We start from the raw sequence: 115,343 nt of genomic DNA, 5'->3' as shown, positions 1-115,343 counted from the left end.
GACCATCAGAGCACGCAGTCCGGCCAGACCTGGGGCTATGCGGTCTTCGGTCAGGTGGTCGACGGCATGGAGGTGGTCGACGCCATTCGCCAGGTGCCCACCCGTACCCAGGGGCCCTTCCAGGACGCCCCCGAGACCCCGGTCATCATCGAGCGCGCGGAACTGCCGTAACCCCCAGACGCAGCGACGCCCCGTCACCTTGCGGTGACGGGGCGTCGTGCCGGGTGGCGATCGCGCCGATGCCGGCCGCCGTGGCCCGGTGCTCAGCCGTGCCTGGCCGGCCAGGTGCGACGCAGGGCATGGAGCAGCAGTAGCGCCGCGCCCGCCCCCAGGGTATTGGCGAGAATGTCGGCCCAGTCGCCGCCGCTGCGGCCCGGCACCGGGATCTGCAAATACTCGATGACGACGCCGTAGAGCACCACGCCGGCGAAGGCCCAGGGCAGCTTGACGCCAGCCAGGCCCACCAGTCCCGCCAGACCGCCATAGCCGACGAAGTGGTTGAACTTGTCCCAGGGCAGACTCTGGGGCATCTGGCTGCCCGGGGTCAGGCTGCCCAGGGCGATCGCCAGCGCCCCCACGACGGCCAGCGCTGCCCAGAGGCGGCGCCGGTCGCTGCTGTCACACCACTGCCAGAGCCGTCGCCAGGGTCCTGGCGTCTCAGGCATGCTGGTGCTGGATGGTGCGGTGATACTTGGGGCTCAGCTCGTGGAGCGCCTCCATGAAGGCGGTGACGCGATCCGGGTCGGTGAACTGGCTGATGCCGTGCCCCAGATTGAAGACGTGGCCCGGGCCCTGGCCATAGCTGTCGAGGATGCGTGCCACCTCGGCGCGAATCGCCGCAGGCCGGGCGAACAGCACGTTGGGGTCCAGGTTGCCCTGCAGCGCCACCTTGTGGCCCACCCTGGCCCGGGCATCGGAGAGCTCGGTAGACCAATCCAGGCCCACCGCGTCCGGCCCCGCCAGGGCGATGTCCTCGAGCCACTGGCCGCCGTTCTTGGTGAACAGGATCACCGGCACGCGCCTGCCATCGTGCTCGCGGATCAGCCCGGCAACGATCTGCTCCATGTAGCGCAGCGAGAACTCCAGGTAGGCCGGCGTGGAGAGCGCCCCGCCCCAAGTGTCGAAGATCTGGACCGCCTGGGCGCCGGCGCGAATCTGGGCGTTGAGGTAGTCGGTCACCGCGGTGGCCAGGGTATCGAGCAGCTCATGCATCGCGCTGGGCGTGTCGTAGAGCATGGTCTTCACATGCCGGAAGTCCTTGCTGGAGCTGCCCTCGACCATGTAGGTGGCCAGCGTCCAGGGGCTACCGGAGAAGCCGATCAGCGGCACCCGGCCACCCAGCTCGCGGCGGATGGTGGAGACGGCACGCATCACGTAGTCCAGGTCGCGCTCGGCATCCGGCGCCTTGAGCGCCGCCACCTCGTCGGCGGTACGCACCGGCTTGCGGAATTTCGGCCCCTCGCCGGTCTCAAAATAGAGCCCCAGCCCCATGGCATCGGGAATGGTGAGGATATCCGAGAACAGGATGGCGGCATCCAGCGGGTAGCGCTCCAGCGGCTGCAGGGTCACCTCGCAGGCCAGGTCCTGATTGCGGCACAGGTCCATGAAATTACCGGCCTCGGCGCGGGTGGCGCGATACTCCGGCAGGTAGCGGCCGGCCTGGCGCATCATCCATACCGGGGTGCGGTCTACCGGTTGACGCGCCAGGGCGCGCAGAAAGCGATCGTTCTTGAGTTCCATGCAGGCGGTCATCCACAGGAAATGTCGCGACATTGTAGCGCATCGTTTCGCGCTAGGCTTGACCGAGGCCAAGGTCTCGACCGAGGGATGCCCGTGAGGGCGGCCAGGGTTCCTGCTAGAATGCCTGCTTCATCTCCGGCACCGCCGTGGTTCATCACCGAGGTACCCCGTGACGATTCGATTCATCGCCGCCTCCCGGCTGCCCACCCCCTGGGCCACCTTCACCATGCACGGCTTCGAGGACGAGGCCACCGGCAAGGACCATATCGCCCTGACCCTGGGCGAGGTGGCCGACGGCGCGCCGGTCCTGGGGCGCGTACACTCCGAGTGCCTGACCGGGGACGCGCTGTTCTCGATGCGCTGCGACTGCGGCTATCAGCTTCAGGAAGCCCTCAAGCGCATCGCTGACGAGGGGCGCGGGGTGCTGCTCTACCTGCGCCAGGAGGGCCGTGGCATCGGCCTGCTCAACAAGATCCGCGCCTATCACCTGCAGGATCAGGGAGCCGATACCGTAGAGGCCAACGAGCGGCTCGGCTTCGGCGCCGACCTGCGCCGCTACGACCTCTGCGTGCCGATGCTCGAGCACCTGGGCGTAGAGGCCCTGCGGCTGATGACCAATAACCCGCGCAAGGTGGACGCCCTCAGCCAGGCCGGCGTCAAGGTCACGGAGCGGGTGCCGCTGACCACCGGGCTCAACCCCCACAACGAGCAGTACCTCTCCACCAAGGCCGGCAAGCTCGGCCATATGATGGCGCTGGGCGACTTCACCCAGGCCAGCGACGTGGACATCGAGCGCAAGGAGTAATCATTAAGCCGGCCTCGAAGTGCAGGCTGCCGTGCACGGTGAGGTGGTCGTCGCCGTAAATCTCGCCGAGCCGGTGGCGCTCGACGCCGGTCGCCCCCCTTGACCCGGCCGTGTGCGTCGCAGTGGATCTCCTCGCCCTCGGAGCCATCTCACGAGGGCCAAGGGCTGGTGTGAGGTGTGACCTATCGGCAAGCCTACCAATGTCCATCATCACTATGGATGCCAATACTCAAGCAGTTGATCTGGCAGCCCCGAAATCGAGAAACCTTCTCATCAGGCACCGGCCTCCTTTTCATCGCAGGACCGAAGCCTGAGTAATCCAAGAAGTTTTCTTCCAAGCCATTCATATTTTGCCAGCTCAGAGAGGAAGATATCTCAAGACAAAGACTTATTTTTCAGCCTCAAGCTTCTCAATGAAGTCGGAAAAATTTTCGGAAAGATATACAACTGCTCTTTCTGGATCATCATAATATTCCGACTCGAAGAAAAAAACACGACCAAAACCATTTTCAGAAACATCAAAACAAAAATAGTCCCCTCCAGCATCCACTGCAAAAGGGACAAGGTTTTGTGGCATTTCCTCGTTTCCGAAAAAAACGTCCTTATAAGTTTTTTCAATGCTTTCCTCTCCCGAAGAAAAGGAAAGAAATTCATTGATCTTGTAGCCCTCCTCACCAACAAATAATGTATTTTTCTTACAATGCCCTCCGTTATTTTTTATATAAAAATCGACCACCTCATCCGGAATGGCTATGCTTAAGCCATTCGCAATGGCAAGAATTTCTTCTTTGGTGACGGCCGGGCCAGAACCGTGAATATTCAACATACCCCCTCCTATCGCTTGTATTTTACGCCATGGCATTGTTCATATTGACTCACTGCCCCCTTATGGGGCAGTGTAGCTCTATGCGCACTTCTGGACACTAGTTCTAAAGTTGAGCTATTCGTGGCGGGATCATAGTCATCAACATGATGCCATACGTAGCCCGGTGGAGCATCCATGCCTGACGGAACAGTGTCGCTGATACCTGCAACCTCATTAGCAGACTTAAAATCATTCCGTCGACTGCCTGTCATTGCTATACTAACTATATTTTTCTGCCCACTGCCAACAGGATACAGATAGTCGGAACTTGCAAATGTTGGCCCTCCATTTTTTTGTCAACTCAACACCTGGATAGCCTTTAGATGCCGCCCTAGAATGCAGAGGCGGCAGGGCAGTTTCTGGTCTCCCCTCCGAAATCCAATCTTCGAAAGATCCATCCCCACCATTCGCCAGCCATGTTCTGTACTCTATATCCTGTTGAGGCTCTCGCGTCTGCCATGTAGCTCCATCTGGGCCTGTCGCAGTATAGATCAACTCGCTGCTGTACTTGCGATAGACCGTCCCATCGGGAGCTTCGATTCTCTCCAGCTCACCGCCCAGGGCAGGGCTGTAGAGTATGCCTGTCACGGGGGGAAGACCCGACCGACTAAACGAGCGGCTCGCGCCCATCGCGAACACTGGGTGGCATAAGCGGCGTCGTTGGCGGCGGTGCCGACTGCGATACGAGTCACGGTGGCAGTGGGGGGACTCGGCGCGGGAGGCGTTGCCGGGGCTCGGGCCAGGGCAGCGGCGGCAGCCCCCGCCATTTCAGTACGCTGCTGATGCGCCTTGAGCGTCACGTCTTCACTGCGTTCGGGGATGGCCTCGCCGGGCAGGCGCGGCGCTTCGGCCTGTTGGCCGCTGCCCGTGCCGGGGCTGCCGCCGGCGTTGACCTTGATCCAGGGGCCGACGATGGTCACCCCAGAGGCATCGAGCTTGATAAAGCTGCCACCGGCCTTGAGGGTGATCTCGCGGCCGGCGTTGAGCACGACCTTCTGGCCGGCCTTGATATGCAGTTCGCGGCCGCTCTCGGTCAGCCAGGCCTGGCCGGCCTCGAGGTGCAGGCTGCCGTGCACGGTGAGGTGCTGGCCGCCCTCGCCCTTCACTTGGGTGTGGCGCTGGCCGTGCACCGTGAGGTGGTCGTCGCCGTGGATCTCGCCGAGGCGGTGGCGCTCGACGCTGAGATGGCTGTCGCGGCGGATGGTCTCGGTGCGGTCGTTGAGGGTCAGCAGTTCCAGGTCCTTCTGGGCATGGAGCCAGATCTGCTCGGCGTCGGTCGCATCCTCGAAGCGCAGCTCGTTGAAGCCTTCCGCCTTGTGGCTCTGGGTGCGCAGCACGGTGCGGGTCTTGTGTTCGGGCAGCGCATAGGGCGGGGTGTTGACCGCATGGTAGGTGCGACCGGTGATGATCGGCTGGTCCGGGGTCGCCCTCCAGGAAGCTGACGATCACCTCGTGGCCGATGCGCGGAATGGCCATGGCGCCGTAGCCGCCGCCGGCCCAGCCCTGGCTGACCCGAATCCAGGCGCTGGCCCCTCTTTCAGCGGCTTCGCCGCCAGCCCCGGCGGTATCGGGCTCGGCGTAGCGGTCCCAGGGGAACTGCACCTTGACCCGGCCGTGTTCGTCGCAGTGGATCTCCTCACCCGCGGGCCCCACCACGACGGCCACCTGGGGGCCGTCGACCCGGGGCCGGACGGGGGGCTCGGGGCGCCAGGCGCGGTCGGCGGGGGCCAGCACCAGCTCGTTATAATAGCGGGTCATCTGGCCCTGGCCGGCCGCCTCCCCCTGGGCGACGCCATCCTCCTCCAAGGCCTGGGGCTGCTCGCCGTGAGGTAGGTCGCTCTCGGCCTGGGCGGTGTGGGCCTGGGCGCGCAGCGCCTCCAGGCGTACCCGGACGACCTGCCCGCACTGGGGCCGCCGCCGGCGTTAAGGTTGCTGGCTCAGATCCCCCGGATAATGCTCATGGTCGCGGAACCCCTGGTCGTCTCCCCCCAGCAGCCGGGCGACCAGCAGCGCCTCGAAGCTCCAGTAGCCGACGTAATAATCGGTGTAGACGAACTCGCCATCGCACAGATGGCTGTCGTACCAGTCGGCCTCCTGGCACTGCTCATACCAGTGGTCGAGAAACACCCCGAGCAGGGTCTGATGCGTGGCGGGCTCGGCATCGAAGGCGGCCAGCAGGGGACGATAGAGGGCGGGATAGAGCAGCTCCTCGGCAGGCGTCTCGGGCGGGCTGCCCAGCCGGGCGGCGATGCGGTCCAGCAGCGCATCGCGTCCGGCGTTGCCGATACTGGCCAGCGCCTGCTGAAGATGCGCCTTATCGGCGCCGGTGGCGACCAGCAGGCCCAGCCACCACAGGGCATAGATATAGCGGTTGATATTGGCCGAGCCGCAGGCCTCGCCCTGGCCGCCGAAGACCTCGAAGGGCTGGCGATAGACCTGCTGGCTGGCCGGCAACCGATCCGCCACCGCCGAGAGCTGTTGGCGCAGCGGCAGGATCTCGGCCACCAACGGCGCCAGTTCGGCCGGGCTGGCACCGCTGGAGTAGTGAGCCACCGCCCGCAGGATGGCCAGCTCATAGAGCTGATGAGCGGCGTCCACCTGCTCATCGGGCAGCACGAAGCCGCCGGCATCCAGCGCCTGCTGGGTCTCTTCGATGCCCTCGTCGAACTCGGGTAACAGCTCGTCGAAGTACGCGGCCGAGCGGCGGGTATCACGCAGCATGCTCAGTCTCCATGCACCAGGGCGGCGGGGTAGTAGCGGTGGTCACGGAAAGAACTGTCGTCGATATCGAACAACTTGACCACAAGGGCGGCTTCGAAGCACCAGTAGCCGCTATAGAGTTTGTCCTCGTCGGCTGTCAGGTGGCAGTCAAAAGCGGGCCGGTCTTTACGGTTGTCATACCAACCATCCAGAAAGGCCCTCATCAAAGCTGGCCGCTGGGCAGGCTCTGCCTCCACTACCTCAAGCAGCGGCGCATAGTGCTTCTTGTAGAGCAGCGTATCCGCCACGGGGCGATTGACGTCGCCCAATTGTACGCCAATGCGGTCAAATAGCGCATCCAGCCCCTGGTTGCCCATCAATTCCAGGGTCTCCTGCAGATAGCCCTGATCCATGCCCACGCCCACTGCAAAGGCCAGCCACTGCATATATTGCTCATAGCGATCCTGGGTCAATCGCTCCCACATTACTCGGTCAGCCTTATCCTCCTCAGGTAGGGCATCCGCATGCTGGGCCTGCAAGCGGCGGTAGGCGAGCAGTTGCTCAACGTTCGCTTTCATATCGACGATGGCATCGCCGCGTGAATAGCGGAGTTCAAGAAGCATTAGGGTATAATCCACCACCCTGAACGCAAACCTCATAAGAGGTAAAGGCTTGAACGCTTCGGGATTCGACAGGCGTTCTTTCCTACTTGCTATAGCTGTCAGCCGAAAGTTGATGTTCTCATCAAAATAGGCTTTGGGTTGTAGCGGATCTCTGATCACTTTTCTCTCCGTTTAAAAGCCGTTTGGGATGCCGGATACATAACCTTGGCTGTCCAGTGCTCGCGCCGTCATGCTGCCATCGGGTTTGGTGCGAATCAGGTATTTCTGGATGTCGTCATTGCCTGCATCAAGACTATCAAGAATCCTCTCCCGCGTGGCCGGATCAGTAATTCCGGCATCACGCAGCCGCTCATTCGTTACCCACTCATCACTCATCTGCCGGCCATCCCGAGTTTTGCCCAGCCGCGCCCGATTGTACTTAGCTTCGGTGATCACGAACTCCGGCGGCGGTGGGTATCTGGGGTTACGATAGATGCCATCGATACCTTGGGCGCCCGGGGTGTACTGGCCGTTGGTATTGCCCACCGGCGCAAACCCTCTTTCTTGCATCAGCAGGTGAGCATTGTGCTCGCCCGCTGCCGCCCGGCGATGATTGATCCCGGCGTAGGGGAAGTCATCCGGGGTGAGTGCCCCCTGGGGCGCTGGCAATCGCCCAGGGCGCATGCCTGCACTGTCCGATCTGCGGGTGCCGCGTATGCCGTCACCGGCTTCGCCCACTTTACGCACGGCCCGGACCCCGGGCACGACCGATACCGCCGTGAGCGCGGCCATGCCCGTCGCGGCGCCATAACGCCCCTCGCCCCACAGCTGATAGGTATCCTGGGCGTCCACCGCGGTGCCGTAGGGCGTGAAGACCTCGGCGGCGAACGTCCCTACCGCCCGAGTCGCCTGACCAGACGAGGAAGCGTAGCGCACCTGCCGCTCGGCTTCCTGGCGCAGGTCATTGGCACGCTGTGCCGCTTCGTCGACGAGGAAATGGCTGTCGAGGAGGTCGTCGCTGCCGAGGCGTCCTTCCCTGGCGGCATCCATCAGGGCGTCTTTCTGCCCCCGGGTTTCGCCGATCAGTCGCTCGACCTCGGCATACAGCGCTTCGGCGTCTTCCAGCGATCTGTCGTTGGGGTCGTCATTCAGGGCCTCACGCAGCCGGTCGGCTTGCGCCAGGTGGGCGTCGGCTTGCTGTTGCAGCCGCTCGGCGGCACTGAGCGCTTCGCTGACCCCACCGTCGAGCAGGGCCTGTTGATGCGCCCGCAGCGGTAGCGTCAAGTCGCCAGTACGTCGCCGATGCGGCCGCTGAACGGCGGATTACCCACTATCTGAACGTGATGCGCGAGGCGGTGGCCGACAACGCGCTCCTGAAGTCGATGGCGAAAGCCCTGAACACGCTGGAACGACATGCTGAGCAGGTGGTGAGGCGCTGGCTCTCCGGCCTGACCAGCGCGCGCTTGTGAAGGCATGAATGGCCTGTTCCAGGCCGCCCGGTCACGCGCACGCGGCTATCGAAACGAGACCAACTTCATCACGATGGCCTACCTGATTGGAAGCCCGTGGGGCGGTTGCTGGATCAGGCAAAATCCACATGAAACGACGAAGAGCCGCTTTAAAAATCGTCTGAAAACCTAGCACCAATCAGCCTGGAACTACTAGGACGTATATTTATTTCCCTTATCCCACTGATAAAATCCTCAAAACTCTCAGCCATCAAGGTAGGGAGGGAATCCGTACTAGAATCATGCTCCCAGAAAAAAACACGCCCCACCTGATCACCACTTAATGAAAGACATATCTGATTCCCACCTGGAGCCTCTGCAATAGGAAGAACATCTTCGGCCAACTGATCGACATATCGGTCCTTTATAGTTAACAGGCCGTACTGACTATCTTTTCTCGCCGAATAAAATAAGTTGATTTCATTCACCCCATCCTCGGAAGTCCAGCTATTTTTCTCGATAGGAGCAACCCCAACGAATTTACCAAAGCAAGAAGCACCGTATTTCTTCAAGAAACTAGAATAACCTTTGGGAAGGGTTACCCCCAGCCGACTTTCTACTACACTTACCTCATAGTCCGAACAGGTTTCAAAGTCTTCACCCAGAGGCTTCACCCCTGATGAAAGAAGCACTTCATCAATTCCCATTGGATTGCCCCCTTAGCCTTGACGCCCCTCCTTGATGAGGAATATTACCATGTAACTTCGTTGGAATCAATTGGATTGTCCTTCCATCTTCGTGATGATGCGGCGTTAGCCCTCTCTGAGATAAATAGTTTTTTCCTGCCGTTCTACTATCAAGTTGCTTCACTCTGGCCACCTCCTCATAAACAACAGAAAAATCTTCTGCCGTTCCATTTAGTGAGTCAAATTCAAGCTCTGCCTTGGACCACTTGCTAAAATCTGGATAGCCCTTTCTAAAGGGAACTGGTTCACCATTGGTAACTTCATTAACTTCAGATATCTCAGACACCCAAGGCGAGTTACCTATCTCGCCTTGCCAGTGCCCTCTACTCACCGGCAACCGCCACCCCTTTGGCTTAATCCAAGTTTGACTTTCAGTACTATTTACTTCACTTTGCCTTCCTTCCGCAACCCAAGTCTCAAACGCCCCCTCCCCACCATTAGCCAGCCAAACCCGGTATTCCATATCCAGTTGCGGCTCTCGCGTCTGCCATGTAGCTCCATCTAGGCCTGTCGCAGTATAGACCAACTCGCTGCTGTACTTGCGATAGACCGTCCCGTCGGGGGCTTCAATCCTTTCCAACTCACCGCCCAAAGCAGGGCTGTAGAGCATGCCGGTCACGAAGGTGAAAGTACTGCCGACAAAAGGCGCGACTCGCGCCCATAGCGAACGCTGGGTGGCATAAGCGGCGTCATTGGCGGCGGTGCCGACTGCGATGCGAGTCACGGTGGCAGTGGGGGTACTCGGTGCGGGAGGCACTGCCGGGGCTCGGGCCAAGGCAGCGGCGGCAGCCCCCGCCATTTCAGTACGCTGCTGATGCGCCTTGAGCGTCACGTCCTCGCTGCGTTCGGGGATGGCCTCGCCGGGCAGGCGCGGCGGCTCAGCCTGCTGACCGCTGCCCGTGCCGGGGCTGCCGCCGGCGTTGACCTTGATCCAGGGGCCGACGATGGTCACCCCAGAGGCATCGAGCTTGATAAAGCTGCCACCGGCCTTGAGGGTGATCTCGCGGCCGGCGTTGAGCACGACCTTCTGGCCGGCCTTGATATGCAGTTCGCGGCCGCTCTCGGTCAGCCAGGCTTGGCCGGCCTCGAGGTGCAGGCTGCCGTGCACGGTGAGGTGCTGGCCGCCCTCGCCCTTCACCTGGGTGTGGCGCTGACCATGGACGGTGAGGTGGTCGTCGCCGTGGATCTCGCCGAGGCGGTGGCGCTCGATGGCGAGGCAGCTGTCGCGGCGGATGGTCTCGGTGCGGTCGTTGAGGGTCAGCAGTTCCAGGTCCTTCTGGGCGTGCAGCCAGATCTGCTCGGCGTCGGTCGCATCCTCGAAGCGCAGCTCGTTGAAGCCTTCCGCCTTGTGGCTCTGGGTGCGCAGCACGGTGCGGGTCTTGTGCGCGGGCAGCGCATAGGGCGGAGTGTTGACCGCGTGGTAGGTGCGACCGGTGATGATCGGCTGGTCCGGGTCGCCCTCCAGGAAGCTGACGATCACCTCGTGGCCGATGCGCGGAATGGCCATGGCGCCGTAGCCGCCGCCGGCCCAGTCCTGGCTGACCCGAATCCAGGCGCTGGCCCCTCTTTCAGCGGCTTCGCCGCCAGCCCCGGCGGTATCGGGCTCGGCGTAGCGGTCCCAGGGGAACTGCACCTTGACCCGGCCGTGTTCGTCGCAGTGGATCTCCTCGCCCTCGGGCCCCACCACGAAGGCCACCTGGGGGCCGTCGACCCGGGGCCGGACGGGGGGCTCGGGGCGCCAGGCGCGGTCGGCGGGGGCCAGCACCAGCTCGTTATAATAGCGGGTCATCTGGCCCTGGCCAGCCGCCTCCCCCTGGGCGACGCCATCCTCCTCCAGGGCCTGGGGCTGCTCGCCGTGATGCACCACCTCGACCACCTGCCAGTCGCGGTTGAGGGCGTCGATATCGTGGTCGGTGAGGGTGAAGCACATTCCCGGGGCCAGTTCCGGCAGGTCGCTCTCGGCCTGGGCGGTATGGGCCTGGGCGCGCAGCGCCTCCAGCCGCACCCGGGTGAAGGGCACCCCCGAGGCATCGGCCTTGTAGCGGCCGGGGTAGTCGAAGTGCTCGTAGTCCTCCCGCTGGGCGTGCTCGCCGAGGTCCGGCGCCGGGTGCTCGTGAAGCTGGTCGTAGGCCGGGTTCTTGAAGGTGTAGTACTTGAGCATCGCCGACGCCGGGCGCACCCGCGACACCTGGCGCAGCTTGCGGATATGGCGCCGCGGCGGGGTGCCGCCGGCCCGGCCGTGGTAGGTGCGCTCCCCCACCCTGGGCAGCAGCTGGGTGGCATCGATGAACACCAGCCGGTGGGCGCCGCCTTCGGCATTCTCGAACTCATGGAGGTAGACGAGCCCCTCCTCGGCGGCCAGGCGCTGGAGAAAGGCCAGGTCGGTCTCGCGGTACTGCACGCAGAACTCGCGCTCGGCGGGCTCGCGGGTCAGGGCGAAGGCCACGTCCGTCAGGCCGCGCTCATCGCACAGGGTGGCGAGGATGTCCTGGGGCGGGGTGTCCTGGAAGATCCGCGAGTTGTGGCGCAGGCCCAGGCGCCACAGCGCCGGGCGGATGACCAGGGTGTAGAAGGTGCGGCGGTGGCCGCGGTCGCCGCGGCCGAACTCGCTGACGATGCCGTGGACGCGGCGTAGCGGCTCGCCGTCCTGCCAGACCGCCAGGGTAGCGTTGCGATCGAGCGTGTCGGCGGGGGCGATCTCCGGGTCGCGGCTGGCCAGGGTCACCCCGAGCTCGAAGGGGGCGGAGAGGGCCTCGCGATAGGTGAAGTCGATGACCGCCACATCCTCGCCCCCGGGCAGGGTCAAGGTGAACTGCAGTCCGCTTGCATGGGCCATGCGGCGTCTTCCCTCCTGGAAGTCGGTACGGTTGCCGCGCGATGTGGACGCGGCGTGTCCAATGGGGTCACTCGAGCCGCTGATGCCAGGGCGCGGCGAGGCGCCCTGGCGTCAACGGCCAAGACGATGGCCGCCCGCAGGCGGCCATCTGGGCGCTTATGATTCCAGCGGGGCGCGCCAGTCGTCGGACCCGGAGGTACCCGCCACGGTGTGCTCCCAGTCGATCTTGCGGTAGGCCAGGGAAACATCCATCAGCTGCGTGAACTCAGCCTTGGTCAGGTCCTGGGCATGGGGCATGTGCAGGTTGATGTCGACGATGGTGGCGTCGGTCAGGGTGGTGGTGAAGAAGTGCTCCTGACGGCCCTCCACCGAGGTGCGGTACCACCTCAGCTCGACATTCGGCAGCATCTCGCCGGAGGCCAGGGCGTTGTAGAGCAGCGGCACGGCCTTGTTGAGGGCCACGGTGAAGATGAACGGCTTGTGGGCACGCTGGCCGGAAGGCTGACCGGACTGCGGGTCGGTGGGCACGGTGACGATGTGCTTGAACTCCTGCACCAGCATCTCATCTTCGTGGCCTTCCACGTAGATGTTGCCCACGGAGTCCGGGGTGAAGGCGCCCGCGGTGATATGGCCCTGGGTCTGACCGTGGATGCTGATATAGCAAGGTGTCGGCATGAGTCTGCTCCTTGACGGTATGAAAGAGAGTGTCCTGAGGACACCCAACAAGGGGCAGGGACCATGCCAATATTAGGAAAATACACAACAATCAAATGCCTATGAAAAGCCTCCGTACTCACAGGCCTTCTTCCAGGCAATACATTGCCTGAAAATCGGGTCATTTCTTGCCTGTGAGCAAGAAATGGCCCGGCTAAAAGACCAAACATCCAGCCCACCGGGGCCCTCCCGTAAAAATAGAGACAGCCGTTAAAAACAAATTAGAATATACAAATCACAAAAAACACCTCGCCTACCGGGCAAAATATTGCCCGCCTTGAGCAAACCCCTGCCCGCCCCATTCTTAGATCATCTATCGAGAAAAACGACACCCTCATGGAGATTCTCGTTAGTCTTTTCTTGTAGGAAATTTGCTACATCAACAGTAGCTGATTGGCTAATGCTGACGTCAATATTTTCTGACCTCACTCGCAGAAGCCAATAAAAACACATTAAATTCAAAAGCCTACAAACACACCCTGGCGGAAAAACTGCCGCCTACAATCAGATCCACCAGGAATTCGTCCTCCTGAAAGGCACGATCAGCGCTGCTATGATCGCGCCCCTGATTAATGATTGCGCCTCGTAAACGGTCGGAGCAGGGCATCTCGGCAAGCCACTGTCGCTTGCCGATCAGCTCGTCGACTCTGTCACGTGACGCGCCATCTTGAAGTGATACGAGACAGAATTGGCGGATCAAGCCGAACCAGGTTCACCAGGGAGATGCATCATGGCCAAAGAAGGCACCGTTGCTCCAAAGGAGCGAATCAATATCAAGTACGTGCCGGCCACCGGCGATCAGCAGGCCGAAACCGAGCTGCCCCAGAAGCTGCTGATTGTCGGCGACTTCAAAGGCGGTCCGGAAGAGACTCCCATCGAGGAGCGCAGTGCCGTTTCGGTGGACAAGAACAACTTCCAGTCGGTGATGCGCGAGGCCGGCCTGTCGCTGCAGACCAGCGTACCCAATCGCCTGGAAGAGAGCGATGAGCCCACCGACCTGCCGGTGGAACTCTCCTTCCAGTCCCTCGAGGACTTCGCTCCCGATAGCATTGCCCGTCAGGTTCCCGAACTGCGCAAGCTGGTTGAACTGCGCGAGGCCCTGGTCGCCCTCAAGGGCCCGCTAGGCAACGTCCCCGCCTTCCGCGAACGCCTGCAGCGCCTGCTGGAGAGCGACGAGGCGCGTCAACAGCTGCTGGCCGAGCTGGACTTGCTCGAGACCCACGGCGACAACGCCTAACCCATCGCACGGAAACGGAACCGAGGCACGCTCATGACCGACACGGCACAACAGCAGCAACAGGCGACCGAGCTCCACGCCGAGGAGAGTCTCCTCGATCAGGTGATGGCCCAGACCCGCATGGCCCCCGCCGACGACGGCTACGACATTGCCAAGCAAGGCGTCGCCGCCTTTATCGGCGAGCTCCTGCGTAGCGACGACAGCAGCCCCCAGGTCAACAAGGCGGTGGTCGACCGCATGATCGTCGAGCTGGATCGCAAGATCGGCCAGCAGGTGGACGAAGTGCTCCACGAATCGGAGTTCCAGCGCCTGGAGTCCTCCTGGCGCGGCCTCAAGCTGCTGGTGGATCGCACCGATTTTCGCGAGAACATCAAGCTCAATGTCCTACACGCCACCAAGGAGGAGCTGCTGGAGGACTTCGAGTTCGCCCCGGAACTGAGCCAGAGCGGCCTCTACCAGCACGTCTATGCCTCGGAATATGGCCAGTTCGGCGGCGAGCCGGTGGCCGCCATGGTGGGCAACTACGACTTCACGCCCTCGACCCCGGATATCAAGCTGCTGCAGTACACTGCCGCCATCGGCGCCATGGCCCACGCTCCCTTCCTCTCCTCGGTATCGCCCAGCTTCTTCGGCATCGACAGCTTCGAGGAGCTGCCCAATATCAAGGATTTCAAGGCGATCTTCGAGGGCCCCAAGTACGCCCGCTGGCGCAGCCTTCGGGAGTCCGAGGATGCCCGCTACCTGGGCCTGACCGCGCCGCGTTTCCTGCTGCGCATGCCCTACGACCCGGTGGAGAACCCGGTCAAGAGCTTCAACTACCGCGAGACGGTGAGCGAGAGCCACGAGCACTACCTGTGGGGCAACACCGCCTACCTGCTCGCCGAGCGCCTCAACGACAGCTTCGCCAAGTACCGCTGGTGCCCGAACATCATCGGCCCCCAGAGCGGCGGCGCCGTGGAGAACCTGCCGGTGCACACCTACGAGGCCATGGGACAACTGCAGGCCAAGATTCCCACCGAGGTGCTGGTCACCGACCGCCGCGAGTTCGAGATGGCCGAAGAGGGTTTCATCTCGCTGACCATGCGCAAGGGCAGCGACAACGCCGCCTTCTTTTCCGCCAATTCGGTGCAGAAGCCCAAGACCTTCCCCAACACGCCGGAAGGCAAGGACGCCGAGACCAACTTCAAGCTCGGCACTCAGCTCCCCTACATGTTCATCGTCAATCGCCTGGCCCACTACATCAAGGTGCTGCAGCGCGAGCAGATCGGCTCCTGGAAGGAGCGCCAGGACCTGGAGCGGGAACTCAACGCCTGGATCCGCCAGTACGTGGCCGATCAAGAGAATCCGCCCGCCGACGTACGCAGCCGTCGCCCGCTGCGTGCCGCGTCCATTCAGGTCTCCGACGTGGAAGGCGATCCGGGCTGGTATCAGGTCTCCATGGCGGTGCGTCCGCACTTCAAGTACATGGGCGCCAACTTCGAGCTGTCGCTGGTGGGCCGCCTCGACAAGGAGTGAAGGAGTCCGAGCCATGACGCATCCTCGTGATGGCCGGCTCCGCGGGCGGCTTTTCGAGCGCCTGACGGCCCCCCATGAAGTCTCGGGGGCCGATACCGCCCTCGAGACGGTGGAGTCGGTCAAGCGCCACCTGGTCGACCTCCTCAACAGTCACCCGGGACATAGCGAATCCGCCCCGGCGCTGGGCCTGCTCGACTTCAACGATGCCACCATCGGCGTGCTGGACCTGGAGCTCAACGTCCAGCGCGCCATCCGCCAGTGCATCGAGCGCTTCGAGCCGCGCATCCGCCGCGCCGAGGTGGCGTCGCTGCCCAATGCCGGCGCGCCGCTGCAGCTGCGATTCCAGGTGCACGCCACCCTGGATCTCGGCGCCGACCAGGCGGAGGCCACCATCGACCTGCTGCTCAACGACAAGCGCTACCAGTGCCTGAACTGACCACCACCGCGGCGAGGTCCGTATGCTCAATCACTATTACCGGGATGAGCTCAATTTCCTGAGACGCCAGGGGCGGGACTTCGCCGAAGCCAACCCCGGGCTGAGCCGGTTTCTCTCCGAGCGCAGCACCGACCCGGACGTGGAGCGCCTGCTCGAGGGGTTCGCCTTTCTCACCGGACGCATGCGCGAAAAGGTGGAAGACGAGTTCCCAGAGCTGACCCACTCGCTGATCAACATGCTGTGGCCCAACTACCTGCGCCCGGTGCCCAGCATGACTCTGATCCAGTTCCAGCCAGTCTGGCATGCGCTGAGCGCCAGCCAGCGCATCACCGCGGGCACCGCCCTGGCCAGCCAGCCGGTGGACGGCACCCCCTGCCGCTTTCATACCTGCCACGAGGTGGCGCTCTACCCCCTGGAACACGCCGGGGTCACGGCCCAGCACTCACGGGAGGCCTCCATCGTCGAGCTGGCCATGGACGTGCACAGCGACCAGCCCCTGGACGAGCTGGGCATCGAGTCGCTACGCCTGCATCTGGGCGGCGACGGCTATACCGCCCGCACCCTCTATCTGTGGCTCAACCACTACCTGGCACGTATCGAGCTGGCGGTGGATGACGACACCCTGTGCCTGCCGGCCGGCAACCTCAAGCCGGTGGGCTTCGAGAGCGAGCACGCCCTGCTGCCCTACCCGCGCAATGTCCACCAGGGCTACCGCATCCTGCAGGAGTACCTGTGCTTCCCCGAAGCCTTCCAGTTCGTGGAGCTCGATGCCCTGGGCCACCGGCTGCCGCCGCGTCCGGCCCGGCGCCTGACCCTGCGCTTCGTCTTCTCGCGGACCCTGCCGGCGGATGCCAAGGTCCACGACGAGCACCTGGCGCTCTACTGCACCCCGGCCATCAACCTCTTCGCCCACGATGCCGACCCCATCGACCTCGACGGCGAGCGCAGCGAGTACCGCATCCACCCCAGCAGCCGGCATCCCGACCACTACGAGGTCTTCAGCGTCGATGCAGTTGAGGGCTGGCTGGAGAGCGAATCGAGCATGATCCGCGGCAAGCCCCGGGACTATGTGCCCTTCGAGAGCTTCCAGCACCAGATCGAGCGCGACCGCCAGCGGGAGTCCCTCTACTATCGGGTGCGCGTCCGCGACAGCCTGCGCGGTGACGGCTTCGACCACGACATCGCCTTCGTGCGTGGCGACGAACGGGCCTGCCTGGGGCTTCGCGAGACCTTGTCGCTGCGCCTGACCTGCAGCAACCGTGCCCTGCCGGAGCGCCTCACCGTGGGCGATATCTGCGTCCCCACCGAGTCGAGCCCGGCCTATGCGGAGTTTCGCAACCTGACGCGGCCGACGCCGACCCTGCACCCGACCCTGGACGGCAGCCTGCTGTGGACGCTGATCTCCAACCTGTCGCTCAACTACCTGTCGCTGCTGGAGCGCGACGCCCTCTGCTCGGTGCTACGCGCCTACGACTTCCGCGCCCTGGTCGACCGCCAGGCGGAGCGAGTCTCCCGGCAACGCCTGGCCGGCATTGCCGCCATCGAGACCCGGCCCATCGACCGCCTGGAGCGGGGCCTGCCGGTACGCGGCCTGCGCTCGACCATGACCCTGGAGCAGACCGCCTTCGGCGACGAAGGCAGCCTCTACCTGTTCGGCAGCGTGCTGTCCCACTTCTTTTCCCTGTACGCCAGCATCAACTCCTTCCATGAGTTGCATGTCATCAACCGTCACAACCAAGAGCGCTACGCATGGACCTTGCGGCAGGGCCAGCAGCCCCTGATGTAGCGCTCCGCCCCCTGCTCGAGGGGGCGCGGCGCTACGACTTCTTCCAACTCGTCGAACTCCTGCACCGCTACCACGGGGATGACCTGGAGACGGCACGGGAGGCGCCGGGGCCTGAGCGCCTGCGCTTTCGCGCCTCGGCTTCACTGGGCTTTCCCGGCTGCGACGTGATCGATCTGGCGCCGGAGCTCAGCGGCGGCTACGCCATGGAGGTCAGCTTCTTCGGTCTGCAGGGCAGCCAGTCGCCGCTGCCCGGCTACTACCTGGAGGCCCTGGCCCACGGCCGGGCCCATCGCGAGGGTGCCGCCGGGGACTTTCTCGACTTCTTCAATCACCGCCTGCTGACCCTGATGCACCGGGCCTGGCGCAAGTACCGCCACTACATTCGCTATCGGGACAACGCCAGCGACGGTTTCTCGGGAGCGATCTTCGCGCTGGTGGGCCTCGCCGACGAGGAGCTGCGCGGCGAGACACCCATCAACTGGAGCAAGATGCTGGCCTACGCCGGGCTGCTGGCCGGACGCTCCCGCTCGCCGGAGGTGGTCAGCCGCATCGTCTCCCACTGCTTCGACCTGAACGACGTGCGTATCGAGCAGTGGGTGCACCGCTGGGTGGCGATACCCGAAGACCAGCGCAGCCGCGCCGGGCTCGGCAACATGTCGCTGGGGCAAGACCTGGTCGCCGGCGAGCGGGTCGCCGACGTAGGGGGCAAGTTCGCCCTCTGCCTGCACGGCCTCAGCCTCGATCGCTTCCGCGACTTCCTGCCCGATGGCGGCGAGCACGCCGCCCTCAAGACCCTGATGGCCTTCGTGCTGCGCGAGCCCCTGGCCTATGACCTGGAGCTCGAACTGCTGGAGAGCGCCGTTCAGCCCATGCGCCTCGGCGACGCCGGCAGCTGCCAGCTCGGCTGGACCACCTTCGTCAATCCCGACAACCGGGGCGCCGGCCAGCGTCGCCGGGTCCGCATCCAGATGACAGGGTAACCCCCATGCATGCTTCCCCCCATCGAAACGCCATCACCCTGGTGGTCACCAACAGCCAGCGCCTGGAGGGGCGCTCCACCAGCAGCCATGTATTCGACGACGCCGGCGGCACCCTCGGCAGCGGCGGCGGCGACGACTGGCTGCTGCAGGACCAGGCCGGACGCATTCGCCCCCACCATGCCGAGATTCGCCGCATCGATGGACACTTCTGTCTGATCGACCGCTGCGGCCACACCTTCGTGAACCAGGCCACCCTGCCCCTGGGGCGTGGCCGCCGGGCCGCCCTGCGCGATGGCGACGAGCTGCGCCTCGGCGACTACTGCCTGCGGGTCCACCTGGGAGCGCCGAAGCATGGCACCCCGGGCAACCAGCCGCTGGCCCAGCTGATCAACGAGGAGCCCGAAGCCCTGGAGGAGGGTGGCATGCCGGCAACGCTTTCCGCTTCAGGGGCGCAGGAAGAGCCGACCCGACCGCAGGAGGATCCCCTGGCGGCGCTCGGCGGTACCCGCCCCGGCGCCGGCCAGCAGGACCCCATGCTGGCCCTGAGTGATCCCAAGGCCACCGAGGCCTTGATCGCCGAGCCACCCCAGTCAGCCGCTCCCCAGCGCAGCCCCGACACTCACCAGGCACAGCACGCCACGGCCGTGGACATGCCGACGATTCGCACCAACGAGGACCCGATCATGGATGAACGGCTACTGAATGACCTGGAACGCTCGGTAGGCGAGCAGCTCGAGGAGCGCTGGCACAAGCCCCAGACCGGCGCGCCGAGCCATGTGGGCGCCGACCCGCTGCTGCGCGGCCTGGGCGCCGAACTGCCGCTGCGCGACAGCGAGGAGCAGCAGGCCTTCCTGGCCGAAGCCGGCCAGACCCTGCGCGCCGCCCTCGAGGGGCTGATGGCCCTGCAGCGCACCCAGAACGACAGCCGCTACCCGCTGCGCGACCGTCGCCTGCAACCCATCGAGGACAACCCCCTTCGCCTGGGCCAGTCCTACCCGGAGACCCTCACCACCCTGTTCGCCGCTGACCGCAGTCCGGTGCACCTCTCGCCGCCGGCCGCCGTGGCCGAGAGCCTGGCCCACCAGGGGCAGCACCAGCAGGCCGTGGAGGAGGCCATCGAACAGGCCCTCGGCGCCATCCTCGATGCCTTCGCCCCCGAGGCGCTGCTGCGCCGCTTCCACGCCTACCGCGGCGCCGGTCACCGCCTCGAGGACGAGGGCGGCTGGGCCTGGGAGATGTATCGCCACTATTACCGGGAGCTCAACTCCGGGCGCCAGCAGGGCTTCCAGAAGCTGTTCTGGGAGGTCTTCGAACAGGCCTACGACCACTCGGTGCGGCGCCAGCAGCGGGAGGACGCATGAACCGACGGCTGCTCTCCGGCCTCGCCCTGCTACTGATCGCCGGCCTGCTCAGCGGCTGCGCCTCGACCCGGGAAGCCGCCGGCAAGACCTGGCAGGTGGTCCGAGACCCCTCGATTCCGGTGGGCCACCCCGAGGATCGTCCAACGCAGGTCGACCTGGCGATGATCGCCGAGCCCGACGTCAACCCCAACCTGGAGGGCGAGGGCACCCCGCTGCGCTTCCAGATCCTCCAGCTCAAGGACGACTCCATGCTGATGGCCGCGGATCTCGGCCAGCTGCGCGACGACCTGGAGGAGGCCCTGGGCACCAACTACCTGAGCCACGACGACTTCACCCTGCTGCCGGGGCAGTGGAAATTCTACGAGCCCTTCGACGTGGATCCCGAGACCCGCTACCTGGGCATCATCGCCTTCTACGGCGACACCGAGCAGGCGGAGTGGAAGAAGGTGGTACGCATGCGCGCCCGGAGCGAGCACTACCATGTGCTGGTTCACCTGCGGGCCCACGAGGCGGAACTGAGGAAGGAAGACTGATGGCCAGTCGCAATCGCGTGGTATGGAGCGAGGGGCTGTTTATTCAACCCCAGCATTTTCAGCAGCAGCAGCGCAGCCTGGAGGGCCTGATCGAGGCACGCCTGGAGGGTACCGGGCAATCCCTGCACGGCTTTCTCTCCCTGGAGCTCAACGCCGAGTACCTGAGTTTCGGACGCATCGCCATCAACCGCGCCAGCGGGGTGATGCCGGACGGTACCGCCTTCCGGCTGCCCGACGACGATATCGAGCCCAAGCCCCTGGAGATCGACGACGCCGCCATCGCCAACCAGGTGGTCTACCTGGGCCTGCCGCTGGCCACCGATGCGGTGGCCGAAGTGCGCCGGCCCGGCGACGACCTGCCGGCCCGCTATCGGCTGGAGCCCCGGGGGGTGCGCGACCTGCACTCCCGGGAGGGCAGCACGATCGACCTGGAGCTGGCCCGAGTGGCCCCCCGCCTGCTGCTGGAGCAAGAGGACCGCAGCGCCTACGCCTGCCTGGCGGTGGCGCGCATCAGCGAATGCCGCCCCGACGGCAGCCTGGTGCTGGACGAGCAGTTCCTGCCCACCCTGCTCAACGTCCAGGCGGCCCCCCAACTGGGGCGCTTCCTCGGCGAGATGGCCGGGCTGATGCGCGAGCGCGCCCGCAATATCGCCCAGCGTCTCGCCTCGCCCCAGCAGAGCGGTGTAGCCGACGTGGCCGACTTCATGCTGCTCCAGCAGCTCAACCGCGCCCAGCCGCGCTTCGCCCACCTGGCGCGCCTGGGCCGGCTGCACCCGGAACGCCTCTATGCCGAGATGCTGGAGACCGCCAGCGAGCTGGTCACCTTCACCGACGAGTCGCGGCTGCCGCCGGAGTTTCCGGCCTACGACCATGACCACCCGGAGCGCGCCTTCCGGCCGCTGATGCAGAGCCTGCGCCAGGCCCTCTCCACGGTGCTGGAGCCCCGCGCCATGGCCATTCAGCTGCAGGCCCGCCGCTACGGCCTGATGGTGGCGCCGCTGGCCGATGCGCGCCTGATCGAGAGCGCCGACTTCATCCTCGCGGTGCACGCCGACATGCCCCACGAGCGCCTGCGCAAGCAGTTCCTCCAGCAGACCAAGGTGGCCAGCGTCGAGCGCATCCGCGACCTCATCAGCCTGCAGCTGCCGGGGATTCCCCTGGAGCCACTGCCGGTGGCCCCCCGGGAGCTGCCCTACCACGCCGGCTACAGCTACTTCCGCCTCGACCGCAGCAGCCAGGCCTGGAGCATGCTGGAGGGCGCCAGCGGCTTCGCCTTCCATGTGGCCGGCGACTTCCCGGGGCTGGAACTGCAATTCTGGGCGATCAGGAGCTAAGCCATGAGCGAGCTAGTGCGCAATCACGAGACCGTCACGGACGCGGAACCGATCGAGGCCAGCCGTCACGAGGATCGCATCGACGACCGCGGCCTCGAGCACCTGATCCATAGCCACGCCGAGCACCTGGACGCCGACGAGGCGTTCTGGTTCCGGCTTCGCGGCTACAACCTCAACCCCCTGGTGGATGCCGCCAGCGGGCTGCTGGGCATGGTACTGCGGGTCCGCCAGCTAGACACCCTGGACGATATCGAGCGCCTCTACCGCCAGGTAGTGGACGAGATCACCGCCATCGAGATCGAACTCACCGAGCAGGGCTACGACCGCCCCACCCTGCTGGCCTACCGCTACGTGCTCTGCTCCTTCATCGATGAAGCGGTAATGGGCACCCCCTGGGGGCGACAGAGCGTCTGGGCCAAGCATTCCCTGCTGACCCGCTTTCACAACGAGACCTGGGGCGGCGAGAAGGTCTTCTCGATCCTGGCACGCCTGCAGCAGGAGCCGCGCCGCTACCGGGACATCCTGGCCTTCATCTACCTCTGTCTCTGCCTCGGCTTCGAGGGCCGCTACCACGTCATCCCCCAGGCCCGCGACGAGTACGAGCAGGTGGTGCGCGCCCTGGGCGACCTGCTGGCCTCCCTGGAGACGCCCCCCGAGGACGAGCTGACCCGGCCCCTCGACAACGTCATGAGTGGCGACCGCCGACGCGGCCAGGGCCTGCCGATATGGGCCCTGTTCACCCTCTTCGCCGGCGCCATGGTGGCCACCTATGCGGGCCTGGCCTGGTCGCTGGACCAACAGGCCCTCCAGGTCACCGGCCTGCTCGATCAGATCTTTCGATAGGAGATAGCATGCTCAGGGTAGAGCTTCCGGCCCTAATCGGCCGCCTCAACGCCATCGCCCGCCAGGGCCTCGAGCAGGCCGCCGTGCTGTGCGCCGAGCAGCAGGCCCCGGAGGTCACCGCCGGGCACCTGCTGCAGGCGCTGATCGACCAGCCGCTGTGCGACCTGCGCTGCCTGCTCGAGGCCTCGGGCATCGATGCCGCCGGGCTGCGCGCCCGCCTCGCCGAGGAGAGTCGGCCGCCCCAGGACCTGCGGGTCACCACGCCGAGCTTCTCGCCGCTGTTGGTGGAGCTTCTCCAGGACGCCTGGCTGCTGGCCACCACCGAGTTTCGACACGACAGCCTGCGCAGCGGCATGATCTTCACCGCCCTGCTGCACAACGCCTCCCGCTACCTGGGGCCCGGCGGCGTCGCGCTGCTGGCCGACATCAACCGCGAGGCCCTGCGCCGCGACTTCGAGCGCCTCACCGCCGACTCCGCCGAGGCGCCAAGCCCCGAGGCGGCGACCGCCCCGCGCCGCGAGGCCCGGGGCGGCGAGGCCGACAGCGCCCTGGCGCGCTTCGCCAGCTCGCTCACCGAGCAGGCCCGGCGCGGCGAGCTCGACCCGGTGCTGGGCCGCGACCCGGAGATCGATCAGATGCTCGATATCCTCGGCCGCCGGCGCAAGAACAACCCCATCGTCATCGGCGACGCCGGGGTCGGCAAGAGCGCCGTGGTGGAGGGGCTGGCCGCCCGCATCGTCGAGGGCCGGGTGCCCGGCGCCCTGGCCGGGGTCGAGCTGCTGGCCCTGGACATCGGCGCCCTACAGGCCGGCGCCGCGGTCAAGGGCGAGTTCGAGAAACGCCTCAAGGCGGTGATCGAGGAGGTCAAGGCCGCGCCGCGGCCCATCCTGCTGTTTATCGACGAGGCCCACACCCTGATCGGCGCCGGCAACGCCGAGGGCGGCAGCGACGCCGCCAACCTGCTCAAGCCGGCTCTGGCCCGGGGCGAGCTGCGTACCATCGCCGCCACCACCTGGCGCGAGTACAAGAAATACTTCGAGAAGGATCCCGCCCTGTCGCGGCGCTTCCAGCCGATCAGCCTGGCCGAGCCCAGCACCGCCCAGGCGCTGGTGATCCTGCGCGGCCTGCGCGACACCTACGAGGCCGCCCACGGCGTACTGATTGGCGACAGCGGCCTGCGCGCCGCCGCCGAACTCTCGGCCCGCTACCTGGCCGGCCGCCAGCTGCCCGACAAGGCCATCGACGTCCTGGACACCGCCTGCACCCGCCTGGCCCAGGCCTTGGACACCCCGCCACGGCGCCTCAGCCACCTCAAGAGCGAACACCTGGCGGCCCAGCGCGAGCGCGACCAGCTCGACCGCGAACGACTGCTGGGGCGCACCCCGGACGCCGCCCTGGTCGACGAGCTGAGCACCCGGCTGGCCCGCCTCGACGACGAGCTGGCCACCCTTCAAGACGCCTGGGAGGCCCAGCGCCGGGGCGTCGACGCCATCCTAGCCCTGCACCGCCGCCTGCTCGAGGACGACACCCCGGAGGCGGAGCGCGAGGCGGCCCGCGCCGAGCTGGCCGAGCGCGAGGCCGAGCTGGAGGCCCTGCAGCGGGAGTTCGCCCTGGTTAACGCCAGCGTCGAGGAGGCCCAGATCGCCCAGGTGATCGGCGACTGGACCGGCATCCCGGTGGAGCGCATGACCCGCGACGCCCTGACCCGGCTCACCAAGCTGCCCGAGCACCTGGGCCGCGAGGTGCAGGGCCAGGCACCGGCCATCGAGCGCATCCACCGCCACCTGCTCACCGCCCGCGCCGACCTGCGCCGCCCCGGCCGCCCCCTGGGCGCCTTCCTGCTGGTGGGTCCCAGCGGCGTCGGCAAGACCGAGACGGTGGTGCAGATCGCCGAGCAGCTCTATGGCGGGCGCCAGTTCCTCACCACCATCAACATGTCCGAGTACCAGGAGAAGCACACGGTGTCGCGGCTGATCGGCTCGCCGCCCGGCTACGTGGGCTTCGGCGAGGGCGGCCTGCTCACCGAGGCGATCCGCCAGCGCCCCTACTCGGTGGTGCTCCTCGACGAGGTGGAGAAGGCCCACCCGGACGTGCTCAACCTCTTCTACCAGGCCTTCGACAAGGGCGAACTGGCCGACGGCGAGGGGCGCCTGATCGACTGCAAGAACGTGCTCTTCTTCCTCACCTCCAACCTCGGCTATGAGGCCATCGTCGCCCATGCCGACGACCCCGAAGCCCTGGACGCCGCCCTCTACCCGGTACTGGCGGATTTCTTCAAGCCGGCCCTGCTGGCTCGCATGGAGGTGGTGCCCTATCGCCCCCTGGACGACGCCACCCTGGACGCCATCGTCGGCGCCAAGCTGACGAGCCTGGCCGCGCGCCTCACCGCCCGCCACCGCCAGGCCGAGGTGGTCCTGGACGAGGCCCTGGCGAAGGCGATCCGCGCCCGGGCCACTCGCAGCGAGAACGGCGCCCGCATGCTGGAGTCGGTGATCGACGGCGAGCTGCTGCCGCCACTCTCCCGCGCCCTGCTCGAGCGCCTGGCTCGCCGGGAGCCGGTCTCCCGGGTGGCACTGGGCATCGATGCCGACGGCGGCTTCACCGCGGAGGTGACATGACCCGCCCCGGCCTCGATGGCATGGCACCGGCCCTGGCGCTGGTGGAGAGCGAGTCCCCCTCGGCCCTGCGCCGCCGGGCCCGGGAGGTGCTGGGCCACTGCCGGCCCACCGCCTGGGTCGACTGCCTCTACCTGGCGGAGAACGGCCGCCGCCTGGCCGCCGATGATGCCGCCGACTGGCACCTGGCCTGCGACGACTTCCGACACCCCTACGCCCACGCCATCCGCCGCGGCGAGCCGCTGCGCCTGGCCCTGGGCGAGGCCCGCTCGCGTCTCGATCACCCGGACTTCCAGGCCCAGGTGGCCGGGCTCTCCCATGAGTGGCACCTGGAGGTTCGCCCCCTGCGCGCCCGGGACGGCCAGCAAGAGTGGCTGGGCGCCCTGGCCCTGGCGGATACCCCCGAGCGCCTCGCGGCGCTGCTCGACGATCCCGGCTTCGCCGCCTTCGAGGCCCTGCTGTGCCGGCTCTGGGCCCGTCTGGCACGCCATCAGGATGAGCGCGACCGTCAGGCGCGGCTGCGCGTCTCCCTGGCCCAGCTCAGCGACGGCGCCCGGCGCCGCGCCCTGGCCGAGCGCCTCGGCGAGGACCTGCTGGGCGTCTCCGCGGCCAGCCAGGCGCTGCGCGACCGGGTGGTGCGGGCCGCCGAGACCAATCTGGCGGTGCTGCTGCAGGGCGAGACCGGCACCGGCAAGGACCGGGTGGCCCGGGCGATTCACCGCCTCTCGACACGGGGCGAGGGCCCCTTCCTGGCCATCAACTGCGCCGCCATTCCCGAGACGCTGCTCGAGGCGGAGCTGTTCGGCCACACCAGGGGGGCCTTCTCCGGCGCCGACCAGGCCCGGGACGGGCTGATCGGCCAGGCCGACGGCGGCACCCTCTTCCTCGACGAAATCGGCGACATGCCGCTGCCGCTCCAGGCCAAGCTGCTGCGGGTCCTGGAGAGCGGCCGCTACCGCCCCCTGGGCGCCGGCGAGGAACGCCAGGCCGACCTGCGTCTGATCGCCGCCACCCACCAGCCGCTGCGCGAGCGCATTCGCGACCGGGGCTTCCGCGCCGACCTCTACTACCGGCTCGGCCAGTTCCCCCTGCCGCTGCCGCCGCTGGCGGCACGCCGCGAGGACATTCCCCTGCTGGTGGAGGCCTTTATCGCCGACTTCTGCGCCCGGGAGCAGCGCCCGGAGATGGGCATCACCTCCGCGGCCCTGCGCCTGCTGCGCGAGCGGGACTACCCCGGCAACGTGCGCGAGCTCAAGAACCTGGTCGACTACGCCTGCGCCATGACCCACCCCGGGGCGGATATCGCCCCCTCGGCGCTGCCCGGCATCGACGCCGGCACCCTGGCACCGGCCTCCCGCGCCTCGGCCGACACCCTCGACCTCCATGCCATCGACGACCTGCGCCAGGCGATGCGCCACTTCGAGGCCACCCTGATCCGCCAGCGGCTGGCCCGCTTCGACGGCAACCGCGCCCGGGCCGCCGAGAGCCTGGGGCTGCCCAAGCGCACCCTGGCCCACAAATGCCAACGGCTGGAGCTGGATACCCCATGAGGCTGCCGATTCCCCCCCTGCTGCTGGCCCTGCCCCTGGCCTGGCTGGCCCTGTCACCGGCCCAGGCCGACGAGACCGCGCGCCTGACCGAGGCCCGCCAGTGCGCCGGCCTCGACTCCCGGCTCGAGCGCCTGCACTGCTACGACGCCCTCTTCCAGGACGCCCCGGCCGCCACCGACGACGAGCTCCCGGCGCTGTGGCAGGCGGTGCTCGACCAGGAGGCCCGCCGCGACGACGACGCCTTCGGGCTGCTGACCGGCGTCGGCGACGACGAGGTACTGTTGACCGCCCCGGCCCTGGGCACCACCCCGCCACGCCCGGTGCTGGTGATCAGCTGCAAGGAGTGGATCACCCGCTTCCAGCTGCACCTGCCCGAGGCCATCGAGGCCCCTCGGACGGAGCTGCGCCTGCGCGGCACCGGCAGCGACCTGACCCAGACCTGGCGCATCCGCGACGGCGGCCAGGTGGTCAGCGGTGGGCGCGGCCTGCCCGCCATCGATACCCTGCGCCGCCTGCTGGATAGCGAGACCCTGACCCTGAGCAGCGAGCATGAGGCCCTGGACGGCCTGCGCTTCGAGCTGGGCGACCTGCGCCGGCAGATCCAGCCCCTGCGTGACGCCTGTCGCTGGTAAGGAGCCGAGCATGCGAATCACCGACCGCACCCAACTCGAGCCCCTGCTGGCGCCCCTGACGCCGGCCCCCGAGGCGCCGCCCCTGGACGAGCAGGCCGACTTCGCCTGGCTCGACGAAGAAATGATGAAGATCGGCTCGCTGCAGCACGGCGACATGGACTGGGCCGGCGCCGAGACAAGGGCCATCCGCCTGCTCGGCGAGGCGGGCAAGGACCTGCGGGTGCTCGGCCACCTGCTCCACTGCCTACAGCACGACACCAGCCCGCAGCGCTTTTCCCTCTCCCTGGAGTTGTTGGCCGGCAGCCTGGCGGCCTGGTGGGAGAGCGCCACGCCCTATGCCGGTCCCCGCGGCGCCCGGGCCCGCCCCAGGCTGTTCGCCCAGTTCGCCCAGCGGGCGGTCAAGCTCGCCGGGGCCTTGCGCTTCGACAAGGCCGACCAGCATGACCAGGCCCTCGCGGCGCTGGCCACCCTGCGTACCGCCGCCCAGGACCGAGCGCTGCCGTTGGACGCCCTGGACGATCTGCAGCGAGAGCTGGAGCGGCTGGCCCCCGGCCGGCAGGCCGCCGATCACGGCAGCGAGACGGCACCGGCCGACACCGCTGGGACGCCTGCGCCGGCCCCGGCACCCGCGGCTCCCGAGGCGCGCCTGGAGGCGGGCAACGAGCGCGGCAACCGCCAGGCCCTGCTGGCCATGGCCGACTTTCTCAACGACCAGGCCCCCGGCGAGGCGCTGGGCTACCGGCTGCGTCGCCATGCCGTCTGGAGCCTGATCCAGTCACTGCCCGCGGCCCGGGACGATGGCCGCACCGAGCTGGCCCCCATCGCCGCGGACCGGGCCGCCGACTACCGGGAGGCCCTGGCCCAAGGCGGCGACACCGCGCTGTGGCGGCGCATCGAGACCAGCCTGGCGCTGAGCCCCTACTGGCTGGAGGGGCATCGCCTCAGTGCCGGTTTGGCACAGCGCCTCGGCCATTCGCGCTGCGCCGAGGCGATCCGCGACGAGGCGGCACGCTTCGTGGACCGGCTGCCCGGGCTGGAGACCCTGCGCTTCAACGACGCCAGCCCCTTCATCGACGACGAGACTCGGCGCTGGCTGCAGCCGGCGGCTGCCCCGGCCCTGGCCGGCGGCGGCGGAGGCGACCCCTGGCAGGCCGGCCTCGAGGAGGCCCGGGAGCGTCTCGCCGAGGGCGACCTGGCGGCGGCCCTGACCGGCCTCGACCAGGGCCTGGCGGCGTCGCGTTCGCCCCGAGATGCCGCCTACTGGCGCCTGGCCAGCGCCGACCTGCTTCACGAGGCAGGGCTCGCTGCCCTGGCCAGCCAACACTATCGGGCCGTCCAGCAGAGCATTGCCGAGATCGGCCTGGAAGCCTGGGAGCCCGCGTTGCTGGCACGACTCGAGGAGGCACTGCAATGACCAACGGCATCACCAAGCACATCGACAAGGACGAGGGTTAACGGCACATGTGGACAAGTGTGAAATCCAGGCTGAGTCGCTTCGTGCCCGGCATGGCCCGGGCCGAAGCTGGCGCAAAACAGGCCAAGAACCGCGCTAACCGGGCCAAGGGCCTGAGTCGCTTCTCCTTCGCCCTCTGGTGCCTGCTGGCCGTGATTGCCGCCGCAGTGATCTGGTGGCTGGGCCCCCACTGGGAGCTGCGCGGCGGCTACCCGCTGGGGCCAAGCCTGCACCGGCTGGTGGCGATCCTCGCCCTGGCCACCCTCGTAGCGGTAGCCTGGGGGATTCGCCTGGCCCGCCGCCTGCGCCGGCTGGATGCCGAGCACGACGATGCCGAGCGCCTGCAGAGCGACCCCATTGCCAGCGAAGTGCGCCGCCAGGAGGAGACCCTGGACGCCACCCTGGCGGAACTCGAGGGCAGCCTTGGCGGCACCCCCGGCGCCCGCTACCGGCTGCCCTGGTACCTGGTGATGGGCGTCGAGAACGCCGGCAAGACCAGCCTGATCAACCGCTCCGGCCAGGATTTCACCCTGACCCGAGTAATGAAGGCTGCCGGCCACCGCAAGGGCAACCGCTTCGGCTTCGACTGGTGGATCGGTGACAAGGCGGTGCTGATCGACCCGGACGGCGAACTGCTCACCCAGGGGGCCCTCGAAGGCGACGAGCCGGCAGAGCTTCAGCAGCGCCTGTGGGATCACTTCGTGGCCTGGCTGGAGCATCACCGTGCCCGCCGCCCCCTGGACGGCGTCGTGCTGGTCCTCGACCTGGCGCGCCTCAGCGATGCCCGGGTGGCGGTGCGCAAGGCCTACGCCACCCTGCTGCGGGCCCGCCTGCGCGAGCTGATGGAGCGCCACGGCGCCCGGCTGCCGGTCTATGTCACCTTCAGCAAGATGGACCTGCTGCACGGCTTCGACGACTTCTTCCGCCACTACTCGCGCCAGGCTCGCCGCGCGCCCCTGGGCTTCACCTTCAGCGCCGCGAGCCTCGACACCCCGGACCGCTGGGCCGAGGAGTTCGCCGAGGCCTTCGACGAGCTGCTCGAACGCCTCAACCGCAGCCTGCCGACCCTGCTCAGCGAGTGCCGCGACCGCGCGGAGCGCGAGTCGGTGTTCCGCTTCGTACGCCAGCTGGCGGGGCTGCGGGACGTTCTGCTGAACTTCCTCCAGGAAGCCCTCTCCAGCGACCGTTTCTCCACCGCCGCCATGGTGCGCGGCACCTACTTTACCTCGGTCTACCAGCAGGGCGTGCCGGAGGACCCCTTCGTGGACGCCGCCGCCCGCCGCTACGGCATGAGCCATGCGGTGCAGCCCGCCCACCGCGCCACACGCAGCGCCCTCTATTTCACCGAGGAGCTGTTCGAGCGGGTGATCTATCCGGAGGCGGGGCTGGCCGGCGACAACGCCCGGGCCACCCGGCGGCGACGCCAGGCCTATCGTCTCAGCCTGCTCGCCTGCCTGGCCGGCGGTGTCATGCTGGTAGGAGGCTGGAGCCACTTCTATCAGAAAAACGCCCAGGCCCTGGCGGACGTGGAGGAGAAGGCCCAGGACTTCCTCGCCACCCAGCCCCATGAGCTGCGCCGCGACGACCCCACCGGCTATGCACTGCTGGAACCCCTGGATCGCCTGCGCGAGGCGACCCAGACCTTCGGCGGGGCTCATCCCCACCTGCCCTGGCTGGCCGATATGGGCCTCTATCAGGGCCACAAGGTGGGCCGCATCGTGGATGACGCCTACCTGGCCGTACTCGAGCACTATTTCCTGCCCTCGCTGATGGTCGGCATCATGGACGACATGAATCGCGCCGAGCCGGGCAGCAACGAACAGCTAGCCCTGCTGCGCCAGCTGCGCATGCTCTCCGATGCCAGCGGCCGCCAGCCGGAGCGAACCCACGACTTCATGGCACGACGCTGGCAGGGTGATTTCCCTCATCGCGGCAGCGTGCAGCGTCGCCTGCTTGCTCACCTGGACCACGCCCTGGCCCATAGCGACCTGGCGGGCCACGCTGCCGCCGGCGATCCGGAGGCCCAACTGGCCATGGCGCCCTTTGGGGGCAGCATCGAGGCCGCCCAGCGCACCCTCGCCGAGCTGCCCATGGACGAGCGCGTCTACGCCACCCTCAAGGCCGGCAGCGACCGGCGCAGCGGTGCGCTCCTGGATCTGCGCCAGGGCGTGGGTCCCTCCTTCAGCGCCGTCTTCATGGCCCGCAACGACGACCATGAGGCCCTGCGCATTCCCAGCCTGGTGACCCGGGGCGGCTTCGAGGGCTACTTTCTGAACGAGCTGGAGCAAGCCACCGAGCTGGCGCTCATCGACCTCTGGGTGCTCGGCCAGCGGGATGACATCGACTTCAGCGAGGCCGACCGCGCGCAGCTCCAGGATGCCCTTCGCGAGCGCTATGTCAGCGACTACCATGTCACCTGGCGAGAGGCCCTGGCGCGCATCGAGCTGGTGCCGCTGCCCGACCTGCGCCAGGCGGTGGCGGTGACCGACACCCTGCTCGGCGCCAGCCGGCCGCTGGATCGGCTGCTCGGCGAGGTGGCCCAGCAGACCCGCCTCTACCCGGAGCTGCCCGAGGATGACGAGGCCGCCCGCCAGGCGCTGCAGCGCTCGCCCCGCTACCGCCTGGCCGCCGACATCGAGCGGCACTTCGTGCCCCTCAACGGCCTGCTCGAAGCGCGCGGCGACAACCCCGCCGACCTCACCGAAATCAAGGGCGCCATCGGCGAGCTGCGCGACTACCTGCGCGGTATCCAGGACGCCAGCGACCCGGGGCGGGCCGCCTTCTTCAGCGCCCGCGACCGCCTGGTGCTGCAGGGCGACGATGCCATCCACACCCTGCGGCGCCTGGCCGATGAGACCCCGGCCCCGGTGGGGCCGATGCTCGAGAGCCTGGCCGACCAGAGCTGGCGGCTGTTGATGGCCAGTGCCATCCGCCATATGGAGCACCAGTGGCTCGAAGAGGTGGTCGCCCCCTACCGGGAGCGCCTGGCGGGTCGCTATCCGCTGGCCCAGGAGGCCTCGCGGGAGGTGGCCCTGAACGACTTCGAGGACTTCTTCGCCCCGGACGGCATCCTCGACGGCTTCTATCAGGATAAGCTGAGACCCTTTATCGAAGCCGCCCCGGAGCAGCTCGAAGACGCCGAGGGCAACTCCCTGATCCGCCCCGGGGTGATCACCGCCGTGCGCCAGGGCGAGCGCATTCGCGAGGCCTACTTCGGCCGCGACGGCGCCCTCGACGTGGAGTTCAGCCTGGAGCCCCTGAGCCTGAGTCCCGACAAGCGGCGCAGCGTGATCAGCGTCGACGGCCAGCTGATCGACTACGCCCACAGCGGCGGCGGCCGCGTCGCCATGATCTGGCCCAATGCCCTGCGCGGCGATACCGAAAGCCGGATCACCCTGGTGCCGAGCGAGGTCAATCGCTCCCCCCGCAGCCTGACCCGCGGCGGCGCCTGGGCCTGGTTCCGCCTGCTCGATCAGGCGCAGATCACCGGGGCCGGCGAGCGTGAGCTGGAGCTGCGCTTCCAGGTGGATGGCGGCACCATGCGCTACCGCCTGCATGCCAACGGCAGCCGCAACCCCTTCACCCGCCCCCTGGCCGCCGGCTTCCGGCTGCCCACCTCCCTCTATGCCGAAGGTGGCCCCCATGCTGACGACCCTTAGGCGCTGGCTCAGCCGCGACACCGTGCCCCGGGCCAGGCCCGGGGATGATACGAGCTCCCCCGCCAAGGCCCCCGGCAGGGGCCTGGTGGCCGCCCGGGCCGAGGAGCTCGAGGCCTTCCTCGAGGCGGCCCGCCGCGCCGACGCCCGGGGACACGCCCCCTGGGTGCTGCGCGACGAGGCGCAGCTGGCCACCCTGCGCCGCGCCCTGGAGTTCACCCTCCACCGCGGACGCTGGCTGCAGCGGGAGGGCGAAAACATCACCCACTGGCAGGGTCGCCTGCTGGCGTTTCGTCATGGGGAGGGGCCGCCCCTGGGCATGCTGCTGGCGGTGCGCCCCGACGAGGAGGCGGCCTGGCAGCTGCGCTTCTTCTTTATCGATCCCCAGTGGCAGGGCAGCGGCCACGGCGCCCGTCTGCTGCTGGCCGCTCGTCGCGAACTGGCCGGCACGCCGCTGCACTGCCGCCTGCCGCTGGCCTGCGGTGCCGCCGTGGCCAGCCTGGAGCGCGCCGGCTTCCGGCGAATGCAGGTAGATGCCACCGAGGTGGCCAGCTTCGAAGCCCCCGCCGAATGGCATTGACGCCACATCAGAGAGGAGACAAGGACGCATGGGACGCATATTCGTACTCGTCGGTGATATTGGCACCGACCACCATGGCTATCCCCCCACTCCGGTAACTGCCGGCAGCCCCACGGTCATCATGGACGGCAAGCCGATGGCCCGCCTGGGCGACCCTCTGGTGCCCCATGCCAAGCCCGGCAGCCCGCCCCATCCCCGCAGCATCGCCGAGGGCTCGGGCAGCATCCTGATCGACGGCAAGCCTGCCGCTCTCACCGGCCACGCCGTGGACTGCGGCGGCGTGGTGATCGGCTCCGCCAGCGGGGAGGGCAGCTGATGGCCGATTCCACCGGACTCCAGTTCACCCTGAGCCTCGCCGGCATCCCCGACCTGGCGGTGGTCGACTTCACCCATCGCGAGCGGCTCTCCGCCCCCTTCGAGCTCAGGGTCACCCTGGCCAGCCGCGACCCCGACCTCAGCCCCGCCGAGGTGCTCGAGCGCAACGCCACCCTGATCGTCTGGGAGGACGGCGAGCCGCTGCGCCACCTCCACGGCGTGGTCAGCGAGTTCGGCCGCGGCGACCGCGGCCACCGCCGCACCTTCTACACCCTGGTCATCCGCCCGGCGCTGTGGCGCCTCGGCCTGCGCCACAACTCGCGGATCTTCCAGGACGTCCCGCCCCAGGACATCCTCGCCACCCTGTGCGACGAGCGCGGCCTGACGGACGTGGCCTTCGCCCTGACCCGCGAGCCCGAGGAGCGCGAGTACTGCGTGCAGTACCGCGAGAGCGACCTGGCCTTCGTCGAGCGCCTGGCCGCCGAGGAGGGGCTCTTCTACTTCCATGAGTTCGAGCCCGCGGTCGGCGGCGCCCACCGGCTGATCTTCGCCGACGCGCCGGTGCTGCTGCCCCACCTGGGCGAGCGCACCTACCACGGCCGCGCCGGCGGCACCCCGCCGCGCCGCCATCTGCGCAAGCTCACCCAGGTCTCGCGGGTACGCCCGGCGGCGGTGACGCTCAAGGACTACACCTTCAAGCAGCCGGCTTATGACCAGCGCCACGAGCACCCGGCACCGGACCTCGGCGAGCACGCCCAGCGCGACGACTACGAGCACTTCGACTACCCGGGCCGCTACAAGGCGGACGCCTCCGGGGTACCCTTCACCCGGGTGCGCCTGGAGGCGCTGCGCCGCCAGGCACTGACCGCCGAGGCCGAGAGCGACCTGCCGGAGCTGGCCCCGGGCAGCCGCTTCACCCTCACCGATCACGATATCGACGCCCTCAACCGCGACTGGCAGGTGGTCGAGGTGGTGCATCACGGCGAGCAGCCCCAGGCCCTGGAGGAGGATGGCGTCGACAGCGACGGCCGCACCCGCTATTTCAACGAGCTGGTGCTGGCCCCCGCCGACCGCGCCTGGCGCCCCGAGCCCCCGTCCGGCCCCGGGTCGACGGCCCCCAGGTGGCCTTCGTGGTGGGGCCCGAGGGCGAGGAGATCCACTGCGACGAACACGGCCGGGTCAAGGTGCAGTTCCCCTGGGACCGCTACGCCGAGCCTGACGACACCGCCAGCGCCTGGATTCGGGTCAGCCAGGACTGGGCCGGCGGCGGCTACGGCGCCATGGCCATCCCGCGCATCGGCCACGAGGTGATCGTCTCCTTCCTGGAGGGCGACCCGGACCAGCCGATCATCACCGGGCGCACCTACCACGCGGTCAACACCCCGCCCTACGCGCTGCCCGCGCACAAGACCCGCACCGTGCTGCGCACCCAGAGCCACAAGGCGGAAGGCTTCAACGAGCTGCGCTTCGAGGATGCGACCGACGCCGAGCAGATCTGGCTGCACGCCCAGAAGGACCTGGAGCTGCTGACCCTCAACGATCGCACCGAGACCATCCGCCGCGACAGCCACCTCGCCATCGAGCGCCACCGCCTCGGCGAGATCCACGGCGACGACCACCTCACGGTGCACGGCCAGCGTCACACCCAAGTGAAGGGCGATGACCACCTGCGGGTCGACCAGACCCGCCACGAGCACTATGGCGCGGCCCAACGGGTGGAGGCCGGCGAGGAGATTCACCACCAGGCCGGCACCCAGGTGGTGGTCGAAGCCGGCGCCGAGCTGACCCTGGCCGCCGGCGGCAGCTTCATCAAGCTCGACGGCTCTGGGGTGACCATCGTCGGCAGCCAGGTGCGCATCAACTCCGGCGGCAGCCCCGGGCGGGGCCGCGGCCAGGCCGTGGTGCTGCCGCGCCTGCCCGGCGAGGCCACCCCGGAGACCAGCGAGGACGTCACCCTCGCGCCTCACCAGACGCCATTGTTGGAAAGCGAGATCGTCGCCGCCACGCCGCTGGACCTGGACGCGGTGGATATCGCCGACGGCCTGGCCGACCGCTGCAGCGCCTGCGCGCCCGCCGTGGGCAGCCCGGTCAACCCGCTGCTCGGCGCCAAGCTGCTGCCCGCCGAGACCGACATCGCCCTGCCGGCGCCGCGGCCCTTCGTGTTCAGCCGCGGCTACCTCTCCTGCAATGCGCGCATCGGCGTACTGGGCCAGGGCTGGTCGCTGCCCGGCGAGGGCCTGTCGCTCACCCTGCGCGACGACGCCTGCGTGGTCCACGACGCCCAGGGCCGCGATATCACCTTCGGGCCCCTGGCCCCGGGCCAGGCGCGCCACTCGCCCACCGAGCAGCTCTGGCTGCGGCGCGGGGGGAGTGCCCCGGCAGACGATAAGGCCGAGCAAGATCAGGGGGAGAACGCGAGTGTTCGCTGGCAGGCCCTCCCCGAGGCGCTGCGTACCGACCCCGAGCGGATCGTGCTTAGCGATGCCAGCGGGCTTTACTATGTCTTCGCACCTTCCGTATCAGCCGAGAGTGGCGATAGCCCTTCCGGCAAGTGGCAGCTGATCCAGGAGCGGGACCGTAACGGCTACACCACCACGTTCCACTGGGAGGCCGACCTGCTGGTGCGGGTCGAGGACAGCGCCGGGCGCCACTACCGCTTCGACTATGACGCGCTGCTGCCCGAACGCGAGGCGGACCGCGGCCAGCGCCTGATGGGCGTCAAGCTGATCCGGGAACACGACGGCAGCGCCCAGGACGAGTGGCTGGTGCGCTACTCCTATAGCCCCGCCGGCGACCTGATCGCCGTGCGCCACCGCCATGGCGAGGTGGTCCGCGAGTTCGAGTGGCAGGCGCATATGCTCGTCGCCCACCGGGTGCCCGGCGGCCTCGAGGCCCACTACACCTGGGATCGCCACGCCCCCGACGGCCGGGTGATCGACCAGCAGGAGGCCGGTGGCCTGGCGCGCTCCTACGCCTACCATCCCGATCACACCCGCGTGACCGATAGCCTCGGCCGTGAGGAGCGCTACCACTTCGTCGGCGCCGGCCCCGGCCAGCGCTGGACGGCCCACACCCGCGCCGACGGCTCACGCATCGAGTTCCGCTACGACCGCGCCGGACGCCAGATCGCGACGATCGATCCACTGGGCCGTGAGAGTGAGCTCGAACGCGACGAGGCGGGCCAGATCATCGCCCAGACCGCCCCGGACGGCAGCCGCTGGACCCTCGAGCGCGACGCCCTGGGGCAGCCCATCCGCCTCGAGGGGCCGGAGGACCAGCACTGGCAAATCGAGCTCAACGAGCGCGGTCACCCCATCGCCATCAGCGGCCCCGAGGGCACCACCACCCTGGCCTACGAGGATCCGCGCCTGCCCGACCGGCCCACCGCCGTCACCGATGCGAGTGGGGTGACCCATCGGCGGGAGTGGAACGCCCTGGGCCAACTCAGCGCCGAGACCGACTGCTCCGAGCGGCGTACCACCTACGCCCATGACGCCCGCGGCCATCTGGCCAGCGTCACCAATGCCCTGGGTGAGACCACTCGCACTACCCATGACATCATGGGGCGGCGCCAGTCCACCCAGCTGCCCGACGGCAGCCACTGGCACCACCACCACGACGCCCAGGGGCGCCCGGTGGAACAGGAGGGCCCCCAGGGCTACCGTCAGCAGCTGTTCTACGATGAGTACGGCCGCCCCGCCCAGCGGATCGATGCCGACGGCAGCCACACCACCCTGGCCTATGACGAGGCCGGGCGCCTCGGCGAGCTGACCCTGGGCAACGGCGCGGTCTACCGCTTCGCCTATGACGTGATGGATCGCCTGATCAGCGAGACCGGCCCCGACGGTCGCGAACAGCGCTACGCCTATGATGCCGCCGGCCAGCTGATCGAACGCAGGGAAGTCAACCGCGCGGGCCCCGATGGCCAGCCGCTGGTCAGCCGTTTTGAGTACGACGCCAATGGCCGGCTGATCGCCCGTCATCTGCCCGAGACCGACGCCGCCCCGGCCAGCACCGAACGCTACCACTGGCGTGCCGATGGCCAGCTGGCCGGCGCCGAGAATGCCCATGGCGAGGTCACGTTCGTCTTCGACGAGGCGGGGCGGCCAAGCGGTGAACAGCAGCGGCATGCCGGCTTAGAAGGAGATAGCGGTTGGAGCTGGCAACACCAGCACACCCTGACCGCCACCGGCGCCCCCCAGGCCAGCCAGTTCGGCGACCTGCCCGAGCTCAACTGGCTCACCTACGGCAGTGGCCACCTGCATGGCCTGCTGGCCAGCGAGCTCGGCCTGGAGATCGCCCTGGAACCGGATGCCCTGCACCGCGAGACCCGGCGTAGCCTGCATAGCGCCGATCACGCCCAGCCGCTGATTCTGGAGCGCGGCTATACCGCCCTCGGCCAGATCGCCCAGTTGAGCCTCAGCAGCACGGGCGGCGCCCAGGGCAAGCAGCACTACCAGTACGACGCCCTGGGGCGGATGACCTTCCGCACCCAGCAGGCCCAGGGCCAGGCCAGCACCATCGCCTACCGCTACGACCCGGCCGGGCGACTGATCGCCAGCCAGCACGGCGACCACGCCCACCGCTACCCGATGGACGCCGCCGGCAATCGTCTGGAGGCACAAGCGGGCAACCCACCCGCGCCCAACAGTAGCAACCGGCTCAGCCAACTTGACGGCAGCCGCTACCGCCATGACGGCGCCGGCAACCTGATCGAGCGCGAGGCCCCCAACGGCGAACGCCTGACCCTCGGCTACGACGGCGCCAACCGCCTGGTCACGCTGACCCACACCAGCGCCTACGGCCATACCCGCGAGGCCCACTACCGCTACGACGCCCTCGGCCGGCGCATCAGCAAGACCGTGCGCCAGGCCAACGGCACCACCGCCACCCACCACTACGGCTGGGACGGCGACCGCCTGGTGCATGAGGAAACCGACCGCCAACGCACCACCGTGGTCTACGAACCGGGCACCTTCGTGCCCATGCTGAGAATCGACCAAGCCGGCGATGGCGCAGCAAAGCGGATCGGCGCCTACATCACCGACGCCCTGGGCACCCCGCTGCGCCTGGTCACACCCCAGGGCGAGCCCCTATGGCAGGCCCAGCCCCACGACTGGGCCGCCGTCACCCACGAGCAAGGCAGCACCGCCCAGCCCATTCGTTTCCAGGGCCAGTGGCACGACGAAGAGAGTGGCCTTTACTACAATCGCCATCGCTACTACGACCCGCAGCAGGGCAGGTACATCACCCAGGACCCCATCGGTCTGAACGGCGGCACCAACCTGTATGGCTACGTCACCAACCCGACCGGGATGGTGGATCCGTTGGGGTTGGAGGGTACTTGCAGGGAGTTCAGGCTAGATAACAATGGCAATTATCAATGCATTGAAAATCTCCCAGTTGAACAGACCTGCACACAACAAGGAATGGCAGTAATCAATGGAAATTGCCAAATTCGAGAAAATGCTGCAAGAACCAATGGTGGCCTGAGCCCCTCGACCGCGACTCATGATGACTCAAGATCGGGCATTCTTGGTTGTGCCGTCATCTCGACGGCCATGGGTGCTGGAGAGGTACCTTCCGAAATTGAGACAGTAGGGTCGATAGCAGATGGAGCGCAAAAACTCCAAGAGCTGGCTTTTGAATCAAAAGCCAGAAACTACTCGTACCTCTTAACCATCCCAGCCAGATTTGGAGACAACATGAGCAGCTGTAGAGAAACTGCTGGAAAGCAGGCATGGCAGATTGAGAGCTGGGATTAAAATTATGGAGAACCACATGAAGAAAAAATTAAATGCATTGCTTTTTCTATTATTGCTTTCAGTGGCCAACCCATCAAAAGCCCAGTGCACCTGTGCAAACAATAGCGAAGCCAACGCTGAGCTAGAAGCTGCCATTAATCAACTTTTTGAAGAGAAGAGCAACACCATGGCGCTTGAGTTATTAGCAAGTGGAGTTGATCCTGACACACAAAACTCTTGTGGTTATAGTTTTCTATCCGCAGCAGCAGGCGTTAACGACTTGGAGTTAATGAATGTATTACTATCTGATGGCGTGGACCTAGATACAGCCGATTTCGAGGGAGTCACGCCTGTGTTTTTAGCAACACAGGGATTTAACAATGAAGCGCTATCTATGCTTCTTGAAAGTGGCGCAAATCCAAATGTAGAATTAAACGAATGCCTGGGTGCTCAGTTTGATTCAACGCCGCTCCTGCTAGCTGCTACCATAGATAACTTTGATGGAATGAGAATGCTTTTAGAGTATGGCGCTGACTTTACCGCTCCGGCCCCAAACGGGGCTACGCTTTTTGACATTCTGCTAATGAAAGACAACGATATAGAGCTTATATTGGAAATCATTGAATCAACACCGAGAGAAGAAAGGAATCAAGCAAAGAACCTCCTTTTATTCAGTGCATCAATGAAGGCGAGCAAGATTTCAGAACTTGAAAGAGTCCTTTCAATACCACACGACCCCAACTTCACCGCCGAAGTTAACACGCCATACAACACCCCCCTGACAACCGCAGCCATGGTTAGAAACATTGATGCCGTAAAGGCATTAATAGAACACGGCGCAGACATAAACTACACCAGCTCTGAAGGCTATTCTTTAGAGTACGTCGTTCATGAACACAACATCAAGGAGTTATATTATTTATTTCCCTAAACTGAGAGGCCTGGATTCATAGAATAACCACAGCACTTTGGACCCTGAATTCAACGAATAAGCGCAACACGGACGTTGCCCCATGCACCACTCGCCAGGGAAGGCACCTCGCTGCCTTCCCCGGCGGTAGCGTGGCCGAACGGCCGCCTTGCCAACGCCTCGAGGAGATGATGCGTCTTTCTTATCCTTGCTTCCTGCTCGCCGCCGCCCTCACCGGTCACGCCGTGGACTGCGGCGGCGTGGTGATCGGCTCCGCCAGCGGGGAGGGCAGCTGATGGCCGACTCCACCGGACTCCAGTTCACCCTCAGCCTGGCCGGCATCCCCGGCCTGGCGGTGGTCGACTTCACCCATCGCGAGGCCCTCTCGGCGCCCTTCACCCTGACGCTCACCGTGGCCAGCCGCGACCCCGACCTCGGCCCCGCCGACGTGCTCGAGCGCAACGCCACCCTGGTCGTCTGGGAGGACGGCGAGCCACTGCGCCACCTCCACGGCGTGGTCAGCGAGTTCGGCCGCGGCGACCGCGGCCACCGCCGCACCTTCTACACCCTGGTCATCCGCCCGGCGCTGTGGCGCCTCGGCCTGCGCCACAACTCGCGGATCTTCCAGGACGTCCCGCCCCAGGACATCCTCGCCACCCTGTGCGACGAGCGCGGCCTGACGGACGTGGCCTTCGCCCTGACCCGCGAGCCCGAGGAGCGCGAGTACTGCGTGCAGTACCGCGAGAGCGACCTGGCCTTCGTCGAGCGCCTGGCCGCCGAGGAGGGGCTCTTCTACTTCCATGAGTTCGAGCCCGCGGTCGGCGGCGCCCACCGGCTGATCTTCGCCGACGCGCCGGTGCTGCTGCCCCACCTGGGCGAGCGCACCTACCACGGCCGCGCCGGCGGCACCCCGCCGCGCCGCCATGTGCGCAAGCTGCGCCAGGTCTCACGGGTGCGCCCGGCGGCGGTGACGCTCAAGGACTACACCTTCAAGAACCCGGCCTATGACCAGCTTCATGAGCAGGCTGCAGAGGGGCTGGCGGAACATGCGCAACGGGACGACTACGAGCACTTCGACTATCCGGGCCGCTACAAGGCGGACGCCTCCGGGGTGCCCTTCACCCGGGTGCGGCTGGAGGCGCTGCGCGCCGAGGCCAATACCGCCCAGGCCGAGAGCGACCTGCCGGAACTGGCCCCGGGAATGTGCTTCACCCTCACCGACCACGATATCGACGCCCTCAACCGCGACTGGCAGGTGGTGGCGGTGGTGCATCATGGCGAGCAGCCCCAGGCCCTGGAGGAGGATGGCGTCGCCCAGGGGGAGGCGGCTGGCCAGGGCCAGATGACCCGCTATTATAACGAGCTGGTGCTGGCCCCCGCCGAGCGCGTCTGGCGCCCCGAGCCCCCCGTCCGGCCCCGGGTCGACGGCCCCCAGGTGGCCTTCGTGGTGGGGCCCGAGGGCGAGGAGATCCACTGCGACGAACACGGCCGGGTCAAGGTGCAGTTCCCCTGGGACCGCTACGCCGAGCCTGACGACACCGCCAGTGCCTGGATTCGGGTCAGCCAGGGCTGGGCCGGCGGCGGCTACGGCGCCATGGCCATTCCGCGCATCGGCCACGAGGTGATCGTCAGCTTCCTGGAGGGCGACCCGGACCAGCCGATCATCACCGGGCGCACCTACCACGCGGTCAACACCCCGCCCTATGCGCTGCCCGCGCACAAGACCCGTACCGTGCTGCGCACCCAGAGCCACAAGGCGGAAGGCTTCAACGAGCTGCGCTTCGAGGATGCGACCGACGCCGAGCAGATCTGGCTGCACGCCCAGAAGGACCTGGAGCTGCTGACCCTCAACGACCGCACCGAGACCATCCGCCGCGACAGCCACCTCGCCGTCGAGCGCCACCGCCTCGGCGAGATCCACGGCGACGACCACCTCACCGTGCACGGCCAGCGCCACACCCAGGTGAAGGGCGATGACCACCTGCGGGTCGACCAGACCCGCCATGAGCACTATGGCACGGCCCAACTGGTGGAGGCCGGCCAGGAGGTCCACCACCAGGCCGGTACCCAGGTGGTGGTGGAGGCCGGCGCCGAACTGACCCTGGCCGCCGGCGGCAGCTTTATCAAGCTCGACGGCGCCGGGGTGACCATCGTCGGCAGCCAGGTGCGCATCAACTCCGGCGGCAGCCCCGGGCGGGGCCGCGGCCAGGCCGTGGTGCTGCCGCGCCTGCCCGGCGAGGCCACCCCGGAGACCAGCGAGGACGTGACCCTCGCGCCTCACCAGACGCCATTGTTGGAAAGCGAGATCGTCGCCGCCACGCCGCTGGACCTGGACGCGGTGGATATCGCCGACGGCCTGGCCAACCGCTGCAGCGCCTGCGCGCCCGCCGTGGGCAGCCCGGTCAACCCGCTGCTCGGCGCCAAGCTGCTGCCCGCCGAGACCGACGTCGCCCTGCCGGCGCCGCGACCCTTCGTGTTCAGCCGCGGGTATCTCTCCTGCAACGCGCGCATCGGCGTGCTGGGCCAGGGCTGGTCCGTGCCCGGCGAGGGCCTGTCGCTCACCCTCAACGACGACGCCTGCGTGATCCACGACGCCCAGGGCCGCGATATCACCTTCGGCCCCCTGGCCCCGGGCCAGGCGCGCCACTCGCCCACCGAGCAGCTCTGGCTGCGGCGTGGGGGTAGCCTGCCGGAGGAAGCTGCCGAGCCAACGGCTGCCCAAGACGACGTGCGTTGGGCCAGCGTGCCCGAATCGCTTCGCGAGGATCAGCAGCGCATTTTGCTGCAGGACGCCAGCGGCCTGACCTATGTCTTCGCACCGCATGACGAGGACAGTAGCCATAGCGGCAGGGAAGACACGCCCGCCGTCTGGCAACTGATTCAAGAGCTGGACCGTAACGGGTACGCCACCACCTATACCTGGGAGGCCGACCTGCTGGTGCGGGTCGAGGACAGCGCCGGGCGCCACTACCGCTTCGACTATGACGCGCTGCTGCCCGAAAGCGACGCGGACAGCGCCTGATGGGCGTCAAGCTGATCCAGGAACACGACGGCAGCGCCCAGGACGAGTGGCTGGTGCGCTACTCCTATAGCCCCGCCGGCGACCTGATCGCCGTGCGCCACCGCCATGGCGAGGTGGTCCGCGAGTTCGAGTGGCAGGCGCATATGCTCGTCGCCCACCGGGTGCCCGGCGGCCTCGAGGCCCACTACAGCTGGGATCGCCACGCCCCCGACGGCCGGGTGATCGGCCAGCAGGAGGCCGGTGGCCTGGCGCGCACCTACGCCTACCATGCGGATCATACGCGGGTCACCGATAGCCTCGGCCGCGAGGAGCGCTACCACTTCGTCGGCGCCGGCCCCGGCCAGCGCTGGACCGCCCATACCCGCGCCGACGGCTCACGCATCGAGTTCCGCTACGACCGCGCCGGACGCCAGATCGCCACCCTCGACCCGCTGGGCCGCGAGACCGCGATGGAGCGGGATGACCAGGGCCAGGTGATCGCCCAGACCGCCCCGGACGGCAGCCGCTGGGCCATCGCGCGCGACGCCCTGGGGCAGCCCATTCGCGTCGAAGGCCCCGAAGGCCTGCACTGGCAGATCGAGCGAAACGAGCGCGGTCATCCCGTGGCGATCAGCGGCCCCGAGGGCACCACCACCCTGGCCTACGAGGACGAACGCCTGCCCGACCGCCCCACCGCCGTCACCGATGCGCAGGGCGCCACCCGGCGCCTCGAATGGAACGCCCTGGGCCAACTGGCGGCGGAGACCGACTGCTCCGAGCGGCGCACCAGCTACGCCCATGACGCCCGCGGCCATCTGGCCAGCGTCACCAACGCCTTGGGTGAGACCACCCGCACCCCCCATGACGTCATGGGCCGGCGCCAGTCCACCCAGTTGCCCGACGGCAGCCACTGGCACCACCACCACGACGCCCAGGGGCGTCTGATGGAGGTCGAGGGTCCCCAGGGTTACCGTCAGCAGCTCTTCTATGACGAGCACGGCCGCCCCGCCCAGCGGATCGATGCCGACGGCAGCCACACCACCCTGGCCTATGACGAGGCCGGGCGCCTCGGCGAGCTGACCCTGGGCAATGGCGCGGTCTACCGCTTCGCCTACGACGCCATGGACCGCCTGATCAGTGAGACCGGCCCCGACGGCCGCGAACAGCGCTATGCCTATGATGCCGCCGGCCAGTTGATCGAACGCACGGAAGTCAACCGCGCGGGCCCCGATGGCCAGCCGCTGGTCACCCGTTTTGATTACGACGCCAACGGCCGGCTGATCGCCCGTCATCTGCCCGAGACCGACGCCGCCCCGGCCACGACGGAGCGCTACCACTGGCGCACCGATGGCCAGCTGGCCGGCGCCGAGAATGCCCATGGCGAGGTCACGTTCGTCTTCGACGAGGCGGGGCGGCCAAGCGGTGAACGCCAGCACCACGTCGGCCACGGCGGCGCACACGGCTGGCAGTGGCAACACCGGCACACCCTGACCGCCACCGGCGCCCCCCAGGCCAGCCAGTTCGGCGACCTGCCCGAACTGAGTTGGCTGACCTACGGCAGCGGCCACCTGCATGGCCTGCTGGCCACCGGGCTCAGCCTGGAGATCGCCCTGGAACCCGACGCCCTGCACCGCGAGACCCGGCGGCGTTTCCACCTCAGCGCGCCGGACGCCAACGGCAGCCCCCAGCCGCTGATCCTGGAGCGCGGCTATACCGCCCTCGGCCAGATCGCCCATCTCAGCCTGGGCGGGCCCGGCCGTAGCGCCGAGCAGCACTACCAGTACGACGCCCTGGGGCGGATGACCTTCCGCACCCAGCAGGGCCAGGGTCAGGCCAGCACCATCGCCTACCGCTACGACCCGGCCGGGCGACTGATCGCCAGCCAGCACGGCGACCACGCCCACCGCTACCCGATGGACGCCGCCGGCAATCGTCTGGACGGCACCGCCAGTGTGAAAGCCGACAACCGCCTCACCCAGCTTGACGGCAGCCGCTACCGCCATGACGGCGCCGGCAACCTGATCGAACGCGAGGCCCCCGACGGCGAACGCCTGACCCTGGGCTACGACGGCGCCAACCGCCTGGTCCGGCTGACCCACACCAGCGCCTACGGCCATACCCGCGAAGCCACTTACCGCTACGACGCCCTGGGCCGGCGCATCGCCAAGACCGTGCGCCACGCCAACGGCACCACCGCCACCCACCACTACGGCTGGGACGGCGACCGCCTGGTGCATGAAGAAACCGACCGCCAACGCACCACCGTGGTCTACGAACCCGGCACCTTCGTGCCCATGCTAAGAATCGACCAAGCCGGCGATAGCGCAGCAAAGCGGATCGGCGCCTACATCACCGACGCCCTGGGCACCCCGCTGCGCCTGGTCACGCCCCAGGGCGAGACCCTATGGCACGCCGACCCCGACGACTGGGCCGCGGTCACCCACGAGCAAGGCACCACCGCCCAGCCCATTCGCTTCCAGGGCCAGTGGCACGACGAAGAGAGCGGCCTCTACTACAACCGCCACCGCTACTACGACCCGCAGCAAGGCCGCTACATCACCCAGGACCCGATTGGCCTGAACGGCGGCACCAACCTGTACGGCTACGTCACCAACCCGACCGGCATGGTGGATCCGCTGGGGCTAATCGGGGCAAATATGCATCATTTAGAGCCGTTTGGTGCCGGAGTTCGCGTACCCAGCTTTCCTGGCGTCCAAAGTCAATCCGAAACAGGAATGGAGAATCAGCGGGGAGGAGTTGGGGGATGTCGTAGCTGGGAGCATGTTGAATCAGTGACTGGATATGGAAAAGCAGTTACTGCTAGAGGTGTGGACGGCTCATTAGTAAGGCTAAGGGGAGCCGATGCTCGAGCAGCGCTTCATGTGAATTCATTCCACTATGAGGCTACTTTTAGCACTATTGACGAAAATGGGGATCCTGTTCCTGGCGTTTATCCAGTTCACTCAGGAGCATTGAGTGGCCTCCCGGCAGGAGGTGGAACCAGTAAGGTATTCAACAACCCTTCACCATCGGACTGGACAGTGTCTATACCTAACCAACAAAAGTCATGCGATAACTGCGGGGAGCCTCAGATTCGTGTCTACCAATGTATTGAATAAAGCACCGCTGATCCTGGCCGTATTTGCATTACTTGGATGCAGCCAGGAAACGAATAAATACTATAGGGCTGACTGCATTGCCAGAATCAATATTGACTGGTCCGGATACGATACGGACAGGAGGCTTACAGTACAGAATCGCGTTTTACCAGAGGCGGCGCGCGCATACCATGAAACCCTCGGCTTTGAAAGCCCTGTCTCAGGCCCAAGTGGATCGGTCAAAGGAGAAGGGAGGGAGTATTACTACCTTCAATTTTCCGGGATGTGCGACAGGCGTTACGAGTTTGCTGAGAACATTGTTGCGTACTTTGCAAATAATTTTAATGACGTTCCTCCCATGGAAGTGGACCCTGGGACGTTTGAACCTGGAAGGGACACTATAGAGGTCTACGGTGATTCGTGGGTAGATGGCGAAAGGGGCTATCAACCCTGAATTCAACGAATAAGCGCAACACGGATGTTGCCCCATGCACCACTCGCCAGGGAAGGCACCTCGCTGCCTTCCCCGGCGGTAGCGTGGCCGAACGGCCGCCTTGCCAACGCTTCGAGGAGATGATGCGTCTTTTTTTATCCTTGCTTCCTGCTCGCCGCCCTCACCGGCCACGCCGTGGACTGCGGCGGCGTGGTGATCGGCTCCGCCAGCGGGGAGGGCAGCTGATGGCCGATTCCACCGGACTCCAGTTCACCCTCAGCCTCGCCGGCATCCCCGACCTGGCGGTGGTCGACTTCACCCATCGCGAGCGGCTCTCCGCCCCTTCGAGCTCAGGGCCACCCTGGCCAGCCGCGACCCCGACCTCGGCCCCGCCGAGGTGCTCGAGCGCAACGCCACCCTGGTCGTCTGGGAAGACGGCGAGCCGCCGCTGCGCCACCTCCATGGCGTGGTCAGCGAGTTCGGCCGCGGCGACCGCGGACAGCGCCTGATGGGCGTCAAGCTGATCCAGGAACACGACGGCAGCGCCCAGGACGAGTGGCTGGTGCGCTACTCCTATAGCCCCGCCGGCGACCTGATCGCCGTGCGCCACCGCCATGGCGAGGTGGTCCGCGAGTTCGAGTGGCAGGCGCATATGCTCGTCGCCCACCGGGTGCCCGGCGGCCTCGAGGCCCACTACAGCTGGGATCGCCACGCCCCCGATGGCCGGGTGATCGGCCAGCAGGAGGCCGGCGGCCTGGCGCGCGCCTACGCCTACCATCCCGATCACACCCGCGTCACCGATAGCCTCGGCCGCGAGGAGCGCTACCACTTCGTCGGCGCCGGCCCCGGCCAGCGCTGGACCGCCCATACCCGCGCCGACGGCTCGGTGATCGAGTTCCGCTACGACCGCGCCGGACGCCAGATCGCCACCCTCGACCCGCTGGGCCGGGAGAGTGAGCTCGAACGCGACGAGGCAGGGCAAGTGATTGCCCAGAGCGCCCCGGACGGCAGCCGCTGGTCCATCGAACACGACGCCCTGGGGCAGCCCATTCGTATCGAAGGCCCCGAAGGCCTGCACTGGCAGATCCAGCGCAACCCCCTTGGTCACCCGGTTGAAATTACCGGCCCCGAGGGCACCACCACCCTGGCCTACGAAGATGAACGCCTACCCAACCGGCCCACCGCCGTCACCGATGCGCAGGGCGCCACCCGGCGCCTCGAATGGAACGCCCTGGGCCAACTGGCGGCGGAGACCGACTGCTCCGAGCGGCGCACCAGCTACGCCCATGACGCCCGCGGCCATCTGGCCAGCGTTACCAATGCCCTGGGTGAGACCACCCGCACCACCCATGACGTCATGGGCCGGCGCCAGTCCACCCAGTTGCCCGACGGCAGCCACTGGCACCACCACCACGACGCCCAGGGGCGTCTGATGGAGGTCGAGGGTCCCCAGGGTTACCGTCAGCAGCTCTTCTATGACGAGCACGGCCGCCCCGCCCAGCGGATCGATGCCGACGGCAGCCACACCACCCTGGCCTATGACGAGGCCGGGCGCCTCGGCGAGCTGACCCTGGGCAATGGCGCGGTCTACCGCTTCGCCTACGACGCCATGGACCGCCTGATCAGTGAGACCGGCCCCGACGGCCGCGAACAGCGCTATGCCTATGATGCCGCCGGCCAGTTGATCGAACGCACGGAAGTCAACCGCGCGGGCCCCGATGGCCAGCCGCTGGTCACCCGTTTTGATTACGACGCCAACGGCCGGCTGATCGCCCGTCATCTGCCCGAGACCGACGCCGCCCCGGCCACGACGGAGCGCTACCACTGGCGCACCGATGGCCAGCTGGCCGGCGCCGAGAATGCCCATGGCGAGGTCACGTTCGTCTTCGACGAGGCGGGCCGCCCAAGCGGTGAACAGCAGCGGCATGCCGGCTTAGAAGGAGATAGCGGTTGGCAGTGGCAATACCAGCATCAGCTCACCGCCACCGGCGCGCCCCAGGCCAGCCGCTTCGGCGACCTGCCCGAGCTCAACTGGCTCACCTACGGCAGTGGCCACCTGCATGGCCTGCTGGCCAGCGAGCTCGGCCTGGAGATCGCCCTGGAACCGGATGCCCTGCACCGCGAGACCCGGCGTAGCCTGCATAGCGCCGATCACGCCCAACCGCTGATTCTGGAGCGCGGCTATACCGCCCTCGGCCAGATCGCCCAGTTGAGCCTCAACAGCACGGGCGGCGCTCAGGGCAAGCAGCATTACCAGTACGACGCCCTCGGCCGGATGACCTTCCGCACCCAGCAGGGCCAGGGCCAGGCCAGTACCATCGCCTACCGCTACGACCCGGCCGGGCGACTGATCGCCAGCCAACACGGCGACCACGCCCACCGCTACCCGATGGACGCCGCCGGTAATCGTCTGGACGGCACCGCCAGTGTGAAAGCCGATAACCGCCTCACCCAGCTCGGCGGCAACCGCTACCGCCACGACGGCGCCGGCAACCTGATCGAGCGCGAGGCCCCCGACGGCGAACGCCTGACCCTGGGCTACGACGGCGCCAACCGTCTGGTCACGCTGACCCACACCAGCGCCTACGGCCATACCCGCGAAGCCACTTACCGCTACGACGCCCTGGGCCGGCGCATCGGCAAGCGCGTGCGCCACGCCAACGGCACCACCGCCACCCACCGCTACGGCTGGGACGGCGACCGCCTGGTGCATGAGGAAACCGACCATCAGCGCACCACCGTGGTCTACGAACCGGGCACCTTCGTGCCCATGCTGAGAATCGACCAAGCCGGCGATGGCGCAACGAAACGGATCGGCGCCTACATCACCGACGCCCTGGGCACCCCGCTGCGCCTGGTCACACCCCAGGGCGAGACCCTGTGGCACGCCCAGCCCCATGACTGGGCCGCCGTCACCCACGAGCAAGGCACCACCGCCCAGCCCATTCGCTTCCAGGGCCAGTGGCACGACGAGGAATCGGGCCTCTACTACAACCGCCACCGCTACTACGACCCCCAGCAAGGCCGCTATATCAGCCAGGACCCGATTGGCCTGAATGGCGGCACCAACCTGTATGGTTACGTGACCAACCCCACCGGCATGGTGGATCCGCTGGGGTTGTTTAGCCCTCAGGCTAGAGCGGCAATGATAACTGTTCACACAGCAGAAAAGGTTAGAAATGATGCCTGGTGTGCTGCCCAATATATTGCAATGAGCAGAAGCGTGTCTCAGTTACCTCCTATTGTGGAGCAGCAAATCGAAATGGCTGAAGAGGCAAGAGCAGGACAGATTCGTGGATGTGAAAGTGACAAAGACAATCGAGAACGCCTGGGTCTCCCTTATGAGGGTGAGTTTAATGCTTGTCTGGACCGAGCAGATAGAAGCTATCACGAAAGGGCCTTGGAAATCGCTCGAGAGAATGCTTCTCGGCACTCAACTATCGACGAACAACTGACGGAGATATCCAGGAGCTGCATTGAACCTTCCATTGGCGACCTGGAAATCCCAAGCGGCCGAAGATAACAGTAGCAGACCAGGACTATACAGGAATACACCATGATCACTGAAAAGCATGCTTCATTACATGTATCAATGGCCCTGAGGTTGTTTTCCATATTAATGCTATTAATGGCTTCCTCCTTGGCAGCAGCTGATTCCGTAATGTTTCAGGCTAATTTGGAAAGAACTGGGGTTTACCATGACGCTGGGCCAGAAGAAGAACCAACGTTAGTATGGAAGTTTGATGCAGGCGCGCCCGTGGTAAGCACTCCTTTAGTGTATGATGGCATGGTTTATTTTGTCGATTTCGAAGAGAGTGTTTATGCACTAAATAAGAATGATGGCTCTCCAATATGGGAAATAGATCTAGGCGGACAGCCTAGCTTCGAAATCACTGTAAACGAAGACCTGCTTCTGGTAGGGCGCCGTTTCTCCAGGGACGACGATGAGAGTTACTTGATGGCGATTGATCGGCTCACAGGAGAAGAACGTTGGAAGTTTGAAACCGATGATCGCTCAGGAATGGACTCCCCTACAATTCACAACAATATGGTATTTCTAGTATCAATGTCTTCTCATTTGTTCTCATTAAGCATTGATTCAGGAGAAGAAATATGGAGACTTCCAATCCAAGGGGGGCGAGGGCAACCACTGATTTCTAATACCTCTCTTTACCTTCAGGATGCTTCGCAGACGATTTATTCTTTCTCACCACCTGAATCCGTGAGGTCAGCCACCCGAAATGCTTCTAACTCACTGACCTGAATGGCAATATAGCTGATATCGCCGTTCACCCAGACAGTTCCATCCATGCCCAACGTCAAATTCCGCGCCAGTCGCCGCACCCTTACCAGCCACGCCGGGCTATCCATCATCGGGCAGTGCCTCGAGATCGCCGGCGTCGACAGCATCGACAGCCGCTTCCCCACCACGCTGGGCATGCGCACCAGCGACGTGGTCAAGAGCTACCTGGGCCTGCTGTGCCTGGGCATGAGCGACTATGATGCCATCGAAAACTTCCGTCGCGACAAGCCCTTCCAGCAACTGCTGACCCTGCAGAAGGTGCCGAGCACGGCGACGCTGCGACAGCGGCTGGAGAAGCTTGCCGCCAACGACCTGCAGGCACGCACCGCCACCTGGTCCACCACCCTGCTGTCGCTGGTGGAGGCACCGATCACCGCCGAGACGACACATGTCTGCCTCGACATCGACACCTTCGTCATGGACAACAGCAACTCGAAGAAGGAAGGCGTCTCGCGGACCTACAAGAAGGTCGACGGCTACACCCCAATCGCCGCCTACCTGGGCAACGAAGGGTGGTGTCTGGGCCTGGAACTGCGTCCCGGCAAGCAGCACACCATGAAGGAGAGCAACGCCTTCCTGGAGCGGGTGCTGCCCCGCGCCCAAGGCCTGACCGAGCGACCTATCTTGCTGCGTGAGGACAGCGGCTTCGACAGCCAAGCGCACCTGGCCCTTCTCGAACGGCAGCGGCTGGCCTTTGCCGAGGAGGGCCGCCGGCTGGACTACCTCGTCAAATGGAACCCGCGGGACTCGGCCACGGCCGATCAGGACACCTGGCTGGCCGTGGCGGCGGACTATTGGGAAGAATTGCGCCCCGGAAAGCGCCAGGCACTATGGACGCAGACCGTCTCGATCCGCGATGGTCGGTCTGAGTACGAGCTCAAGCGCGTGATGCGCCTGGTGGAGCGCACCGCCGATCACGATGGCCAGTTACTGCTCGAACCGGAGTATGAGCTGGAAGGCTGGTGGACCAGCCTGGACGAGGCGCCGGAGGCGGTGATCAAACGCTACCAGGCGCATGCCACTCATGAGCAGTTTCACAGCGAGATCAAGACCGATCTCGACCTGGAGCGGCTGCCGTCGGGAAAGTTCGCCACCAATGATCTGATTCTGCACCTCGCCCAGCTGGCCTACAACATCCTGCGGCTGATGGGCCAGATGGGCATGACCGGCGAGCTGAGCCCGGTGCGCCATCCCGCCAAGCGGCGCCGGATCCGCACCGTGCTCCAAGAGTTGGTACATCGCGCGGCTCTCGTGATCCACAAGGCACGGCAGGTCATCCTCGACTTCGGGCAGGACATCGGGCGCATGACGGTGTTGAACACCCTGCGATGCCGCCTTCGCTATCCCCGAGGCACACCATGCTGATCGTCTGTCGGACAACGACATCACGTAGAGGGCTGACGGTCACCGGCAGCCAGCATCACCGTGCCCGGCGGGTAGCTATGCATGTCAAAACGGGCTGCCGTCGCCGGTCGACGCCGCCCTGGTCGGCCATCACCGGCATGCATTGGGCAGTTGAGACGGAATCGGAGGTCAAAAAATGCGCACTGGCGGTGATAGGGGAAGTGTCGGCGCTGGCTTCACGGAATCAGGCAATACCAAGCGCATCATCATGCTTGGCGAGCCCCCAAGAATCCTAAGCCTGAGATTCTCCAAGCGAGAAACCAAATTTCTGCTTTACTATATTGTATTCATAATTGCCTGGATGATTCCAGCCATGCTCATATCGGTATCAATACCACTTGTCTTTTATAGCTACTGGCTGGTGGTACTGCCTGTAGCCATCTTCCTGGGAGCGTTATTTTTCACATTGAGGCTTTCATTGGTCTTCGTTGGCATCGCCGTTGATAAAGACATATCGCTGAGGGACTCCTACGACATGACACATCGTCACCAGTGGGCGATTTATTCCTTCTTCTTCATTTTTTTCTGCATATCCTTTGCCAGCTATTCTTTCGTAATCTTTTTGAGTGGGCAGCTAGGCTCCAAGGTCTTTTACCTGGCCTCAGACTTGTTAATTCATCCAGCACTGGACATCTTGATATATGTGGCTGGGGCTGTGGCGCTAACCGTTTTGTATGCCGAGTCTTATCATCCAGCCGGCGACCCAGTGAGCGCAGCATGAAGCTTACAGCCTCAGATACTTCAACGAAGGCAGAGAAGGGAACTCCTGTTCACAGCAGTAAGGACACCTCATGTACACGATATTAGGCATCATTGGCTTTCTTATCTTTACGCCCAAAATCATGAAGCAGGTAATCGCGGAGAAGCAAGCATATGAAGAGTACCAACAGTGGAAGGGGCTCCCATTCTTCTTGATTTTATTTCCAGTAGGGCCTGTGGTGTTATGGATTCTCCCCTACGTGGTGGGATGGATGCCGGCAGCAGCTGTCGCTGCCGCATGCTACCTGCCCGCATTCCTGCTGTCTCGCAGACACATTGCCGCTTTTGAACGTTCTGGAACCAGCCGAACGAACGCCGCACTTGAGTCAGCCCATATGGCATTCGGCGGAGCCTTGGTGGGACTCGTGTATATTGGGATATTCGTTATCTTATCTTCAACCATGGGCAGGATATGAACAAGCCTCCCTGCGAGAAAAACCTTGAAGTTATCTTGCCCTGCATTCAGCCCATAATTACAGCAGAATATTGATGCACCTGTCCGCCGGGGAAGTAATTCACCATACTCTCTGGCGGACGCTCGATGAAACCTCTGTCAGTTTACTGGCTGACATATTCTTTTCAGTGCTTCCCAGTCACGCTTGGATAGCGAAGGCTCGGTGTCAGTCACCGTTTTATGGTTACGAGCCAGCGCAGCCCGCTCTGTGCTTTCAGGATGGGTATGAAAGTAAGAGGGCAGCCAGTAGCCTTCAGCATCTTGCTTCGCCAACCGATCGAAAAAATCGGCAAAGGGTTCGCTGCTGATTCGTGCTGAATAGAGAAGCCCAAGAGCATACTTGTCGGCTTTTACTTCTGCTGCGTGGGTGTAGTTGGCACGAAGCATTGTCTCTCCCAGAATCGTGATGGCGGCACCACCAGCAACATCGCCTAAAATCATTGCTAAAATTCCAGCCGAACCCGCCGTACGGAGGGCTAACCTGGTAGGGTCCCGTGCTTCGACATGCCCAATCTCATGAGCCAGCACACCCGCCACCTCGTCGGGCGACTCGGCAACATCTATAAGCCCACGCAGCAACACGATATGCCCGCCTGGCATCGCGAAGGCGTTGACCATGGGATGGTCGAGAACCTGCACTTGAATATCGTATTCCGTTGGATGATTCTCCACCAGTCGAGCGAGCAGCCGATTGAGCACAGCCGTCTCTTCTTCACCGGCACAAATCTGAGCTCCTCCCAGCATGCCCTGAAACTGGGTCACCATCGCCTGACCGAATGCAACCTCGCTTTCCCGCGGGATGTAAGTGGCCAGGCGGTCCGCGAGTGCTGGTATAATCACAAATATTAGGGCAAGTAGGGATATCGTGGCTGCACCCGCCAGGACAATGAGCCTACGGCGCATGCCAGGCTTGCTTTCCCTCGCCTCCAGCTTGGTGGCGTTCTGCTGTATCCAATGGATGAGCCCTTCATCAGTAACAATCAGCCTGGCTGGGTCGTGTGGCGTTTCATCCTCACTCGATGTATATAGCGTAAGCATGAGCCCTTCGCCTTGGTAAGATACCTTGCGCAGAGCCTCTAGCTTCCAAATAATAGGTTGCTTATCCTCAGCTTCTACATATAAGACACCCGACCCGGCGGTTAGCCGGACCGGATACCTCCTGGCAGTCTTGCCATCAAAGAAAAGGCCTTGGGTGGCGGCTTCGCAGGAAGCATGGTTCACACTGCCGCTCCAACATCGAGAACGTCAGCAAAGCCTTCTGCATCAGCACCCGGATCAGCTACCCGCTGTGTGATTGATTCCAGTGCATCAGATTGTAGCACTGTGGTGTTTTCTACAATGTGAGAAATTATCGGTTGCACTACCATCACCAGCACCAAGGCGCCAACCAATATGAGAACCGACATGTAGGCCAGAGGAACCAGCGTAATGGTCAGAAGCCCTAGCAGGGAAGTGCTAATACCGGACTGCCATATCAAAAACCCTATCGGCCCTGCCACGAGCATAATGCAAAGCAGGGAGACGATGCCGGCCCCGAGCGTTCCCAATATGGCTGTCGAAATGATCGTTGAAGGACGCAAGTTACTGGAAAAATGAATCTCATCATTTAGCGTCTTGGTATTCACCAGGTACTGGAAAGATTTTACCTTATAGTAAACAAGACCCGCCGACCACCAGATGGCAGCAATGGAAAAGCCAATTGCGCCCAAAGTGGGCCATGACAGGATCATGGCGACACCCGACAGCAGCCCCAGAAAAAGGGCGATAAAGATATGCCGCATAGCAGCGTATAGCTGGGTCCAGGAGCCGCCCTGATGAAACTTCACCTGACCGTACCAAGTCCGATCCGTCTGATACTTTTCCAGCCAATAGGTCTGGCGAGGCAAAAGCATTCCCAAGCTGAGCAAGGTTAGCAGCCCATGCCCGATCACACGGATGCTATACCCCCAGGCACCGGGCTCCATGCCGAATCGTATTCCACGGAACCGTGTGCGAGCCATTCTATACCGTCTAGCGCGATATTGGGCAAAGTAGATCAGAGGTGTAAGAAACGCAAGGCTGAGATAAAACGAAGCGGTCATGATGACCAAATCCGCCTCACTCCCTATGCTGCGAAACATGCTGAAATTGAAGAAAAACAACAACAACTGGACGAGTGAGAGATAAGCGGCCACTACGATGATAGCAATCAAGAACCCCTTCAGCTTTTCCAGCCCATTGCCAGTGTACTCGAGCCGGTCGCCGCCAATGCTAATGGATGACCATAAAAATCGCCGTATCTTGGTTTTCGCCCAGAACCGATAAATCCCCACAGTCACAACGGTCAGTAGGCTTGTAATTAATGAGATAGCAAAAAGCTTTCCTGCGCTTCCGTCATAATCAGCAGTGACTGTTCCCTTGGAGCTCATGCCTTGTTCCTTTTGGCGTATGCTATGAATCACACTTACTCAGTATTGCCTGCTCCAGCACTGGAAGTGCTTTCCTGCTGAGAGCGTACTGCCAGGAGGCGTGGCAAAGAAGCAGGCGCTGAGGCAAGTCGAACACCTCGTCACTGGCAATACTGGATAATACGAGGCTGGCGATACTAGCACTGCCATGCGTATGGCGATATGGCAGATTTCCGATTGAGCTGTATGCTATTTCCTACATTGATAAAATAAAACGCTCAACCCACTTACTATGAAGTGGCAAGGCAAAAAACGACGTAAGGGAAGACCGACTCCCGTGCGGAAGACGAGCTTCAGCGCCATCCATTCGAACGCAGCCAGTCTTCAGCTATTGCCTACGGTGTGAGCCCGCGTGTGATATGCCCCGCCAACGACCCTGATCAGAGGACCTGGCGAGGCATGTGGCGTACCTCTATGAAGAAGCGCCCAGCCGCGCGCGAATCGCGGCCTCGATCCCAGCGGCGTCGAGGCCGCACTCGGTGAGCAGTTCCGCCGGCTTGCCGTGCTCCACGAAGGCGTCGGGCAGGCCGAGCTGAAGCAGCGGGACGGATACGCCCTCGGCGGCCAGCAGCTCGCCCACGGCGCTGCCGGCGCCGCCGGCCACCACGTTCTCCTCCAGGGTCACCAGCAGGTCGTGCTGGGCCGCCGCGGCGAGCACCGCCTCCCGATCCAGCGGCTTGATGGAGCGCATGTTGAGGTGGGTGGCATCCAGTGCCTCGGCCACCGCCGTTGCCGGGCCGTTGAGGCTGCCGAAGGCCAGCACGGCCACCCGGCGACCCGGGGCGGCGCCACTCCCGCGGCGCTTCTCGGCCCGGCCGATGGCCAGCGGCTCCAGGTGGGCGGGGATCTCGACGCCGGGGCCGGTGCCACGGGGGTAACGCACCGCGGCGGGCCCGGGGTGGTGGTAGGCGGCGCTGAGCATGGCCCGGCACTCCGCCTCGTCGGCCGGGGCCAGCACCACCAGGCCCGGCACGCAGCGCAGGTAGGAGAGGTCCAGGCTGCCGTGGTGGGTGGGGCCGTCCTCGCCCACCAGGCCGGCGCGGTCGATGGCGAAGGTGACATCGAGGTCCTGCACCGCCACGTCGTGGATCAGCTGATCGTAGCCGCGCTGCAGGAAGGTGGAGTAGATCGCCACCACCGGCTTGGCGCCCTCGCAGGCCATGCCGGCGGCCAGCGTCACGGCGTGCTGCTCGGCGATGGCCACGTCGAAGTAGCGCTCCGGGTACTCCCGGGAGAAGCGCACCAGGTCCGAGCCCTCGCGCATCGCCGGGGTGATGCCGATCAGCCGCTCGTCGGCGGCGGCCATGTCGCAGATCCAGTCGCCGAAGACGTTGCAAAACTTGCGCGGCTTCGGGCGCAATACATCGTTGCGCGGCTTCGGGCGCATGGCATCGCTGGACGACGCCTTCTTGGGCGGGGTGTCGCCGTTCTTCTCCAGCTTGGTGATGGCGTGATAGCCGATGGGGTCGGCCTCGGCGGGCAGGAAGCCGCGGCCCTTGCAGGTCTTGACGTGCAGGAACTGGGGCCCCTCCAGGTCGCGGATATTGCGCAGCGTCTGTGCCAGCGTCGGCAGGTCATGGCCGTCGAGGGGACCGATGTAGTTGAAGCCCATCTCCTCGAACAGGGTGGCCGGGCTGACCATGCCCTTCATGTGCTCCTCGGTGCGCCGCGCCAGCTCCAGTGCCCCGGGCAGGTGCGCCAACACCTTCTTGCCCTCCTCGCGCATGGCGAGATAGGGCTTGCTGGCCAAAATGCTGGCCAGGTAGCTGGCGATGCCGCCGACGTTCTCGGAGATCGACATCTCATTGTCGTTGAGCACCACCAGCAGGTTGGCGTCCAGGTGACCGGCGTGGGCCAGCGCTTCGAAGGCCATGCCCGCGGTCAGGGCGCCGTCGCCGATCACCGCGCAGACCCGGCGCCGCTCGCCCTGGGTCCGCGCCGCCAGGGCCATGCCCAGCGCCGCCGAGATCGAGGTGCTGGAGTGACCGACGCCGAAGGTGTCGAACTCGGATTCGGCACGCCGTGGAAAGGCGGCCAGCCCCCCGTACTGGCGAATGCTGGGCATCGCCTCGCGGCGTCCGGTGAGAATCTTGTGCGGGTAGGCCTGGTGGCCCACGTCCCACACCAGCCGGTCGTGGGGCGTCTCCAGGGCGTGATGCAGGGCCACGGTGAGCTCCACCACCCCCAGGCCGGCGCCGAAGTGGCCGCCGGAGACTCCCACGCTGTAGAGCAGGTAGGCGCGCAGTTCGTCGGCCACCTGCGCCAGCTGGCCGGCGTTCATGGCCCGCAACGCGGCCGGCGTGTCCAGGGTGTCGAGCAGCGGCGTGGCCGGGCGCTCGGCGGGAATGTCGTCGTAGAGCTTCATGTGGGCATCAGTCTGTCAGGGAAGCGCATCAGTGGTCACGTTCGATCATGTAGCGGGCCAGCTCGGCCAGCGGCGCGCCGGCATCGCCCAGCGGTGCCAGCGCCGCCACGGCCTCGTCGATCAGTTCACCGGCCCGGGCGCGGGCGCCGTCGAGCCCCAGCAGGCTGGGGTAGGTCGGCTTGTTGCGGGCCGCATCGGCGCCCGACGCCTTGCCCAGGGTCACGGCATCGCCGGTCACATCGAGCACGTCGTCGTGGATCTGAAAGGCCAGGCCGATGGCCCGGGCGTAGGCATCCAGCGCCGCCACCCGGGGATCGTCCTCGGCCACCGCCGTCAGCGCTCCCATGCGCACCGCGGCGCGGATCAGCGCCCCGGTCTTGTGGGCGTGCATGCTGGCCAACGCCTCGACGTCCGGGTGGTCCCCCACCGCGGCGAGGTCCATCGCCTGCCCCCCCACCATGCCATCGCGGCCGGCGGCCCGGGCCAGGGTCAGCATCAAGGCCGGCAGCCGCGGGTGCTCGGCCTGGGCCAGCCGCTCGAAGGCCAGGGTCTGCAGGGCATCCCCGGCGAGAATCGCGGTGGCCTCGTCATAGGCGCGGTGCACCGTGGGCTGGCCACGGCGCAGGTCGTCGTCGTCCATGGCCGGCAGGTCGTCGTGCACCAGCGAGTAGGCGTGGATCAGCTCAACGGCGGCCGCGCTTGCATCCAGCTGCGTATCGCTGGCCCCTAGGGCACGGCCGGCCAGATAGACCAGTACCGGGCGCAGCCGCTTGCCGCCCACCAGCAGGCCGTGGCGCATGGCCGCCTCCAGCCGCTCCACGGGCGCGCGGCGCCCCTCGAAGAGCGCCGCCAGGCAGGCATCCACCCGGGCACGATCGGCGGCCAGGCGCGCCGCCAGTGAGTCAGCGTTCACCATCATCCTCCGCCGCTGGGGTGCTGAAGGGGTCGAGGTCGATGCCGCCGTCGGGGCGCTCGATCAGGGTGCGCACCCGCAGCTCGGCCTCATCCAGCCGGCGCTGGGCATCGCGGGTCAGTCGCACCCCCTGCTCGAAGGCGGCAAGCGAGCCCTCCAGCGACAGCTCGCCGGACTCCAGCCGCTCCACCAGCTGCTCGAGGCGCTCGACTGTGCTTGCGAAGTCGAGAGACGCCGCCTCGCTGGCCGTCGACTCGGTGGGTTGGTCGTCACGCTCTGCCATGGGTCTCTTGCCCGTCGCCGATAGTCAGGGGCCACAGTATACACGCTCCCCCCCGGGGGTCGTCTGCCCGGCGTCGATCAAGGTGCAGCGCCTTCATCTTCGCAGCGCAGCATTTTCATCTTGCCGATGCCTCGCTGTGCTACCATAAGCGCCCTGTTATCCCGCCTGATCCAGCACCACACCAAGGGGTTGATTCGACCATGGCCAAAACGTCCCTGGACAAGAGCAAGATCAAGATCCTGCTGCTCGAGGGCGTCCACCAGAGCGCGGTGGACAATTTCCTGAACGCCGGTTACACCAATATCGAGCACCTGCCGACCTCTCTCGACGAGGCGACGCTGCGCGAGAAGATCCGTGACGTCCACTTCCTCGGCATTCGCTCCCGTACCCAGCTCAACTCCCGGGTCTTCGAGGCCGCCGAGAAGCTCGTGGCCGTGGGCTGCTTCTGCATCGGCACCAACCAGGTCGATCTCACCGCGGCGCTGGTGCGCGGCATTCCGGTGTTCAATGCCCCCTACTCCAACACCCGCTCGGTGGCCGAGCTGGTGCTGGCCGAGGCGATCATGCTGCTACGCGGCATCCCCCAGAAGAGTGCCCGCGCCCATCAGGGCGGCTGGCTGAAGAGCGCCAAGAACTCCCACGAGGCCCGCGGCAAGACGCTCGGCATCATCGGCTACGGCAACATCGGCGCCCAGCTCTCGGTGCTGGCCGAGTCCCTGGGCTTCAACGTCATCTATTACGACGTGGTGACCAAGCTGGGCATGGGCAACGCCAATCAGGTGGCCAGCCTCGAGGAGCTGCTGGCCCGCGCCGACGTGGTCAGCCTGCACGTGCCGGAGCTGGCCTCCACCAAGTGGATGATCGGCGCCGAGCAGCTGGCGCTGATGAAGCAGGGCAGCATCCTGATCAATGCCTCCCGCGGCAGCGTGGTGGTGATCGAGGACCTGGCCGAGGCGATCAAGGCGGGCAAGCTGCACGGCGCGGCCATCGACGTCTTCCCGGTGGAGCCCAAGGGCAACGAGGAGGAGTTCGTCAGCCCCCTGCGCGGCCTGGACAACGTCATCCTCACCCCGCACATCGGCGGCTCCACCCTGGAGGCCCAGGAGAATATCGGCATCGAGGTCTCCGAGAAACTGATCACCTACTCCGACAACGGCACCACCGTCACCTCGGTCAACTTCCCCGAGGTCGCCCTGCCGGCCCATCCGGACAAGCACCGCCTGCTGCACATCCACGACAACGTGCCCGGCGTGCTCTCCGAGATCAACCACGTGCTGTCGGAGAACAGCATCAACATCTCCGGCCAGTACCTGCAGACCAACGACAAGGTCGGCTACGTGGTCATCGACGTCGACAAGGCCTACGGCCCCCGGGCGCTGGACGCTCTGCGTCACGTCGAGCACACCCTGCGCGTGCGGGTGCTCTACTCCGAGACCAACTTCGAGGAGTGAGCCGCCTTGAAGGCTCAGCCAATGGCTGAGCGCTCATGGAAAACGCCGCCGTGTTGATACCGACACGGCGGCGCTTTTCTGCGGCTGGCGAGACACTGCGCCCCCACTGAGCCAGGGGACGCCCGGCTTACAGCCGCTGGATCTCGATCAGATGGCCGATGATGGGATAGCCCGCCTTCCTGGCGGCCTTTTCGGCTTCAAGCTGGGCTTCCAGCTTGGAAATGCTGGTGGAGCGGTGTTCGAAGACGGTATCCAGCTCCAGGGGGCGGGTACGCACGGCCAGCTTGACCACGTGGCCAGTCTTGAGCGCCTTGGCCGGCCGGTCGGGCCCGGGTGACGCCTCGCGTCGACGCGCCTTGGGGGCATCGGCCTTGGGGGCCGCCGCCTTGCCCGGCTTGAGAAAGGCGTCGATCTCACGCCGCATGTTCTGTTCGAAATCACTCAGCTCTGTTGCCATCACACCTCCCAGGACACATGTCATGGCGTCGAGTGTACCAGAACTCGGCGATGCTGCCGGCTGTAGGCCGAGTGAGAACGCTGCTAGAAACAGGTTGGGATCACCTCAACCACTTCCAGACGCTCATCGACGCGGCAGACTCGCCGCCACTTGTCGAAGGTCAGGCAGGGATGGGAGGCGCCGAAGGCGACGATGTCGCCGACCCGCACCCGGCCGTTGTGGGCTGCCAGCTCTTCATCCCGGGGCAGTGCCACGAAGGCATGCTGGTCCATCAGCCGGGTCACCCGCCAGCCGTCGACCGGCAGGGCACGCTCGGCCTCGCCCCCTTCGCGATAGCGCCGCAGCGGCTCCGGCAGCTGGTCGTGGGCGATATCGCGCTTGCCCAGCCCGACGATGGCCAGCCCCGGCTCGGGCAGCGACACCACCTGGGCGAAGACCTCCAGCGCCGGCCTGAGCCCGCGATCCAGCTCCGGGCGCCGCCCCAGGACATCGCGCTGGGCCTCCCGGTAGATGCCGTGATCATGGACCACGTAGCAGCCGGGACGCAGCACCGGCACGAAGTGCGCGCCGAGGCGCGCCTCGTGAAACACCTCGGCGATCAGGTCGTACCAGGCCGAGCCGGAGGCGGTGATCAGCGGCGCCGGACTCTCGATCAGACCATCGTGGTCCAGCGCCTGGGCGGCCTCGACCAGGTGCCAGGCGTAGGCGCGCACCGCGTCCACCGGCTCCTCGCCGTACACTACCCCTTCATAGCCTTCCAACCCCGCCAGCACCAGCGACTGCTCGCCGTCCACCAGCTCGCCCAGCGCCATTACCTCGTCCTGATCGCGACAGCCGCAGCGCCCACCCTCCACGCCCAGCTCGATCAGCACCTTCAGGCGCAGCCCGCGGGCGGCGAAGTAGCGACCCAGCTGGCCCACGTTTTCGGCGCTGTCCACCACGCAGTAGAAGTCGGCACCGGCCTCGATCAGCTCGGCGATGATCGCCATGTTGGCCTCGCCCACCAGCTGATTGGCCATCAGCAGTCGCCTCACGCCGTGGGCGAAGGCCGCCCGGCACTGCGGCGCCGTGGCCAGGGTGATCCCCCAGGCGCCGGCGTCCAGCTGGCGGTGAAACAGCGCCGGGGCCATGGTGGTCTTGCCGTGGGGCGCCAGCCTAGCGCCATGCGCATCGGCGAAGCGCTGCATCCAGGCCAGGTTATGGGCAAGCGCCGTCTCGTGGATCACCGCCGCGGGCAGGCTGACATCCGCCAGCAGCCGGTTGCCGGTCTGGGGCAGTCCCTTGTGCAGGGCCTCACCCACCAGCGGATAGCGAATCGAATCGGTCATGGCTCTCTCCCGGGCAGCAGAGGGTGGCACCGTCTTTGGTCGCAAGGGTAACGAAGGCCGGTCTGCAACCGCTAGTCTGGGCAGACCCTCTATGACAGAAGGATACGACAATGCCGGTTTCCAACGCTGACCTGCCGCTGATTCGCCATGACCAGGGCGGTGTAACCACCCTGACCCTGAACCGCCCGGACCAGTTCAACACCCTCTCCGAGTCGCTGCTCGAGGCGCTGGAGCAGACGCTTGCCAGCCTCGCCGAGGACGAGCGGGTGCGCTGCGTGGTGATTGCCGCCGAGGGCCGCGCCTTCTGTGCCGGCCACGACCTCAAGCAGATGCGCGCCACGCCCGACGAGGCCTACTACCGGGCGCTGTTCGCCCGCTGCGGCGAGGTGATGCAACGCATCGTGGCCCTGCCGGTGCCGGTGATCGCCCGAGTGCAGGGGATCGCCACCGCCGCCGGCTGCCAGCTGGTGGCCAGCTGCGACCTGGCGGTGGCGGCCCGCTCGGCGCGCTTCGCCGTCTCGGGCATCAACGTCGGACTGTTCTGCTCCACCCCGGCGGTGGCGCTGTCGCGCAATATCAGCCGCAAGCGCGCCCTGGAGATGCTGCTCACCGGCGAGTTCATCGATGCCGAGCAGGCGCTCGACTGGGGGCTGATCAATCGGGTGGCCGACGACGAGGCGCTGGACGAAACGCTCGAGGAGCTCACCGCCAGCCTGTGTGCCAAGAGCGCAGTGGCCCTGCGCACCGGCAAGGCGCTGTTCCAGTGCCAGCTGCAGCTGCCGCTGGACGAAGCCTACCGGCTGGCCGGCGATACCATGGCGGCCAACATGATGGCCGAGGACGTCGGCGAGGGCATCGACGCCTTTATCGACAAACGCCCGCCGCGCTGGCGCCACCGCTAAGCGGGGAGAAAATGGAAGGCATTTCCGGAGCCGAGACAAGGCGAAGCGGAACGGGTATCCTGATGGCATGGCCAGGTCAATCGGACGGAGAGCAAGCAGGTGAGTGAAGTCAAACGCAGATCGGCGGGACGCCCCCCCGGGCCCGGCAAGAGCACCAGCGGCCACAGCCAGTCGCTGGTGCGCGGGCTCAATCTGCTCGAACGGCTGTCCGCCACCCCCGGCGGGCTGGCGCTGTCGGAGCTGGCCGAGATGGTGGATCTGGCTCCCTCGACCACCCACCGGCTGCTGCAGGCCCTGCAGAGCCAGGGCTTCATCACCCAGGACGCCGAGCTCGGCGTGTGGAAGGTCGACGTCAAGACCTTCCGCATCGGCAACAGCTTCCTGGAGGCCCGCGACTTCGTGGCCACCAGCCGCCCCTTCCTGCGTCGGCTCACCGCCCAGTCCGGCGAAACTGCCAACCTGGGTATCCGCGATGGCGGCACGGCGGTGTTCCTGGCCCAGAGCGAGTCGCCGCAGATGATGCGCATGATCACCCGGCTCGGCTCGCGGGCCCCGCTGCACGCCTCCGGCGTGGGCAAGGCGCTGATGGCCTGGCTGCCGGACGACGAGTTCGAGCGCGTGCTGGCCGAAGAGGGCCTTCCCCGGGTCACCGAGAACACCCTGCACACCCCCGAGGCGCTGCGCGCCGGCATGGCGGTGGTGCGCCGGCGGGGCTACGCCTGCGACCGCGAAGAGCACGCCATCGGCCTGCACTGCGTGGCCGCCTGCCTCCATGACCAGCACGGCACTCCGCTGGCCGCCATCTCGGTCTCCGGCCCGGTGGCACGGATTCCCGAGTCGCGCCTGGCCGACCTGGGCGAGCTGGTACGCGATACCGCCGCAGAGATCACCGCCCGGCTGGGCGGCAAGGTGCCCAGCACCGAGTCGCTGCGGGACGAAGCGTGAAGGCACGGCGCCTCGGCCTGGCCGGCGCGCTGGCGATGACCATCGGCGTTGCGGCCTTTGCCGATCAGGCGAGTGAGGGCGCCTACACCTTCCCCGCCGCGGGCCTGGTGGGCGACCCGGCTCAGGGGCTGATCTGGCAGCGCTGCAGCCTCGGCCAGCGCTATCAGGATGGCCGCTGCGTGGGTGACAGCGAGCGTTTCAACTGGCGGGAGGCAAAGGCACGCACCGAGGCCCTGGCAAGCCCCGAGTGCCCCTGGCGCCTACCCCGCTTCCACGAGCTGCGAGGCCTGATGCAGCCTGCAGGCGACCGAGACCTGGCCATCGACCTGAGCGCCTTTCCGGATACCCCGCCGGGCTGGTACTGGAATCAGGTCAGCGCCGGCGGCCACTCCCAGCAGGACTGCTTCGTCGACTTCGGCGGCGAAGGACGCACCCGCTGCAACATGTGGCCGGCAGCTTCTACATCCGACTGGTCATGGACCAGGACGGCGCGGCTTCCGACTGCCGCGCCCCGTGACAGCCCCTAACATCAAGGAGACTGTCGGATTCGACCGATCGTCGCAAAGAGCACGGATGTCGAGCCACTTTTTCGATCTGATAGAGGCGAATAGCGGGCAAATTAACGAATCATATCGATAAAATTGGCCGAAAGCCCGGGGGTTCGCAGAGATCTGCGTTAAGTCCGAAAGGCGCCTAGCCGAGCCGCTCCAGCTGACGCTCGAGCTTGCCCATCACGTTGAACAGTTCGCGATACTCACCGTCGCTGAGAGTCGCCACCAGCTCTGCCTCCCAGGCCCGGGCCTCCGGGATCAGCTCGTCCAGTAGCGCCTGCCCCGCCTCTGTCAAGTGCAGATCGTGCAGCCGCTGATCATGGGGCGAGGGCATACGTGAGATCAGCCCACGCTCCTCTAGCGCCTGTATCGCCCGCGACACCCGCGCCTTGTCCATGTGGGTGTAGGCGCAGATCTTCTTCGCCGTCAACTCGTCACAGTGGCTGAGCCAAGCCAGCACCCGCCACTGGGCGACATTGAGCTGATAGCGCTCCTCATAGAGTTCGGCCAGCGCCTGACTGATGCGATCAGCCAGGCTATTAAGCCGATAAGGCAGAAACTGGTTGAGCTCCAGGCGCGCTTCGCCCCCCCTCCGGCTCTCGAGTTCGCCAGACTTTGCCATTGTCATTCTCCTTCAGGCCAGCTCCTGCAGATGGTTGCACATGCAACCATCAGGATCTAGTATCAGGATATGGTTTCAGAAGAAACTATTTATTCCAGGAGCTACCACTATGCCGGAACAGCTCGACTACATGAGCGGTTTTCACAACCACTTCGCCACCGAGGCGCTGCCCGGCGCCCTGCCCCAGGGCCAGAACTCGCCCCAGCGCTGCGCCTACGGGCTCTACGCCGAGCAGCTCACCGGCTCGGCCTTCACCGCCCCGCGTCACCAGAACTTCCGCAGCTGGCTCTACCGCATTCGCCCCTCGGTGAAGCAGAGCGCCTACCGGGCGCTGCCCGACAAGGCAGTGGCCACTTCGCCGCTGGCCAAGCCCGCCGCCGACCCCAACCAGATGCGCTGGGACCCGGCGCCGCTGCCCGCTGAGCCGACCGACTTCGTCGACGGCCTGCTGACCATCGCCGTCAACGGCGATGCCGGCACCCAGGCCGGCTGCGGCGTGCACGTCTACGCCTTCAGCCAGGATATGACCCAGCGCTTCTTCTATAACGCCGACGGCGAGCTGCTGATCGTACCGCAGCAGGGCACCCTGAGGCTGCGCACCGAGATGGGCGAGCTGGACGTCGCCAGCGGCGAGATCGCCCTGATCCCCCGCGGCATCAAGTTCCAGGTGCGCCTGGGCGAGGGCGTCGACGCCGCCCGCGGCTATGTGTGCGAGAACTACGGCAGCCCCTTCGAGCTGCCCGGCCTCGGCCCCATCGGCGCCAACGGCCTGGCCAACCTCCGCGACTTCCAGAGCCCGGTGGCGGCCTACGAGGACCTGGAGGGCGACTTCGAGTTGGTGGCCAAGTTCTCCGGGCGCTTCTGGGTCACCGACCTGGACCACTCGCCCCTGGACGTGGTGGCCTGGCACGGCAACGTCACCCCCTACAAGTATGATCTGGCCAACTTCAACACCATCAATACGGTGAGCTTCGACCACCCGGACCCATCGATCTTCACGGTGCTGACCTCAGCTTCCGACACGCCGGGGATGGCCAACATCGACTTCGTGATCTTCCCGCCGCGCTGGATGGTGGCCGAGAACACCTTCCGTCCGCCCTACTTCCATCGCAACCTGATGAGCGAGTTCATGGGCCTGATCCGCGGCGAGTACGACGCCAAGGCGGAGGGCTTTTTGCCCGGCGGCGCCAGCCTGCACAACTGCATGTCGCCCCATGGGCCGGACGCCGACACCTTCGAGAAGGCCTCGAATGCCGAACTGACGCCCCAATATCAGGGCGCCACCATGGCCTTCATGTTCGAGAGCCGCTACGTCTACCAGCCCACCGAGGCGGCGCTGGAGGCGGACTTCCGCCAGCGCGACTACGTGGATGTCTGGTCGACCCTGCGTTCGCATTTCGACCCGACGAAACCCTGAGCGGCTGGCCATTGCCACTCCCTCCCACAACGACAACACTTGCCTCTGACGAAAAGGACCGCACGACAATGAAACTCGCCACCCTCAAGAACGGCCGCGACGGTGAACTGATCCTGGTCTCCCGCGACCTCTTTCGCGGCGTTTCCGCCAGCGATATCGCGCCCACCCTGCAGCAGGCGATCGAGAACTGGGACGCGGTGAGCCCGAAGCTCGAGGCGCGCTACGCCGAACTCAACGACGGCAGCGCCGAGGGCGCTTTTGACCTGGATCAGGGCAAGCTGCACTCACCGCTACCGCGCAGCTACCACTGGGCCGACGGCTCCGCCTACCTCAACCACGTCAAGCTGGTGCGCCAGGCGCGCAACGCCGAGATGCCGGAGACCTTCTGGACCGACCCGCTGATGTACCAGGGCGGCGGCGACAAGTTCCTCGCGCCCACCGAAGACATCGAGGCGGTCAGCGAGGAGCACGGCATCGACTTCGAGGGCGAGATCGCGGTGATCACCGACGACGTGCCCATGGCGGTCACCCCCGAGCAGGCGGCCGACCACATCAAACTGGTCATGCTGGTCAACGACGTCAGCCTGCGCGGCCTGATCCCCGGCGAGCTGGCCAAGGGCTTCGGCTTCTTCCAGGCCAAGCCCGCCTCGAGCTTCTCGCCGATCTGCGTGACCCCTGACGAGCTGGGCGACGCCTGGCAGGACGGCAAGGTCCACCTGCCATTGACCGTGTACCTGAACGGCGAGAAGTTCGGCGAGCCGGAGGCCGGCCCCGACATGATCTTCAGCTTCCCGCAGCTGGTCGCCCATGCGGCCAAGACCCGCTATCTAGGCGCCGGCGCCATCGTCGGCTCGGGCACCGTGTCGAATCCCGACCCCGACGGCGGCCCCGGAAAGCCGATCGCCGATGGCGGTGTGGGCTACAGCTGCCTGGCTGAGGTGCGCATGGTGGAGCAGATTCTCCACGGCGCGGCCAAGACCCCCTTCCTGCGCTTCGGCGACCGGGTGCGCATCGAGATGTTCGACCGTGCGGGCAACAACATCTTCGGCACCATCGACCAGCAGGTGGTGCCCTACCAGCCAAAGTGAACCTGAGGAGTCCAGGCATGACCACGCTATATGGCTACTTCCGCTCGTCCGCCGCCTACCGGGTGCGCATCGTCTTGAACCTCAAGGACCTGGCCTTTGAGCAGGTCCCGGTCAACCTGGTCAAGGGCGAGCAGCGCAGCGAGACCTTCCGCGCCCATAATCCCCAGGGGCTGGTCCCGGCGCTGGTCACCGACGACGGCACCACCCTGACCCAGTCCCTGGCGATCTGCGAGTACCTGGACGAGCTGCATCCCAGCCCGGCCCTGCTGCCCGAGGCGCCGGCGGAGCGTGCTCGGGTGCGCTCGCTGACCCAGCTGGTGGCCTGCGAGATCCATCCGCTCAATAACCTCAAGGTGCTCAAGTACCTGGTGGGCGAGCTCGATGTAGATGAAGCCGCCAAGCTGGCCTGGTACCGCCACTGGATCACCGAGGGCTTCCAGGCACTGGAGGCGCTGCTCTCACGAGAGGCAGGCAGCGGCGACTTCTGCCACGGCGACACCCCGACGCTCGCCGACGTCTGCCTGGTGCCTCAGGTGTTCAACGCCGAACGCTTCGACTGCGACCTCTCGGCCTACCCGCGGATCCGCCGCATCGTCGCCAATTGCCAAGCGCTGCCCGCCTTCCAGCGAGCGGCCCCGGGCGAGCAACCCGACGCGGGATAAGCAAAGCGGCGGCAAATAGACTATATTAAGCAGGCTAACGACTGGCGGGCGCCGCCCTTCCTTCCTCAGGCGTGGAGTGGGAAGAGTGGCGCCCGCCGGTCGTCGTTCGCTCACCCGAGGAGAGATCAATGTGCTGAGGCTGAAGTCCCCTGCCACGGTGATTACCCTGGCGGCGCTGACCGCCCTGGGCCCGCTGGCCACCGACATGTACCTGCCGGCCATGCCGGCCATGGCCGAAGCACTCGACACCGGCCCTGACCAGGTGCAGCTGACGCTGAGTCTGTACATGGCCGGTTTCGCCGCCGCTCAGCTGTTTTGCGGCCCCTTCTCCGACCGCTTCGGACGCAAGCCGGTGATGGTCTTCGGATTCAGCCTGTTCCTGCTGGCCAGCCTGCTGTGCGCCTTCGCCCCGAGCATCGAGTGGCTGCTGGTAGGCCGCTTCCTCCAGGCGCTGGGCGGCGCCACCGGGCCGGTGCTGGGCCGTGCCGCGGTACGGGATATCTACGGCCCCATCGAGGCCGGGCGCATCCTCTCCTACATGGCCAGCACCATGTCGCTGGCCCCGGCACTAGCCCCCATCGTCGGCGCCGGGCTGCTGCTGTTCTGGGGCTGGGAGTCGGTCTTCGTGCTGCTGGCGCTCTACGCGGCGGCGATGCTGCCGCTGCTGATCCTGGCGCTGCCCGAGCCGCTGCCCCCGGAGCGTCGCCAGTCGATCCACCCGGCGGCGATCCTGCGCAATTTTCGTTCGCTGCTGGGTCAGCGCACTTTCATGGGCTACACCCTGACCAACGCGGCGGCCTTTTCCGGCCTGTTCGCCTACCTCTCGGGGTCGTCGTTCGTGCTGATCGAGTTTCTGGGCGTCTCTCCCTTCCAGTACGGGCTGTTCTTCACCCTGATCGTGGCCGGCTTCTTCATCGGCACCCTGCTCAGCGGCCGCTACAGCCATCGCCTGGGCCGCGAGCGGCTGGTCGGCCTGGCCACGCTGATCTGCGCGGCGGGCGGCAGTCTGATGGCGGTGCTGGCCTTCACCGGAGTTTTCTCCGCCTGGGCCGTGGTGGGCCCCCATGTGCTGTTCATGGTTGGCATGGGCGTGCTGATGCCACAATCGATGACCGGAGCCCTGGCCCCCAATCCGCACTGTGCCGGGGCGGCCTCATCGCTGTTCGGTTTCCTGCAGATGACCATCGCCGCGCTGGTGGGCGGTGCGGTGGCGCAGCTGCACGACGGCACCTCACGGACCATGGCGATCGTGGTGGCCTTGGGCGGCCTGCTGGCCGTGGCGAGTTTCCTGGGGCTGGTACGGCCTGCTGAACGAGCTATGGAGGTGAAACAAGCCGAAGGGGTCGAGCCGTGAGTACCGCCTCTCCTCCCCACCGTCTGGTCATCCTGCTGCTGGCCCTGGCCGGTTTCGCCAGCATGGCCTCGATGCGGGTCACCGATGCCATGCTGCCGGCGCTGTCGTACGCCTTCGAGCGCCCGGTGGCCGACGTGGCCCAGAATATCACCCTGTTCGCCATCGCCTACGGGGTGATGCAGCTCGCCTACGGCCCGCTGGGCGACCGCCACGGCACCCTGCGGGTGATCGGCCTGGCCACCCTGGCCTGCGCCCTGGGCGCCCTGGGCTCGGCGCTTTCCGGCTCACTGTCGATGCTGCTGGTGTTCCGCACTCTGACCGGTGCTACCGCCGCTGCGATAATCCCGCTCTCCATGGCCTGGGTGGGCGACAACGTGCCCTATGAGCGGCGCCAGGTGACGCTGGCCCATATGCTCTCCGGTGCGGTGATGGGGTTGATCACCGGCCAGGTGGCGGGCGGTTTCCTGGCCGATACGCTGGGCTGGCAGGCCGCCTTCCATTTCCTGACGGCCCTCTTCCTGCTGGCCGGGGGGCTGCTGTCGGCGATGCTGTATCGCCGCCCCGGTCTCTCTCCGCCCAAGGCGGAGCAGGGCCGCATCGCCTTCGTGTCGCGCCTGCGCGAGATCCTGTTGATCGCCCGGGCGCGGCGCATCCTGGCGCTGGTGTTTCTCGAGGGGATCGCCGCCTTCGGCGCGCTGGCCTTCGTTGCCAGCCATCTCTATGCCCGGCTGGACGTGTCGCTGACCCAGGCCGGGCTGATGGTGGCGCTGTTCGGCGTGGGTGGGCTGATCTTCGCCGCCCTGGCCAGGCCGCTGGTGGCGCACCTGGGCGAGCCGGGCCTGGCCACGGGCGGCGGCGTGCTGATGGGGCTTGGCTTTATCGGGCTGGCACTGGCCACCCAGCCGCTGCTGGCCACCGCCAGCGCCTTCGCCGCCGGGCTCGGCTTCTACATGATGCACAGCACCCTGCAGATCAACGCCACCCAGATGGCGCCCGCCATGCGCGGGACCGCCATGGCGGTGTTTGCCGGCTGCCTGTTCCTCGGCCAGTCGGTGGGGGTAAGCCTGGGAGGGGTGGTGCTGCGCCTGGCCGACAGCCTGTGGCTGCTGGCCGGGGCCGGGGTGTGGCTGCTGGTCCTGGGGCTCGCTTTCGCCTGGCTGCTGCGGCAGTGGCAGGCCGCATGGCCAGGCGGCAAGGCGTCGGCACCCAGTGGCGAGCCACCTCGCGACGGCAGCACGGGAAAGCCCTCCGGCTCGTGAAGCTAACGCCGCAGCGGAGTACACTACGGCCATCTTTCGCCGCTATTTTCGAGACCTTCGATGAGCCCCCACCTGCTGTCCGTCGATTCCCTGTCCCGCGACCACGTTGACCACCTGCTGCGCGTTGCCGCCCGCATGGAGCCCATCGCCCAACGCCGCCAGGTGACCCGAGTGCTGGAGGGCGCCGTGCTCGGCAACCTCTTCTTCGAAGCCAGCACCCGGACCCGGGTCAGCTTCCACGCCGCCTTCTGTCGCCTGGGCGGCAGCGTCTGCGACACCACCGGCTTCACCTTTTCCTCCATGGCCAAGGGTGAGTCGCTCTACGACACCAGCCGGGTGATGAGCGGCTACTGCGACGCCATCGTCATGCGCCACCCGGAACAGGGCTCGGTAGCGGAGTTCGCCGCCGCCACCCACGTGCCGGTGATCAACGGCGGCGACGGCCCCGGCGAGCACCCCAGCCAGGCGCTGCTCGACCTCTACACCATCGACAAGGAGTTCACCCGGCTGAGCAAGCGGCTCGCCGGCGCCCATGTGCTACTCACCGGCGATCTCAAGTACGGTCGCACCGTGCACTCGCTGATCAAGCTGCTGTCGCTCTATGACCCCATGCGCATCACCCTGGTGGCCCCGCCGGGGCTCGAGATGCCCCGCCACCTGATCGACCTGGTCGCCTCCCGCAGCCACCGCGTCGAGGAGCGGGCGAGCCTCGCCGACGACTTCTCCGATGTCGACGTGGTCTATACCACCCGCATCCAGAAGGAGCGCTTCACCGCGGAGATGAGCGAGGGCTTCAGCCTGTCGCGGGACTTCACCGTCGACCGTGCCTTCCTGGACCGGCGCTGCGGCCGCGATACCCTCGTCATGCACCCGCTGCCCCGGGATAGCCGCCCGGAGGCCAACGACCTCGACGTAGACCTCAACGGCGACCCGCGCCTGGCGATCTTCCGCCAGACCGACAACGGCATCCCGGTGCGCATGGCGATCTTCGCCACCCTGCTGCAGGTGGACGAGCTGATCGAGAAGGAGCTTCGCCCGGTGCGCTGGTTCGTGCCCGATCGCCTGGGCGTTGACGACGCCAACTTTTGACCCACGGCACGATGACGGGTATCGCCTATGCTGGGGGAGAACGACATACCCTGACCGATGATCCCGCCAACTCGGAGGCACCCCCCATGAACCTGCATCGCGCCTATCTGTCACTCTGCGGCTTCTACACCCTGCTGGTGGTCATCGGGCTGATCGCGCTGCTGCGCGGCGGCGGCTCCCCGGTGGCGCTGATCCAGCTCGGCGTGGGCAGCGTGGCGGTGATCGGGCTATGGGGGCACACCCTGGGCAAGGGCTTTCTCAACCCGCGGATCTGGCGCCCGCTGGCGGTGCTGCTGGCGATCGGCATCGTCATCCAACTGATCGCGGTGTTCACCGCCTCGCTGTCCAACGCGGCGCTCACCTGGTTCCTCTCCACCGCCATCTTCTCGGTACTGCCGGTCATCGTGCTGTTCCAGTACGGCAAGCGGGACCAGGAGGTATGGGCCACACCGGAGGAGCGCGAGGGGGGCAAGATGCTCGATGACCTGCTGGCCAGTCAGCAGGAGCTGGTCGTGGAAAAGCAGGACGCCGACCGCCAGGCGACCGTGCGGGTCTTCCGGGCCGGGGATGAGTATCGCGCCAGCGTCAGCCGCCGCCGCGGCGAGGAGGGAACCGAAGAGTTCGAGGAGCGCTTCCGCTGCCCGGCCACCCTGGCGTTCTTCATCGAGAAGTTCACCTGCATCTCGGTGGGCGACATCGCCGCCAAGTATCGCGGCGGCGGCGACCCGGACCCGGCATAGCACGGCCGCCGCATTCAGCGCGGCGGCAGCCCCTCCTGACGGGCGAACCAGCTCTCCAGGATCAGCACCGCGGCGATGCCGTCGACCCCATCGTCGCGGTAGCTCTTGCGGGCGTCGCGCAGGCCGTCTGCCTCGCGGGCGATCGCCTTGGCCTCGCGGGTGGAGCCGCGCTCGTCGACCAACTCGCACGGCTTGCCGTAGCGCCCGTAAAGGCGCTTGCCGAACTTGCGTGCGCGCAGACTCATCTCGGACTCCGAGCCGTCCATGTTGAGCGGCAGTCCCACCACGAACAGCTCCGGCCCCCACTCCGCGACCAGGCGCGACACTCGGTTCCAGTCGGGGATGCCGTCGCGGGCCGGCAGCGGCTCCAGGGGGCGGGCGCTGGCGATCATCTCGTTGCCCACCGCCACCCCGATGCGCCGTGTGCCGAAATCGAAGGCCAGGATCAGGCGCTGGCCGGCCATAGCCCCTCCTCGGACCGACATTCGATGCGGCAACGCGACGAACGAAGGTCAGACAAGGCGCTCATAGGCAAGGAAGCGGAGTTTACTTGGGTGTAAATGAGCATTTCTTGTCTCTGAGCAACGCCGTATGACCGAGTGCAGGCCGTTGCAGCGCGAATGTCAGGAGTGGCCCGCTTCCCGCGACATCAGGTTGAGATCCACGCCGAGGATACCGGCGGCGGCACTGAGCCGCTGCTCCGGCGGCACCTCGAAGAGGATGTCGGCACGCCCCTCCACGGTCAGCCAGGCGTTCTCCATCAGCTCATGCTCCAGCTGGCCGGCCTCCCAGCCGGCGCAGCCCAGGCATACCAGGAACTGCCGGGGGCCCTTGCCCGCCGCCAGCGCCTGCAGCATGTCCATGGAGGTGGTCAGGGCGATGTCCTCGGCGACCTGGATGCTGGAGTCCCAGGCATCGCTGGCGCCGCGGTGCAGAATAAAGCCGCGATCCTTGTGTACCGGGCCGCCGTAGTAGACCGGGGCATTGCGGTGCGGGCTCTCATCGGCCTCCAGCTCGAGCTGCTCGAACAGCGCATCCAGGGTGATATCCAGCGGATGGTTGACGATCACGCCCATGGTGCCGTTGTCGTCATGATCGCACAGATAGCTGAGGCTACCGGCGAAGTTGGGGTCTTCCAGGTGCGGCATCGCCATCAGGAAGTGATGTTTCAAGCTTTGCATGAGACTCCCGGGCGGCGGGCCCATGGCCCTACCGCACGCCGTAGTGATTGCCTTGGCCGAACCGCCAGACGCGCGAGATGGAGAGGCTGTCCAGGTCCCCCATACCGCTGTCGAAGGGCCGGTAGGGGGCCGCACCATGCACGGTATCCAGCGCCGCCTGGTCGAGTTCGGGATGTCCTGAGGATTGTATCACCTCTGCCTGACGGAGCTCGCCATCGCGTCCGATCACCACCCGGATGCGCAGCTGACCGTGCAGGTCGCGGGGCGCCGGGTGCACGCGGTTGCCGTAGTCCTCGACGCGGCGGGTCCAGTCATCGATATAGCGCGCCTCGGCGGCGCGGTTGGCGGCCATCCGCGGTGCTTCGTCGGACGGCCCGGCCATGCCGGGGTCGAGGCCCTGCTCGCGGATGCTACGGGTGGCCTGGGCCCTGAGGTCACGCCCCGAGGCCGAGGGCGCGGAGCGCTCCGCCGAGGGGGGGCGCTTTCCTGCGGCTCGGGGAGCGGCTCGGCGTCGCTGGCGAGCGGGTCTGGCGCCTCGACCGCCGGCTCGGGCTCGGGCAGTGCGGCGCTCTCCGGCTCGGCCGGGGAGACCGACGCCGCCTCGCTGCCACTCTCCTCCTGCGCCGGCACCTCCTCCGGGGGCGCGGCCCTCGTCTCGGCGGGCGCCTGCTCCTGCTCTCCGGCGGCCAGCTGGGCGGCCTCGGCGATGGCGTCGGCCTCCACCGGCGCCTCGCGGGGCGCGGTCACCAGCACCACGTCGAGACTGGTCGGCTCGGCCGGCGCCGGTACGAACTGCCGGCTAGCGACCACGCCGATCACCGCCAGGTGCAGCAGCAGCGCGGCCGATACCGCCAGCCAGCGGCGGTAGGGCCGGGTCACCGGGGCGTAGCGGATCGGGTCGCTGATGGAAACCGCCATGCGCAAACAGGCTCCTGTGCCGGGTCTCAGGGGGCCAGGCGACGCGCGATGGCGTCCATCAGCATGCCGGCGATATCGGTGCCGCGCTGATCGTCGATCTCGCGCACGCAGGTGGGGCTGGTGACGTTGATCTCGGTGATGTAATCACCGATCACGTCGAGGCCCACGAACATCAGACCGTACTCGCGGATCATCGGCTGCACCTGTTCGATCAGCCAGTGGTCGCGTTCGGTCAGCTCACGGCTGACGCCCTGGCCGCCGGCGGCCAGGTTGCCGCGGGTCTCGCCCGCCATGGGCACCCGCGCCAGGCCGTAGGGCACCGGTTCGCCGTCCACCAGCAGGATGCGGGTGTCACCGTCCTTGATGGCGGGCAGGTAGCGCTGGGCCATGATCTGGCGGCGGCCGTGCTCGGTGAGAGTCTCGATGATGGCACCGAGGTTGCGCCCGTCCGGCTGGACATGAAAGATGCCGCTGCCCCCCATGCCGTCCAGCGGCTTGAAGATGACGTCGCCGTGCTCGGCGTGGAAGGCGCGCAGCACCGGCTCGCTGCAGGCCACCAGGGTTGGCGCGCAGCACTGGGGGAACTCCTGGGCGAACAGCTTCTCGTTGCAGGTCAGCAGCGCCCGGGTGGGGTTGACCACCAGCACGCCCTCACGCTCGGCGAAGCCCAGCAGGTGCACGGCGTGCAGGAAGTGGTCATCCACCGGCGGGTCCTTGCGCATCAGGATCACATCGAGCTCGGCCAGGGGCCGGCTCTCCGGCGGCCCCAGGGCGTACCAGCGATCGGGGTCGCGGAACGCCGTCAGGTCGCGCATCCGTCCATGGGCGCGGCCGTCCTCGAGGAACAGGTCCTGCTGCTCCAGGTAGTGCAGCGACCAGCCCCTCGCCTGGGCCGCCCACAGCATGGCCAGGGTGGTGTCCTTCTTGTAGGCGAGGTGGGAGATGGGGTCCATCACCACGCCGATCTTCAGCGCGCGTTCGCTCATGGCGTCGGGTTTCCGGTCGGGAGTCGGGATGGGGCCAGTATGCCGGCTAGTCGCCACCGGGCGCCAGCCGGATGCCGGTGGGCTCCAGGGTGATCAGGCGCTGCTTGTAGAGCCGGCCGATGGCCTGCTTGAAGGCGTTCTTGCTGACCCCCAGGCGCGCCTTGATCTCGGCGGCGTCGCTCTTGTCGCCCAGCGGCAGGTAGCCGCCGCTTTCGCGCAGCGCCTTGAGCACCGTCTCGCCCACCACGTCGAGGCGTGCGGCCCCCGGCGGCAGCAGCGAGAGATCCAGACGGCCATCCTCGCGAAGCCGCTTCACGTAGCCGGTTAGACGCTGGCCGCGGCGCAGCGGCCGGGTCACATCATCGCGATAGAGCAGTCCCCAGGCGCGGTGGTCGACCACCGCCTTGAACCCCAGATCGGTCTGCTCGGCGATCACCAGGGTCACCTCGTCACCGGCCGACAGGCCCTCGGCCTGGTCGGAAATAAAGCGGTCGAGCTTCTGGGAGGCGACCGGGCGGCCCTGCTGGTCCTCGTAGATCCTCACCAGCACCCGCTTGCCGGGCGTGGGCCGAAAGCGCTGCTCGCCGTAGGGCAGCAGCAGGTCCTTGGGATGGCCCCAGTCGAGGAAGGCGCCGGTCTCGTTGACGGAGACCACCTCCAGGTAAGCCACCTCGCCCACGGCGCACTTCGGCGCGCGATAGCGCCGGCCGGCGGCGGGGCGGTCGATGCGGCGGTCGCGGGAATCGGACATGACGGGCTCCCTGACAGGTGGGATAAGGTGAAAGTGAGCGCTCACAAATCGCCGAAGCGGAACTGCAGCAGGCTAAGCGCCACCACCGGAGCGGTCTCGGTACGCAGGATGCGCGGGCCCAGCGACAGCGGCGCGAAACCGATGGCCCTGGCGGCCGCGACCTCGGCCTCGGCGAGTCCGCCCTCGGGACCGATCAGCAGAGCCGCCGAGGCGGGCGCTGCGCTGCGCTCGAGCGCCCCGGCACTGCCGGGATGGAGCACCAGCCGCAGGGCCTCGTCGCGGGCGGCCAGCCAGTCGGCCAGGACCCGCGGCGGGTGCACCGGCGGCACCGTGGCACGCCCGCACTGCTCGCAGGCGCTGGCGGCGACCGCCTGCCAGTGGGCGAGCTTCTTGGCCTCGCGCTCGCCCTTGAGGCGCACGTCGCCGTGCTCGGTGTAGAGCGGGGTGATGGCCGCCACGCCGAGCTCGACGGCCTTCTGGATGGCGTAGTCCATGCGATCCCCCTTGGAAATCGCCTGGCCCAGGTGCACCGCCAGGGGTGACTCGCCGCCGCCCGCGCTCACCGCCTCGATGCGCGCCACCACCCGCTTGCGGGAGGCCTCGACGAGAAACGCCTCGGCCTCCCGGCCGGCGCCGTCGAACAGGCGCAGCGGCGCCCCCTCGCCCAGGCGCAGCACGCGGGCCACGTGGCGGGCCGGTCCTTCGGGCAGAACGACGTCGCCGCCGACCTCATAGTCGGCGGCGACGTGGATACGCGGGGCTTTTCGCAGCGTCACGTTAGCGCCACCACGGAGTCACCCCCCCTTACTGGGTGGTCTGCTCGCCCTGCTGCTGGGCCTGCTCGGCCTCGCGCTTCTTCTTCTGGGCGTAGATCGCCTCGAAGTTGACCGGCGCCAGCATCAGGGGCGGGAAACCACCGCGGTTGACCAGGTTGTCGGCGCACTCGCGGGCGTAGGGGAACAGCACGTTGGGGCAGAAGGCGCCCAGGGTGTGATCCAGCTGAGCGCCTTCGATGCCGCTGATGCGGAACAGGCCGGCCTGCTCGATCTCGGCCAGAAAGGAGGTGGTGCCCTCTTCGCTGTGCGTCACCTGGGCGGTGACCTTGATCACCACCTCGTAGAGATCCTCGCCCACCTTCTGGCTGGAGGTATTCAGGTCGAGGCTGACCTTGGGCTTGAACGGCTGCTGGAAGACCGCCGGCGAGTTGGGCGCCTCAAAGGAGATATCCTTGACGTAGATGCGCTGCACGGAGAACTGCAGCTGCGGCTTGTTCTGCTGGTCGGCGGCGGCCTGGCTGTTGCCACCGGCGTTGGGGTTGTTCTCTTCGGCCATGGAAAGAATCCTTTAGAATGCGGAGTGTAACTACTTCTTGACCACCGGCAGACCGTCGGCCTGCCACTGCATCATGCCGCCCTTGAGCTTGAATACCCGGTCAAAGCCGGCCTTGGCCAGCTTGGCCACCGTGGCGCCGGAGCTCTGGCCGCTCTTGCAGACCACGATGATCGGTTTGTCCTTGACCTTCTCCAGCTCGCCCAGGCGCTCGTCGATGCGGCTCTGGGGAATATTGCGTGCCCCGGCGATATGCCCGGCCTTGAAGTCGCCGGCCTCGCGGGTGTCCACGACCACGGCGTCCTCGCGATTGACCAGCTGAGTCGCCTGGGTGGACGTCACGCCGCTGGCCGCGCTGTTGCGGACCTCGTAAACGATCCAGGCGGTCAACACTATCAGGAAGGCACCCACCAGCAGCGGGTGGTTCTGCACGAATTCGAACAGCTGATCGATCATGGGTCCGGAAAACTCTCGTCGGGTACACGGTTGGGGCGATCTGGGCGGCGCCCAGTATACACCAGGTCAAGGCGTCTGACGGCATGGCCCAGGGCACGCCGCTCGGCCATGACGCCCGGCCCTACCGTGCGCTATGATGCCGCAAGCCGAATCAAGTCGCGACCCCAAGCGTACGGAATGGCCGCCTGCCCCTGGTCGGCAGCACCTTCGCCATTGCCGAAGAACGCCCTCGCCGCGGTCGCCCCTACGATAAAGAGGCCCCTTCCGATGCCCGACACCACGACCCAAGCCCCTCGCCCCGTTGCCCTGATCATTCTCGACGGCTACGGCCACAACCCGGACACCGCCAACAACGCCGTGGCCGCGGCCCACACGCCGAACATGGATCGGCTGTGGCAACATCGGCCCCACGCCCTGCTGCACACCGACGGCAAGTACGTGGGCCTGCCCGAGGGGCAGATGGGCAACTCGGAGGTGGGCCACATGAATCTGGGCGCAGGCCGGGTCGTTTACCAGGAGCTCACCCGTATTTCCAAGGCGGTCGAGGAGGGCGAACTGGACGCCATCCCCGCCCTGACCGACGCCATTGATGCCGCGGTCGCCAAGAACAAGGCCGTCCACCTGCTGGGGCTGCTCTCACCGGGCGGCGTGCACAGCCACGAGGATCACTTCCTGGCCATGGCCGAGTTGGCTGCCCGGCGCGGGGCCCGGCGCATCTTCGTGCATGGCTTCCTCGACGGCCGCGACATGCCGCCGCGCAGCGCCCTGGCCTCCATCGAGCGAGTCAATACGCGGCTTGCCGAGCTGGTGGGCAAGGATAACGGCGGCGTGGCCTCGATCATCGGCCGCTATTTCGCCATGGACCGCGACAACCGCTGGGATCGCGTGGAGAAGGCCTATCGACTGCTCACCGAGGGCGTCGGCGAGCACCAGGCCGCCAGCGCCGAGGCGGGGCTGACCGCCGCCTACGAGCGCGGCGAGAACGACGAGTTCGTCGCCGCCACCGCGGTGAACGCCGGCAAGGGGCCGGTGACCCTCGCCGATGACGATGCGGCCATCTTCATGAACTTCCGCGCCGACCGCGCTCGCGAGCTGACCCGCGCCTTCGTCGAGGAGGCCTTCGACGGCTTCGAGCGCCGCGTGCGACCGACCCTTGCCGGCGGCAGCCTGGTCACCCTGACCCAGTACGCCGCCGATATCCCGGCGCCGGCCGCCTTCCCGCCGGCCGACCTGCACAATACCCTGGGCGAGGTGATGGAGAGCCGCGGCCTCACCCAGCTGCGCATCGCCGAGACCGAGAAGTACGCCCACGTCACCTTCTTCTTCTCCGGCGGCCGCGAGGCCGAGTACGAAGGCGAGACCCGGGTCCTGGTGCCCTCGCCCCAGGACGTCAAGACCTACGACGAGAAGCCGGAAATGAGCGCCGCCGAGGTCACCGACAAGCTGGTGGCGGCCATCGAGTCCGACACCTACGACCTGATCGTGTGCAACTACGCCAACGGCGACATGGTCGGCCATACCGGCGACTTCGACGCCGCCGTCAAGGCCATCGAGGCGGTGGACGCCTGCGTCGGGCGTGTAGTGGCGGCCATCGAGAAGGCGGGCGGCGCCTGCCTGATCACCGCCGACCACGGCAACGCCGAGCAGATGGTCAACCCCGACACCGGCGTGGCCCAGACCGCCCACACCACCTTCGAGGTGCCGCTGATCTACGTCGGCTCCGCCTCGGTGCGGCTGCTGGACGACGGCCGGCTGTGCGACATCGCGCCGACCCTGCTGACGATGATGGGCCAGCCGATCCCCGCGGAGATGACCGGCCGGGTGCTGGTCGAACCGGCATGATGCCCGAACGCCAGCGACCATGAGCCACGCCGGACGCCTGCTGCCCCCCCTGGGGGTGGCGCTGCTGAGCCTCGCCCTGACGCTCGGCGGCGGTGGGGCCACCGTGCTGGCCTCCCCAAGCAGCGAGCGCGAGGCGCGCGAGCGGCTCGACGCCATCGGCGCCGACATCCAGTCGCTCAGCCAGCGCCTGCGCGCCACCCGCGAGGAACAGGACGAAGCCTCCCAGGCGCTGCGCCGGGTGGAGACCGAGCTTGCCGAGACCCACCGCCGCCTGGACGACCTCCAGGCCGACCGGCGCCGCCTGGCTGAGGCCATCGACACCCTGGAGACGGAGCGCGCCGCTCTCGAGCAGGAGCGCGACGACCAGGTCGCCGCCCTGCGTACCCAGCTCGACGCCCTCTACCGGCTGGGGCCGAGCCCGCAGCTCAAGCTGCTGCTCAATCAGGACGACCCGGCGCGCCTCGACCGGCTGCAGGCCTACCTCAACTACCTGGCCCGGGCCCGCCACGCCCGGCTCGACGAGATCGCCCGGCTGGATGCCGAGCTGAGCGAGAACCGCCGAGAGCTGCAGGCGCGCGGCGAGCGGATGGATACCCTGGCCGCTGAGCTGGCGGAGCGCAGCAGCGAACTGGCCAGCCGCATGGCCGAGCGCGAGCGTTTGCTGGCCGAGCTGCAGGATCGCTATACCAGCGAGCAGGCACGGCTGGCCGACCTGGGCCGCGATCGCGAGCGGGCCGAACAGACCCTCAAGCAGGTCCAGGAGGAGCTGGCCCGTCTCGAGCGCCCGCCCCCCTCCACCGCCATCGAAGAGACCCAGGGCGATCTGCCCTGGCCGGTGCAGGGAGCAGTGGCCTCGCGCTTTCGCGGCAGCAGCGGCGTGCACCGCAACGGCATCCTGATCGAGGCCCGGGAGGGCACCCCGGTGGCCGCGGTGCACGCCGGCCGGGTGGTCTTCGCCGACTGGATGCGCGGCTTCGGCAACCTGCTGATCCTCGACCACGGCGATCAGGTCATGACCCTGCACGCCCATCTGCAGCGCTTCGAGGTGGAGGTGGGCCAGGCGGTCGCCCGCGGCGACACCCTCGGCAGGGTCGGCGCCAGCGGCGGCCACTCGGCGCCGGCGCTCTACTTCGAAGTGCGCCGTGGCGGCGATCCCATCGATCCCCAGGGCTGGATCGCCCGGCGCTGACGCGGGCTTCCCCAACCTCCCGGCGGCGAGCTATGCTGGACGCCTCGTCTCGCTATCGCGGAGTTCGCATGCCCCTCTGTCTCGCCGGGCTCCTGCCCGCCGCTCCCCGTCGCCTGCTGGCCGCCCTGCTGGCCACGTCGCTCGTCTGGCTGCCGTCGGCCGCCCAGGCGGCCGCACCGGCCGACGACCTGCCGCTGGAGGAGATCCAGACCTTCGCCGAGGTGTTCGAGCGCATCAAGCGTGTCTACGTGGAAGACGTCGACGACCGCACCCTGCTGCGCAACGCCATGCGCGGCATGCTCAGCGAGCTCGATCCCCACTCCGCCTACCTGGACCGCGACGAATTCCAGACGCTGCGCGAGTCCACCCAGGGCGAATTCGGCGGCATCGGCATCGAGGTCGGCCTGCAGGACGGCCAGCTCACGGTGATCACCCCCATCGATGACACCCCCGCCTCCCGGGCCGGCCTGCAGTCCCGGGACCAGATCCTGCGCATCGATGACACCCCCACCGACCGGCTCACGCTGCAGGAGGCGGTGACCCTGATGCGCGGCGAACCGGGTAGCGAGCTGACCCTGACCATCCAGCGGCGCGGCGAGGAGTCGCCGCGCACCCTCACCCTGACCCGCGAGATCATCCGCACCGAGAGCGTGCGCAGCGAGCTGCTGGAAACCGCTTACGGCTACCTGCGCATCAGCCAGTTCCAGAGCCGCACCGCCGATCAGGTGGGCGCCGCCATCGAGCGCATGGAGCGTGAAGGCCCCCTCAATGGCCTGGTGCTGGACCTACGCAACAACCCCGGCGGCGTGCTGCAGGCAGCGGTGGAAGTGGCCGACGCCTTCCTCGACAGCGGCCTGATCGTCTACACCGAGGGCCGCCTGCCCGACGCCGAGATGCGCTTCTCGGCCGGCCGCGACACCGTCGCCCCCGAGGTGCCGCTGGTGGTGCTGATCAACGGCGGCAGCGCCTCGGCGGCGGAGATCGTCGCCGGCGCCCTGCAGGACCAGCATCGGGCGGTGGTGATGGGCACCGAGAGCTTCGGCAAGGGATCGGTGCAGCAGATCATGCCGCTGGGCAACGGCGAAGGGCTCAAGCTGACCACCGCGCTCTACTTCACGCCCAGCGGCCGCTCGATCCAGGCCCAGGGCATCGAGCCCGATGTGGAAGTGGTGCGCGGCCGGGTCGAGGTGACCGAAAGCGGCCGCCAGGTCCGCGAGGCCGACCTGGAAGGCCACCTGCGCTCCCGGGACGACCCCCGCGAGCGACGCGAGATGAGCGAGCGGCTGCGCGAGGACTACCAGCTTTCTGAGGCCCTCAACCTGCTCAAGGCGCTCAACGTGGTCAGCCAGCGCCGCCGTTGATCCCTAACGAATGGTTCTTCGCAGACTGGCGTAAACAGGCTATGTGGGAGGGAGCTTCAGCTCGCGAAGTAGCGCGCAGCGCTACCCATGGGGCGCCTGCGGCGCCTTCGCCCGGCAGAGCCGGCCTCCCACCATCAAACCTGCCAAACATATTCACGCTAAAGTGCGATGAACCTAAAGAATCGGCGAGCGGGATGAAGCGCTTAGCGCCCGCGCAGCCATTTCGTCTCAGCGGCAGGAGGCGGGCAGGCGCCCCCTCTGCCCAATCGCCTGGCGCATCAGCAGCCGCTTGACCGGCGTGAGCCGGTCGACGCCGCTCATGCCCAGGTTGCGGGCCAGGGTCAGCGCCGGGTGGCGGGCACCGAACAGCAGCCGGAAGCCGTCCATCAGCGCCAGCATGGCAGCGTTGTCGCCGCGCCGGCGGCGGGCATAGCGCGCCAGCACCCCCGCCTCACCAATGGCCAGGCCGCGACGCCGCGCGGCCAGCACCTCCTCGGCCAGCACCGCGGCATCCATCAGCCCCAGATTGACCCCCTGGCCGGCCAGGGGATGAATGCTGTGGGCGGCATCGCCCACCAGGGCGAAGCCGCGTCGAGCATAGCGCTCGGCGTGGCGCTGGGTCAGCGGCACCGCCTGGGTGCGGTCCACCACCTCGACCTCGCCCAGACGATGTGCGAAGGCGTCTCCCAGCGCTTCGCCCAACGCCTCTGCCGACAGCGTTGTCAGCCGCTCGGCCTCGGCGGGCGAGGTCGACCAGACGATGGAGCAGTAGCGGTCATCGCCGTCCACGGTCAGCGGCAGGAAGGCCAGCGGGCCGCTCTCCAGGAACACCTGGCGGGCCACGCCGCCATGGGGGCGGGCGGTGCGCACCGTGGTGACCACCGCCACATGGCCGGTGTCCCGGGCGCTGGCCTCGATGCCGGCCAGGGTGCGCAGCGGCGAGCGCGCCCCGTCGGCGGCCACCACCAGCGGCGCCGCCAGCCGGCGGCCATCCTCCAGCGCCACCTCGCACCCGCCGGGGGTCTCGTCGAGGCCGGCGACCCGGGCCGAGAACTCCAGCGTCACCGAGGGCAGGGCCACCAGCCGCGCCTCCAGCGCCGCCAGCACCAGGTCGTTCTCGACGATATGCCCTAGCACCGGCACCCCGGCCTGATCCGCCGAGAACGCCACCTCGCCACTCCCCTGGGCATCCCACACCCGCATGCGGCGATAGGGCGTCACCCGCCTGCCGCGCATCCACTCCCAGGCCCCCAGGCCCTCGAGCAGGCGCTGCGAGACCGGGGTCAGGGCGCTGACCCGCATGGCGGGCCGGCCCCGGCCCACCCGTTCGGCGTCCAGCAGCGCCGGACGCGCATCCAGCAGGGTGACGGCGACGCCCGCCTGGCCCAGCAGCGCGGCCAGCGCCGCCCCCACCATGCCGCCGCCGACGATGATCGCCTCGCAGCGCTGACTCTCCTGACCGGCTTGCGCCATGCCGTCCCCTCCGTGATGTGTCTGCATGTCAGCGCTCCAGGCCCATGGCGCGGCGCGCCAGGCTGCGGCGCAGCGGCCCCGCCAGATTGAGGCCCACCAGCCCCGCGGCTCGCGCGTGGGAGAGCAGCGGGTGGTCGATGCCGAACAGCCGTACCAGGCCGTCGCTGAAGCGAACAACGCTGTGGCGATCGGCGAACCGACGCGCCTCGAAGTCGCCCAGGGTCGCGAGGGAGCCGAGCGCTTCCCCCTCCGCCAGGGCCTGCTCCAGAGCCGCCACCAGGTCCGTCACCCCGCGCAGGGCGAGGTTGAAGCCCTGCCCGGCTACCGGGTGCAACGCATGGGCGGCATTGCCCAGCACCGCCAGCCCGGGGCGCACCGTCTCCCGGGCGGTGACCAGCGTCAGCGGGTAGGCGTGGCGGCTGCCCACGCGGCGAAAGCGCCCGGCGCGGTCGCCGAAGGCGCGCTGCAGCTCGACCAGGAAGTCGCCGTCGCTCTGGGCCAGGCGCGCCGCCTCCATACCGCTGGGATGGGTCCAGACCAGCGCCATCCGCTGACCCGACAGCGGCAGCAGGGCGATGGGCCCGTCGCGGGTGAAGCGCTCGAAGGCGGTGCCGCCGTGGGGGCGACTCACCTCGACGTTGGCGATCAGCGCCACCTGGTCATAGGGCGCCTCTTCGCTGGCGATGCCCAGGCGCTCCTTGAGACCGGAGCGGCCGCCATCGGCCAGTACCGTTAGACCGGCCCGCAGCTCTCCGCCGTCGGAGAGCATCAGGCGATGCCCCTCGGCTTCCGGGACGATGGCCTCCACCCTGGCCGGGCAGTGCCACGCCAAGGGCAGCGCCGCCAGGCGACGATGCAGCACGCGCCCCATCCAGGCGTTGGGAATGACGTAGCCCAGGGCCTCCTGACCGAGCTCCTCGGCCAGGAGCCGGGTCACCCCCAGCCGCCCCCGCTCGCTGACATGAATCCGGCGTATCGGCGCGGCCTGCTCGGCCATGGCGTCCCACAGTCCCATGTCCCGAAAGCGCTCCGCCGAGCCCTGAGCGATGGCGCTGGAGCGGGCATCGAAGCTCGGCTGCCAGGCACTGTCGGCCAGCTCGCCCATGGGCGAGGCCTCGATCACCGCCACCGACAGCCCATGGCGCTCGATCAGAGGCGCCAGGCAGACGGCCAGGCTGGCACCGACCAGGCCGCCGCCGATGATGGCGATATCCACCGGGCGCGGGGGCGCGGGGCTCATACCCGCTCTCCCTGGCAGGCATAAAAGCCGGCCGATTCGTAATGTAAATTACGTAACATAACTCTGGCTTCCTTTGCGCTGATCATTTCCTGGCCATCAGGGCCTCGATATCTTCGACCCGCTTGGGCACCCCCTCGCTGAGCACCTCGTGGCCCTCCGGGGTGACCGCCACATCGTCCTCGATGCGAATGCCGATGCCGCGGTAGGGCGCCGGGATCTCCGCCTCGTCGGGAACGTAGAGCCCCGGCTCGACGGTCAGCACCATGCCCGGCGCCAGCGCCCTGGGCTCGCCCGCCAGGCGATAGGCGCCGACATCGTGAACGTCCAGCCCCAGCCAGTGGGAGGTGGAGTGCGGATAGAAGCGCTTGATGCTGTCGTCATCGACGTGCGCCTGGACCTCGCCCTCGAGCAGCCCCAGCCGTATCAGCCCGGCGGTGAGGTCGTGAACCACACCGGCGTGGATCTCGGCCAGGGTGACGCCGGGTTTCACCGCCGCCACGGCACGCTCCTGAGCCGCCAGCACCACCTCGTAGAGGGCCCGCTGGGCCTCGCTGAAGCGCCCGCCCACCGGGAAGGTGCGGGTGATGTCACCGGCATAGAGGTCGAACTCGGCGCCGGCGTCGATCAGCACCAGCTCGCCGTCGCGCAGGGCATCGCGATTCTCGATGTAGTGCAGCACACGGCCGTTGTGCCCGCCACCGACGATGCTGGCGTAAGCCGGGCCACTGCCGCCCTGCCAGCGAAACTCGTGTTCCAGCTCGGCCTGCAGGTGGTACTCGCCAAGCCCCGGGCGGGCGGCGCGCATGGCACGCGCATGGGCACGGGCCGAGATCCGTGCCGCATGACGCATCAGCGCCAGCTCGCTCTCGCTCTTGATCAGGCGCGCCTCATGGATCAGCGGCGAGACCTCGACTAGCGCCTCGGGCGGCCGCGCCCCGCGGCGCACCTTCGCCGCCAGGGCGGTGCGTACCTCCTCGGCGGTGGCCATCGCCTCGGCGCTGTCCAGCGGCAGATAGAGGGTGGTGCGGCCATCCAGCAGCGACTCGAGTCGCGCGTCGCGCTCGGCGTTCTCGAAGGCCTGATCGAGGCCGTGCTCGCGCACCGCGCCCTCGGCGCCCAGGCGACGCCCGGTCCAGGTCTCCAGGGCCGGGTCGCGGTCCTGGCAGAACAGTACGCTCTCTCCCTCGGCGCGTCCCGGCAGCAGCAGCAGCAGGGCATCGGGCTCGGCAACGCCGGTGAGGTAGTGGAAGTCGCTGTCCTGGCGGAAGGGATACTCGCTGTCCCGCGAGCGGGTGACCAGCGCGGCACCGGGCAGCAGGACCGCGCTGTCGGCGGGCAGGGCGGCCATCAGGGCGCGGCGGCGTGACAGGTACTCCGCATTGGTGACGGGGGCGGGACGGGGCAGGGGATCAGGCAGCATCGCGGCTCCTTGGCAATGAACGGGGACATCAGTGGCGGGTCGGCTCGCTGGACTCCACCTGCGGCTGGCCCGGGTGCTGCTCGGTGTAGAGCAGCATGGCGGCCATCCGCGCATGCTCGGTGAGGGCAAAGAGGTCGTTCTCGTTCTCGGCGCTCTCCTCCAGGTCGGTCTCCATGGCGGCCAGAGCCGACAAATCCTCCAGCGCCTCGCGCAGCGGCGCCGACCAGCGCTGGCGGGGGGCCTCGCCGGCCTCCTCGACCACCTCCAGGAAGCCCAGGGTCCAGTCGCGCAGGCCACGGGCGCGTTCGGCGAGGGAGTAGAGCTCATCGGGCAGCAGCGGCTCGTAGTTCAAGGCGCTGTCGGCCAGGGCCTCCAGGGCCTGGCGGCGCCAGGCCAGCAGCGCCTCGGCGCTGTCGCGATCGCGAGGCTGCTCGACCCCAAGGTCCAGGCAGACGGCTTCCAGCCAGTCGGCGGCGCTGAGGTCGTTGAGCGCCAGGCCGGCACACAGCCGGCCGTCGAGAAAGGCCGGGGACTGCATGCTGCCATGCAATAAAAACAGGTCGGCGATGGTCGAGAAATCCGGACGTTCATCGATCGTGGACATGTTGACTTCCGTAGTGGCAGGAGACGCAGAGCGACGCTCGCGGCGCGTTGACCGCCCACAAGCGGCTCTCTTATAGTGATTCGTGGTCGAACGACGCTTTGGGCACTGTCTAAGCTAAGCCTAAGCGAACGCCACGCCAGTGCAGGCAGTTCTAGCAGCCTGTCGGATTTGACCGATCGTCGCGAGAAAACCGGATTTCGTAGCAGGTCAGCGTTAAGTTCGACAGGCTGCTAGACAGCTCTCTCCAGGATGTTAACGTATCGGGACACCCCATGGCCCGCACCGGAGCCCTCATGAGCGATGCTTCCCGCCCCACCGCCGAGATCACCCTGCTGGGTCGGCACTATGTGATCGCCTGCAATCCCGGCGAGGAGCACAAGCTGGATCGCGCCGCCCGCTACCTGGATCGCGCCATGCACGGTATCCACGCCCAGAACAACCTGCTGGGCAGCGAGCGGATCGCCATCATGGCAGCGCTGAACATCGCCCACGAGCTGCTCGAGGCACTGGACGAGCGGCGCAGCGGCGAGCAGAGCCTGGACCGGCTGAGCGAGCGGCTCGAGCAGGCGTTGGCCGGTGGCCCGGCCCCGGGACAGACACCCTGCGAATGACATTGGACGTCACCGCCAGCTCTGATACGATGAAGGTGTTCCCTGGGGTGTTGGCCAGTCGTTATAGTCCCTCGAGCCTATGCGCAATACCCAGGGCGGCCAATAGCTAGCCGGACCCGTGTGCATGTCCGTGCGACGGAAAGCCTGACGGTTCGGCTGCGGCCACCCACCTTGAACCAAGGGTTCAAGGGCCAGAACGACAGCGGCACTCTGGGGAACCCCACGCATCATGTGCAGCCTGCTAGCCCCTCTCGACTTCGACACCCGCGACGACTCCCCGAACGCCCGCCGGCGCCTGCGCCAGGCCCTGCGTCGCCGCCGCCGCGCCCTCGAGCCGTTACAACAGCGCCAGGCCGCCCAGGCCCTGTGTCGCCGGCTGCGCCGGCTGCCCGAGCTGCAGCGCGCCCGCCGAGTGGCCCTCTATCTGCCCAACGACGGCGAGATCGACCCCCGGCCGCTGATCCCGTGGCTCGCAGAGCGCGGCGCCCGGGTCTACCTGCCGGTGCTCAAGCCGCTCACTCACAACGCCCTATGGTTCGTTCACTACCATCAGGGCACGCCGATGGTGCGCAACCGGTTCGGCATCGCCGAGCCCGACACCCGCCACGGCGCGCACCGGGCCCGGCGCCTGGCGGCCTGGGCGCTGGACGTGATCCTGCTGCCGCTGGTGGGCTTCGACGAAACCGGCCAGCGCCTGGGCATGGGCGGCGGCTTTTACGACCGCAGCCTGGCCTTCACCCGCCGGCCGGGGCCCCGTCCACGGCTGATCGGCCTGGCCCACGAGTGCCAGCGGGTCGCCCGGCTGCCGAGCGCGTCCTGGGACGTGCCGCTGGATGCCATCGCCAGCGACGCCCGCCTCGTCAGGCCCTGACGCTGAGCCCGTAACGCAAACGACCGGCCGGTGCTCTGCACCGGCCGGTCGTTTCGGTTGCTGCATCTGATCATGGCACTGATGGCCGACTCAGCTACCCGCCAGCGCCTGGGCATAGCCGGTCACCACGACGCCGATGCCGAAGGCCAGCACCAGTGCCATGACCAGATCGGGCTTGCGCTTCATTGCCTGCTCCCTGGTAATGCGTCCGCCGCAGCGGAGTGTGAACGATTTCGCACATAGCACGTGCAGCGACGACTATAGGGGCTTGGGCGCCCGGCTGACAACCGCTGGTGCTCAACGATTACGCCTTGAAATGCTCGCCATTTCTCGCCTTTGGCGTGAGTCAGCGCTTACCCTGCGCGGTTCAGGCCATGAACAGCCGATAGGCCGAGTTGTCGGACTCCTTCCAGTAGCGATAGCCGATCTCGTCGAAGTGCTCCTCCACGTGGCAACGATCCCCATTGGGTATCTGCATGCCCACCAGCACCCGGCCGTACGCTGCCCCGTGGTTGCGGTAGTGGAACAGCGAGATGTTCCAGTCGTGGGGCAGGTGGGTGAGGAAGTTCATCAGCGCCCCGGGGCGCTCGGGGAACTCGAAGCGGTAAACCTCTTCGTCGAAGTGCTCCTTGGGGCGACCGCCGCCGAGGTGGCGAATATGCAGCTTGGCCAGCTCGTTGTCGGTGAGATCCTCTACCGGATAGCCGGCATCGCGCAGCTTGTCGATCACCGCCTGGCGGTCCTCACCGCCGGGCTTAACCTGGACGCCGACGAAGATATGCGCCGCGTCCGGATCGGCGTAGCGGTAGTTGAACTCGGTGACCATGCGCTTGCCGATGGTCTTGCAGAATTTCTTGAAGCTGCCGGGCTTTTCGGGAATCGTCACGGCGAGGATCGCCTCGCGCTGCTCCCCCAGCTCGGTACGCTCGGCGATATGCTGCAGCCGGTCGAAGTTGGTGTTGGCGCCGGAGTTGATGCACAGCAACGTCTGTCCCTCGGCGCCGGTCTGCTGGATGTACTTCTTCAGCCCCGCCAGGGAGAGGGCCCCTGAGGTTTCCGAGACCGCCCGGGTATCGTCGAAGATGTCCTTGACCGCCGCACACATCTCGTCGGCGTTGACGGTGATCACCCCGTCGACCAGCTCGCGGACGATGGAGAAGGGCACCTCGCCGATCTGCGCCACCGCCACCCCTTCCGCGAAGACTCCCACCTGGTCGAGCACCACCCGCTCGCCGGCCTCCAGGGCCGCCTTGAGGCAGGCGCTGTCCTCGGCCTCGACGCCGATCACCTTGACCTCGGGACGCAGGTACTTGACGTAGGCCGCCACCCCGGCGATCAGCCCGCCGCCGCCCACCGGCACGAAGATGGCGTCCAGCGGCCCGGCGTGCTGATGGAGGATCTCCATGGCCACGGTGCCCTGGCCGGCGATGACGTCGATATCGTCGAAGGGCGGAATGTAGGTGTAGCCGTGCTCCTCGATCAGCTCCCGGGCGTGCGCGGCAGCAGCGGCAAAGGCGTCACCCTTGAGCACGACCTTGGCGCCCCGGGCGCGCACGGCGGCCACCTTGATCTCGGGGGTGATGCGCGGCATCACGATCACCGCCTTGACCCCCATCTGCTTGGCCGCCATGGCCAGGCCCTGGGCGTGGTTGCCCGCAGACGCCGCGATGACGCCCTTGGCCTTCTGCTCCTCGGTCAGCTGGGCCATCTTGTTGTAGGCGCCGCGGATCTTGAAGGAGTGGACCGGCTGCAGGTCCTCGCGCTTGATCAGGATGGTGTTGTGAAAGCGGCGGGAGAGGAAGGGGGCCGGGGAGATCGGCGTTTCCCGGGCGGCCTCGTAGACCCGGGCCTGGAGAATCTTCTTGACGGTGGCTTCTAGCATCCTGATATCCCAGAGGAGTGACGCGAAGGGCTGTGCTGCAGTGCAGAGAACCCCTATTGGTAGCATTCCCGACGGCATGGCGTCCAGCGCAGCCCCGGTAAGATAAGGGTCGTCGCTGCTGTGCTTGGCGAGGGACGCCGGGGGCAGGCCAAAGAGGAGGTCCGATTCCAGGGGTGAGGAGCACTGCTCCGAACGGGCTGGCCATGGATGGCCAGCACCGGACCTGCAAGCGGAGCGGGACGCGAGAGCGCAGCAGGGAATCGGTAGCGTACAAGGAGGTATTCACAGCGCCTCCTCGGCGGTCCGGCGCTCCGGGGCCTGCCGACGGATCAGTCCCGAGCGATGCTGCTACCTGCGATCGTTCTGCCTGCGGGACACTCGCCATCAAGCCCGCTTTGCCGACTCGGGGGGCAGGGCTATCCCGGGCGCACCCTCCGCCATGCCATCGGCAGAGCGGCCCGGCTGGCCTATAATGGCGCCCGATTCCCATCCATCCGCCACCTGAGAGCGACCCCATGACCCAGGACGAACTGAAGGACGCCGTCGCCGCCGCCGCCATCGACGAGATCGCGCCCTGGCTCGAGCGCGACACCGTGCTCGGCATCGGCACCGGCTCCACCGCCAACCGCTTCATCGACCGCCTGGCCAAGCTGCGCGACGACTTCAGGGGCGCCGTGGCGAGCTCCGAGGCCAGCGCCGAGCGGCTGCGCGGTCACGGCATCGAGGTGTTCGAGCTCAACAGCGTAGGCAGCGTGCCCTTCTACATCGACGGCGCCGACGAAGTGAACGCTCACCTACACATGATCAAGGGCGGCGGGGCGGCCCTGACCCGGGAGAAGATCGTCGCCGCCTGTGCCGAGCGCTTCATCTGCATCGCCGACGCTTCCAAGAAGGTCGAGCGCCTGGGGGAGTTCCCGCTGCCGGTGGAGGTCATCCCCATGGCGCGCTCCTACGTGGCCCGGGAACTGGTCAAGCTGGGCGCCGACCCGGTCTACCGCGAGGGCGTGGTCACCGACAACGGCAACCAGATCATCGACTGCTTCGAGTTCCCCATCGATGACCCGGTGGCCATGGAGGCGCGCATCAACGCCATCGTCGGCGTGGTCACCAACGGCCTGTTCGCGGCCCGCGGCGCCGACGTGCTGCTGCTGGGCAGCGAGAGCGGCGTCGAGCGGCTGACGCCGGCCTGACAACAACAGTAAGCACTCACTCACCCCAACAGTCGCGACAGCCCCGCCAGGGTGCGCACCAGGGCGCCGCGATTGGCGGCGATCACCGCCTGGCCAGCCTCGGCCAGGCGGTGGCGCTCCGGCTCATCGTCGAACAGCGCCAGAAGCACATGGCCCAGCGCCTCGGCGTCGCCGACCTCCACCAGAGCATCGGCATCGCGCAGGGTGGCCGCCACCTCCTCGAAATTGGCCAGCGCCGGGCCGGTGAGCACCGGCACGCCCATGGCCGCTGGCTCCAGCAGGTTGTGTCCGCCCACCGGCACCAGGCTGCCGCCGACGAAGGCCAGATCGCCGACCCCGTAGAGCGTGAGCAGCTCTCCCATGGTGTCACCCAGATAGACCGCGGTCGCCGGGCCCGGCCACTCATCACGGGAGCGCCGCGCCACGGCCAGGCCCCGCTCGGCGCACAGCGCCGCCACCGTCTCGAAGCGCTGGGGGTGGCGCGGCACCAGGATCAGCAGGGCCTCGGGGTAGTGCGCACGCAGCCGAGCATGCACCGCCAGCAGCAGCTCGTCCTCGCCCGGGTGGGTGGAGCCCGCCACCCAGATGGGACGCGCCCCCAGCCGGGTGCACAGCTGCCGGCTCTGGGCCAAGGCGACGGGGTCCGGCGACAGGTCATACTTCAGCGAGCCCACGACTTCGCTGCGCTCGGTGGCCATGCCCAGCGCCCTAAAGCGTTCGGCATCGGCCGCGGACTTGGCCGCCAGCCAGTCGACGTGGCTCAGCGCCTCGACCATCAGCGGCCTCAGCCGGCGGTAGCCGCGAAAGGCGCGGGGCGAGAGGCGCCCGTTGACCACGGCCACCGGCACCCCGCGACGGTCGCAGGCAGCCAGCAGATTGGGCCACAGCTCGGTCTCGAAGAGGATCGCCAGCGCCGGGGCGAGCCGGTCGATGAAGCGGCGCGCCGCACCGGGAAAGTCCAGCGGAACGAAGTGATGGCTCACTTCGCCGCCAGCCCCCGACTGGACGAGGCGATCGGCCAGCGCCGCCGCCCGCTCGGCGCCGGTGGCGGTCATAGTGGTGATCACCAGACGATGGCCGGGATAGCGCTCCAGCAGCGCCTCGATCAGCGGACGGGCGGCCAGCACCTCGCCCACCGAGGCGCAGTGCAGCCAGAGGGTTCGCCCGCGTTCGGGCGAGGGCGTCAGCAGCCCCAGCCGCTCCCGCCGAGGATGAGTGGGCACTTGCTCACGCCAGACGCGCCGCCAGATCAGCGGCGACAGCAGATAGAGCGCCGCCGAGTAGAGGCGCCTCGCCCAGGGTCGCCCAGTGCGCACCCTCACGCCTCGCGGTCGAGGATGGTGGCGATCATCGCCGTGGTGGAGACGCCATCCTCGAAGCCCAGCACGATCACCTCGCCGCCGGCCTCACGCACCGCCTCCCCCCCGGCGATCTGCTCGGGGCGGTAGTCGCCCCCCTTGACCAGCACATCGGGCAGCACCGCCTCGATCAGTCGCTGAGGGGTATCCTCGGTGAAGGGCACCACCCAGTCCACGGCGCCCAGTCCCGCCAGCACCTGCATGCGCCGGGCCAGCGGGTTGATCGGCCGCCGGGGCCCCTTGAGACGGGCGATGGAGGCGTCGTCGTTGACCGCCACGATGAGCCGGTCGCCGAGCCGGCGGGCCTGCTCCAGGTAGGCCACATGGCCGGCGTGGAGGATGTCGAAGCAGCCGTTGGTCATCACCACCCGCTCGCCGCGGGCCTGGGCGGCGCGCACCGCCTCGATCAGCGGCGGCTCCTCGATCACCCCGAATTCGGCCAGCTTGTCGCCGTGCAGGGCGGTGTAGAGCTCGGCGATGGAGAGCGTCGCGGTGCCCGGCTTAGCCACCACCAGGCCGGCGGCCAGGTTGGCCAGGGTCATCGCTTCGGGGAAGCCATGGCCGGCGGCAAGCGCCAGGCCCAGCACACCGATCACGGTGTCCCCGGCGCCGGTGACGTCATAGACTTCCCGGGCCCGGGTCGGCAGGTGCAGCGGCTCGTGACCCTCACGGATCAGGGTCATGCCCTTCTCGCTGCGGGTGATCAACAGCGCCTCGAGCCCTAGCTCGTCACGCAATGCCTCGGCCTTGGCGGCGAGCTCGGCGTCGTCGCGGCAGGGCCCCACCACCCCCTCGAACTCGGCCAGGTTGGGGGTGATCATGCTGGCCCCCCGGTACTTGCCGAAGTCGCCGCCCTTGGGGTCGACCAGCACCCGCTTGCCGGCGGCACGCGCCAAGGCGATCAGCGCCTCCACCCGGTTGAGCGTGCCCTTGCCGTAGTCGGAGAGAATCACCAGGTCGCAGTCGGGCAGCGCTCGCTCGACCCGGGTCAGCAGCCCCGAGGTGTCCACCTCGCCGAGCCCCTCCTCGAAGTCCAGGCGGATCAGCTGCTGGTTGCGACTCACCACCCGCAGCTTGGTGATGGTGGGAATCCCCACGCTGCGCTCTAAGTGAGTGCTCACTCCGGCCGCATCGAGCGGAGCAACCAGCCGCTCGGCATTGTCGTCATCGCCGACCAGGCCGGCCAGGGCCGCCTGAGCGCCCAGGGAAGCGATATTGAGCGCCACGTTGGCCGCGCCACCCGGGCGGTCTTCGCTGTCGCGCACCTGCACCACCGGCACCGGGGCCTCCGGCGAGATGCGCAGGGTGCCGCCGTGCCAGTAGCGGTCCAGCATCACGTCGCCCACCACCAGCACGCGGGCCTGCTCCAGGGCCGTCAGGTCAAACTTCATCGGGGCTCTCCGTATCGGGACTTTCCGTATCGGGGCTCTCCGTCGGCGCGCCTTGGGCGTCCCGGTAAAGCACCACCTCCAGCCGCTCGATGACGTCTTCGGTATGAATCAACGACATGGCGTCGGGGTGGCGCACCCGCTGCCCCCAGGCCAGCTGCTCGGGTTCCTTGTGCATATAGGTACGCACCGCCTCGGGATAGCGGTTCACCGCCTCGGCCCGCCAGAGGTAGGGGCCGGTGCGATCCAGGTTGGAGGTGGCATAGAGACCGACCACCGGGGTGCCCAGGGCATTGGCCATATGCACCGGCCCGGAGTCGGGGGCGATCACCGCCTCGGCGCCATCGATCAGCGCCAGCAGCCCCTTGAGCGAGCTTTTGCCGATGGCGTCGTGCACCGCTTCCGGCCGGCTGAGCGACTGGATCTCCTCGCCCATCTCACGCTCCTGGGTGCTGCCGCCTCCGGTCAGCACCGCCTTGATGCCGTGCTGGGCCCAGGCGTGCTCGATCACCGCGGCATAGCCCTGCGCCGACCAGTTACGGAAGTTGCGCACCCGCAGGCTGCTGCAGGGGCTGATCACCAGGTAGCGCCCCGTTCCGGCGATCTCGCGGGCCTCCTGGACGGCGGCATCGGGAATCGGCAGGTGCCACTCCAGGGAGAGATCCTCCACGCCGAGCAGGCGGGCGAAATCGAGAAAGGACTCCAGCACATGGGCGCGGGGATGCGGCGCCAGCCGGCGGTGGGTGAACCAGTGCTGGGCATCCTTGGCGCGGGCCTTGTCATAGCCCACCCTCACCTTGGCCTTGAGCCCCAGGGAGAGCACGCTGGCCCGCAACGCCTGCTGCATATGCAGCAGCACGTCGAACCGGCGGTCCGAAAGCTGGCGCCAGATGGCGCGCATGCCGGCCAGTCCCGTCGCCTTGTCGTAGACGATGAACTCGACCCCCGACAGGCCCGCCAGTAGACTGTGCTCGGCCTTGCCGATGATCCAGGTGATACGCGCCTCCGGCCACTGGCGCTGAAGCGCCCGTATGGTCGGCACCAGATTGCAGACGTCGCCCAGGGCAGAGAGCCGCAGTACGGCAATGTGGCGGGGTCGGGCAGGCAGAGGATGCTTCATGCGCTTGGCAACATATCGGACGGGAAAGACGATCATTCTATATGATGCAGGCAGTGTATGTGACGCCGTCATGGCGCCACAACTCGGCCCGTCGCTACTCGACCCGGACCACTGGCGCCAGCAGGGCCGGGTGGTGGGAGACGCCCCGGGGCGAGGCAGCAGTCTCTTCCTGGACGCTGGCATTGAGCAGTGGGTGCTGCGCCCCTATCGACGCGGCGGCCTGGTGGCCAGACTCAGCGAGGCACGCTACCTGTGGCTGGGGTGCGAGCGCACCCGCGCCTTTCGCGAGCTGCGACTGACCGCCTGGCTGCACGAGCGGGGCCTGCCGGTGCCCAGGCCGGTGGCGGCCGGCGTGATACGCCATGGGCTCAGCTACGAGGCGGCGCTGCTTACGGTGCGCATCCCCGGCGCACGCGCCCTCGCCGAGCGGCTCGAAGACGGCCGCGCCGAGGCCGCCCTGCTGCGCGCCGTTGGCGCCACCATCCGCCGCTTCCATGACGTCGGGCTCGATCACGTGGATCTCAACGCCCGCAATGTGCTGATCGACGGGGAAGACAGGATCTGGCTGATCGATCTGGATCGCTGTCGGATACGCCCGAGTCGCCGCCATATCCCTCGCAATCTGGCGCGACTGGCGCGCTCGCTGCACAAGCTGGGCTATCCCTGGGCGATGGACGACATTACCGAAGGGCACCATCGGGCCGGCTAGCGGCCGACGCCACGCCTCACCCCTTGCGCCGCCCGACCCACTTTCGCTTGGCGCCCTTGCGCACTCGCCGCATGCAGGAGAGCCCGGCCTGCAGGGCATTGGCCAGGCGAAAGGTGCGAGAATACCGCGTTGCCTTGTCGAGATAGCGATAGCCTAAGGGCATGCTTTCGAGAAACTTGCTGTACTCCATCAGCAGTCGCGTCCTGGCCAGCAGTGGTGGGCGCGTCATCTTGAAGTCGATGAAGCGGACCCGCTCCTCGTCGATCAGGAAGTTCTGTGCCTGGGGATCGCCGCGCAGGTAGCCCTGGCCATGCAGTTCGAGCAGCGCCTCGGCCACCGCTTGCGTATCGCGGCTAGTTGCCTGCCTGCCCGGGACAAAACCATACAGGAAGAAACCGTCCACCACTCGGCCCGCCTTGCGCCGCTCGGCCCCCAGTATCGGCTCGGGCCCTCTCTGCCCAAGACGCGCCAGCATCGCAATGCTGCGATGCTGGCGAATCGACTCCCCGGGGCGGAACAGGGTCAGGAAGCGCTCCCATGCACGGCGATTCCGGGCGCGAGGCACCTTTAGGACCAGGTCACGGCCGCCGATGGTGACCCGGGCCGCCCAGCAGTGGCGACTATCCTTCAGCAGGCTCACGACCCGGTAGCGCTGCCGAAGCACGGCCCGCAGCAGGCTGACCGCTTCATCGTCGGGCAGGCTCGCTTCGAGGCGGTAGCCCTCACACTCCCACACGCCGGAACCGGAAATCGCTCTGCTCTGCATGGCGCGCCTCTTGCGACAGTCAACTCTTGCTACGCCACCAACCATCGCCTCGTTTGCGAAGCCGTTGGGCGGCTACCTGAACACGGGGGACCCTGTTAAGGTGATCCCTTCAACGAGAGCCAGACGATACCATATATCGATCATGCTGACGCCGCCGAGAATGCCCCACCCCCGCTGGTGGTCCCTGCTCGTCATGGGCCTGTGCCTGGGCTATGCCATCACCACCCTGACCCGGCTCTCGCCCTGGTGGCTGCCGCTGATCGCCGCCGCCTGGATCGGCCTGGGTGCCCTGCTGCGCTGGGGCGCACCGCTCAGCTTCCAGCCTCCCGCTGCGGGCCGCAGGCTCTGGCCCTGGTCGCTGCTGCCCCTCGCCCTTTGGGGACTCTACGTCTATCTGGCCGACAGCTTCGGCATCGTCGACGTGGGGGCCGTCTACTTCCACTTGCAGGCGGGCATGACCGATCATGGCGGCGTCAGTCGCATCGGTGCCGCCGTGCTCTACTGTCTGTCGATGCTGGCCCTGCTGGTCGCCGTGGTCTGGCTGGTCCGGCACGACCACCGCTGGCGGCGCGCCGAACCCCTGCTGGCGATCGCCCTGCTGGCCAGCAACCCCCTGCTCTATGGCATCACCCAGCGGGGGGCCGCCATCGTCACCGACGACGGCGCCTGGCTGGAGCGTCAATACGTGGAGCCGATGCTGCTCGAATCTCCCGAATCACCGCCGAACCTGCTGCTGCTCTATCTGGAGAGCATCGAGCGCACTTATGCCGACAGGGAACGCTTCGGCGACGCCTACGCCGACCTGGACGTCATCGGCGAGCGCGGCCTGGTCTACGAGGGCGTTCGCCAGATCAACAACACCGGCTGGACCATGGCCGGCATGATCGCCAGCCAGTGCGGCACCCCGCTGATGCCCGCCGGCCTCCTGCATGATCGACAGTTCACGCCGCTGGACAAGGTGGTGCCCGGGATCGACTGTCTCGGCGACCTGCTGGCGAAAGAGGGCTATCGACTCAGCTACCTGGGCGGGGCCAGCACTGCCTTTGCCGGCAAGGGCATCTTCTACGAGGACCACGGCTTCGAGACGGTACTGGGGCGCGAGGAGCTTCAGCCCCGGCTGGAGGATCCGGACTACGTCAACAACTGGGGCCTCTATGACGACTCCCTCTACGACTTCACCGTCGAGGAGATCCGCCGCCTGGACCAGGGCGATAGCCCCTGGGGGGTGGTCAACCTGAGCATCGCCGGCCACGCTCCCAACGGCTACCCGGCACAGGCCTGCATCGATCGCCAGGGCGAGTTCGACGGCGTCGATATTCTCTACTCGGTGGAGTGTTCGGCATGGCTGGCCCGGGACCTGATCGAGCGTCTGGAGCAGGAGGGCCTGCTGGACAATACCCTGGTGGTGATCGCCAGCGACCACCTGACCATGCGAGTCTCGGTCTGGGACGAGCTGATCCAGGGCGATCGCGACAACACCTTCATGCTGCTGGGGCCGGGCGTTCCGGTTGACCGGGAGCAGCGCGAAGCCTCCATGGTGGACGTCTTTCCCACCATTCTCGAGGCCATGGGATTCACCATCGACTGGCACCGCGCCGGTCTGGGGGTCTCGCTGCTCGCCAATGAACCGACGCTGCTCGAAGAGCATGGCAAGCCGGCGCTGCATGCCCGAATGCGCGAAGAGACCGCACTGCAGGAGCGGCTCTGGGAAGGCCTGGTGCCGGAACAGCGACAGGCCGATACCACGCAGGGACAGGTCGTCGAGACGCCCGACGATGCGGCACCGGACGAAGAGATTTATCCCTGATTGGGATCATGACCACCACCATTTTATGGCAGATCGCATGCAGCCTGATGCTTCCTCCCCCCATCGACACACCCTGTCGGTCTGTGTCATCGCCAAGAACGAGGCCGACCGCCTGCCGCGCTGCCTGGCATCGGTAGCCGACATCGCCGATGAGATCATCGTCCTCGACAGCGGTAGCTCCGATGACACCGTGGCGGTGGCGAAACAGTACACCGACAAGGTCTGGGTCACCGACTGGCCAGGCTTCGGCGTCCAGAAGCAGCGCGCGCTCGACCGGGCCAGCATGGACTGGGTGCTCTCCATCGATGCCGATGAGGCCCTGGACGACACGGCTCGGGACGCGCTGAAAGCGCTGCTGGACAGTCCCCGTATCGAGGAGACCGCCTTTCGGATCAAATGGCTGGTGGTGCGGCACGGCAAGGGGCTCAAGTTCGGCCGTAGCGCCCGGGCCCCGCTGAGGCTGTTCCTCCGCGAGGGAGCCAAGTTCACCGATGCCCAGGTGCATGAAACCATCGTTCCGGCCCCCGGCAGGATCGGCAGGCTGCCCGGCAGGTTGCTGCACTTCACCGCCCGCGACTATGGGCATGCCCTGGAGAAGAACGCCAAGTATGCCTGGCTGGGCAGCCAGAAGTACTTTGCCAAGGGCAAGCGCAACCGCAGCCTGCTGCTGGTCTGCCTCAGGTCGCTCTGGACCTTTTTCCTGATCTATATCCTGCGCGGCGGCTTCCTCGACGGGCGTATCGGCTTCATCGTGGCCATGAACTACATGCAGGGCAACTTCAACAAGCACGCCGGCCTGTGGCTGCTGAGCCGAGAAGAGCGCCGCGACGCGGATGCGCAAGGCGAGCAGTCGCGCTAGACACCTTCCGGCCGCTACCAGGGCTTCCAGTACCCCAGCTTGCGGCGCTCCTTGAGGTTGCGCAGGCCGTTGCGGGGCTTGGCCTTGAGGTCCGCCCGACCCTGGCGAAGACACTCCTCCACGGCATCCAGCACGCGCTCGCTGGAGCGCCCATCGGTGTAGGGATGTAGGTCCCTGGCAAAGGCCTCGATACGCGCCATCAGCTCGGGCGGCTGCGACAGGGCCTCCTCGATGGCACCTTCCAGCGCTTCCACCCGCGTAACATCCAGCAGATGCGACCTGTCGCCACGGCTCTGGTTGCGGAAGGTCACTACCGGCCTGTGCTGCAGCAGGAACATCAGCATCACCGAAGAGGTATCGCATACCATGACATCCGAGGTACGCAGTAGCGGCAGGATATTGCGGGTGTCGATGAAGCTCAGGCTGTGGTTCTCCAGCGACCGATAGGCCTCCACCACCGCCGGGTCCATCTTGGGATGGAACTGGATCAGCCACTGCCACCGGCCGGTATCGCGCAGGCGACGCACGGTTTCCAGCAGTTGCGGTGCCGCGCTCAGTCGCGGCGTGAAGGTCGAGCACAGCAGGATACGCGGGCGGCCATCCGCCGCCGGCAGCACGGGCTCGCGCCCGGCGGGTATCTCGGGACGGAACAGCGGATCCAGGGCCGGCCAGCCGGTTTCGACCACCCGAAAGTGGCCATGACGCGAGGCACGCGCTTCGAATCCACTGGTGCTGCTCGGCCCCTGGGTGCAGTAGAGATCGAAGCAGCCGCGAATATTGAAGTGCCCCCGGTCGTCGCTGCGCCCCGCCTTGGCCACGTTGAAGCCGTGAAACACCGCCACCTTCAAGCCGGGAATGAAGGACGGCACCATATTGCCCGGCACCAGCACCACCTCGGGCTCCCACGCCCTGACCTCGGCCACGTCCATCAGCCGCTTCTCCCCCGGCTCCAGGTGCCTCGGATCCACTTCCTCGCCAGCGAAGAACCATCGGGCCTCGCCGCCGCGCGAATGTATCGCCCACTGCAGCGGACGCAAGATAGAATAGGCATAGTTCTGCTCGGCATAGAGCAGAAAGCGAGTGGCCCTCGGCGGGGGTGTCATGTCGACTGTCGTGGTCATTATGAATTCTGGTTCATCGGCGCGGCGATTTCGGACAGGAGTGGTCGATGAAAGTATTGTGCATCACGGATCGAGCGGATCGCCCCGAGACGGAACTGTTTGTCCTGCTATCGAAACAGGTCGACAGGCTGGTGGTGATGTGCAATCCCGAAGGGCGGAACGCTCATATTCTAGCCGAGCAGAACATTCCCACGCTTGCGCTAAAGGTGCGTAGCCGGCACGACAGGGCAGCTACCACTGCCATTCGCGAGGAGCTTGAGCGCGGTGACTATGATATCGCGCACGCCTTCAATACACGAGCGCTGGCCTGCCTCCTGCGGGCCGGTCGGCGTACTCGTACCCGCCTGCTCGGGTACCGCGGCGTCACGACCGGGGTCAGCTATCTGAAACCGGAGTCCTGGCATACGTTCCTGCACCCCCGCCTGGACGGCATCTTCTGCGTGGCAGAGGCGGTTCGCCAGGCACTGCTCGACACACGCTTTCTAGGCTGGCACCTCCCCGAATCCAAGCTCAAGACCATCCACAAGGGCCATGATCCGGCCTGGTATGACATGCCGCCGGCCGACCTGACGGCATTCGGCCTTCCACCGGAAGCCGTTCCGATCTGCTGCATCAGCCGCAACAGCGTCAAGAAAGGCATCATGCCCCTCATCGAGGCCTTCGATCAGCTACCCGCCGACGCCAACCTGCACCTGGTGCTGGTCGGCTCGATCATCGACAACGCGGCGCTCAAGAAGCGCATTGCCACTAGCCCCTTTGCCGAGCGGATTCACTTCACCGGCTACCGTAACGACGTACCGGCTATCCTGCGCAGCTGCCGCCTGCTGGTCTCGGCCTCTCAGAGCGGCGAGGGGCTACCACGGGTGATCATCGAGGCGATGTCGGTGGGCTGCCCGGTGGTGGCAACCGATGCCGGTGGCACCTCGGAGCTGGTGATCGACGGCCAAACGGGGCTATTGCTACCGCCCGGGGACACCGCGGCAATGCGCGAGGCCATTCTCAACGTCATGGACGATGAACACGCTGCCCAAGCGCGAGCACGCAATGCCCTGGAGCTCATACGGGAATCGTTCAATGCGGAATTGACGGCCCAGCGTACCCTCGAGTGGTACGAAGAGCTGCTCGAGCGCTGAGGTTCACTCGCCTAGGAGCCTGTCGGATTTGACCGATCGTCGCGAGGAATACGGATTTCGAGACAAGTTTATCGATCTGATGAGGCGAATAGCGCGCTATTTTACGAATCAGATCGAATGAAATTGGCCGAAAGCCCGGGTTTCGTAGCAGATCAGCGTTAAGTCCGACAGGCTCCTAGCCGGCACCTATAACCGGCTAGCGGCTGCTTGTATACTGGTTGGCCTGTGAATTCATGGCCAACGGTGCTTTCCCAATGACTCTCTCGACACCCTCGTCGACGCCCGACGCGGCGACTTTCCAGGGCCTGATCCTTGCCCTGCAGCAGTACTGGGCCGAAAAAGGCTGCGTGGTGCTTCAGCCCTTGGACATGGAGGTCGGTGCCGGCACCTTCCACCCCGCCACCTTCCTGCGCTCCATCGGCCCCGAGACCTGGAACGCCGCCTACGTGCAGCCCTCCCGCCGCCCCACCGACGGACGCTATGGCGAGAATCCCAATCGCCTCCAGCACTACTACCAGTTTCAGGTGGTGATGAAACCCTCCCCGGCCGACCTCCAGGACCTCTACCTGGGCTCGCTCGCGCGGCTGGGCATCGATCCGCTGGTGCATGACATTCGCTTCGTCGAGGACAACTGGGAATCGCCCACCCTGGGCGCCTGGGGTCTGGGCTGGGAGGTATGGCTCAACGGCATGGAGGTGACCCAGTTCACCTACTTCCAGCAGGCCGGGGGGATCGAGTGCTACCCGGTCACCGGCGAGCTGACCTATGGGCTCGAGCGGATCGCCATGTACCTGCAGAACGTCGATAGCGTCTACGACCTGGTGTGGGCCATCGCGCCGGACGGTTCTCGGGTCACCTACGGCGATGTCTACCTGCAGAACGAGCGGGAACAGTCGGCCTTCAACTTCGAGCAGGCCGATGTGCCGGCCCTGTTCGGCGCCTTCGACCACCAGGAGCGCGAGTGCGCCAAGCTGCTCGATGCCGGCCTACCGCTGCCCGCCTACGAGCAGGTGCTGAAGGCATCGCATACCTTCAACCTGCTCGACGCCCGACACGCCATCTCGGTCACCGAACGCCAGCGCTATATCCTGCGCGTGCGCACCATGGCCCGCGACGTGGCTCACGCCTACTATGCGTCACGCAAGGCCGCCGGCTTCCCCATGGCCCCCGAGGCCCTGCGTCAGGAATGTCTGGCCGACGAATCGCTTGCCGAAGAGGGAGATGCTTGAGCATGGCAGCCACCACCTTTCTGATGGAACTGGGCGTCGAGGAGCTTCCCCCCGCCGCGATCGACACGCTCTCCGACGCACTCGCCGCGGGCATCCGCCGCGGTCTCGACGAGGCCGGGGTTGCCTTCGACCACGTTCAAGCCTTCGCCACCCCTCGCCGCCTGGCGGTGCAGGTCGAGGCGCTGGCCGACAAGCAGCCCGACCGCGAGACCGAGCGCCGCGGCCCGGCGTTAGCTGCCGCCTTCAAGGATGGCCAACCCACCAAGGCCGCCGAAGGCTTTGCCCGCTCCTGCGGTGTCGAGGTGGCAGACCTGATTCACCTGGAGACGCCCAAGGGCACCTGGCTGGGCTACCGTGAGCATCAGCCGGGCGAAGCGACCACCGCGCTGCTGCCCGGCATCGTCGCCAAGGCCGTGACCTCCCTGCCAGTGCCCAAGAACATGCGCTGGGGGGCGTCGCGCATCGAGTTCTCCCGCCCGGTGCACTGGCTGGTCATGCTTTACGGCAGCGACGTGGTCGAGGGCGAAGTGCTCGGCGTGACGGCATCCCGCACCACCCGCGGCCATCGCTTCCATGCCCCCGCCGCCATTGCGCTTTCCCATGCCGACGACTACCTGGCGACCCTCGAACAGGCCTATGTGCTGGCCGACCGCGACAAGCGCCGCGAGTGCATCCGCGAGCAGGTACTGGCCGAAGCCGAGGTGCAGGAGGCCCAGGCGGTGATCGACGAGGAGCTGCTTACCGAGGTTAGCGGGCTGGTCGAGTGGCCCGTGGCCCTGACCGGAAGCTTCGATGAGCGCTTTCTGGAGGTGCCGGCCGAGTGCCTGATCTCCTCGATGAAGGCCAACCAGAAATACTTTCACCTGCTCGACGACCAGGAGCGGCTCAAGCCACTGTTCATCACCATCTCCAACATCGATAGCAGCGATCCGCAGCAGGTCATCGAGGGCAACGAGAAAGTGATCCGCCCGCGGCTGGCCGATGCCGCTTTCTTCTATGACATCGATCGCAAACGCACCCTGGCCTCGCGGATCAGCGAGTTGAACGGGGTGGTGTTCCAGCAGCAGCTGGGCACCCTGGCCGACAAGGCGCATCGTGCCGCGGCCGTAGCCGCCTTCATCGCGGGACGCATCGACGGCGATGTGGCCCAGGCGCGGCGCGCCGCCGAGCTGGCCAAGTGCGACCTGGTCACCGAGATGGTGCTGGAGTTTCCCGAGCTGCAGGGCATCATGGGGCGCTATTACGCCGTGCATGACGGCGAGCCCGCCGAGGTCGCCCAGGCGCTGGAGGAGCAGTACCTTCCCCGCTTCGCCACGGACGCCATCCCCGAGACTCGCACCGGCCGTGCCCTGGCACTGGCCGATCGCCTGGATACGCTGACTGGGATCTTCGGTATCGGCCAGCGGCCCAGCGGCACCAAGGACCCCTTCGCCCTGCGCCGTGCCGCCATCGGCGTACTCAACATCCTGATCAAGGGCGAGCTGGACCTCGACCTGCGCGAGCTCCTGGAACTGGCCGCCGCCCAGCACCAGGAGCTGCCCTATGCCGAGACGCTGGTCGACGAGGTCCTAGACTATATGCTCGATCGGTTCCGCGCCTGGGCCCACGACGAAGGCATCGAGGCGGAGGTCTACCTCGCCGTGCGCGCCCGCCCGGTCACCCGGCCGCTGGACTTCGCGCGTCGCCTGCGGGCGGTCCATGCCTTCGCCCAGCGCGACGAAGCGTCCGCCCTGGCCGCCGCCAACAAGCGGGTCAGCAACATCCTGACCAAGCAGGGCCATTCGGGCACGGGCACGGTCAAGCCCGACCTGCTCCAGGATGCCGCCGAGCAGGCGCTGTACGAGGCCCTGGCCGCTCGCCGCGATGCGGTCATGCCGCTATTTGCCAAGGGGCACTACCGCGAGGCGCTGGACGCCCTGGCCAGTCTGCGCGCTCCGGTCGACGACTTCTTCGACCAGGTCATGGTCATGGCCGACGATGAGGCCGTGCGGGATAACCGCCTGGCGCTGCTTGCCGCCCTCCAGGCGCTATTCTTGGAAGTCGCGGATATCGCCCTGCTACCGCAGTAAGCCCGCTTAAGGCAGCCAAGAGGCCGACAGGCGATTGCCTGTCGGCCTTTTTCATTGCCACGAGGCTAGGCGATGTTTCACGTGAAACATCCCGGGATGACCCCAGCCACATGGATGCGAGGTCCTCCCTTCGGTCGCCACCATGGATTGATGAGGCTGGGGTTCACTTCTAGCTTTACTGCATGAGGGGTGCGAAGGGCCCCGACCTTATGTTGGGACCAAATGCCGTACGCCCCCCCGGAACGGGCCTTCGTTACGCCTATACGTGGACATCCACCGAGGCCCCCAATCCGACAGGAGCCGTCCTCACCGGGAACGAGTCGAGTTCGCTCGATTGTGCGCTAATCATGGCGCACAGCATGATGCGCTATCCACGGGCCCAGACGGGTCGGCCTGCCGACACAGGAGGCGATAATGAGCGACTATTACAACCTTGGTGACTACTCCCGGACGATCACTACCACGTCAGCGGACGCGCAATGCTGGTTCGATCGCGGCCTCGTGTGGCTCTACGGCTTCAACCACGAGTCGGCGATAGAGTGTTTCCGCCTGGCGCTGGACGCCGACCCGCAATGCGCGATGGCGCAGTGGGGCCTCACCCATGCGGCCGGGCCTAACTACAACCGGCCGTGGGAGGCCTTCGAGGCGGAAGAGAAATCCGAGGCGCTGGCGATCGCCCTTCCCGCCGTCGAGGCCGCCGCCGCGCTCGTCGAGCACATCTCGCCAGTCGAGCGAGCACTGATCCAGGCCGTTCGGCACCGGGCACCGGAAGCGCCGGTGGATGAGTTCGGTCCCTACCTGGACGCCTATGCCGACGCCATGCGCGACGTTTATCGTTCCCACCCCGACGACCTGGACGTGGCCGCCCTCTTCGCCGAAGCCCTGCTGAACCGGACACCATGGCAGCTCTGGGATCTGCCCACCGGCGAGCCTGCGGAAGGCGCGGACACCCTCGAGGCAAGGGCCGTGCTCGAGCGGGCCTTCCGCGAGCTCGAAGGTGCCTGGGACCATCCAGGGCTCCTGCACCTGTATATCCACCTCATGGAGATGTCGCCGCACCCCGAACTGGCCCTCCGGCACGGCGACCGGCTCTGTTCGCTGGTCCCCGATTCGGGCCACCTGATCCACATGGCGACCCATATCGACGTGCTCTGTGGCGACTATCACAGCGTGGTCGTCCGCAACTCGCAGGCGATCGAGGCGGACCGTCGCTTCCTCGACAAGGAGGGCCCGGACAACTTCTATTCGATCTATCGACTTCACAACTACCACTTCAAGATCTACGGGGCGATGTTTCTCGGTCAGCCTACGCCGGCACTGGCGACCGCAGACGAGATGCTCTCGACACTGTCGGAGCCCCTGCTTCGCAAGATGGCAGACTGGTTCGAGGCCTTTGTCCCAATGAAGCAGCATGTGCTGATCCGCTTCGGCATGTGGGACGCCATTCTCGGGCAACCGCTGCCCGAGGATGGCGAACTCTATGCCACGACGACGGCACTGATGCGCTATGCGCGGACAGTGGCGCTGGCCAACACCGGCAGGCTCACCGAGGCCGAGGCGGAGCGGGACAGGTTCTTCGCCGCCCAGGCCGCGGTGCCCGAGAGCCGCATGCTGTTCAACAATACCGCCAGGGACATTCTGAAGGTCGCCGAACAGATGATGCTCGGCGAACTCGAGTATCACCGAGGCAACCATGACACCGCCTTCGCGCATCTGCACCGGGCCGTCGAGCTCGATGACACCCTGCCCTACGACGAGCCATGGGCCTGGATGCAGCCGACGCGGCACGCCCTAGGCGCCCTGCTGCTGGATCAGGGGCGACTAGATGAAGCAGAGGCGGTCTATCGCGCTGATCTCGGTCTCGACGATACGCTCAGTCGCGCCTGCCAACATCCACACAACGTCTGGAGCCTGCACGGGCTGTTTGAGTGTCTCACCCGGCGCGGCGAGACGACCGAGTCGGTGCATATCAAACAACAGCTGGAGCGGGCGGTGGCCCGAGCCGAAATTCCGGTGAGGGCTTCCTGCTACTGCCGCCGTCAGGCTGCCGCTGGATAGCTTAACGGCCATGGGCGCCGGCTACTCGCGTGGGCGCCCATCCTCCTGGTCTGGACTCTCCAGGCCCTTGGAAAGTCCTGTTTCACGTGAAACACTGCCCCCTCCTCGTTCCTAACCATGCAAGAGACCCCATGCCCGCCGTCTCCAAGATTGTGATTCTCGACCGCGACGGAGTCATCAACCGTGACTCGGACGCCTACATCAAGTCCCTGGACGAGTGGGTCCCCTATCCGGCCGCCATCGATGCCATCGCCAGACTATCGCGGGCCGGCTGGACGGTCGCCGTGGCCACCAACCAGTCGGGTATCGCCCGCGGCCTCTACGACGAGGCGACGCTGGCCGAGATGCATGCCGAGCTGGCCCGGCTGGTGAGCGCTGAGGGGGGGGAGCTCGCCCATATCGCCTATTGCCCTCATGGACCCGATGACGGCTGTGACTGTCGCAAGCCGCTCCCCGGTCTTCTGGAGCAGATCCGTCGAGTACTTGGCCTGGAATCCCTGACGGGAAGCTGGATGGTGGGCGACAGCCTGCGCGATCTCCAGGCCGGCGAGCCCATGGGCTGCCAACCCGTGCTGGTGCGCACCGGCAAGGGTGAGCGGACTCTGCGTCAGCATCCCGAACTGGCCGCGCCGGATAGCCCAGCACGAATCTTCGACGACCTGGCCGCCTTCGTCGACTGGCTGCTGGAAGGTGAGCGCCCTTAGCCAAGTACCCCCTTAGCCCCCCATCAGCAAGAGGGCCCGCCGTCGAACTCGACGGCGGGCCCTCTCTTTTCCTGCGCCTATCTGACGCCTAGCAGCCTGTCGGACTTAACGCTGATCTGCTACAAAAACCGGGGTTTCTCGCGACGATCGGTCAAACCCGACAGGCTGCAGCACTCAGCGGCGTTTCACGTGAAACACCCGCCTTGGCCTATACATCGACCTATACATCAAGATTAGCGACCAGGGCGTTGCGCTCGATGAAGTCGCGGCGCGGCTCCACCTCATCGCCCATCAGGGTGTTGAACATCATGTCGGCGGCTACGGCGTCTTCGATCGAGACACGCAGCAGCCGGCGGGTATCGGGGTTCATGGTGGTCTCCCACAGCTGCTCCGGGTTCATCTCCCCTAGCCCCTTGTAGCGCTGGATCGACAGGCCGCGCTGGGCTTCGTTCATCAGCCACTCCAGCGCCTCATAGAAGGTGGCCACCGGCTTCTGACGCTCACCGCGGGCCACGTAGGCACCCTCTTCCAGCAAGCCGTCCAGGGTGACGCCGAGTGCCGCCATGGCCCGGTAATCGGCGCTGGTGAAGAAGTCGATGCCCCAGACATAGTCGGTGCTCACGCCGTGGGCGGTCAGCGTAACCGCGGGCAGGAAGAGCTCACGCTCGGTATCCTCCTCGAGCCGGAAGGTGTAGCGCGGACCGCCTTCATAGGCCACCAGGGCATCCATCTCGCCCTGCAGGTAATCGATCCAGTTCTGCATGGTCACGCGATCCTTGAGGCTCGCCTCGCCTTCCAGGGTCGCCGCATGCACCACCTTGCGCAGCACCTCGTTGGGATAGACCCGCGACAGGCGGTCGATGCGCTTCATCACATCGCGATACTGGTTAACCAGCGACTCCAACTGGGTGCCCGATACGCCGGGGGCGTCCGGGTTCACGTAGAGCCGGGTGCCGTCCATTGCCGTGGTGGTGAGGTAGTCGATCAGCGCCTGCTCGTCCTTGAGATAGGTTTCCTGCTTGCCGCGCTTGATCTTGTAGAGGGGTGGCTGAGCGATGAAGACATGGCCACGCTCGATCAGCTGTGACATCTGACGGAAGAAGAAGGTGAGCAGCAGCGTACGAATATGCGAGCCGTCCACATCGGCATCGGTCATGATGATGATGGAGTGGTAGCGCAACTTGTCGGGATTGAATTCCTCGCGCCCGATGCCACAGCCCAGGGCCGTGATCAGGGTGCCGACTTCCGCCGACGAGAGCATCTTGTCGAAGCGCGCCTTTTCCACGTTGAGGATCTTGCCCTTGAGCGGAAGGATGGCCTGGGTGCGTCGATCACGCCCCTGCTTGGCGCTGCCGCCGGCGGAGTCCCCCTCGACCAGGAACAGCTCGGAGAGGCTGGGATCCTTCTCCTGACAGTCGGCCAGCTTGCCGGGCAACCCGGCGATATCCAGCGCCCCTTTGCGGCGGGTCATGTCGCGCGCCTTGCGCGCCGCCTCTCGAGCACGCGCCGCATCGAGCATCTTGTTGACGATGGCCTTGGCTTCGTTGGGCTTCTCAATCAGGTAGTCGGCGAACAGCCGCCCCATCTCCTGCTCGACCGCCGTCTTGACCTCCGATGAAACCAGCTTCTCCTTGGTCTGGGAGGAGAATTTCGGATCCGGGACCTTCACCGAAATAATGGCGGTGAGGCCCTCCCGGGCATCGTCGCCCGAGGTGTTGACCTTGGCCTTCTTGAGCAGGCCCTCCGACTCGATATAGCCGTTGAGCGTGCGCGTGAGGGCCGCACGAAAACCGGCCAGATGGGTGCCGCCGTCACGCTGGGGGATATTGTTGGTATAGCAGAAGATGTTCTCGGCGAAGGAGTCGCTCCACTGCATGGCCACCTCCACCTCGACGCCATCTTCACGCACGGCATTGAAGTGAAATACCGGGTTGAGCACGGTTTTGTTGGTGTTGAGGTGGTCCACGAAGGCCTTGAGCCCCCCCTCGTAGTGGAACAGCTCCTCCTTGCCGCTACGCTCGTCGATCAGGCGAATGGCGACGCCGGAGTTGAGGAAGGAGAGCTCGCGCAGACGCTTGGCCAGGATATCGTAGTGGAACTCGATATTGTGGAAGGTCTCCGATGAGGGCTTGAAATGGATGCGAGTTCCGCTGTTCTCGGTCTTCCCAACAATGGAGAGGGGGGCCTGGGGCACGCCATGCCGATAGATCTGCTCATGGACCTGGCCGGCCCGCCAGATCGTCAGCTTGAGCTCTTCTGAAAGCGCATTGACGACCGACACACCGACCCCGTGCAACCCGCCGGACACCTTGTAGGAGTTGTCATCGAACTTACCGCCGGCATGAAGGACCGTCATGATCACTTCGGCGGCCGACACCCCTTCGCCCTCATGGATATCCGTAGGCACGCCGCGGCCGTTGTCGCTGACGGTCACGGACTCGTCGGGGTGGATAATCACCCTGATCTCGGAGCAAAAACCGGCCAGCGCCTCGTCGATGGAGTTGTCCACCAGCTCGAACACCATATGGTGAAGGCCCGTCCCGTCGTCGGTATCGCCGATGTACATCCCGGGACGCTTGCGTACGGCATCCAGCCCCTTGAGAACCTTGATGCTCGTTGAGTCGTAAGCCTGTTCGCTCATTGACTACTCCATCATGAAGTCTATCTGTGCCCGAGGCACCAGCTGCCCTGCCCCCTCGGCCGAGTGTTTCACGTGAAACATTGCCACTGGGGTCTGGGGCTCCCAAAGCCCCGACAGGGCATCGTGTTCAACGCTTGTGATGAATGCCTGACAGGCCATGGTCTCCAGCAGACGGCAAAAAACACGCCGGTGGGCCACGTCGAGCTCGGCCGGCAGGTCATCGATCAGGTAGAGGCAGGTACGACCGGTCGACGCCTCCAACAGCCTGCCCTGAGCCAGTTTGAGCGCGCTCACCACGAGCTTCTGCTGACCGCGGGAGAGCACCTCCACTGCCGGATAGCGGCCCAAACGAATGCGTAGATCGGCACGCTGCGGCCCCTGCTGGGTGAACCCCATCTGATGGTCCGTGGCACGCCCCTGCTCCAGCACCTGCAACAGGCTGCGCTGCCGATCCCAGCCGCGGGCATAGCGCAGGGTTAGCCCCTTCACGTCCAGCAGGCTGGCCAGGGTCTCCTCGAAGACCGGCAGGAAGGCCGCCATCCACTCGCTGCGCAGGGCGTCGATACGTTCGCCCCAGTCGGCCAGTTCGCGCTCCCAGGCCGCCAGCGAGTCGCTGTCCATTCTATCACGCCTGAGCAGCGCATTCCGATGTTTAAGGGCGCGACGCGCCCGCCGCCAAGCGTCGAAAAAGTCGTGTTTCACGTGAAACACACCCCAGTCAAGAAACTCCCGTCGTCCCGCCGGGGGGCCCTCGAGCAGGCGAAAGGCATCGGGGTTGACCAGCTGCAGCGGCATCGCCTCTATCAGGCGCGCCAATCGATCCACCCGCTCCCCTGCCATCCGCATCTCCAGCTCGGCGGCATCCCGGGCCCGGCGGATCCCCACCGGTAGCGGGGGGTCGCCGGCGAGCCGGGCAAAGAGGGTCATCTCCGAGGCATCGTGCGCAATGGCATGTTTTAGTTGGCGGGTTCGAAAGGAGCGTCCCATGCCGAGCACATGGATACCCTCGAGCAGGCTGGTCTTGCCGCTGCCGTTGGCACCACTGATCAGGTTGATGCCGTGTCCCGGCGCCATGTCGATGGCGCCAAGATTACGCAATCCACTGAAATTCAGGTGGTTTATTCGCATAACAGCGATGGCGCTCGGGGCCGTGGGTGGCGCATGCGAGGCAATGCCAGTCGCGATCAGAGCCGCATGGGCATGACGACATAAAGCGCATCACCACCGCCGGGCTCTTCCAGCAGGGCACTGCTGCTCGAATCGGAGAGGGTCACCTGCACCCGATCCTCGTCCAGCACGTTCAGCACGTCGATGAGGTAGCCGACATTGAAGCCGATCTCCAGGCCCGCTCCGCCATACTCGACAACCACGCTCTCCTCGGCCTCCTCCTGCTCGGGGTTGTTGGCCATGACCTGCAGATTGCCCTCCTTGAGATGCAGGCGCACACCACGGTACTTCTCGTTGGAGAGAATGGAGGTGCGCGACAGCACCTGACGCAGCTCGGCGCGGTCGGCCAGAAACACCTTGTCACCCCCCTTCGGTACCACGCGCTGGTAGTCGGGGAACTTGCCGTCGACCAGCTTGGAGGTGAAGGTGAAGTCGCCGGTGTGGGCGCGCACATGGCTGCTGCCCAGGGTCAGCGTCACCGGCTCATCGCTGTCATCGAGCAGACGCACCAGCTCCAGCACTCCCTTGCGGGGCACGATCAGCTTGCGAGCCGGCTCGACCTGGATCTCAGCGGGCCCCGAGCAGACCGCCAGGCGGTGCCCGTCGGTGGCCACGGTGCGCACCAGCCCGGCACCCAGCTCGAGCAGCATGCCGTTGAGGTAGTAGCGCACGTCTTGCTGGGCCATGGCGAAGGAGGTGGCATCGATCAGGTGTTTCAGCGTGCCGCGCGGCAGGCTCAGCTCGATGTCGCCCTGAGCGTCCTCGATATTGGGGAACTCGGCCACCGGGAGGGTCGACAGGGTGAAACGCGAGCGCCCGCTGCGCAGTACGGCGCGCCCCTCTTCCAGGCTGAACTGCAGCTCGGCCTGATCCGGCAGCGACTTGCAGATATCCATCAGCTTGCGAGCGGGCACGGTCGCCGCCCCCGGCACCTCCACCTGAGAGGCGGCGGTCCGCCCGATCAGCTCGACTTCCAGGTCGGTGCCGGTCAGAGCCACCTGATCGTGGTCGACCTGAATCAGCACATTGGACAGCACCGGCAGCGTCTGGCGGCGCTCTACCACCCCGGCCACCAGCGCCAGCGGCCGAAGCAGGGCTTCGCGGGATATGGAAAACTTCATGTCGGCTCCACGTCTAGTCCTGAAGAAGGGTGACAGGCGGTTGGTGTCCTTGCGCCTAGCTGGTCAGCAGGCGCAGCAGGTTCTTGTAGTCCTCGCGGATATCCGCGTTCTCTTCCTGCAGTGCCTGAACCTTGCGACAGGCATGCAGCACCGTGGTGTGATCGCGCCCGCCGAAGGCATCGCCAATCTCCGGCAGGCTGTGGTTGGTGAGTTCCTTGGCCAGCGCCATGGCCACCTGGCGCGGCCGCGCCACCGAGCGCGAGCGACGCTTGGAGAGTAGGTCCGCCAGCTTGATCTTGTAGTACTCCGCCACCGTGCGCTGGATGTTGTCGACGCCCACCTGCTTGTCCTGCAGCGCCAGCAGATCCTTGAGCGACTCCCGTATGAAGTCCTGGGTAATCGGCTTGCCCATGAAATGCGAGTCGGCAATGACCTTCTTCAGCGCTCCCTCCAGCTCACGCACGTTGGAGCGGATCTTCTGGGCGATGAAGAAGGCGGCATCGTGGGGCAGATCGACCTTGGCCTGGTCGGCCTTCTTCATCAGGATCGCCACTCGGGTTTCCAGCTCGGGCGGCTCGATGGCCACGGTGAGGCCCCAGCCGAAGCGCGACTTGAGCCGCTCCTCGACGCCGCTGATCTCCTTGGGATAGCGGTCGGAGGTCAGGATCATCTGCTGGCCGCCCTCGAGCAGGGCGTTGAAGGTATGGAAGAACTCCTCCTGGGAACGCTCCTTGCCGGCGAAGAACTGGATATCGTCGATGAGCAGCGCGTCGACGCTGCGATAGAAGCGCTTGAAGTCGTTGATGGCGTTGAGCTGCAGCGCCTTGACCATATCGGCCACGAAGCGCTCGGAGTGCAGGTAGACCACCCGGGCGTTCTCGCGGCGCCCGGCCAGCGCATTGCCCACCGCATGCATCAGGTGGGTCTTACCCAGGCCCACCCCCCCATACAGAAACAGCGGATTATAGGCCCCGCCGGGATTTTCGGAGACCTGTCGAGAGGCGGCGCGGGCCAACTGGTTGGATTTACCCTCGACGAAGGTTTCGAAGGTGAAGTTGGGGTTGAGGCCGCTGCTGTGCTTGAGGCTGCCCTCTACCTGCACCTCGCGCTCACCGCCGGAGCGTCGAGGCCCGGCGCTCTCTTCCCGGAGCTGGTCGATCTCGCGCTCATCGCCGACATCCCCGCGAGGCGAGGTCTGGACGGCAGGGCCCAAAGGCGAGCGCGGGCTGGCCGATACCGGCGTCCCCAGCTCTCGGGGCTGCGGCATGGGCGCCGCTGCGCGACGGCTCCCGACGGTCAGCACCACTCTGGGCGGCTTGGCCGGGGCCAGCTCCCGAAGCAGCTCATTGATGCGCTTGGCATACTTGTCACCGACCCAGTCGCGCACGAAGCGATTCGGTGCCAGCAGCCGAAGCTCATTGGACTCCCCCTCCTCCGCCTGCAGCGGACGGATCCAGGTGTTGAACTGCTGGGCATTCAGCTCATCCTGCAGGTAATCCAAACACTGTTGCCAAAGAGCGAGCGACAC

Annotated in this window: 94 protein-coding genes, 1 other RNA gene and 4 pseudogenes (1 of these 99 running past the window's edge); 56 read left to right on the top strand and 43 right to left on the bottom strand. The window is 66.6% G+C overall.

From position 1 onward, the window contains the following. Window positions 1–171: the 3' end of a peptidylprolyl isomerase gene (locus ACZIYR_RS00495; RefSeq protein ID WP_483529037.1), read on the top strand. Its footprint begins 360 nt before the window's first position; 171 of the gene's 531 nt are visible here — the last part of the coding sequence; the start codon falls outside the window, past its left edge; the stop codon is at window positions 169–171. Between the two features lie 92 nt (window positions 172–263). On the opposite strand, the gene ACZIYR_RS00490 is transcribed toward ACZIYR_RS00495, so the two are convergent. Next, window positions 264–665: a VanZ family protein gene (locus ACZIYR_RS00490; RefSeq protein WP_483527844.1), complete on the bottom strand. Its 402-nt coding sequence runs from the start codon at window positions 663–665 to the stop codon at window positions 264–266. Continuing rightward, window positions 658–1,740, bottom strand: coding sequence for a uroporphyrinogen decarboxylase (gene hemE / locus ACZIYR_RS00485; protein ID WP_483529036.1), 1,083 nt, complete (start codon window positions 1,738–1,740; stop codon window positions 658–660). Before hemE ends, ACZIYR_RS00490 begins: the two co-directional genes overlap by 8 nt. A 169-nt stretch (window positions 1,741–1,909) precedes the next feature. Here hemE and ribA point away from each other — a divergent pair, with 169 nt between their 5' ends. Further along, complete coding sequence (gene ribA, locus ACZIYR_RS00480; protein ID WP_483527843.1) at window positions 1,910–2,545, top strand: GTP cyclohydrolase II; 636 nt, start codon at window positions 1,910–1,912, stop codon at window positions 2,543–2,545. 388 nt (window positions 2,546–2,933) lie between these two features. Here the strand turns inward: ribA and ACZIYR_RS00475 are convergent, their stop codons facing one another. From ACZIYR_RS00475 to ACZIYR_RS00430, 10 genes and pseudogenes are all read right to left on the bottom strand, one after another. Beyond that, window positions 2,934–3,371: an SMI1/KNR4 family protein gene (locus ACZIYR_RS00475; protein WP_483527842.1), complete on the bottom strand. Its 438-nt coding sequence runs from the start codon at window positions 3,369–3,371 to the stop codon at window positions 2,934–2,936. A gap of 8 nt (window positions 3,372–3,379) precedes the next feature. Beyond that, window positions 3,380–3,547 carry an HNH endonuclease gene (locus ACZIYR_RS00470; RefSeq protein WP_483529035.1) on the bottom strand — a complete coding sequence of 56 codons (168 nt, stop codon included), beginning with the start codon at window positions 3,545–3,547 and terminating at the stop codon, window positions 3,380–3,382. Between the two features lie 660 nt (window positions 3,548–4,207). After that, window positions 4,208–5,300 (bottom strand): annotated as a pseudogene (locus tag ACZIYR_RS00465) (type VI secretion system Vgr family protein); the annotation flags it as partial. 33 nt (window positions 5,301–5,333) lie between these two features. Then, entirely contained in the window at window positions 5,334–6,131 is a 798-nt protein-coding gene (locus ACZIYR_RS00460; protein ID WP_483527841.1) for a PoNe immunity protein domain-containing protein, read from the bottom strand. 2 nt (window positions 6,132–6,133) lie between these two features. After that, window positions 6,134–6,892, bottom strand: coding sequence for a PoNe immunity protein domain-containing protein (locus tag ACZIYR_RS00455; RefSeq protein ID WP_483527840.1), 759 nt, complete (start codon window positions 6,890–6,892; stop codon window positions 6,134–6,136). A gap of 12 nt (window positions 6,893–6,904) precedes the next feature. Then, window positions 6,905–7,996, bottom strand: coding sequence for a hypothetical protein (locus ACZIYR_RS00450; RefSeq protein ID WP_483527839.1), 1,092 nt, complete (start codon window positions 7,994–7,996; stop codon window positions 6,905–6,907). 334 nt (window positions 7,997–8,330) lie between these two features. Continuing rightward, window positions 8,331–8,867 (bottom strand): SMI1/KNR4 family protein, encoded by a 537-nt coding sequence (locus ACZIYR_RS00445; protein WP_483527838.1) that lies wholly within the window; start codon window positions 8,865–8,867, stop codon window positions 8,331–8,333. Continuing rightward, a complete protein-coding gene (locus ACZIYR_RS00440; protein ID WP_483529034.1) occupies window positions 8,857–9,369 on the bottom strand; it encodes an HNH endonuclease in 513 nt (170 codons plus the stop codon). Before ACZIYR_RS00440 ends, ACZIYR_RS00445 begins: the two co-directional genes overlap by 11 nt. Window positions 9,370–9,735: 366 nt before the next feature. Further along, a pseudogene (locus ACZIYR_RS00435) lies at window positions 9,736–11,742 on the bottom strand (type VI secretion system Vgr family protein); the annotation flags it as partial. 156 nt (window positions 11,743–11,898) lie between these two features. Next, on the bottom strand, window positions 11,899–12,417 hold the full coding sequence (locus ACZIYR_RS00430) for an Hcp family type VI secretion system effector (RefSeq protein WP_473034038.1): 519 nt from the start codon (window positions 12,415–12,417) through the stop codon (window positions 11,899–11,901). 769 nt (window positions 12,418–13,186) lie between these two features. Between ACZIYR_RS00430 and tssB the strand changes: the two genes are divergently transcribed. The 23 genes and pseudogenes from tssB to ACZIYR_RS00315 all read left to right on the top strand — a co-directional run bounded on the left by tssB (window position 13,187) and on the right by ACZIYR_RS00315 (window position 46,489). Further along, entirely contained in the window at window positions 13,187–13,693 is a 507-nt protein-coding gene (gene tssB, locus ACZIYR_RS00425; RefSeq protein WP_483527837.1) for a type VI secretion system contractile sheath small subunit, read from the top strand. Window positions 13,694–13,726: 33 nt separating this feature from the next. Continuing rightward, window positions 13,727–15,208, top strand: coding sequence for a type VI secretion system contractile sheath large subunit (tssC, locus tag ACZIYR_RS00420; RefSeq protein ID WP_483527836.1), 1,482 nt, complete (start codon window positions 13,727–13,729; stop codon window positions 15,206–15,208). Window positions 15,209–15,221: 13 nt separating this feature from the next. Next, entirely contained in the window at window positions 15,222–15,644 is a 423-nt protein-coding gene (gene tssE / locus ACZIYR_RS00415) for a type VI secretion system baseplate subunit TssE (RefSeq protein ID WP_483527835.1), read from the top strand. A gap of 22 nt (window positions 15,645–15,666) precedes the next feature. Continuing rightward, the gene (gene tssF / locus ACZIYR_RS00410) at window positions 15,667–17,430 is read left to right on the top strand and encodes a type VI secretion system baseplate subunit TssF (RefSeq protein ID WP_483527834.1); all 1,764 of its coding nucleotides are present in this window, start codon (window positions 15,667–15,669) and stop codon (window positions 17,428–17,430) included. After that, window positions 17,394–18,410 (top strand): type VI secretion system baseplate subunit TssG, encoded by a 1,017-nt coding sequence (gene tssG / locus ACZIYR_RS00405; protein WP_483527833.1) that lies wholly within the window; start codon window positions 17,394–17,396, stop codon window positions 18,408–18,410. The genes tssF and tssG overlap by 37 nt, the downstream gene beginning before the upstream one ends. A 5-nt stretch (window positions 18,411–18,415) precedes the next feature. Next, a complete protein-coding gene (gene tagH / locus ACZIYR_RS00400) occupies window positions 18,416–19,771 on the top strand; it encodes a type VI secretion system-associated FHA domain protein TagH (RefSeq protein WP_483527832.1) in 1,356 nt (451 codons plus the stop codon). After that, complete coding sequence (tssJ, locus tag ACZIYR_RS00395) at window positions 19,768–20,304, top strand: type VI secretion system lipoprotein TssJ (RefSeq protein ID WP_483527831.1); 537 nt, start codon at window positions 19,768–19,770, stop codon at window positions 20,302–20,304. Before tagH ends, tssJ begins: the two co-directional genes overlap by 4 nt. Continuing rightward, a complete protein-coding gene (gene tssK, locus ACZIYR_RS00390) occupies window positions 20,304–21,638 on the top strand; it encodes a type VI secretion system baseplate subunit TssK (RefSeq protein WP_483527830.1) in 1,335 nt (444 codons plus the stop codon). Before tssJ ends, tssK begins: the two co-directional genes overlap by 1 nt. Before the next feature lie 3 nt (window positions 21,639–21,641). After that, entirely contained in the window at window positions 21,642–22,481 is an 840-nt protein-coding gene (gene icmH / locus ACZIYR_RS00385) for a type IVB secretion system protein IcmH/DotU (RefSeq protein ID WP_483527829.1), read from the top strand. An 8-nt stretch (window positions 22,482–22,489) separates the two neighbouring features. Next, the gene (gene tssH, locus ACZIYR_RS00380; RefSeq protein ID WP_483527828.1) at window positions 22,490–25,099 is read left to right on the top strand and encodes a type VI secretion system ATPase TssH; all 2,610 of its coding nucleotides are present in this window, start codon (window positions 22,490–22,492) and stop codon (window positions 25,097–25,099) included. After that, window positions 25,096–26,646, top strand: a complete 1,551-nt coding sequence (locus ACZIYR_RS00375; RefSeq protein WP_483527827.1) for a sigma-54 interaction domain-containing protein — start codon at window positions 25,096–25,098, stop codon at window positions 26,644–26,646. Before tssH ends, ACZIYR_RS00375 begins: the two co-directional genes overlap by 4 nt. Next, window positions 26,643–27,278, top strand: coding sequence for a type VI secretion system-associated protein VasI (gene vasI / locus ACZIYR_RS00370; RefSeq protein WP_483527826.1), 636 nt, complete (start codon window positions 26,643–26,645; stop codon window positions 27,276–27,278). The genes ACZIYR_RS00375 and vasI overlap by 4 nt, the downstream gene beginning before the upstream one ends. A gap of 10 nt (window positions 27,279–27,288) precedes the next feature. Beyond that, window positions 27,289–28,692: a type VI secretion system protein TssA gene (tssA, locus tag ACZIYR_RS00365; RefSeq protein WP_483527825.1), complete on the top strand. Its 1,404-nt coding sequence runs from the start codon at window positions 27,289–27,291 to the stop codon at window positions 28,690–28,692. 59 nt (window positions 28,693–28,751) lie between these two features. After that, window positions 28,752–32,390, top strand: a complete 3,639-nt coding sequence (tssM, locus tag ACZIYR_RS00360; RefSeq protein ID WP_483527824.1) for a type VI secretion system membrane subunit TssM — start codon at window positions 28,752–28,754, stop codon at window positions 32,388–32,390. Further along, on the top strand, window positions 32,374–32,967 hold the full coding sequence (locus ACZIYR_RS00355; protein WP_483527823.1) for a GNAT family N-acetyltransferase: 594 nt from the start codon (window positions 32,374–32,376) through the stop codon (window positions 32,965–32,967). Before tssM ends, ACZIYR_RS00355 begins: the two co-directional genes overlap by 17 nt. Before the next feature lie 28 nt (window positions 32,968–32,995). Next, window positions 32,996–33,283, top strand: a complete 288-nt coding sequence (locus tag ACZIYR_RS00350) for a type VI secretion system PAAR protein (RefSeq protein ID WP_483527822.1) — start codon at window positions 32,996–32,998, stop codon at window positions 33,281–33,283. Continuing rightward, window positions 33,283–35,270, top strand: a pseudogene (locus tag ACZIYR_RS00345) (type VI secretion system Vgr family protein); the annotation flags it as partial. The gene ACZIYR_RS00350 and the pseudogene ACZIYR_RS00345, both read left to right, overlap by 1 nt. A 36-nt stretch (window positions 35,271–35,306) precedes the next feature. Next, a complete protein-coding gene (locus tag ACZIYR_RS00340; protein WP_483529033.1) occupies window positions 35,307–39,047 on the top strand; it encodes an RHS repeat-associated core domain-containing protein in 3,741 nt (1,246 codons plus the stop codon). Window positions 39,048–39,063: 16 nt separating this feature from the next. Continuing rightward, window positions 39,064–39,957 carry an ankyrin repeat domain-containing protein gene (locus ACZIYR_RS00335; protein ID WP_483527821.1) on the top strand — a complete coding sequence of 298 codons (894 nt, stop codon included), beginning with the start codon at window positions 39,064–39,066 and terminating at the stop codon, window positions 39,955–39,957. A gap of 274 nt (window positions 39,958–40,231) precedes the next feature. Beyond that, window positions 40,232–42,238 (top strand): annotated as a pseudogene (locus tag ACZIYR_RS00330) (type VI secretion system Vgr family protein); the annotation flags it as partial. A 36-nt stretch (window positions 42,239–42,274) separates the two neighbouring features. Beyond that, a complete protein-coding gene (locus tag ACZIYR_RS00325; RefSeq protein WP_483529032.1) occupies window positions 42,275–42,958 on the top strand; it encodes a DUF6531 domain-containing protein in 684 nt (227 codons plus the stop codon). Further along, window positions 42,958–46,056, top strand: a complete 3,099-nt coding sequence (locus ACZIYR_RS00320; RefSeq protein WP_483527820.1) for an RHS repeat-associated core domain-containing protein — start codon at window positions 42,958–42,960, stop codon at window positions 46,054–46,056. Before ACZIYR_RS00325 ends, ACZIYR_RS00320 begins: the two co-directional genes overlap by 1 nt. Then, a complete protein-coding gene (locus ACZIYR_RS00315) occupies window positions 46,034–46,489 on the top strand; it encodes a hypothetical protein (RefSeq protein WP_483527819.1) in 456 nt (151 codons plus the stop codon). The genes ACZIYR_RS00320 and ACZIYR_RS00315 overlap by 23 nt, the downstream gene beginning before the upstream one ends. A gap of 134 nt (window positions 46,490–46,623) precedes the next feature. Here ACZIYR_RS00315 and ACZIYR_RS00310 read toward each other — a convergent pair whose 3' ends face one another. Next, entirely contained in the window at window positions 46,624–46,791 is a 168-nt protein-coding gene (locus ACZIYR_RS00310; RefSeq protein WP_483527818.1) for a hypothetical protein, read from the bottom strand. Between the two features lie 74 nt (window positions 46,792–46,865). Here ACZIYR_RS00310 and ACZIYR_RS00305 point away from each other — a divergent pair, with 74 nt between their 5' ends. The 5 genes from ACZIYR_RS00305 (at window position 46,866) to ACZIYR_RS00285 (ending at window position 53,350) form a co-directional block, all read left to right on the top strand. After that, a complete protein-coding gene (locus ACZIYR_RS00305; RefSeq protein ID WP_483527817.1) occupies window positions 46,866–49,991 on the top strand; it encodes an RHS repeat-associated core domain-containing protein in 3,126 nt (1,041 codons plus the stop codon). Between the two features lie 33 nt (window positions 49,992–50,024). Next, window positions 50,025–50,732, top strand: coding sequence for a PQQ-binding-like beta-propeller repeat protein (locus ACZIYR_RS00300; RefSeq protein ID WP_483527816.1), 708 nt, complete (start codon window positions 50,025–50,027; stop codon window positions 50,730–50,732). Window positions 50,733–50,777: 45 nt separating this feature from the next. After that, window positions 50,778–52,136, top strand: coding sequence for an IS1380 family transposase (locus ACZIYR_RS00295; RefSeq protein WP_483527815.1), 1,359 nt, complete (start codon window positions 50,778–50,780; stop codon window positions 52,134–52,136). A gap of 175 nt (window positions 52,137–52,311) precedes the next feature. Continuing rightward, the gene (locus ACZIYR_RS00290) at window positions 52,312–52,896 is read left to right on the top strand and encodes a hypothetical protein (protein ID WP_483527814.1); all 585 of its coding nucleotides are present in this window, start codon (window positions 52,312–52,314) and stop codon (window positions 52,894–52,896) included. A 70-nt stretch (window positions 52,897–52,966) separates the two neighbouring features. Beyond that, the gene (locus ACZIYR_RS00285; protein WP_483527813.1) at window positions 52,967–53,350 is read left to right on the top strand and encodes a hypothetical protein; all 384 of its coding nucleotides are present in this window, start codon (window positions 52,967–52,969) and stop codon (window positions 53,348–53,350) included. A gap of 137 nt (window positions 53,351–53,487) precedes the next feature. On the opposite strand, the gene ACZIYR_RS00280 is transcribed toward ACZIYR_RS00285, so the two are convergent. The 5 genes from ACZIYR_RS00280 to ACZIYR_RS00260 all read right to left on the bottom strand — a co-directional run bounded on the left by ACZIYR_RS00280 (window position 53,488) and on the right by ACZIYR_RS00260 (window position 59,396). Then, window positions 53,488–54,609 carry a M48 family metallopeptidase gene (locus tag ACZIYR_RS00280; RefSeq protein ID WP_483527812.1) on the bottom strand — a complete coding sequence of 374 codons (1,122 nt, stop codon included), beginning with the start codon at window positions 54,607–54,609 and terminating at the stop codon, window positions 53,488–53,490. Beyond that, window positions 54,606–55,796 carry a DUF898 family protein gene (locus tag ACZIYR_RS00275; RefSeq protein ID WP_483527811.1) on the bottom strand — a complete coding sequence of 397 codons (1,191 nt, stop codon included), beginning with the start codon at window positions 55,794–55,796 and terminating at the stop codon, window positions 54,606–54,608. The genes ACZIYR_RS00280 and ACZIYR_RS00275 overlap by 4 nt, the downstream gene beginning before the upstream one ends. A gap of 451 nt (window positions 55,797–56,247) precedes the next feature. Further along, window positions 56,248–58,200: a 1-deoxy-D-xylulose-5-phosphate synthase gene (gene dxs / locus ACZIYR_RS00270; protein WP_483527810.1), complete on the bottom strand. Its 1,953-nt coding sequence runs from the start codon at window positions 58,198–58,200 to the stop codon at window positions 56,248–56,250. A gap of 28 nt (window positions 58,201–58,228) precedes the next feature. Further along, window positions 58,229–59,116: a farnesyl diphosphate synthase gene (locus ACZIYR_RS00265; RefSeq protein WP_483527809.1), complete on the bottom strand. Its 888-nt coding sequence runs from the start codon at window positions 59,114–59,116 to the stop codon at window positions 58,229–58,231. After that, window positions 59,103–59,396, bottom strand: coding sequence for an exodeoxyribonuclease VII small subunit (locus ACZIYR_RS00260; RefSeq protein WP_483527808.1), 294 nt, complete (start codon window positions 59,394–59,396; stop codon window positions 59,103–59,105). Before ACZIYR_RS00260 ends, ACZIYR_RS00265 begins: the two co-directional genes overlap by 14 nt. Before the next feature lie 200 nt (window positions 59,397–59,596). Here ACZIYR_RS00260 and serA point away from each other — a divergent pair, with 200 nt between their 5' ends. Next, window positions 59,597–60,847, top strand: coding sequence for a phosphoglycerate dehydrogenase (gene serA, locus ACZIYR_RS00255; protein ID WP_483527807.1), 1,251 nt, complete (start codon window positions 59,597–59,599; stop codon window positions 60,845–60,847). Window positions 60,848–60,974: 127 nt separating this feature from the next. Here serA and ACZIYR_RS00250 read toward each other — a convergent pair whose 3' ends face one another. Both ACZIYR_RS00250 and ACZIYR_RS00245 read right to left on the bottom strand, forming a co-directional pair. Further along, window positions 60,975–61,304: a hypothetical protein gene (locus ACZIYR_RS00250; protein ID WP_473031951.1), complete on the bottom strand. Its 330-nt coding sequence runs from the start codon at window positions 61,302–61,304 to the stop codon at window positions 60,975–60,977. Window positions 61,305–61,387: 83 nt separating this feature from the next. Beyond that, on the bottom strand, window positions 61,388–62,632 hold the full coding sequence (locus tag ACZIYR_RS00245; RefSeq protein WP_483527806.1) for an amino acid deaminase: 1,245 nt from the start codon (window positions 62,630–62,632) through the stop codon (window positions 61,388–61,390). Between the two features lie 110 nt (window positions 62,633–62,742). Here ACZIYR_RS00245 and ACZIYR_RS00240 point away from each other — a divergent pair, with 110 nt between their 5' ends. The 3 genes from ACZIYR_RS00240 (at window position 62,743) to ACZIYR_RS00230 (ending at window position 65,006) form a co-directional block, all read left to right on the top strand. Then, window positions 62,743–63,534, top strand: a complete 792-nt coding sequence (locus ACZIYR_RS00240; RefSeq protein WP_483527805.1) for an enoyl-CoA hydratase — start codon at window positions 62,743–62,745, stop codon at window positions 63,532–63,534. Window positions 63,535–63,633: 99 nt separating this feature from the next. Next, complete coding sequence (locus ACZIYR_RS00235; protein WP_483527804.1) at window positions 63,634–64,479, top strand: IclR family transcriptional regulator; 846 nt, start codon at window positions 63,634–63,636, stop codon at window positions 64,477–64,479. Further along, window positions 64,476–65,006 (top strand): Lcl C-terminal domain-containing protein, encoded by a 531-nt coding sequence (locus tag ACZIYR_RS00230; RefSeq protein ID WP_483527803.1) that lies wholly within the window; start codon window positions 64,476–64,478, stop codon window positions 65,004–65,006. Before ACZIYR_RS00235 ends, ACZIYR_RS00230 begins: the two co-directional genes overlap by 4 nt. 166 nt (window positions 65,007–65,172) lie before the next feature. Here ACZIYR_RS00230 and ACZIYR_RS00225 read toward each other — a convergent pair whose 3' ends face one another. Continuing rightward, the gene (locus tag ACZIYR_RS00225) at window positions 65,173–65,658 is read right to left on the bottom strand and encodes a MarR family winged helix-turn-helix transcriptional regulator (protein ID WP_483527802.1); all 486 of its coding nucleotides are present in this window, start codon (window positions 65,656–65,658) and stop codon (window positions 65,173–65,175) included. Window positions 65,659–65,761: 103 nt separating this feature from the next. Here ACZIYR_RS00225 and hmgA point away from each other — a divergent pair, with 103 nt between their 5' ends. From hmgA to ACZIYR_RS00190, 7 genes are all read left to right on the top strand, one after another. After that, complete coding sequence (gene hmgA / locus ACZIYR_RS00220) at window positions 65,762–67,069, top strand: homogentisate 1,2-dioxygenase (protein WP_483527801.1); 1,308 nt, start codon at window positions 65,762–65,764, stop codon at window positions 67,067–67,069. A 68-nt stretch (window positions 67,070–67,137) separates the two neighbouring features. Next, window positions 67,138–68,157: a fumarylacetoacetate hydrolase family protein gene (locus ACZIYR_RS00215; RefSeq protein ID WP_483527800.1), complete on the top strand. Its 1,020-nt coding sequence runs from the start codon at window positions 67,138–67,140 to the stop codon at window positions 68,155–68,157. A 17-nt stretch (window positions 68,158–68,174) separates the two neighbouring features. Then, window positions 68,175–68,819 carry a maleylacetoacetate isomerase gene (gene maiA, locus ACZIYR_RS00210; RefSeq protein WP_483527799.1) on the top strand — a complete coding sequence of 215 codons (645 nt, stop codon included), beginning with the start codon at window positions 68,175–68,177 and terminating at the stop codon, window positions 68,817–68,819. A 130-nt stretch (window positions 68,820–68,949) separates the two neighbouring features. Next, a complete protein-coding gene (locus ACZIYR_RS00205; RefSeq protein WP_483527798.1) occupies window positions 68,950–70,173 on the top strand; it encodes a multidrug effflux MFS transporter in 1,224 nt (407 codons plus the stop codon). After that, on the top strand, window positions 70,170–71,432 hold the full coding sequence (locus ACZIYR_RS00200) for an MFS transporter (protein WP_483527797.1): 1,263 nt from the start codon (window positions 70,170–70,172) through the stop codon (window positions 71,430–71,432). Before ACZIYR_RS00205 ends, ACZIYR_RS00200 begins: the two co-directional genes overlap by 4 nt. A gap of 60 nt (window positions 71,433–71,492) precedes the next feature. After that, window positions 71,493–72,521, top strand: a complete 1,029-nt coding sequence (gene pyrB, locus ACZIYR_RS00195; protein WP_483527796.1) for an aspartate carbamoyltransferase — start codon at window positions 71,493–71,495, stop codon at window positions 72,519–72,521. 86 nt (window positions 72,522–72,607) lie between these two features. Then, on the top strand, window positions 72,608–73,261 hold the full coding sequence (locus ACZIYR_RS00190; RefSeq protein ID WP_483527795.1) for a hypothetical protein: 654 nt from the start codon (window positions 72,608–72,610) through the stop codon (window positions 73,259–73,261). A 14-nt stretch (window positions 73,262–73,275) separates the two neighbouring features. Here the strand turns inward: ACZIYR_RS00190 and ruvX are convergent, their stop codons facing one another. The 8 genes from ruvX to ACZIYR_RS00150 all read right to left on the bottom strand — a co-directional run bounded on the left by ruvX (window position 73,276) and on the right by ACZIYR_RS00150 (window position 78,882). Continuing rightward, the gene (gene ruvX / locus ACZIYR_RS00185) at window positions 73,276–73,725 is read right to left on the bottom strand and encodes a Holliday junction resolvase RuvX (RefSeq protein WP_483527794.1); all 450 of its coding nucleotides are present in this window, start codon (window positions 73,723–73,725) and stop codon (window positions 73,276–73,278) included. A gap of 159 nt (window positions 73,726–73,884) precedes the next feature. Continuing rightward, window positions 73,885–74,442, bottom strand: coding sequence for a YqgE/AlgH family protein (locus tag ACZIYR_RS00180; protein ID WP_473031938.1), 558 nt, complete (start codon window positions 74,440–74,442; stop codon window positions 73,885–73,887). 28 nt (window positions 74,443–74,470) lie between these two features. Beyond that, window positions 74,471–74,824, bottom strand: coding sequence for an energy transducer TonB (locus tag ACZIYR_RS00175; protein ID WP_473031937.1), 354 nt, complete (start codon window positions 74,822–74,824; stop codon window positions 74,471–74,473). A 562-nt stretch (window positions 74,825–75,386) separates the two neighbouring features. Further along, on the bottom strand, window positions 75,387–76,346 hold the full coding sequence (gene gshB / locus ACZIYR_RS00170; RefSeq protein WP_483527793.1) for a glutathione synthase: 960 nt from the start codon (window positions 76,344–76,346) through the stop codon (window positions 75,387–75,389). Between the two features lie 46 nt (window positions 76,347–76,392). Continuing rightward, a complete protein-coding gene (locus ACZIYR_RS00165) occupies window positions 76,393–77,097 on the bottom strand; it encodes a CvfB family protein (protein ID WP_483527792.1) in 705 nt (234 codons plus the stop codon). A 41-nt stretch (window positions 77,098–77,138) separates the two neighbouring features. Further along, complete coding sequence (locus ACZIYR_RS00160; RefSeq protein WP_483529031.1) at window positions 77,139–77,867, bottom strand: 16S rRNA (uracil(1498)-N(3))-methyltransferase; 729 nt, start codon at window positions 77,865–77,867, stop codon at window positions 77,139–77,141. 34 nt (window positions 77,868–77,901) lie between these two features. Continuing rightward, a complete protein-coding gene (secB, locus tag ACZIYR_RS00155; protein ID WP_473031929.1) occupies window positions 77,902–78,429 on the bottom strand; it encodes a protein-export chaperone SecB in 528 nt (175 codons plus the stop codon). A gap of 30 nt (window positions 78,430–78,459) precedes the next feature. After that, complete coding sequence (locus ACZIYR_RS00150; RefSeq protein WP_473031928.1) at window positions 78,460–78,882, bottom strand: rhodanese-like domain-containing protein; 423 nt, start codon at window positions 78,880–78,882, stop codon at window positions 78,460–78,462. Window positions 78,883–79,149: 267 nt separating this feature from the next. Between ACZIYR_RS00150 and gpmI the strand changes: the two genes are divergently transcribed. From gpmI to ACZIYR_RS00135, 3 genes are all read left to right on the top strand, one after another. Continuing rightward, a complete protein-coding gene (gpmI, locus tag ACZIYR_RS00145) occupies window positions 79,150–80,724 on the top strand; it encodes a 2,3-bisphosphoglycerate-independent phosphoglycerate mutase (RefSeq protein WP_483527791.1) in 1,575 nt (524 codons plus the stop codon). A gap of 19 nt (window positions 80,725–80,743) precedes the next feature. Further along, complete coding sequence (locus ACZIYR_RS00140) at window positions 80,744–81,913, top strand: murein hydrolase activator EnvC family protein (protein ID WP_483527790.1); 1,170 nt, start codon at window positions 80,744–80,746, stop codon at window positions 81,911–81,913. Between the two features lie 68 nt (window positions 81,914–81,981). Further along, window positions 81,982–83,274, top strand: a complete 1,293-nt coding sequence (locus ACZIYR_RS00135; RefSeq protein WP_483527789.1) for a S41 family peptidase — start codon at window positions 81,982–81,984, stop codon at window positions 83,272–83,274. Between the two features lie 228 nt (window positions 83,275–83,502). Here ACZIYR_RS00135 and ACZIYR_RS00130 read toward each other — a convergent pair whose 3' ends face one another. From ACZIYR_RS00130 to ACZIYR_RS00115, 4 genes are all read right to left on the bottom strand, one after another. Then, entirely contained in the window at window positions 83,503–84,774 is a 1,272-nt protein-coding gene (locus tag ACZIYR_RS00130) for a UbiH/UbiF/VisC/COQ6 family ubiquinone biosynthesis hydroxylase (protein ID WP_483527788.1), read from the bottom strand. 1 nt (window position 84,775) lies between these two features. Beyond that, window positions 84,776–85,987 (bottom strand): 2-octaprenyl-6-methoxyphenyl hydroxylase, encoded by a 1,212-nt coding sequence (gene ubiH, locus ACZIYR_RS00125; protein WP_483527787.1) that lies wholly within the window; start codon window positions 85,985–85,987, stop codon window positions 84,776–84,778. An 82-nt stretch (window positions 85,988–86,069) separates the two neighbouring features. Further along, the gene (pepP, locus tag ACZIYR_RS00120) at window positions 86,070–87,407 is read right to left on the bottom strand and encodes a Xaa-Pro aminopeptidase (protein WP_483527786.1); all 1,338 of its coding nucleotides are present in this window, start codon (window positions 87,405–87,407) and stop codon (window positions 86,070–86,072) included. Between the two features lie 28 nt (window positions 87,408–87,435). Further along, window positions 87,436–88,011 carry a UPF0149 family protein gene (locus tag ACZIYR_RS00115; RefSeq protein ID WP_483527785.1) on the bottom strand — a complete coding sequence of 192 codons (576 nt, stop codon included), beginning with the start codon at window positions 88,009–88,011 and terminating at the stop codon, window positions 87,436–87,438. 293 nt (window positions 88,012–88,304) lie between these two features. Between ACZIYR_RS00115 and ACZIYR_RS00110 the strand changes: the two genes are divergently transcribed. From ACZIYR_RS00110 to ACZIYR_RS00100, 3 genes are all read left to right on the top strand, one after another. Beyond that, window positions 88,305–88,622, top strand: coding sequence for a cell division protein ZapA (locus tag ACZIYR_RS00110; RefSeq protein WP_473031921.1), 318 nt, complete (start codon window positions 88,305–88,307; stop codon window positions 88,620–88,622). A 36-nt stretch (window positions 88,623–88,658) separates the two neighbouring features. After that, window positions 88,659–88,843, top strand: a non-coding RNA gene (gene ssrS, locus ACZIYR_RS00105) — 6S RNA. An 8-nt stretch (window positions 88,844–88,851) separates the two neighbouring features. Next, on the top strand, window positions 88,852–89,493 hold the full coding sequence (locus tag ACZIYR_RS00100) for a 5-formyltetrahydrofolate cyclo-ligase (RefSeq protein WP_483527784.1): 642 nt from the start codon (window positions 88,852–88,854) through the stop codon (window positions 89,491–89,493). Window positions 89,494–89,860: 367 nt separating this feature from the next. On the opposite strand, the gene ilvA is transcribed toward ACZIYR_RS00100, so the two are convergent. Further along, window positions 89,861–91,375: a threonine ammonia-lyase, biosynthetic gene (gene ilvA, locus ACZIYR_RS00095; protein ID WP_483527783.1), complete on the bottom strand. Its 1,515-nt coding sequence runs from the start codon at window positions 91,373–91,375 to the stop codon at window positions 89,861–89,863. Between the two features lie 515 nt (window positions 91,376–91,890). Here ilvA and rpiA point away from each other — a divergent pair. Continuing rightward, window positions 91,891–92,565 carry a ribose-5-phosphate isomerase RpiA gene (gene rpiA, locus ACZIYR_RS00090; RefSeq protein WP_473031918.1) on the top strand — a complete coding sequence of 225 codons (675 nt, stop codon included), beginning with the start codon at window positions 91,891–91,893 and terminating at the stop codon, window positions 92,563–92,565. A 20-nt stretch (window positions 92,566–92,585) separates the two neighbouring features. Here the strand turns inward: rpiA and waaA are convergent, their stop codons facing one another. From waaA to ACZIYR_RS00075, 3 genes are read right to left on the bottom strand one after another with little or no spacing between them, the layout of a single operon-like run. Next, a complete protein-coding gene (gene waaA / locus ACZIYR_RS00085; RefSeq protein ID WP_483527782.1) occupies window positions 92,586–93,881 on the bottom strand; it encodes a lipid IV(A) 3-deoxy-D-manno-octulosonic acid transferase in 1,296 nt (431 codons plus the stop codon). A gap of 2 nt (window positions 93,882–93,883) precedes the next feature. After that, a complete protein-coding gene (gene hldE / locus ACZIYR_RS00080; RefSeq protein WP_483527781.1) occupies window positions 93,884–95,314 on the bottom strand; it encodes a bifunctional D-glycero-beta-D-manno-heptose-7-phosphate kinase/D-glycero-beta-D-manno-heptose 1-phosphate adenylyltransferase HldE in 1,431 nt (476 codons plus the stop codon). Further along, window positions 95,304–96,431, bottom strand: coding sequence for a glycosyltransferase family 9 protein (locus ACZIYR_RS00075; protein ID WP_483527780.1), 1,128 nt, complete (start codon window positions 96,429–96,431; stop codon window positions 95,304–95,306). The genes hldE and ACZIYR_RS00075 overlap by 11 nt, the downstream gene beginning before the upstream one ends. On the opposite strand from ACZIYR_RS00075, the gene ACZIYR_RS00070 reads away from it, so the two are divergent. Continuing rightward, window positions 96,430–97,140, top strand: a complete 711-nt coding sequence (locus tag ACZIYR_RS00070; RefSeq protein ID WP_483527779.1) for a 3-deoxy-D-manno-octulosonic acid kinase — start codon at window positions 96,430–96,432, stop codon at window positions 97,138–97,140. The genes ACZIYR_RS00075 and ACZIYR_RS00070 overlap by 2 nt on opposite strands. Before the next feature lie 16 nt (window positions 97,141–97,156). Here the strand turns inward: ACZIYR_RS00070 and ACZIYR_RS00065 are convergent, their stop codons facing one another. Beyond that, on the bottom strand, window positions 97,157–97,906 hold the full coding sequence (locus ACZIYR_RS00065; protein WP_483527778.1) for a protein kinase family protein: 750 nt from the start codon (window positions 97,904–97,906) through the stop codon (window positions 97,157–97,159). Window positions 97,907–98,066: 160 nt separating this feature from the next. Between ACZIYR_RS00065 and ACZIYR_RS00060 the strand changes: the two genes are divergently transcribed. Continuing rightward, window positions 98,067–99,713 (top strand): sulfatase-like hydrolase/transferase, encoded by a 1,647-nt coding sequence (locus tag ACZIYR_RS00060; protein WP_483527777.1) that lies wholly within the window; start codon window positions 98,067–98,069, stop codon window positions 99,711–99,713. 37 nt (window positions 99,714–99,750) lie between these two features. After that, a complete protein-coding gene (locus tag ACZIYR_RS00055; RefSeq protein WP_483527776.1) occupies window positions 99,751–100,572 on the top strand; it encodes a glycosyltransferase family 2 protein in 822 nt (273 codons plus the stop codon). Between the two features lie 14 nt (window positions 100,573–100,586). On the opposite strand, the gene ACZIYR_RS00050 is transcribed toward ACZIYR_RS00055, so the two are convergent. Beyond that, the gene (locus ACZIYR_RS00050) at window positions 100,587–101,675 is read right to left on the bottom strand and encodes a CDP-glycerol glycerophosphotransferase family protein (protein ID WP_483527775.1); all 1,089 of its coding nucleotides are present in this window, start codon (window positions 101,673–101,675) and stop codon (window positions 100,587–100,589) included. Between the two features lie 65 nt (window positions 101,676–101,740). Here ACZIYR_RS00050 and ACZIYR_RS00045 point away from each other — a divergent pair, with 65 nt between their 5' ends. The 5 genes from ACZIYR_RS00045 (at window position 101,741) to gmhB (ending at window position 108,886) form a co-directional block, all read left to right on the top strand. After that, a complete protein-coding gene (locus ACZIYR_RS00045; protein ID WP_483527774.1) occupies window positions 101,741–102,826 on the top strand; it encodes a glycosyltransferase family 4 protein in 1,086 nt (361 codons plus the stop codon). A gap of 254 nt (window positions 102,827–103,080) precedes the next feature. After that, window positions 103,081–104,055, top strand: coding sequence for a glycine--tRNA ligase subunit alpha (gene glyQ / locus ACZIYR_RS00040; protein WP_483527773.1), 975 nt, complete (start codon window positions 103,081–103,083; stop codon window positions 104,053–104,055). 2 nt (window positions 104,056–104,057) lie between these two features. Beyond that, window positions 104,058–106,124 (top strand): glycine--tRNA ligase subunit beta, encoded by a 2,067-nt coding sequence (gene glyS / locus ACZIYR_RS00035; protein WP_483527772.1) that lies wholly within the window; start codon window positions 104,058–104,060, stop codon window positions 106,122–106,124. Between the two features lie 414 nt (window positions 106,125–106,538). Next, window positions 106,539–108,182, top strand: coding sequence for a hypothetical protein (locus ACZIYR_RS00030; protein ID WP_483527771.1), 1,644 nt, complete (start codon window positions 106,539–106,541; stop codon window positions 108,180–108,182). Window positions 108,183–108,313: 131 nt separating this feature from the next. After that, a complete protein-coding gene (gmhB, locus tag ACZIYR_RS00025) occupies window positions 108,314–108,886 on the top strand; it encodes a D-glycero-beta-D-manno-heptose 1,7-bisphosphate 7-phosphatase (RefSeq protein ID WP_483527770.1) in 573 nt (190 codons plus the stop codon). Between the two features lie 220 nt (window positions 108,887–109,106). On the opposite strand, the gene gyrB is transcribed toward gmhB, so the two are convergent. The 4 genes from gyrB to dnaA are packed head-to-tail and all read right to left on the bottom strand — an operon-like array spanning window position 109,107 to window position 115,343. After that, on the bottom strand, window positions 109,107–111,527 hold the full coding sequence (gene gyrB, locus ACZIYR_RS00020) for a DNA topoisomerase (ATP-hydrolyzing) subunit B (protein ID WP_483527769.1): 2,421 nt from the start codon (window positions 111,525–111,527) through the stop codon (window positions 109,107–109,109). A 3-nt stretch (window positions 111,528–111,530) separates the two neighbouring features. Continuing rightward, window positions 111,531–112,655, bottom strand: coding sequence for a DNA replication/repair protein RecF (gene recF / locus ACZIYR_RS00015; protein ID WP_483527768.1), 1,125 nt, complete (start codon window positions 112,653–112,655; stop codon window positions 111,531–111,533). A gap of 56 nt (window positions 112,656–112,711) precedes the next feature. Beyond that, the gene (gene dnaN, locus ACZIYR_RS00010) at window positions 112,712–113,815 is read right to left on the bottom strand and encodes a DNA polymerase III subunit beta (protein WP_483527767.1); all 1,104 of its coding nucleotides are present in this window, start codon (window positions 113,813–113,815) and stop codon (window positions 112,712–112,714) included. A gap of 55 nt (window positions 113,816–113,870) precedes the next feature. Beyond that, window positions 113,871–115,343 carry a chromosomal replication initiator protein DnaA gene (gene dnaA, locus ACZIYR_RS00005; protein ID WP_473031909.1) on the bottom strand — a complete coding sequence of 491 codons (1,473 nt, stop codon included), beginning with the start codon at window positions 115,341–115,343 and terminating at the stop codon, window positions 113,871–113,873.

Source organism: Billgrantia sp. NRB1, from assembly GCF_056921725.1.
Note: the sequence above shows the minus strand (reverse complement) of the source record. Positions and strands in the feature narration are given on the sequence as shown.

Bases quoted from the DNA above. Each gene is read 5' to 3' on its own strand.
- ACZIYR_RS00490 (WP_483527844.1), bottom strand. From the start codon at position 665: ATGCCTGAGACGCCAGGACCCTGGCGACGGCTCTGGCAGTGGTGTGAC.
- hemE (WP_483529036.1), bottom strand. From the start codon at position 1,740: ATGGAACTCAAGAACGATCGCTTTCTGCGCGCCCTGGCGCGTCAACCG.
- ACZIYR_RS00475 (WP_483527842.1), bottom strand. From the start codon at position 3,371: ATGTTGAATATTCACGGTTCTGGCCCGGCCGTCACCAAAGAAGAAATT.
- ACZIYR_RS00470 (WP_483529035.1), bottom strand. From the start codon at position 3,547: ATGGATGCTCCACCGGGCTACGTATGGCATCATGTTGATGACTATGAT.
- ACZIYR_RS00460 (WP_483527841.1), bottom strand. From the start codon at position 6,131: ATGCTGCGTGATACCCGCCGCTCGGCCGCGTACTTCGACGAGCTGTTA.
- ACZIYR_RS00445 (WP_483527838.1), bottom strand. From the start codon at position 8,867: ATGGGAATTGATGAAGTGCTTCTTTCATCAGGGGTGAAGCCTCTGGGT.
- ACZIYR_RS00440 (WP_483529034.1), bottom strand. From the start codon at position 9,369: ATGGAATACCGGGTTTGGCTGGCTAATGGTGGGGAGGGGGCGTTTGAG.
- ACZIYR_RS00430 (WP_473034038.1), bottom strand. From the start codon at position 12,417: ATGCCGACACCTTGCTATATCAGCATCCACGGTCAGACCCAGGGCCAT.
- tssB (WP_483527837.1), top strand. From the start codon at position 13,187: ATGGCCAAAGAAGGCACCGTTGCTCCAAAGGAGCGAATCAATATCAAG.
- tssC (WP_483527836.1), top strand. From the start codon at position 13,727: ATGACCGACACGGCACAACAGCAGCAACAGGCGACCGAGCTCCACGCC.
- tssE (WP_483527835.1), top strand. From the start codon at position 15,222: ATGACGCATCCTCGTGATGGCCGGCTCCGCGGGCGGCTTTTCGAGCGC.
- tssF (WP_483527834.1), top strand. From the start codon at position 15,667: ATGCTCAATCACTATTACCGGGATGAGCTCAATTTCCTGAGACGCCAG.
- tssG (WP_483527833.1), top strand. From the start codon at position 17,394: ATGGACCTTGCGGCAGGGCCAGCAGCCCCTGATGTAGCGCTCCGCCCC.
- tagH (WP_483527832.1), top strand. From the start codon at position 18,416: ATGCATGCTTCCCCCCATCGAAACGCCATCACCCTGGTGGTCACCAAC.
- tssJ (WP_483527831.1), top strand. From the start codon at position 19,768: ATGAACCGACGGCTGCTCTCCGGCCTCGCCCTGCTACTGATCGCCGGC.
- tssK (WP_483527830.1), top strand. From the start codon at position 20,304: ATGGCCAGTCGCAATCGCGTGGTATGGAGCGAGGGGCTGTTTATTCAA.
- icmH (WP_483527829.1), top strand. From the start codon at position 21,642: ATGAGCGAGCTAGTGCGCAATCACGAGACCGTCACGGACGCGGAACCG.
- tssH (WP_483527828.1), top strand. From the start codon at position 22,490: ATGCTCAGGGTAGAGCTTCCGGCCCTAATCGGCCGCCTCAACGCCATC.
- ACZIYR_RS00375 (WP_483527827.1), top strand. From the start codon at position 25,096: ATGACCCGCCCCGGCCTCGATGGCATGGCACCGGCCCTGGCGCTGGTG.
- vasI (WP_483527826.1), top strand. From the start codon at position 26,643: ATGAGGCTGCCGATTCCCCCCCTGCTGCTGGCCCTGCCCCTGGCCTGG.
- tssA (WP_483527825.1), top strand. From the start codon at position 27,289: ATGCGAATCACCGACCGCACCCAACTCGAGCCCCTGCTGGCGCCCCTG.
- ACZIYR_RS00355 (WP_483527823.1), top strand. From the start codon at position 32,374: ATGCTGACGACCCTTAGGCGCTGGCTCAGCCGCGACACCGTGCCCCGG.
- ACZIYR_RS00350 (WP_483527822.1), top strand. From the start codon at position 32,996: ATGGGACGCATATTCGTACTCGTCGGTGATATTGGCACCGACCACCAT.
- ACZIYR_RS00335 (WP_483527821.1), top strand. From the start codon at position 39,064: ATGAAGAAAAAATTAAATGCATTGCTTTTTCTATTATTGCTTTCAGTG.
- ACZIYR_RS00320 (WP_483527820.1), top strand. From the start codon at position 42,958: ATGGGCGTCAAGCTGATCCAGGAACACGACGGCAGCGCCCAGGACGAG.
- ACZIYR_RS00310 (WP_483527818.1), bottom strand. From the start codon at position 46,791: ATGGGTGAAGTCGACCACCGCCAGGTCGGGGATGCCGGCGAGGCTGAG.
- ACZIYR_RS00300 (WP_483527816.1), top strand. From the start codon at position 50,025: ATGATCACTGAAAAGCATGCTTCATTACATGTATCAATGGCCCTGAGG.
- ACZIYR_RS00295 (WP_483527815.1), top strand. From the start codon at position 50,778: ATGCCCAACGTCAAATTCCGCGCCAGTCGCCGCACCCTTACCAGCCAC.
- ACZIYR_RS00290 (WP_483527814.1), top strand. From the start codon at position 52,312: ATGCGCACTGGCGGTGATAGGGGAAGTGTCGGCGCTGGCTTCACGGAA.
- ACZIYR_RS00285 (WP_483527813.1), top strand. From the start codon at position 52,967: ATGTACACGATATTAGGCATCATTGGCTTTCTTATCTTTACGCCCAAA.
- ACZIYR_RS00275 (WP_483527811.1), bottom strand. From the start codon at position 55,796: ATGAGCTCCAAGGGAACAGTCACTGCTGATTATGACGGAAGCGCAGGA.
- dxs (WP_483527810.1), bottom strand. From the start codon at position 58,200: ATGAAGCTCTACGACGACATTCCCGCCGAGCGCCCGGCCACGCCGCTG.
- ACZIYR_RS00265 (WP_483527809.1), bottom strand. From the start codon at position 59,116: ATGGTGAACGCTGACTCACTGGCGGCGCGCCTGGCCGCCGATCGTGCC.
- ACZIYR_RS00260 (WP_483527808.1), bottom strand. From the start codon at position 59,396: ATGGCAGAGCGTGACGACCAACCCACCGAGTCGACGGCCAGCGAGGCG.
- serA (WP_483527807.1), top strand. From the start codon at position 59,597: ATGGCCAAAACGTCCCTGGACAAGAGCAAGATCAAGATCCTGCTGCTC.
- ACZIYR_RS00250 (WP_473031951.1), bottom strand. From the start codon at position 61,304: ATGGCAACAGAGCTGAGTGATTTCGAACAGAACATGCGGCGTGAGATC.
- ACZIYR_RS00245 (WP_483527806.1), bottom strand. From the start codon at position 62,632: ATGACCGATTCGATTCGCTATCCGCTGGTGGGTGAGGCCCTGCACAAG.
- ACZIYR_RS00240 (WP_483527805.1), top strand. From the start codon at position 62,743: ATGCCGGTTTCCAACGCTGACCTGCCGCTGATTCGCCATGACCAGGGC.
- ACZIYR_RS00225 (WP_483527802.1), bottom strand. From the start codon at position 65,658: ATGACAATGGCAAAGTCTGGCGAACTCGAGAGCCGGAGGGGGGGCGAA.
- hmgA (WP_483527801.1), top strand. From the start codon at position 65,762: ATGCCGGAACAGCTCGACTACATGAGCGGTTTTCACAACCACTTCGCC.
- ACZIYR_RS00215 (WP_483527800.1), top strand. From the start codon at position 67,138: ATGAAACTCGCCACCCTCAAGAACGGCCGCGACGGTGAACTGATCCTG.
- maiA (WP_483527799.1), top strand. From the start codon at position 68,175: ATGACCACGCTATATGGCTACTTCCGCTCGTCCGCCGCCTACCGGGTG.
- pyrB (WP_483527796.1), top strand. From the start codon at position 71,493: ATGAGCCCCCACCTGCTGTCCGTCGATTCCCTGTCCCGCGACCACGTT.
- ACZIYR_RS00190 (WP_483527795.1), top strand. From the start codon at position 72,608: ATGAACCTGCATCGCGCCTATCTGTCACTCTGCGGCTTCTACACCCTG.
- ruvX (WP_483527794.1), bottom strand. From the start codon at position 73,725: ATGGCCGGCCAGCGCCTGATCCTGGCCTTCGATTTCGGCACACGGCGC.
- ACZIYR_RS00180 (WP_473031938.1), bottom strand. From the start codon at position 74,442: ATGCAAAGCTTGAAACATCACTTCCTGATGGCGATGCCGCACCTGGAA.
- ACZIYR_RS00175 (WP_473031937.1), bottom strand. From the start codon at position 74,824: ATGGCCGGGCCGTCCGACGAAGCACCGCGGATGGCCGCCAACCGCGCC.
- gshB (WP_483527793.1), bottom strand. From the start codon at position 76,346: ATGAGCGAACGCGCGCTGAAGATCGGCGTGGTGATGGACCCCATCTCC.
- ACZIYR_RS00165 (WP_483527792.1), bottom strand. From the start codon at position 77,097: ATGTCCGATTCCCGCGACCGCCGCATCGACCGCCCCGCCGCCGGCCGG.
- secB (WP_473031929.1), bottom strand. From the start codon at position 78,429: ATGGCCGAAGAGAACAACCCCAACGCCGGTGGCAACAGCCAGGCCGCC.
- ACZIYR_RS00150 (WP_473031928.1), bottom strand. From the start codon at position 78,882: ATGATCGATCAGCTGTTCGAATTCGTGCAGAACCACCCGCTGCTGGTG.
- gpmI (WP_483527791.1), top strand. From the start codon at position 79,150: ATGCCCGACACCACGACCCAAGCCCCTCGCCCCGTTGCCCTGATCATT.
- ACZIYR_RS00140 (WP_483527790.1), top strand. From the start codon at position 80,744: ATGAGCCACGCCGGACGCCTGCTGCCCCCCCTGGGGGTGGCGCTGCTG.
- ACZIYR_RS00135 (WP_483527789.1), top strand. From the start codon at position 81,982: ATGCCCCTCTGTCTCGCCGGGCTCCTGCCCGCCGCTCCCCGTCGCCTG.
- ACZIYR_RS00130 (WP_483527788.1), bottom strand. From the start codon at position 84,774: ATGCAGACACATCACGGAGGGGACGGCATGGCGCAAGCCGGTCAGGAG.
- ubiH (WP_483527787.1), bottom strand. From the start codon at position 85,987: ATGAGCCCCGCGCCCCCGCGCCCGGTGGATATCGCCATCATCGGCGGC.
- pepP (WP_483527786.1), bottom strand. From the start codon at position 87,407: ATGCTGCCTGATCCCCTGCCCCGTCCCGCCCCCGTCACCAATGCGGAG.
- ACZIYR_RS00115 (WP_483527785.1), bottom strand. From the start codon at position 88,011: ATGTCCACGATCGATGAACGTCCGGATTTCTCGACCATCGCCGACCTG.
- ACZIYR_RS00110 (WP_473031921.1), top strand. From the start codon at position 88,305: ATGAGCGATGCTTCCCGCCCCACCGCCGAGATCACCCTGCTGGGTCGG.
- ACZIYR_RS00100 (WP_483527784.1), top strand. From the start codon at position 88,852: ATGTGCAGCCTGCTAGCCCCTCTCGACTTCGACACCCGCGACGACTCC.
- ilvA (WP_483527783.1), bottom strand. From the start codon at position 91,375: ATGCTAGAAGCCACCGTCAAGAAGATTCTCCAGGCCCGGGTCTACGAG.
- rpiA (WP_473031918.1), top strand. From the start codon at position 91,891: ATGACCCAGGACGAACTGAAGGACGCCGTCGCCGCCGCCGCCATCGAC.
- hldE (WP_483527781.1), bottom strand. From the start codon at position 95,314: ATGAAGTTTGACCTGACGGCCCTGGAGCAGGCCCGCGTGCTGGTGGTG.
- ACZIYR_RS00070 (WP_483527779.1), top strand. From the start codon at position 96,430: ATGCGCTTGGCAACATATCGGACGGGAAAGACGATCATTCTATATGAT.
- ACZIYR_RS00075 (WP_483527780.1), bottom strand. From the start codon at position 96,431: ATGAAGCATCCTCTGCCTGCCCGACCCCGCCACATTGCCGTACTGCGG.
- ACZIYR_RS00065 (WP_483527778.1), bottom strand. From the start codon at position 97,906: ATGCAGAGCAGAGCGATTTCCGGTTCCGGCGTGTGGGAGTGTGAGGGC.
- ACZIYR_RS00060 (WP_483527777.1), top strand. From the start codon at position 98,067: ATGCCCCACCCCCGCTGGTGGTCCCTGCTCGTCATGGGCCTGTGCCTG.
- ACZIYR_RS00055 (WP_483527776.1), top strand. From the start codon at position 99,751: ATGCAGCCTGATGCTTCCTCCCCCCATCGACACACCCTGTCGGTCTGT.
- ACZIYR_RS00050 (WP_483527775.1), bottom strand. From the start codon at position 101,675: ATGACACCCCCGCCGAGGGCCACTCGCTTTCTGCTCTATGCCGAGCAG.
- ACZIYR_RS00045 (WP_483527774.1), top strand. From the start codon at position 101,741: ATGAAAGTATTGTGCATCACGGATCGAGCGGATCGCCCCGAGACGGAA.
- glyQ (WP_483527773.1), top strand. From the start codon at position 103,081: ATGACTCTCTCGACACCCTCGTCGACGCCCGACGCGGCGACTTTCCAG.
- glyS (WP_483527772.1), top strand. From the start codon at position 104,058: ATGGCAGCCACCACCTTTCTGATGGAACTGGGCGTCGAGGAGCTTCCC.
- ACZIYR_RS00030 (WP_483527771.1), top strand. From the start codon at position 106,539: ATGAGCGACTATTACAACCTTGGTGACTACTCCCGGACGATCACTACC.
- gmhB (WP_483527770.1), top strand. From the start codon at position 108,314: ATGCCCGCCGTCTCCAAGATTGTGATTCTCGACCGCGACGGAGTCATC.
- gyrB (WP_483527769.1), bottom strand. From the start codon at position 111,527: ATGAGCGAACAGGCTTACGACTCAACGAGCATCAAGGTTCTCAAGGGG.
- recF (WP_483527768.1), bottom strand. From the start codon at position 112,655: ATGCGAATAAACCACCTGAATTTCAGTGGATTGCGTAATCTTGGCGCC.
- dnaN (WP_483527767.1), bottom strand. From the start codon at position 113,815: ATGAAGTTTTCCATATCCCGCGAAGCCCTGCTTCGGCCGCTGGCGCTG.